This window comes from Vibrio vulnificus NBRC 15645 = ATCC 27562 (assembly GCF_002224265.1).
Taxonomy (GTDB): Bacteria; Pseudomonadota; Gammaproteobacteria; order Enterobacterales; family Vibrionaceae; genus Vibrio; species Vibrio vulnificus.
The window spans coordinates 403,701-519,043 of the sequence record NZ_CP012882.1; the positions used below are offsets into that span (position 1 = coordinate 403,701).

Genomic DNA, 115,343 nt, shown 5'->3' on the forward strand with positions numbered 1-115,343 from the left:
CACGCGAAGACAAAGACGGCAGCAACTGGGCGATCATCGATGCCGTGATCACTGGCTCAAGCGATCACGCCATGCCAAGTGCCACAGACATCGATAACATGGATAAGTTCTTCAACGAACTGGCCGCACTACGTGCTTCTTCTGGTCTGTTTACCCTAGGCAAAGGCAGTGAAATCATCAAACGCGTTGCGTTCCACAACACAGGCGCAGAGCAAACACCAGGGCTTATCGTGATGAGCATCGACAACAGCGGTGATAAGCACGATGCCACCATTGATGCTAAACGCGATGGCATGGTGATTGTGGTGAACGCGTCGCCAAGCATGGTCAGTGACTTTGCCAAGTTTGATGCAGCGGGCTACACGCTCCATGCAGTGCAAACCAATGCGGGCAATGACTCACTGGCGAAGAACCAAGATAAAGTGGCTCAAGTCGTGAATGGCAAACTCACGGTTCCCGCTTGGTCTGTCGCGGTCTTTGAGAAGCTGCGTTAAGTTCTAGTAGTAGAAAACGCAACCAGTAAGAAAAGACAACGCCCGCATCATGCGGGCGTTTGTTTAGGGTTTGTGTTGGGAGGAAAACAGGTCTTGAGTGAAATCGAGCTCGCTGCCAGCAGAGGAATCTGCACCAGCACTTGGTGGCTGAGGCTCTTGGTTAATGGTGTCAGCCAGTAGCCCCTCATCTATCTCTTCAAACACCAATGGCTCATCACTGCGATCCAAATTGGCCTCAAGCGGAGGGAAATAACTCGGGCGCTTATACACTTTATTGAGCGCTTTAATGATGGCGTGCTTACCCACTTTGCCCGCTTCAAGCTTTTTCAACAAAGGTTTTGCCACCGCTTGCAAACCCACCACGATGTCGACCCCAATTTTCGTCGCCACTTGATCACGCATTGCGCGCGCTTTTTCATAACCAAAATGAGACGCCAAGAACAGCCACACGTAAGCCAACGCATTGCCGGTTTTGCCATAATCACGCCAAGCTTCGCCCGCATGGAACATGGCTTCGGCGCTGCCTCTTTCGGCTGCGCGTTCAAGCCAATAGGTACCTTTGGCATGATCCGTCTTGGTTCCGACTCCCGCTAAATAACTGAGGCCAAGGTGAATTTGCCCATCGACACTGCCTTTACTTGCCGCTTTGTGATACCACTGGTAAGCATTATCGTTCGAGCGCTCGGGATTCTCACCCGATTGGCTCCACTCCCCCATAAACAGCATCGCATCCAAGTTGCCTTGAACCGCCGCTTCTTCAATTAAGCGATAGCCTTTGGGTAAGTTTTTTTCAATGCCACGACCATGAACAAGGGCTTTGCCCGCTTCAAATTTCGCATCCAGACTGCCTTCCAGCCCTGCAATGGCCAAACGCCAGAAGTTCGCTTGTTCTTTGAGGATCAAGTCTTCACGCATGCGGTCACTCATGCGCACAATGCCATACATCGAGTTCACATTGTCTAAACGTGCCCCTTTGTTATACCAATAGAGCGCTTCCTTTAAATTAGTTCGCTCCGCTTCTTTGGCTAAAAACAGGATCGTCGGAATATGACCGCCTTCGGCCTTGAAAAGTCGTTCTTGTCTTTCTTGCTCTCGCGCTTTTTCGATTGCTTTGCGGTTGGCAATTTCCCTTGCTTTTCGCTCTTGTTCGAGTCGTTGCTTCCTTAACGATAAGGAGAACATCCAAACAAACACCAGCAGCAAAGACAGCCCCGTAGCGCCAATGGCGACGGCCATCATACTCATAATGTCATTTCTTTATTGAACAGCTCACTCTGAGCCTAATTAAAACACGCTTCTTGCTAAGTTTAACGGCATATTTGTTAAATTCTTGAGCTAAGGTTACTTAAGTATACACATAGCCTCAGAGAATCCGCTCTACGCCCCCGATAAGGATGAGTTCAAGCCGTCGCATATCCGTTAACTTGCCCCAATAATAATGACCCTACAAACATGGGATAAATGTGAAATGAAAAAACAAAAATTCACCGTTTACCAAGTATTTACTCGTTTATTTGGCAACAAAGTTCAGCACAGCCGACCTTGGGGAAGCAAAGAGGAAAATGGCGTGGGTAAGTTCAGTGATTTTACCGACCTCGCACTCAAAGAGATTCGTCAACTTGGCATTAGCCATATTTGGTACACGGGCGTGCCACATCATGCGTTGGTGGCGGATTATCAACACCATGGTATTGGGCACGATCACCCTGCCGTCGTGAAAGGGCGTGCCGGCTCGCCCTATGCCGTCAAAGATTACTACTCGGTGAATCCCGATCTGGCCGACAATCCGGCAGAACGATTGTCAGAGTTTGCCGCGCTAATTGAGCGTACCCATCGCCACGGCATGAAAGTGATCATCGATATCGTACCCAACCACGTTGCGCGCAAGTATCACGGATTAAACAACCCTGAAGGGGTGCGTGACTTTGGTGCTGATGACGACACCTCTGTCGAATATCACCGAGACAACAACTTTTACTATATTCCAGGGCAAGCCTTTCAACTGCCTGACTTTCCAACGCCCTTTACCCCACTCGGCGGCGAGGCGCACCCACAATTGCAGTGGCCTTACGAAGAGTTCCCTGCCAAATGGACCGGCAACGGCTCGCGCTTAGCCAAACCTCAGTTTGATGATTGGTATGAAACGGTCAAAGTCAATTACGGTGTACGACCCGATGGCAGCAAAGACTTTGCCGAATTGCCAGCGGATTTTGCACAGAAAACCGCAGCAGCGCACTTTGCCTTTTGGCAGCAGCAAGACGTACCTGACTCGTGGAAGAAATTTCGCGACATCGCTCTGTATTGGCTCGAATTCGGCGTCGATGGTTTCCGTTACGACATGGCCGAGATGGTCCCTGTCGAGTTTTGGAGCTATCTCAACTCACACATCAAAATGCGCAATCCTGATGCGTTTTTGATGGCCGAAGTGTATCAGCCTCATCTATACCGCGATTACATTCACTTGGGCAAAATGGATTATCTGTACGACAAAGTGGATTTGTACGACGGGCTCAAAGCGGTGATACAAAACCGCGCTTCGACCGCAATCATCGGCGAGATCCAAGCGCAAATGATGGACATCGAACACCATATGCTGCACTTCCTCGATAACCATGACGAGCAGCGCCTCGCCTCGCCTCAGTTTGCTGGGGATGCGGAGTTTGGTCGCCCTGCAATGTTGGTCTCGGCTTTACTCAGTAGCTCACCCACCATGATTTATTTTGGTCAGGAAGTGGGCGAAGCAGGGGCAGAATTGGGCGGCTTTGGCCTGCCTAGCCGCACGTCGATTTTTGACTATGTGGGCGTGCCCGAGCATCAAAAATGGATGAATGAAGGCCAGTTTGATGGCGGCCAACTAAATGAGAAACAACGCGCGCTGCGGGCGTTCTATATACGTTTACTCAACTTCACCTTAACCCACTCAGCAATGAGCGGTGAGTATTGCGATTTGTACTCCACCAACCAACAAGCATTGAGTCACTTCTGCCATCTGTTTGCTCGTTTCGATTCTCAGCAGTTGGTGCTGGCTGCCAGCAACTTTTCAGCACACCACAGCAATACATGCCAAGTGGTGTTGCCTGAGGCGTTGATCGCGCAACTTGGACTTGCGGATGGGCAATATACCTTAGTGGATAAACTCAGTGACCAATCCAGTCATCATGCCAGTGAAACCCTGCAACTGAACGTCAATCACGGTCAAGGTCGAGCTTGGCTCACCCTACCCCCTTTTGCCGCCAGTGCATGGGTACTTGAGCTATAACAGTGGAAAAAACGGCCATTAGAAAAGACCCATAAAAACAGTTCTTGGGCTTGTTCACAGTTTGGCACTCTGGGGACAAGCCTCTTCCTTTCTTTCTGCACCTTGTGACCGCTTTACTCCGCACTGATATAAAAACTTTCTATATCACTGTTTGTGTTAACTATTTCTCTGCGGGTTCTGTCAGGGGTAATATTCCACTTAGAACATATTACGCGAGACAATAACAATGAAACCGATTATCAAAACACTTTCTGTTTGTACGCTTGCCTCCTTAATGACGGCGCCAGTTATGGCGATGCAAGAAGGGGAAATCACCATCTGGATCAACGGCGACAAGAGCTACCAAGGCTTAACCGAAATAGGTCGTCAATTTGAACAAGATACGGGCGTGAAAGTGATCGTCCAGCATCCTGAGTCACTGGAAGCCAAATTCCAACAACATGCCGCTACGGGCGGTGGTCCAGACATCATTTTCTGGGCCCACGATCGTTTTGGTGGTTATGCCGAAGCGGGTTTGCTTTACGAAGTGAAACCGAGCAAAGAGTTCAAAGAAAAACTGGTCGATTTCAGCTGGGATGCCGTTACGGTTAACGGCAAAATTGTCGGCTACCCATTGGCCATTGAAGCCCCTTCTCTTATCTACAACAAAGACTTACTGCCAGAGCCACCTAAAACGTGGGAAGAGCTGCCACAGATCCAAAAGCAGATGCAAAAACAAGGTAAGCAAGCGATCATGTGGGACATCAAAAATGCCTATTTCACTTGGCCAGTCATCTCCTCTGGTGGCGCATTTGCCTTTGAAAAAATCGACGGCGGATACAATGCCAAGAGCACAGGGGTAAACAACCAAGCAGGCATCCATGGCCTTCAATATCTGGTGGATATGGTCAACCAAGGTGTCCTCAACCCTGATATGGATTACTCCGTTGCGGAAGCGGCTTTCACCAAAGGCGAAGCGGCGATGACCATTAACGGCCCTTGGTCTTGGGGGAACTTAGATAAACTCAACGTCAATTACGGTGTTGCCGTTCTGCCTACTCTTAACGGTGGCAAAGGCAATCCGTTTGTCGGCATTCTCAGTGCCGGCATTAACGCCGCTAGCCCAAATACCGATTTGGCGGTCGAGTTTTTGGAAAACTATCTATTCCAAGATGAGGCGCTAAAAATCATGAACAACGACAAACCACTTGGCGCTGTGACATTGAAATCGTTCCAAACCATCTTAGAAAGTGATGAGCGCATTAAATCCACTATGATTAATGCTGAGAATGGCGAAATTATGCCAAACATTCCACAGATGACGGCTTACTGGTTTGCCGAAGGCGCAGCCATTGACAACGCAATGCAAGGTAAGCAGAGCGTGAAAGACGCCCTCGACATGGCCGCGAAGCAAATCACCAAATAAAGATTTCATCGTATCCTTGGCACAGTTCGCTGTGCCTTTTTTCGTTTTAGGAACCTAAACCATGCACACGCTTCCCACCCTGTATCTTAAAGGGACTTTCAATGGTTGGGGATTAGATACCCCGTTTGTGCCCGCTTCACCGCAGCAACTTCAAGCTTGCGTTGTCCTTTCTGCTGATCGCCATCAGTTTAAAATTGCCGATAAAGATGGCACGGCGCAATGGACCTTTTCCGCCCACCCAACCCAAGCGATTGAACTGAATGAAGCGATCACGCAGCCGTTGATCGCCACTCAAGGCATCGGCAATGATCTTGTTTACATTCCGCAAAAAACCGAACGATTCACCTTAACCCTCGACTGCTCACAACCGCAGCCCAGCTTGACGATCACCAAAGGGGCGAACAATGCGGAAGTCGAGGTTGAACGAGCGCAGCTGCATAGCCAGTTGATCCCTACCTGTGGCCCCACACCAAACGCGCCCCATCGTGAACATGCTCTTGCTATCGACACTCTGTTTGACACATTGGCCATTGAAGAAAACCGCCGTTTCCCGTTTGTATTTGGTGATAATGTCGACGGCTACTATGAAGGTCAAACGCACTGCTTTGTTGGCGCGGGTCGCTATCGACATCATCAAGGTTGGTATCTCGGCGGTTTTGCGGCCTTTGTCGACGGCCAGCTCCTCAACAAACCAGAAGCCTGCCGTGCTCGCTTACTGCCTTATGGCATTGAACATCACTACACCTGCCACAGTCGCGATCGTTTGAGCGTTCATTCAGGGCAACGGCAAGTGGCACTAAGCGTGCAAAGCGTTGAGCCCACCACTTTAGCCATCGTGCCTGAGCTCAACATTGCCCTCAACGATTGCCAAATAAAAACCTATGGCCAATGTGTGTTGATTGAGATCAACCCCGAACGAGTGCCCGAAGGCGCGCCAAGATTCCTTGCTCTGAGTGCCAACCAAGCCGTAGAAGCGCAAGAGGTGACGTTTGAGCAATGCCCTGCATTGGATTATGCCGTTCATCTTGATGGTGGGAACTGCAAGCTGCGCATCACCACCAGTCAACCGAGCACGTTATTGACCCTTTACCTCTGCTTTGAACACGATAAAGACGCCGCGATACAGCAGGCGCAAAATGCGGCTTACCAGCATGCTGACTTACAACATCAACATCAGCTCTACCACTTCCTCACGGACAACGATTTCTACTGCGATGACCAAGAATATAACCGCGCTGTGATGTGGGCGAGATTGGCCAGTCGAACGTTCGTCAGCCACGAATTTGGTTTAGGCATTTGGGCGGGCTTGCCATGGTTTAAAGATTGTTGGGGGCGCGATACCTTCATCGCTCTGTCCGGCACGTCATTGATTAACGGCCTGTTTGATGAAGCCAAAGCGATCATCAGTAACTTTGCCTCCATGCAAAAATCCGACCTCGATAATGTCAATCATGGTCGTATCCCTAACCGAGTCACCAGCAAAACCAACATCATCTACAACACCACCGATGGCACGCCTTGGATGATTCGTGAAATCATGGAGTACCTTCACTACAGTGGTGATATGGCCTTTGCACAGCAGATCTACCCCGTGGTGCAGCGCTTTATCCAAGGCGTTGAAAAACACTATCTGGATGAAGATGGATTGATGTCGCATCGCGATCCGGATACTTGGATGGACGCCAAAATTAACGGGCAGATCCCGTGGTCACCTCGCGGCCCGAAAGCCAATGACATTCAAGCGTTGTGGTTTGAGAGCCTACAAATCGCCGAGCAACTGGCGCTTTGGCAAGGTGATGAGGCGTTTGCTCAACACTGCCACCAGCTCGCCACCAAAGCGCAAGAGAGCTTTGTCGCCAAGTTTTGGCAGCCAGAGAGTCGCTGTTTAGCCGATTGTCTGCGTCATGGTGACGAGGCTGATCTCAGCCAGCGCCCCAATCAGTTGATGGCATTAACCATCCCGATGAAACGTAACTTGCTTGCTGCCGAGATTGGCCAGCATTTAGTGAAAAACTGCGTTGAACAATTGTTGTTTCCATGGGGGATCTGCTCTCTGACTCAAAGCCATCAAGATTTTCACCCGTATCACGATAACCGCAGCGAATACCATAAGGACGCCGCCTACCACAACGGCACCATTTGGGGCTGGAATGCTGGCTTTACCGTGAGCGCATTGTGTCAATTTGGCCAACAAGATTTCGCTTACCAGCTCAGCAAGAATCTCGCTAAGCAAATTTTGACCCAAGGTCATCGTGGCGCCATGAGTGAAAACCTCGACGCCTTCCAGCAAGACGAAAACGCGTTAGTGATGACAGGCACCTACGCACAAGCGTGGTCCGTTTCTGAGTTTGCACGTAATGCTCAGCAAGATTATTTGGGCTTTATGCCAAGATTGGCTGAAAAGCGAATGCTCCTGCATCCACAGTTACCCTCACGCTGGCACAAGGTGAAGGCGCGCTTGCCTTTTGGCCAACACAACGCTTTGCTGTTCACGGTTACGCGCCCGGGCAACACAGGGCAAAACAACACGCTTATTTACAGTGTAAAACCAGAACGCGTGGAGCCCGAGGTTCAGCTCACCTTGGTGCTTGAACTGGAAGACACGCAGTTGCACTTAACCTTCCCACTGAATGAAGCGCACTCGTTTATTGTTCGTGACGGCCAACTCAAACCGCTGGCACCGGAGGTAATGCTCACCGTGGTAGACAAACCCCACTACGCTCTGTTGGAAAATCTCTCCTTTGCTCAGCCTGATTGGCAAAGAAAGCACCATGCCTTGCAGCAGCAAGATTACTTACGCCAAAAACGCATGGCTGACAATCTTGCCCTTGCTGAGGATTAACCCATTCCAGACCATCGATCCAGATCATAGCTCCAGATCATAGGTTGCAAAGCAAAAAGGCGCTCCAGATGGAACGCCTTTGTTTTTGATGATGTTTTTATCGAATCAAAAATCGTTATTTTTTACTGTTCACCGCTTTCACAAACGCTTCTTGTGCACCCGGAATGTTCAGCGCTTTGGCTTCATCCAGTAGGCTCAAAGCTTTCGGGATGTCTCCCTTCGCGACCGCTTGTTCAATCGCCGATAAATAGAATTTTTGCGATTCTGGCTGCGCTTTGATGGCTTTTTCGACCACTGGGGCGGGTGCCACGTCAGCGGGTTTCACAGGGTCAATCGCACGGAATGGGCGCAATTTCAGCGTCTCCACTTGCACTTCAACACGGCCGCCCAAGCGATGGGTATAAACCGGATCGGTCACCATCGGCATCACTTCACCAAACTCTTTGGCGCGTACCTTCGCAGGATGGTCAACCGTGACCTGTTTGCCCAACTGATCGGCTGGGGTGTAAATCACAAAGTAAGGGGTTTGTTCTGCATTGGTTGTGAAACGTTCAATGTAACGCGTTCTGGTGAACGCATCCGAAGGCAAAATTTGAAAATCCGCCAGCTTGAAGGTTTCTACGACTTTAAACTGGTTGTCGAGCAGCAGCACTTCTGGCGCAAAAACGCTGTCATCGATCATTAAACTCGAGACCGTAACGGTCACATCACCACTACGATCGCTAAAACGGAACGCAGCAAAATGGCTATTGCCTTGGCTAAACGTACCCACGGGCGACGCCAGATCAACGTCAAACTTGATGTCTTCCTTATCGTTTAATTGCGCGTAAGGAAATTGAGAGAATTCGGTACAGCAAACTTCTGCATTCGTTGGGGGAGCCAACTCGGTTTGCACTTGCGCATCCGAGGCACAACCGGCAAGCAAGGCACCCAGAACGACAGCTAACAAAGAGTGTTTGTTTTTCATTATATTTCTCACTATGTGGTTGTAGGATACAAAGTCAAAAAGGCAGCCTTCTGGCTGCCTTTAATACTAATCGGTTTAGAACCAAATTTCAGTGTGAACACCGAAGACAAATTGGTCTTTACCGTTTTCGATACCAATGATTTTAGCACTAGCTTCATCGTCGGCTTTGATGTAGCTGATGTAAGGTTTGATTTGTGGGCGACCGAAGTAGTCAGAGTTTGCAGTAAACGCAGTTGCTACTTCTAGGTTTAGAATGTTGCTTTCTACGTCATCACCTGTACGGCCCCAGTAACCTTTGTCACCTTCTTCGTGACCGTAAGATGCGGTTGCTTCTAGACGCACGTTTTCGTTCAGTTTGTATGAAGGACGCGCAGCTACGATGTAGCGAGTCAAACCTTTCGCACCAAACAGTTGGTCAAGAGCTGTCATGTAGGTTGCTTCTGTACCCAACTGAACTTTATCAGAGATGTTCCAAACACCGTAAGAGGTCAGGAATAGAGATTCAGCGTTGTCATCACCGCCTGACCAGCTACCAAAGTTCACACCACGGTTTTGCATTACACCTTTGCCGTAAGCGATCGCCGTTTGAGTCCAACCGTCTAGGCCGTAGTAGCTGGTGTTCAACGTCACAGACGCACCGAAGCCATCGTCGTCCTTACCTGGTTTAGATTGGTGGCCAATTTTCAGATCGAAGTCTAGGCTACCGATACCTGCATCTACACCATAGTAGTACAGATCAAGTGACGACAAAGTAGTACGAGGATCTGTTTTATGCTTGTCACCAAAAGTATTGATTGGGTCAGCCATGACGTAAGCGATACCCGCAGTGTTACCACCCAATTTAGTCTGTAGACCTGCACCGATACCAGAAGATTGCTTCCAGAACTCGCCAGATAGGATACCCGCTGCGCGGTTTAGGTAACGTTGACCACCCCAAATTGACGTGTCTTCACCTAGAATGCCACCTAGCTCAACAAACGCTTCTTTTACTGCGAAGCCATCTTCATCACGAACAGCTTCATCACCATCTGAAGAGTATGCATAAGAGTTACCGTTACCGAATTCGGTACGTACTACGTAGTCCGCCCACACACCGTTTTCGTACTCAGAGTGTTTTTTAACAACGAATTCAACTTGGTTGGTGCTCTTACCGTGAGTACCTGCTGTTTTGTAATCTGGGCGACCAAATTCTGTGTCTGTTGTCGTGCCGTCTACAACACGTACGTTAGAAGACATGTAACCGTGAACTTCCCAACCATCAGTTACCACATCAGTACCCGCAGCAAACGCAGTACCCGCTGCTAAAGTAGAAGCCACTGCGGCAGCGATCAAACTTACTTTTTTCATTCTTAACTCCATTAAGGACTATTCTTATATATCTCTCCATGAAGTCACTCACCAGGCAGTAGAGTTTGTGTTTTCAAGAAGAGAGGTAAGACGGGACTAGGTCCCCAGTTGTTTCAACAGTGACTATCCTATGAAAGGCGGAGAAGAATGACGTCCTCCACCCCGAAAAAAAACAGGGGGGATGAGAAGGGATGAGAATTTTTATGGCATGATGTTTTATAGAGCAAGATCACTGATTTAGGGTGGAGTTGGTAACTTTGTTAGTGATTTGCTGGCTACAAAATGAGGGCTGATTCATATTTTTGCCAAATATGAACGTTAGAAAGAAAGTTTATTACATTTATATTAATCGCTGGGGGGCGCTTGACCTCAGTAGGACAAAGTTTTTTACTAGTGGTTCCGAAAGATGGAAACTGAACTAAGAAAAATAACTATGACAACATCGCTCGCTCGCCCCTATCCATTGGGTGTAACGTTACACGATAAAGGCTGCAATTTTGCCGTCCATTCTCCGGATTGCGCGTCTATTCGCCTCGCTCTGTTTGATGACAACAACGAATTTAAAACTTTTGAACTCAGTGAAGAATACGCCGGCATCCGTTATACCTTTGTAGAGAATGTCCAGCATGGACAAAAGTATGGCTTCATTATCGACACTGACAACGGCCCACTGCTTCTCTCCGATCCTTATGCTAAAGCCTTGGATGGCCCTCTCCACTACCAAACACCTTACAGTGCAGAGAAAAGCTTCTCCATGCCAAAATGTGTGGTATATCAAGATGATTTTGATTGGCAGGGTATCGAATCTCCACGCATTCCTCGTGAAGAGATTGTGCTGTTTGAAACACATGTGAAAGGCTTAAGCAAACTGAATCCGGAAGTGGCACCTGCGGCACAAGGTCGTTACCTTGGCTTAGTCAGTGATGCCATGTTGGCGTTTTACAAACAACAAAACATCAACACGCTGCAACTGCTGCCCGTCGCAGCGTGTATGCACGAACCGCACTTGCTCGACATGGGTAAAGTCAACTATTGGGGTTACAACCCATATCTTTTCATGGTGCCAGACCCTCGCTATGCCGACACAGACGCCATTTTGGAATTGAAAACAGCGATTCGAGAACTGCACCGCAACGGCATCCAGGTGATTTTAGATGTGGTCTACAACCACACAGCGGAAGGGGGAGCAGGCCCGACAATCTTTAATCTCAAAGGGCTCGATTCGCGCTGCTACTTCAAGCATGGCAGCCATTTCGCCAATTTCACTGGCTGTGGTAATACCGTCGATCTCACCTATCAGCCAGCGCTAAATTTAGTGATGGATACGTTGCGCTATTGGGTCAGCGAATTCAAAGTTGATGGTTTCCGCTTTGATTTAGCGGCAACCTTGGGCCGCCAAGGGGATGACTACAGCCGAGATGCGGCCTTTTTCAAAGCCGTCGCGCAAGATCCTGTCCTAAAAGAAACCAAGCTGATTGCCGAACCGTGGGACATCGGGCCCAACGGCTATCAAGTGGGCAATTTCCCATTTGGGTGGAACGAGTGTAACGACAAGTTGCGCGACATCACCCGCAGCTTCTGGCGTGGCGATCAAGGCTATCTCAAAGAGTTTGCTACCCGTTTGATGGGGTCACGCGATATCTACAGTGCGGCCAACTGGCCATACAAGCTAACGGTCAACTACATCACCTATCATGATGGCTTTACCATGCAAGATTTGGTGTCGTACAAGCACAAACACAACGAAGATAACGGCGAACAGAATCGCGACGGACATGGTGACAACCGCTCAGAAAACTACGGGGCCGAAGGGCCAACGGAAAATCTGATGATCATCGCCACTCGTGAGAAACAAAAGCGCAACTTTATGGCCAGTTTGCTGTTTGCGTTTGGTATCCCACACATTCTCACCGCCGATGTGCTGTCTCATAGCCAAAAAGGCAATAACAACGCCTACTGCCAAGACAACGAAACCAGTTGGTTGAACTGGGAGTACTCTGAGCGTAAGCATGATTTTCGTCACTGGCTGGCGCAAATGGTGGAAAATCGCCAACGCTATATGGTGCCGTTTATTCGCGCCTTCAGTGGCCCAAGCCGCAATCTCAACCGCATCTACTGGCGTCGGGTTGACGGCGTTCATATGGAGCACGATGATTGGAACCGTTTGAGCGCGGTTTCTCTGCACATTGGCATTGGTGAAAAAGGCGATGAAATGGTCTATTTAATTAACCAAACCAGTGCGCCAGCACGCTTTACGCTGCCTGATGACAATCAGCAGCAGTGGACCTACATCTGCGACACCAATGTACGTAATGTCTCTCCCGAGGTAGCACAAGGAGAAGTGTTACTTTCGCCTGTTTCTATGGCTATCCTGCATTACCAGCCGCCAGAAAGCGCGCCTTCAACAGCGGCTGTTTAGCGGTTTACTTTTTCACCCAAACTTCATCAAAAGGCCAGCAATACGCTGGTCTTTTCATCACTTAGGCTTTCTTCAGGTAATACGCATTGAAGTGCACATAAGAACTCTCTAATATTGCGAGCCACATAACACTATAAATAACGTCATTGGCAAAATGGAATTACCTAAAACGCTTATCCGGCTTTTACGTCCTTATCTCATCGCATTAACCTGCACGATGATTTATCTGGCTTATCATCAGTTCAAACAGTCCGAGGAAGCTGTCTACCAACAATCTCAGTCACATATTATTACCGCCAGCAGTCTTATCCATGCGCAGATCGAAGCGGTTTACAGTAAATTTTATCTGTTAGAAAAATCGCTACTGGCCGCTCACCTTGACCCGAGTAACGCAGACAGTCAGACGATTGCACAGCACATTCTTTCTCACTCCAATAACTACTCAAACATCCTGTTTTGGCGCAAAAATAGCCCCACTTTGCTAGACATGTCGGGAAAACAACAAGCCATCAATCCTTACAAACTCTACTGGCACCCACTCAAGACAGTGCGCGATAAGTTCGAAATTTCCTCTCTCTATCAAAATAACAAGAATCGCTGGGTATTTGCCGTCCGCCATATCAATCCGAATATTGATGGGCAGCTGTGGATTGAGTTTGATCTCCTTTTTACCACTCAATACCTCAAGGGGCTTAAGATCCTCGACAAAGGCTATGTGTTCGTGGTGGAGAAATCGACAGGCAAACTGGTATTCCATCCCGATCCTCATCGAATCGGCACCTTATCCATCAGCTTTAACAGCGGCATTGCTCAACAAATCGCAACCGGACACCCATTTGGGAAATACGAGTATTACTACCGCGACAACTTTAAGTTGGCCGTCTTCAATACGGACAACGATCTAGATTGGGTCTTTATCTCCGGCACCGACCGAGCAGACATACTCTCAAGCAGCGACCAATTTAGCCTCACGGCGGTGGTGATCGCCTCACTACTTGGCCTGGCGATCATCATTAATTATTTAAGCTATCGACTCAGCGATCAGCTAGCGCAATTGGGTCAATGCCGCTCGTTGCTCGACTTCAAACAACAGCTCAAAATCTTACTCAACCGTTTTTACTTCAACTCCGGGGTTCAGTTTTGCCTCTATGATCCCATCAACCAGATGTTTTCCACCTTGGACTATCACGGCAATAAAAAACCTTTGCTACAAAACGATGACTTGGTTGCGCAATTATCGGCAAATGCTCTGAGCTTTCACCACCAGCACGATGCCGATCCACTGGCAGTCAAACTGCAAATCAACGGCAATCACTATCGTATGGCGCTGTATGACGGAGAGCGTTTAAATGGTGTGATCTACCTGCGAAAACGCTTTCCAACACAAAAAGCGGTGATCAGCATAGTGCAAAACTATGCTCAAACAACGTTAGCCAATCTGCTGTTGCATGAGCAGTTACGCCATCAAGACCCGATGACGCAACTGGAAAACAAAGCCAGCTTGGCCAATACCGTCCAGCGAGAGCTCGGTAAAGAAGCCCTCTATTTAGCGATGATCAACATCGACAACTTCCAACGCATTAATGACTCTTTTGGCCATCCTGTTGGGGATATGGTGATCCGAAAAACCGCTCAGATGATTCGCGATGCCTTTCCTAAACCCAATGGGCTGTGTTTAGCTCGTTATGGCAGTGAAGAGTTTGCCGTATTATTTCAATCCAGCGACGCCCATGAAGCGCAAACGCAGCTTAACGAGCTCAAGCACGCCATCAGTAACACGCGATTGCTTGAAGCGGGATTGCCCGTGGGATACTCGATTAGTGTCGGCTTGACGAAACTTGCACCGAGCTACCACGAGACCATCGAAAACGCAGAACGTGCTCTGCAACGTGCGAAAAACTTAGGGAAAAACAGAGTGGTGACTCACTTCTCTGAGAGCTCAGCCAAAACCAGTTGCGCATAAAACTAGCTCAACTTTCCACCCAACCAGCCACTACTCTTAGCAAAACGCGCCGAGAGTAGTGGCTCAAAAACAAATTAATACACTGTTATTTAAAGAATAAAACTCCAATTTACTTTAAAGCTCACTCTTTTTTCATTAGCTCAAAACCCTACCTTTTCTCTTAGATTTTTTACGCATTAAAAGCAAGAAACCATAACTACCAGTTATATCTAGTTGCAGTCTCTTAGCAGCCTCGCTCGCTCGCCAATGGCTTGAAACACATGGCTAGTAAGGCTTTGTGAACCTGTTCTTTGTCACTCTTTCCCCTTTCAGTAATTACACAATGAGCAATAAAATTCATATAAAACATGGCTCTTATCACATTAAAAGTAACGTGATATTCCTTCAAACTTCTATTTCTCACCTAGAATTAAGTGGCGGGAAAGCGACGAAAGAACAACGTAAAGGACAAAAATGACTAAATTAGTAGGGCAACATCTTGAAGAAATGGCAGACATTCGATCAACAAGAAAGAAGAAAATTGTTGGTCTGTGTTCTGTTGCCGCTTCCGTGATGTTTTTCTACTGTGCAATCGAACAATTTGCGCAATCGGACTTGGCTTTAGGCGCATTAAATGGCTTAGCGGCCATGATTTGTTTGGGCAATTTCTTGTACATCAAGTCGGTAGAAAATCCACTCTACGCGGATTTAGTCCTCAGCTGTTTGATGTTATTGGATGCGCTGTTGCTGTTTTTATATGGCGATGCTACTGCTGACAAAATGTTGGTCCTTTTCCCACTGTTAGCTACCGTCATTCTGATCAACAGCTTCAATATTGGCTTGCTGCTGAGTGGTTCTTTCTGTTTTATCGTCGCCTATTCACTGTTTTTTGCCAAAACAGTGGTGCTGACAGGGCTACTCGATACAACCCAGTTTTTTATCGCCCTCATCGCAACCTGTATTGTCTGTCACACATCAACCTACTACTACAGCAAAGTGGTTCACTATATTCAGAGCCTATACCAAGAAGGGATTGAGGATCTTGCCTACCTCGATCAACTGACGGGTTTAGCCAACCGTTGGAGTTTTGAAAACTGGGCAAAAGATAAACTGCGGGAGATAGATGCCACACCGAGCACGTGCATCACTGCATTGGTTTTTCTCGATATCGATAACTTTAAACACATCAACGATGCGTATGGCCACGACGTGGGAGATCGCGTCTTGCAACACTTTGCCAACCGTTTGAAGAACAACGTCCGCAACAAAAATCGCAGAACAGATAAGCACGATTATTCAATCGCACGTTTTGCCGGAGATGAGTTTGTGCTGATGCTTTACGATGTGAAAACCAAGCAAGACCTCGACAACATTCTGCAACGCATTGTCGGCTTATTTACTACGGGTTACTTAGCGCATGAAAGAATCAATGAACTGACACTCAGTGTCGGCGCGGCAATTTATCAGCAAGACGCTTTTGAACTTTCGGAGTTAACACGTTGTGCGGACAAAGCGATGTATTCCGCCAAGCATTCAGGCAAAAACCAGTACGCCTATTACGAAAACTGCACGCCGCCTCTACCACAAAAAAAAATGACGTACAGTGAGCCCTTGCCACCCACGGGCAATGTGTCACTCTTTATCAAAAAAGCGAACTCATCGTCAGAATAAGCGGCAGAATCGCAAGCCTCATCAGCCAGACATATACATCAGCCAGAGACAGACCAACAAAAATGTACACAACCAGATGGCGTAGCGAACGCGGTTCGGCTTATCAGGTCGCGGTTTAACCACTGGCTTCAATGCCGCACGTCTTGCTGTTTCAATGATGGTCGGCTCTTCTTCCAATCGTTCCCTACGGGCCTGAGCCTGATTGGCCACCGAAGTAAAGCGATGGCGCTGTTCAGACGTTAAATCTGGCGCGTCATATCTAGGGGGTCGGTCTCCATGCTTTGGTTGAACAGACAAAGGGCACCTCCTATCTTTCTCTTTCAAGTATAGACAAAAGCGTTTTCAACCATTCGAATCACCTCTCATAATTCAAAACTTTCGAATAGGGTGAACAAATTTTTCACCTGCTCTTGCTGCGAATCGCCACTAAACTGATACAAAACACACCGTATTTTCTACATTCACTGGAGCACGTAATGGCCAAAGTTCGAGCACTCAAACAGATCCGCGAATCGATTGCGACCAAAGATGGCGATGGTGTCAACATCACCCGTTTAGCTGGCTTTGAATGCCCAGATTTTTCACCCTTCCTGATGATTGATGAGCTGAAATCTGAAGACTCTGCAGACTATATTGGTGGCTTTCCGCCGCACCCACATCGCGGCATTGAAACCTTAACCTATATGCTTAATGGGCACTTTCAGCACAAAGATCATATGGGTAATGTGGGTGAACTGAGAAGTGGTGGTGCTCAATGGATGGCCGCAGGTCGAGGAGTCATTCACAGTGAAATGCCCATCATGACGGAAGGGCAACTGCATGGTTTTCAGATTTGGATCAATCAACCCGCAGCGAAAAAGATGACGCCAGCTCGCTATCATGATTTTCAGCCTGAGAGCATTACCGAGTATCGCAGTGAGCAGCATGATTTACTTCGTGTTATTGCGGGTAACCTTGAGGTCAACGGCAGAATATTGTCTGGGCCATTGACCGAGACCGGAGTCCCTCTCACTGTCGCCGATTGGCGCTCCGATACTCCAACAACCTTGATCGCCAAAGTGAGTAAGCACTTTCAATGCATGGTCTTTGTCTATCAAGGGACTCTCTCTATTGATGGCCAGAAACTCACTCAAGGCCACCTTGGCTTGATGGGCGAGGGTGACGTGCTCAAACTGACCGCCAGCCCCAACTGTGGCGTGCTGATTTTTGCAGGAGAGCCCATTCGTGAGCCCATCGTCCACTATGGCCCATTTGTGATGAACAGTGTCGATGAAATTAACCAAGCGATTAATGACTACAATTCTGGCCATTTTGTCGACTAAACGCAGCCAACGCTCCGTTTCACGGCGCACAAACAACAAAGCTCGGCCAATGCCGCAATGTAGATCAGATAAGGATCGGTTGACCGATCCTTCTGATGAGAGACAATCGGAAACCTGTTTATAGATTTCCGATTTTTTATGTCTATCCAAAACTATTTTGCTGACTTTCTTGAAGAGAGTCCTGTTGATGTCGCTCAGCTAACCACCTTCTCCGAGCATATTCCTGATGAGTGGGTTGCTAAAGCGGCAACACTTTCCGATAAAGCGACAATTCGTCGACGTCGTTTACCTAGTGATATGGTTCTTTGGCTTATTGTTGGAATGGCGTTTTTCCGCAATGAGTCTATTGCAGAAGTCGCACGGCGAATGAATGTCTGTGCCGAGGGCTTAGCCGATGAGGAACTGCTAGCTAAAAGTGCTTTAACGCAAGCAAGGCAACGCCTTGGTAAAGCTGCTCCAGAATGGTTGTTTAGACAATGCAGTCACACATGGGGTCTAGAGCGTTACCCCGAGGATACTTGGCAAGGCTTACAAGTCTTCGCTATTGATGGGGCTCTTTTTCGAACCGCTGATACATCAGAACTAAGAGAACATTTTGGGTCAGGTAATACATCCAGCGAGAGGCAGACACCTCATCCAGTACTTAGGGTGGTGACCATGATGAATATTCGCTCACATGTCATTGTAGACGCAGCTATAAGCCCCTATCGTCGTGGTGAAATACCGCTTGCAATGCCCTTTATTGACTCTCTACCTGATAACTCAGTGACTTTACTAGATAAGGGGTTTTATGGCGCAGACTTACTTCTTTCTCTCCAAAATAGTGGCTCCAACAGGCATTGGTTGTTACCAGCGAAGAAAGGGGTGAAATTCAGACTTCTGGACGATGAAGAGAGCGACGACATGTTGGTAGAAATGAAAGTCTCTCCACAGGCTCGCAAGAAAAATCCTAACCTACCTGAAAAATGGCAAGTCAGAGCCGTTACTTATCAAGTACAAGGTAAGCACAAAACAGTGTTTACGTCTTTGCCTAGGGAAGAGTACGATGCGGAATCAGTAGCCGAGCTTTACCATGAGAGATGGGAAATTGAGTTAGGGTACAGAGACATAAAAAGTTCGATGCAGCACAACGCGTTAGTGCTGAGGAGTAAGACGGTCGAGCTTGTCTATCAAGAGTTATGGGGGCTGTTGCTTGGTTATAACTTGGTAAGACGAGAAGCCAGTCAAGCGGCCGTAGCACATGGTCGAATGGCCAATGAAATCAGTTTTAAATACGCTTGTCAGTTCATCGCTAGTCAACTGAAAGTAATGAGCAAAGCGGTATCTCCAGGTAATACACCGAAGCGTCTAAAAAGTCTGCGCGGAGACTTATCCATCCTTTTTATAGACAAACGCCCTAAGCCAAATCGGCCTAGGGCGGTAAAAATATCAAAGACCCGATATCCTGTTAATCGCAAGGCAGCTCCTCTTAAGTGAACTACATTGCGGCCAATGCCGAGCTTTTTCATTCGATGAATCTATTGAGCCAAGTGTGCGCTTACAAATACTCACATAGGTAAGCAGTCGCGACTTCAACTTGCAGATCAAAAGAAGATTTTCCAGCAACTTCAAACGCTTCGCCCGCTTGATACGTGCTCCACTCTTCATCGCCTTCGCGTTTAATCACGAGCGCCCCTTTCACCACCGTCATACGCTCTGGAGCATCAGTACCAAAGGTGTAATTACCAGGGAGCATCACACCCACACTGCTGTCCTCACCTTGCTGATTGAACCCAAGAGACTTTACATTTCCGGCAAAATAGCTGTTTTCTTTAATCATTGTTTATCCTTAAACAGAGTGCTCTCTTTATTCCAGCACCCAAAATTACGACGATAGGCACTCTTTGTAACCTGTTTTTTCCCACTCCTCAAGCATTCATTGTGCGCAGCTTCACCGCCCTTTCTCTTGGCTATGCGCTTGGTTCAAAGTTTGACACTGAAAATTTGCCAAATAGCCCCTTAAAAACCACTATTAACAAGACAAGGAAGCGCAATATGGTTAAGAAATCCACGCAAAACAGCAAAAACAATCGTATCGAACAACAAGCCGAAAAACGCATTAACAACAAGCTGGCGATGTTTCGAGGGTTATTTGTGGTTTTTTTTCTGCTGTTGACGGGTTATTTTTCCTTCCGCATCTACTCAGAATACCAACTCTATGTTGATCCCGTGAATGTCTATGGTGAATGGATTGAGATCGGCGCACCGCCCTATCTGACGGAGCGTTTGACGCTTTCCGAGCAGGGCGTTTTTCGCAACAATCGCTTGGTGGCCACTCAATATCAGTTTGATGGCAAACGCATCATTGTCGAAACTGGCAATGGCCTCACCATTTATCAAGTCGCTGGTAGCGAATCCTCTCCGCAACTACGGCGCTTGCAACCCGCCACTCCCGTGCAACGTTTTGTCAAAAAAGGCTATGAAGACACCATCACGGAGAGTGCCTCAGGAGGCGCACAAAATCGCCGTGCTGCACTCAGCGAGCATTTCAATTCGTCCAACTAATTAGTATAAGTTTCTGAGTTGCATACTTTTTTGTTAAGTTAATTCCACTTATTTTCTCTTCCCCCAAATAGTATGCTATTTGATATTTTTCCATAAAACGCCAAACAATTAATAAAACTCTCAAGCACGGTTCCATTTTTTATGTAACACGCTGTTTCTTTCGCTCAGATTCTCCTCGGTCACTCGAAAAGCGTTTTAATTTTTTTTGCCGAAAAAAAAGACTCTTTAATACTGATATCGATGCTTTGTGCCTACCTTCGCAAAGCAGCTTATGCCTTCGCAATTGGTGGCATATATACAAAGGAATGAGAGAAAAATTATGACGAAACTAAACCTGTGTGCAGCGAGTATTGCGCTGGCTCTTTCCGGAGCAGCGCTTGCCGCACCTACAGCACCAAGTATTGACCTGTACGGTTCAAACAATCTTCAGTTTTCTAAGATTGAACTCGCGATGGAAACCACCGCGGGCTACAACCAAATGGTGAAATACCATGATCAGGCAACCATCTCTGTGAAGTTCAATCAATGGAGTGGCAATACTGGTGATACTTATAATATCTATTTTGACGGCGTAAAAGTGGCCTCTGGTCCTATTTCTGGCAGCCAAACAGCGGCCAATTTCCAATACGGTAAAGGCGGCCTTTATCAAATGGAAATCGAAGCGTGTGATGCAACTGGCTGTGCGAAAAGCGCACCTGCGGAGATCACCATCGCCGATACCGATGGATCGCATCTTAAGCCGCTTACCATGAATGTTGACCCGAACAATAAGTCTTACAACACGGATCCAAGCCTTGTCGTCGGTACTTACTTTGTTGAATGGGGCATTTATGGCCGTAACTACACCGTTGACAACATCCCAGCACAGAACCTTACTCATATTCTTTACGGCTTTATTCCTATCTGTGGTCCAAATGAGTCGGTGAAATCGGTTGGCGGTAACAGCTTTAATGCGCTTCAAACCGCGTGTCAGGGTGTGCCAGATTACGAAGTCGTGATTCATGACCCATGGGCAGCGTATCAAAAGAGCTTCCCACAAGCAGGTCACCAATACAGCACGCCAATCAAAGGCAACTACGCCATGATGATGGCGATGAAACAGCGTTACCCAGATCTCAAAATCATTCCATCTATCGGCGGTTGGACGCTTTCTGACCCATTCTTTGACTTCGTTGATAAGAAAAACCGCGATACGTTTGTGGCGTCAGTCAAACGCTTCCTAACAACGTGGAAATTCTATGACGGTGTGGATATCGACTGGGAATTCCCTGGTGGTGACGGCGCTGCGCCAAACCTAGGCGATCCTGCACGTGATGGCCAAGCCTACGTTGATCTGATGCGCGAACTGCGCACCATGCTAAACGAGTTGGAAGCGGAAACAGGTCGCACTTATGAACTGACCTCGGCTATCGGTGTGGGCCACGACAAGATTGAAGACGTGAACTACGCAGATGCTATTCAGTACATGGATTACATCTTTGCCATGACGTACGACTTCTACGGCGGCTGGAACAACGTCCCTGGTCACCAAACCGCGCTTTACTGTGGTAACTTCATGCGCCCTGGTCAGTGTGATGGTACAGGTGTAGATGAAAATGGCGTGCCTTACAAAGGCCCGGCTTACACCTCTGATCACGGTATTCAACTCCTGCTCGCGCAAGGTGTGCCTGCCAACAAGCTGGTGCTTGGTACTGCCATGTACGGCCGTGGTTGGGAAGGCGTAATGCCAAGCACTCTACGTGATCCAAATGATCCAATGACTGGCACTGCAACGGGTAAACTGAAAGGCAGCACCGCTCAAGGCGTTTGGGAAGATGGCGTGATTGATTACAAAGGCATTAAGTCATTCATGTTGGGTCCAAACAGCACAGGCATCAACGGTTATGAGTATGGCTACGATGAACAGGCAGAAGCACCATACGTGTGGAACCGCACTACGGGTGAGTTGATCACGTTTGACGATCATCGCTCTGTTCTTGCAAAAGGCGCATACGCGAAGAACCTTGGTCTAGCCGGCCTGTTCTCATGGGAAATCGATGCCGATAACGGTGACATCCTCAATGCTATGCATGAAGGTTTGGCGGGCGGTGTGGTGATCCCACCAAACAAAAAACCAACGGCAAATGCGGGTGCCGATGTCGTCGTGGTTGGCCCAGCTGCCGTGACATTGGATGGCAGTGCATCGAAAGATGCAGAAGGCCCGATCGCTAGCTACGCTTGGACTCAAGTAAGTGGCCCAGCAGTCACACTGACGGGCGCAAACACAGCTTCTGCAAGCTTTGATGCACCAGAAGTAACTGCCGCGCAGCAATTCACTTTCCAACTCACGGTAACGGATGCAGATGGTGCAAGCGCGTCTGACACTGTGGTTGTGACGGTGAATGCGAAAGACACGGGTCCTGTGAACACAGCCCCAGTGGCGAAAGTAACAGCACCTGCCACGGCAAATGCAGGAGACGTGGTCGTGGTTGATGCGTCTGCTTCAACAGACGCAGACAACGATACACTGACTTACACTTGGCAGCTTCCAGCTGGTCTTGTGGCACAAACCAATGGCGCACAAGTGACCTTCACAGCGGCAGAATACACGGCAGATACTAGTCTAACGTTCACCGTAACCGTGAGCGATGGTCAAGCATCGTCTGTGGCATCCACAACGGTTGTTGTTGCGAAAAAAGTGGATAACGGCGGCACATGTAGCAATGCATGGGATGCGAGCGCGGTTTACACAGGTGGCCAACAAGTAACTCATGCGGGCAAAACATGGGAAGCGAAGTGGTGGACAACTGGTGAAGATCCATCGAAAGCAGGTCAATGGGGTGTTTGGAAAGAGATCGGCCCTGCGAACTGTAACTAATCATTGCTGTTCCTAGCAATTCTGGCCAGATGCTTTGCATCTGGCCTTTTTTATCTTGTGCGCTTACACCATCAACAAAACAAGACAAGAGATGAAAACCTGCCCTCTACGCAATCAGGCGATCAAAACTGTCGAGCACCTGCTGACACTTCATCACGCGTCCATGCCCTTGTCCTTGCGTGCTGATTAATTCAACATTCTCCATTTCTTGAGCCGCAGAGGCAGAAACCGCATAGCTCGTAAACTTGTCTTGTTCATCATGCACTATCAGGGTTTGCACGCGACGTTGCGCCAATCGACGATACGGATCAACCGATTGAATGGGATAATTAAACTGCTCTTCCACCTCAGACACCACGGCTCTAAACAGTTTCATGCTGTAACCCGAGCGCTCAATGCTCGAAAACAGGTTTTCCACGTAGTTCAATACTGGCGCAATCAGCAACATGGGCTTGTCCTCAAGCTTTTGGTGGCGACATTCTAAAGCCGATGCAGTGCCCATACTGTGACCAATAAGCCCTGCGACCTCATCCAGTGAATCCAACACCGCATCAAGCCCTTCAACAAACGCAGGGATATGGCCAACATCGCCAGAGCTTTCGCCATGTGCTGGATGATCGTAGGCCAACGCGGTGAAACCTCGTGAAGCAATGTGCGCCATCAAAGGAAAAAACTGACTTGCCGTGCCCGACCAACCGTGCGTCAGCACCCATACCGCCCCTTCTCCCAAAGCGTACGTGGTCAAGGTGCCATGGGCCGTGTCTACCTGGCCTTTACGCAAGCCTTGTGGTGGCAGGTTTTTACTCTGGGTACGAGCAGGCGTTAGCAGTAACTTTCGCGCCGTTCTTTTCGCATGGGAAGGGGCCAGAGTATGGTGTAGGCGTGTCGTCCAGTTCACTAAACTGCGTTTAAGGCTAAACTTCTGCGACGTATTAAAGTAAATCTTCTCACTCATCATATCCTCCGTTCGTTTAAAAAGAACGACCGTGCTATTTATATTGTTTAAAAAGAGCAATACCTTGCTCTTTGCTCTCTTAACCGTTTTTCCATCCTGCCAGCAGTCTATCGACCCCTTGCCAAAAATGCTGCAAACTCACTTCCTCCCCACGTATGGCATAAAACACATGCGCACTGAGGTACAAGCCATACAGTTCAAACACCGCTTGTTGGGCATTCAAATCCGCTGAAAAAGCGCCTTGTTCCATCCCTTTTTCAACTTGGATTTGCAGGTAATCCAGCCACTTAGCAATCGAACCTTGCAGCGCTTTTTGCAGTTCACACTCTTTCGGCGCCGCATCATTCCAAGCGTCTAAAAACATGCAACTTCCTTGAAACGAGTGGTTCCACGTCATCCAGTTATCCAGTAGCCCTCGGATTTTCTTTTCCATATCCGCATCACCAGACAAACGGGCAGGCGCGATCACACGCTCAGCGAAGATCAGGTTGGCATACTCCAGCACCGAGAGTTGCAAATTCAGCTTCGCGTTGAAGTGGGCAAACAAACCACTTTTTGACATCCCGCACTGCTTCGCTAACTCGCCAATGGTGAGGCTTTCTAAGCCATTTTCACTGGCCAGTTGAAAGGCATGCTGCAGGATGTGCTCTTTTGTAATTCGACCTTTACTCATAATGACCTAATTTTTAGCACGATCGTTCCATTTTGCAAATTTTATATTAGAGATCAGACCAGAAAACCAAGATACCATTTGCGACACAAATAATAGATTTAATTGTAATGCAATGATTTTAAATATTTTTCTTTTCACATCGCAACTATTGATATTCGCTAGGTTCTCCCTTTGAGAGCAGTGATAGATTGTGGCCAGTTATTTTTATGGGAGAGAACATGAAAACCAAAATCGCTAGCCTCGAGCTTGGGCGGATCATCGCGATGCTTGCCATCATAGGCTTACATTGCCAAATGGCATTGACCTACTGGCAAATCGATGACATTCCTTGGGTCGGCTACGTGCTCAATCAAATGGCACGCTTTGCCGTACCGCTATTTTTCCTGATTTCTGGTTATTTAATTCAGCCAAAGCTGACCAGCGCCCCTTTAGTGACACTGAGAAATTACGCCAAACCCTTGCTTAAGATTTGGTTGGTCTGGAGCGTGCTCAGCCTACTGATGCCTTTCAATTTCCAAGTCGTCGCGGAACACGGTTACCTAGCCGAGCGACAAGGCTACTGGGGCTACCTTGCTCAAACACCGCTGAATTCCTTGTTGGAAGGCGGACTGGTGCATTTGTGGTTTCTTCCAGCCTTAATTATCGCCGTGGCTGTGGTGGCACTGTTTGTCCATTTTCAACGTCAGCACTGGTTACTGCCCATCGCAGCGCTGTTGTATCTTTATGGGGTCTTAGCTGGCAGCTATCAGCCTTTGACGGATTTAGCCTCCCCTTTCTTTACCCGTAATGGGCCTTTTTTCAGCACTTTATTGGTGGCTATTGGTTTTATGATTCGCGAGAAAAACGTGCGTGTCAGCAGTGCGATTGCAGGGGGAATGTTCCTGGTGGGCTTGCTCGTGCACCTCGGCCAAGCTTATGGATTAATGGGGTACGACATTGCCTTTAACGGTCACGACTTCCTCTTTGGTACTGAACTGTGGGCTACGGGCCTATTTCTACTCTTGCTCAATTACCCTCAACTTGGCCAACATCCTCTGACCTTTGCACTATCACCGTATGTGCTCGGTGTGTACGTTTGTCACTTATTGGTGATCATCTTGCTCATGAACATAGCTGGAATATTGGGTTTCGAAGGGTTAAGCCGTGATCTCTTTATTTACCCGATGACGATTGGGCTTAGCATGACGCTAGTATGGGTGTTGAACCACACGCCTTTACAACGCTACCTGCTCAGATAAAGCCAATATAGCTCTGCATTCCCGGCCGATGACCAGATTATCTGTCGGGAATGGTTCTCATTTAATGAGAGCGAAGTCGCAAAGCCAGCGTATTTTATGAAATGCATGGTTAAATATTTGTAATGACTCACAATAATTCATCCCAAATCTGATTAAAGTGTCCCCTTCATTCCACATGTTGTAGCCATTGCAAAGAAGGAGGGGTTATGTGGAGCACTCAGTTAACACCATTTCTTGAAATTAGCGCTTGGTTATCCCATGGGCTGATTATTGTTGTCGCCTTATTGAGCATTGCCAGCGTCTACAGCCTCAAAAGATAAGCAACTAAATCCATTTCGCTTCAGCGAATACGATAGCTGTCACATATAACTCGTTAATTTGTGTCTAAAATTTCTCCAGATAACAATGGAGAATGGTCTATGGGCATCTATCAACGGATTGTTGTGCTAATTACCCTTTTATTTCCCACCCTTGCCTTTGGCGCAACAACCTCGAAACTCAATCTCACCACATCTGCAGTCGGGATACTCTGCCTGTTTATTTTTGTCCTCTCCTACATCTTAGTGATGCTGGAAGAGTACTTAAAAATGCGCAAATCCAAACCCGTACTGCTCGCGGCTGGTTTAATCTGGATTTTGATCGGCTTTAGCTATCAGTCCCATGGGCAAAGCGAGGTCGCCAAAGCCGCGCTAGAACACAACTTGCTGGAGTACGCTGAGCTACTGTTGTTCTTGCTGGTGGCGATGACCTACATCAATGCGATGGAAGAGCGACGACTGTTCGATGCGCTACAAGCGTGGATGGTGAGTAAAGGCTTTGATTTTCGTCGGCTATTTTGGCTCACTGGCTTTCTCTCTTTCTTCATTTCCCCTATCGCCGATAACCTCACCACGGCGCTTTTGATGTGTGCAGTGGTGATGAAAGTCTCTGGCGATAACCCCAAGTTTGTTAACCTTGCATGCATTAACATCGTCATCGCGGCCAATGCGGGGGGCGCATTTAGCCCGTTTGGCGACATCACTACTTTGATGGTTTGGCAAGCTGGCCACGTGAGCTTTTCACAGTTTATGCCACTCTTTCTCCCCTCAGCCATCAACTATCTGTTACCCGCCCTCATCATGTCGTTCTTCATTCCAGAAGAACGTCCGCAAACGGTGCATGTCGATGTTGAACTCAAACGCGGCGCTCGACGTATTGTCGGCCTGTTTATTCTCACCATCGCCACCGCGGTGGCGTTTCACGCCGTACTCCACTTCCCTCCCGTCATTGGCATGATGATGGGCCTTGCTTATCTGCAATTTTTTGGCTATTTCTTGCGTAAAACCTTGGCGCAATCTTTAGCCAAGAAGACCGCCATTGCCATTGCCAATGGGGATGAGGATGCACTAAAACGCATCGGCTCTGTGGTGCCATTCGATGTGTTCCATCGCGTCTCTCGGGCAGAATGGGACACCTTGTTGTTCTTTTATGGCGTTGTTATGTGCGTCGGTGGTTTGAGCTTGCTAGGTTATCTCGAAGTGGTCTCTTTCACCCTCTATACCAAGTGGGACCCTGTTTGGGCCAATATTACCGTCGGCTTCCTATCCGCTATTGTCGATAATATTCCGGTGATGTTCGCGGTGCTTAGCATGGAGCCTTCGATGTCACTTGGCAATTGGCTGCTGGTCACCTTAACGGCTGGCGTGGGTGGCAGTATGTTGTCGATCGGTTCGGCGGCTGGCGTGGCATTAATGGGAGCCGCTCGCGGTCAATACACTTTCTTTGGTCACTTAAAATGGAGCCCGGTGATCTTGCTTGGTTACTGCGCCAGCATCGCGGTCCATCTGGTGTATAACACGCAAACCTTCAACTACTGATCTTATTCAAAGAGGGCTATCAACGCTTGGTAGCCCTCTACTTGTTGCCGATACTTCGATTTTCAACACTTCACTATTTTATCGATCAGCGGGATGATTGACCCCATCCATCAATGGAACCTCACCAATATCATAAGGATTCACGCCTTCTAAACAGCCCAAATTGAAGCCATATTCATCTGGAGATGAACGACGTTGATGGTGAGTATAGATACCGCAGTTGGAGCAAAAATAATGTTTGGCGGTATGAGTATTAAACTGATAGAGCTTCAACAAGGCTTCGCCTTTGATGATGCGGATCCCATCCAATTTCACCGACGCCACAATGGCCCCTTTTCTTCGACATAAGGAGCAGTCGCAGCGCCTCGGCTTCTCAATGCCATTGGGTAAATCGAGCTCAAGCTCGACACCACCACAGTGACAACTCGCTTTGTGTTTTGCTTGAATAACGGTTGGGCCAACTTGTTTGATCATCGCTTGCTTCCTGCGTTTACGGGTTTTCTCGCTCACCATCAAAGCTGTTAACTTTCAGTGTTCCAACCAGCTTGTGTAAATTTTGTTAAACACTTAACAGTTTCACCAATTCTGTTGCAAACTCGACAAAAGGCTCAATAATCGACATCTTTAGCGGGTTTTAGTCTGTTTTTACTCTTTAACAGCATTTTTGAAAGGAAGCCCGACGAAATGGATAAAGATCATAGTCTAAGAGAGAACTTACTGGCGCTGACATTAGGTAGTGCCTTGGTTTCTCTCGGTGTTATCTTTTTTAATCAAGTAGGATTATTGACTGGTGGAACCGCAGGATTGGCAATTTTCCTAACCAAAGTCACTGACTTTAGTTTCGGCCAAGTGTTTTTTGCGTTGAACCTACCGTTTTACCTACTTTCTGTGATGCGCATGGGATGGCGCTTTACCATCAATACTTTTATTGCCGTGACAATTGTCTCGTTCGCCGTAGACCATTTGCATCACGTCATTCAAATTGCGCACATTGACCCGTTTTATGCCGCCCTACTTGGCGGAGGTTTAATTGGTATTGGTATGTTGATCATCTTCCGTCATAAGATGAGCTTAGGCGGCTTCAATATTCTCGCCTTGTTCTTGCAAGAGCGGTTTGGCATTCGAGCAGGCAAAGTTCAAATGGCGCTCGACTGCACCATCGTCGTTTTTTCGCTCTTTATCGTTGAACCTTATTTGATTGCTTTATCAGTGCTCGGCGCCGTAGCAACAAACTTGATTCTAGCGATGAACCACAAACCAGGGCGCTATCAGCCACAGATCGCCACTCAATAACCACACCAGAACACGAGCTAATACAAAAACGAGAAGCCTGATGCTTCTCGTTTTTTGTTACATCCAACGGTATTCACAATATTGAACGAGTTCCGAATCAAGGCAGTGCTTTCTCTCTTCCGCCAAATGGTAGTAAACATAAGCAAGTTTACACTGTAAACCAAAACGCGAGACGAGATGGATTAGCGTGACATCTCACCACCAGACTCCAACGTCAGCAATTGCTGTTTACGCTCTAAACCGCCAGCATATCCGGTTAACTTACCGTTTTTGCCTATTACTCGATGGCAAGGGACGACGATAGAAATCGGATTTTTACCATTCGCCAGCCCCACCGCTCTCACCGCTTTAGGGTTACCAATGGCATTAGCCAAATCTTGATAGCTACAGGTTTGACCATAAGGGATCTGGGTCAGTGCCTGCCACACTTTTTGTTGAAACTCGGTGCCTTGCGCAGCCAAAGGCAGATCAAATTGTTGTCGCAGGCCAGAAAAGTACTGCTCCAACTGTTGACGAGTTTCGCTGATCACCGGATGCGAAGCAGCGTCACAGCCTAATTCCGTTGGTAAAGTAGTGTGTTGTTCAAACCAGATCCCGAGCAAACCTTGATCGTTGGCCTGAACGGTCACAAGACCAAACGGGCTGGAAAATTGAGTGTAGTATTTCATGTTATTGATTCCATAAATGAAAAGTTGCGTAACTTCCCCAAGGTGAAGCGCTTTCTTGGGTCAACGTGGGGAATTGAGTCAACGCTTTTTTCACCACTAAATCCTTCTCGAGCAGTCTGTCAGGCTGCGAAAGCCCTCGCAACTGGGCATAACTGACCGTCCACGGCCCAATTCCTTTTAACGCCAACCATTGATTGGGATCGGCATGTTCATTCTCAAGCATCATGGCAACAAAACGTCTTAAGGTTTCTTTTCGGCTTTGTGGCATTCGTAAGAAATGCAGATCTGCATCAACCACCTGTTGTGGTGAAGGAAAAGTGCGCACTTCAGAATCGGGTTGTAAGGTCGCGACCAATAGATTCAGATGTCCGATAGCGGCTTTGACCGAGACTTGTTGGCCCAAAATCGCTCGTACACCCGCCTCCCAAACACTCCAGACACCCGGAATCCGGATACCAACGCTTTTAACTAACCCAGGCGCTACAGTGTTGAGATGCGCTTCAATCACGCGTGTGTCGCAATCGAGATCAAACATCCGCCTTATTCCAGCCACCATTGGGCGCAATAACGTCAGATCATCCATCGAAAAATAGACCACTAACTGCCGCTTCTCTGCTGGAAATGTTGTGGGAAATTCCGCGCGAAACCCAACCGTTTTTCCGTTGATCACGACCTGGCGTTGGTAACTCGTCTCCGTCACCACCTCTACGCCTTCAATCGCCCTCTGCCGATAAAAATCCAGCATGTGTTTTGCGTTCAAATCACCGCGAAACGCGAGCACGATATGCGACTGTTCGTGACTTGCTCCCTCTTTACTTCGGCGGATTCTCGAAGGGGGCATACCCATCGACTTTTGAAACGCATCATTAAAACGGCGAGTACTGTTAAAGCCTGAAGCAAAGCCAATTTCGGTAATGCTCAATGAGCTACCATGCAGCAACTGTTTGGCAAACAGCAACTGCTGAGACTGAGCGTATTGCTTCGGAGAGATCCCCAAATAGCGGCGAAATAATTGACGAATATAGCGATCACTCACTCCTAAACGTTGCGCCAAAACTGACAATCTCTCCGTTTGTAGCGCCCCTTGTTCAATTAAGGTCAACGCACGTTGAAATGTGGTTTCGACCCCTTTCCACGCCCAAGAATCGGGCGCGCTGTCAGGGCGACAACGCAAACATGGTCGGTAGCCAGCAGACAAGGCTTGCGCTTTATCGTGGTAATACTCCACGTTCTCTTCTTTGGGTAAATTGGCAGGACACACAGGCCGGCAGAAAATCCCAGTGCTTTTAACCGCCACATAAAATAGCCCATCAAAGCGACTATCTCGGGCCATCCTTGCTTGTTGGCACTGCTCTGTCGTGAGCGATGAGTAGTTTAAAATGGCCATAGAAAAATCCTTGTTTGGCGGGAAAATGGCGGAACCGCAGCCCTGCACCACCTCAATCATGTCGCTCTATCAAACGTTAGCGTATCCCCATGCTCCAAACTGGCAATGGCTCGCTGTGTTTGGTCACCAACGCATTGGCAAAGTCAAAACGATGGGAGATATGAGTGAAATTGTAACAATAACCTCGATAATAACTCGCCATTTTCGGAACTCAATCCCAATTTCCAGCCTAAACCCAGCCTATGCATCGGATTGCAATATTGCGTTGTGTATAATTTTTGGCAATTCTCACAATTTAAACTAATTTAAAAAGTAGCCACTCTTAGCAGTGGTCAACAACGTCAGACATAACGAATAAGGAAGAGGCTATGGATCTGCACTCCTGTATTATCGTGCTGCGCAATCAAGAAGTGATTACCAGCAACTCAGTAGAGGACTCTCTCGGCATTATCGAATCTCAAGGAGACAATGGAATTTCCACGATTCAAATCAACGCCCGCGATGGTAACGCTATTCACACCTACCATTGCGCCAACATTGAAGACTCGCTCGAAAACCTCATGAACCTTTAACGCCTTGTTAATCGCTTTATTTAACAGAGTGAGTAGAGCTTAAAAAAGGCACTGAAAAGCAACAAAAAAGCCTCGTTTTTGACGAGGCTTTAGAGTATTTCAGCGCGAAAATATGCGGCTTAACCGTTTTGAGTTAACGACGAATCCATCGCCTGTTGAACTTGGTAGCTGGCCAGTGGGTCAATCATCTTAACCAATTCCTCCACCTGACGAATGGCATCAATCGAGGTGCTGGCTTTGCGGTAACTTAAATAAATAGGACGATTCCATTCCTCGACCCCTTCCACTCGATGCAGCTGACCCGAAGAAAGGTACGGCTGGGCTATCGAAGCCGGTAAGTAAGCACTTCCACCTTTTTCTAAAATGAAATCGAGCGCAATGCGCGCCGTCGACGTTCTGAGATAAGGCGCTAGGTGTTTCTGGTGACGCTCAGCATGCTCAGAAGCAAACTTGGTTCCCCAATCAATGTAGACGTATTTACCTTCAAAGACGCTGTCTTTGCTTGCAGTTTCAGTGGACACCATCACCAACACCAAATCGGCCACTTTCTTGCAAGAAAACTCATCCGCTTTGATTTGGTCAAACGCGAATGCCATGTCTAACGTGCGCTCTTGCAGGCCACGTGTAAGCAGCTCTCGCCCCATCACTTCCGCATTAAAACCGTAGCCTCTGAACGAATCGGTCACCACGCTTAAACAGTTTTGTAGATAGGCGTCCCACACATTCGGCGTTCCACCCAACGTCAGTTGCAAGGCACGGCCATCTTGCATCGAAAGCTCAAGTTTCGCCTGCTGCAATGTGGACACCATCACTTCTGCGTAACCCACTAAACGCTCACCTGCAGATGTCAGTTTGATGTTGTTGCGATCACGAATAAATAGCTCAACATCGAAGTAGCTTTCTAGCTGTTTGATGCGCGCGCTGACCGCGGCTTGGGTAATGTATAAATTCTCAGCTGCACGCCCAAAATGACGAACATTAGCCAATTCTAAAAAAGTACGAAAGACCTTTACGTCCATTAGACATCTCCTGGTTTATCGTCACCAGATTAACAACAAATACCTATTATAACGATAGAAAATTTTTGTTTTTCTTTTGCTGACTTTACGCCTAACTTTCGCCGTAAATCATCATTATTCATCTATCACGGTTACAGAGGCTGTTTGATATGTCTGACACGACTATTCGTCATGGCAAAAAACGATTTTTCGATAATGCAAAATTTCCTCGCGGATTTGCAAAGTCAGGTGATTTTACTCTTGCAGAAGAGGAAATCCTAATGATTTATGGAGACACCTTGGTTGGTCTAGAGACTGGTCAATTGACTCCAGAAAATGACGATGAAAAGCACTTTTTGCTAACGCTAGAAACACCAGAAGCGGCACAAAACAAAGTGGAACGTACTTGGTTGAAATACATGCGCCTTGCACGTGGTCGTAAGCGCTTCCATACTCTTAATGGACGCAATAAACCAGACGCGAGCGATGACTACGTTGAGGAAGACGCAAGCCTAACTGAGGACGATTAATGCATATCTGCTTTTTGATGTATCCATAGGATCGTGTTTGTGCTGAGTACGCCTCATTCATGAGTGCGCATTAAGAGGTCACACGGTTGCCATTACAACAATGAGCGGATTGACCATTAGAGACAGAAACGTATTTGGTTTTTGTCAGGCCCTAAAAAAAGGACAGCGAATTTCAAAAAGCCCGCCTCCCTATGGCGGGTTTTGACGGTATTTTCATGCGGGCGAACCCTCCTTTAGACAATCTTGCCCTGACTTTCCTCGACGCCATCAAAGACGTACACTGATCATCGATGACCTTGAATTGAAGGCCTACGTATCGCCAATAACAAGCTCTACAGCACAGCGATACGGTAAATAATTTGAGTGAGAAAATTGACCGACTAAACAGCGTGGGGCAACAGGCATTCCTCTATCACTCGTTACGCCATAATGGTCGTCCCGATAGGATTGATATCAGAAACCCTCAACATCTAGGTGACATTGAGCCGACACTCGCTTATTTGATTCGTTATCTAAAACACTGACGCACTTGCCGAAACAAGTGCATCAACATAGAGGTCATTAACCTTAACTAGTGGGGCAAGTTTTATTTGGCGAGCATTGCCACTTTTTTCAAGAAGCTATCGCGCAAGTGCTCTTGCTCATAATCTAAGTGGTAGGTGTTGTGAAAACCGACTTTTAACTCAACCCCATTGCCTCGCATGTACACGCTGTAGCCATCGTAATCTGAAAACGCTTCGACCCCTTCGTAAATTTTGCCAAATTCGGTTGGGGTGCCTCGTTCCATAATGGTTTCATACGCGTGCAGAATTTTGGTGGAATCTAACTCGTTTTTCATGATCTGGCTCCTGCAGAAGAACACACTATGAGTATGGGCAAGTGATGATTATTTCGCCAATGCGCAAAGTTGAGCCCCTTCAAATTACCACTTAATTTAGAAGATAAATTTATCAACTGATTAGAACAGATTTAACTCATTCAGCGCCGCTCAATGAAAGAAAAACCCCCAACGCAAACGTGTGTCATCAGCCACAATGGTGACAGTTGGGTGAAATATGTGAAATTTTGACCTAAAACAATGGCAGCCACAGAAAACTTATTTTATAATGCAAAATAATGTTTCGGTACATCCAAAATTTCTAATATCTAGGGGCGAAAAATGAGACTTATCCCGTTAAAAACCGCAGCACAAGTTGGTAAGTGGGCAGCGGCACATATTGCTAAGCGTATCAATGATTTCCAACCAACTGCTGAGCGTCCTTTCGTATTGGGTCTACCTACGGGTGGCACTCCTCTTGCGACATACAAAGCACTGATTGAACTTTACCAAGAAGGCAAAGTGAGCTTTAAGCACGTTGTGACTTTTAATATGGATGAGTACGTTGGTATTTCCGCCGATCACCCAGAATCTTACCGTTCGTTCATGTACAACAACTTCTTCAACCACATTGACATCCAGGAAGAGAACATCAACCTGCTAAACGGCAATGCGGAAGATCACGAAGCAGAATGTCAGCGTTACGAAGACAAAATCAAATCTTACGGCCGCATCAACCTATTCATGGGTGGCGTGGGCAACGATGGTCACATCGCATTTAACGAGCCAGCGTCTTCTCTATCGTCTCGCACTCGCATCAAGACACTAACGGAAGATACGCGTATTGCTAACTCTCGTTTCTTCGATGGCGACATCAACCAAGTACCAAAATACGCCTTGACGATCGGCGTGGGTACGTTGCTTGATTCTCAAGAAATTATGATCCTAGTAACAGGTCACAACAAAGCACTCGCGCTAGAAGCAGCGGTAGAAGGCAGCGTAAACCACCTATGGACTGTTTCTGCTCTTCAACTACATCCTAAGTCAGTGATCGTATGTGATGAGCCGTCAACTCAAGAGCTAAAAGTGAAGACAGTAAAATATTTCACTGAGCTAGAAGCGAAGAACATCGTCGGCTTCTAATCTCGCTCTGAGCGAACGCCAGAAAAACAAAATCCCGCAAATTTTGCGGGATTTTTTCATTGGATACAGAGTGAAACACGTACGCCGCTGATGGCGCTGAACCACTAATACGCTTTGATGCCAAAAGGCCTTAAACGCTGCGGCAACACCTCATCCAGGCTTTCCAGCTCGTCTTGTTCAACTTCAATCAGATGGAAATGATGCGCTTGATACACCGCGCGAATCTTGGCTTTATTCGCCTCTGGTGTTCCACCGTTATCGCTGCCCCAGAACTGCACATAGACTTTGCCTGCAGGCAGATAAAAATCACTGATGATCTCTTCTTCAATCGGTAACTGCCGCCCGTAAGCATGAGCAACACCCGCCAAATACAGCCAATTGTCGATCAACAACTCTCCCTTAGAGCGTACATAGTGGCCATCTAAGGTGCGGTGCTTCGCCTCAAATTTCTGTCGGAAACTGGAGAATGACTTATCCGTCGCATGCACTTCCGCGTCTTGCCCCAAGAACTCCACCACCGATTGCTTGAGGCGTTTGTTGCGTGTAATCGAATCATGCCACAGCAAATAGTATGGCTTCTCCTCACCATCACCTTTTTGTTTACCACCAGCACGAATGCCCGATTCGGTCACTTCCCAACCACGCTCAGTTTTGGCCATCCAGCCCATTTCACTGAGCAACTGGTTCATCTTTTTAGCGTTAAGCCCGAGCAGCTCGCCGATTTGTGTCGCGCTCAATAACTTGCCTTGAGTTGAGGTCAACTCAACATGCAAGTTCACAGGCCAGACAATGAACTGGCCAAATTTCGTATGGTCAACATATTCGCCGCCAAACCGCGCGCCCAATTCGGTGAGAATCCATTTATCGCCCACTCGGCTGATGTAACCAGCACGGCTCAAATCGGTAAACAGTTGAGAGGCTTCAATGTTGCGCATTTTTGCCAATGCCGTCGTTGAGATTTTGTCCGTCATGGCTGCCTCCTTTCATTCGTGGTTATTTACCGTACACAAGAACCATTATTCTAGCCGAAAACGTCGACAAAGGCAGTGACTAACCTTTTGTTTCGCTAGAGATAAATCGCTGTGCGACCTCCACCGCAATCCCATGTATTTGAGTGAAAAGTCAATTACCCAAGAAAAGCAATAAAGCCTTGTAATATCAGCATATTGACTAAATCGATAAAAAACGCGCCGACGATCGGCACCACTAAGAATGCCTGCGGAGAAGGACCAAAGCGATTCACAATCGACCCCATGTTCATCACAGCGGTGGGGGTCGCGCCCAAACCAAAACCACAATGACCGCTGGCGATCACCGCACTGTCGTAGTTGCGCCCCATCACTTTAAACGTCACGAAGTAGCTAAACAGCACCATCACCAATGATTGAATGGACAAAATAAACAGAAATGGCAGCGCCAAATCAAAAATATTCCACAGTTTTAAGCTCATCAATGCCATCGCCAAAAACAGTGAGAGCGAAACGGTGCCGAGCATATCCACCGTTTCTAAATCCAACTTTCTCACTTTGGTGAGCTCAAGGAAGTTGGTTACAAACACACCCAGCAGCAGCGCGTAAACAAAATCGGGGATCATCAACCAAGCAATGTCTAATTGATTGACCCATTGAGACAAATAGCGCGCGCCAATCACACACAGAAACATCAGTGCCAAGCTTTCAATCACCTTCTTCGCAGTGACTTTGTCTTCTTCATTTTCATTGTAAGTAACCAAATCAGCAAAACGTTGGTGGGCCTGCAATTCTCGACCGTATTCAGACTCCAATTGGTGTTTGTCCACCAGACGCTGTGCCACAGGGCTGCCCAAGATCCCGCCCATCACTAAACCAAATGTCGCCGAGGCCATTGCGATTTCTAAAGCATTCTCTAACCCATAGTTTTGGGCGAAGGTGTTCGACCAAGCCGCCCCCGTTCCATGTCCACCAGAGAGCGTAATAGAACCCGCAATTAAGCCCAGTAAGGGATCAAGGCCAAGCATGCTCGCCAGTGAGACGCCAATGCCGTTTTGCACCACAATGTATATCGACGCAATCAGTAAAAACAGCAAGACCTTCACGCCACCTTTAAGCAATTGTTTGTAGTTGGCGGCCAAACCTACCGTAGCAAAAAACATCAACATAAACGTTTTTTGCAACGGTAAGTCAAAGTCAAAGGTGATGCCATTAAAGTGGGCAAGGGTGATCACCAAGGCCACCACTAAGCCGCCGACAATCGGCTCTGGGATATTAAAACGTTTGAGGATCGGAATTTGGCCATTAATAAAGTGACCCAAAAATAGCACGCCAACGGCGATGAGAAAGGACTCCTGCGGACCAACAGATACAACACTGTTCATAAAACCTCTATTGTTGTGGCATGAGTAACGTCACTCACCGCAACTCGAGTGCAGAACGGCTGCTGCAAATTGGCATTTTTCTCTCAAAGCCCTGCTTATTAAGGCACAGCGGCCTCTGGTACCACGATAAACGTGGCAAGAGGGTTGAGAGAGTATTAGGCTATCCCGAGTGGTAGTGAACGAAACTACGTGCGTTTTTCAATGAAGAGCCAGTGTGCCGCGATGAAATCAAATGTCACTGAACCATTCCCTTTAAATTCTCAATTAATAAGAATAAGTAACAGATTAACGACTTATTATCTCACTATGTGAGAAATATAAATTTCTATTGAGTGAATTATGGTGAGCAAGACTCAGCCCTGGCCATTATCATCAAGGCAAGAGAGGTCAAACAGCCTCAAAAACTAAGGGAGCCATTTGGCTCCCTTGTTGGTGAACAATATCAAACATTGACACACGACTTACCCCATAAAAGAGATAAAGCCCTGTAAGACAATTAAGTTGACGATATCGATAAAAAACGCCCCGACTATCGGCACCACCATAAAGGCCTGAGGAGAAGGACCAAAACGATTCACGATTGACCCCATGTTCATCACCGCAGTTGGCGTCGCGCCTAGGCCAAAACCACAATGACCACCCGCAATCACTGCCGCATCATAGTTGCTGCCCATCACTTTAAACGTCACATAGTAAGTAAACAGCGCCAACACCACCGACTGCACCGCTAAAATCACCAAGAATGGAATCGCCAGATCGAAGATGTTCCACAGCTTCAAGCTCATAAGCGCCATCGCCAAAAACAGCGACAACGACACCGTGCCGAGCATATCGACGGTTTCAGCGTCTAACTTGCGGATTTTCGTCACTTCAAGGAAGTTGGTGATGATGACACCGATAAACAGCGCATAGACAAAATCTGGAATCATCAACCATTTGATTTCATAGGTGCTGACCCACTGTTCAACGTACTTGGCTCCGGTCACACAAATGATCAGGAAGAACAGCTTCTCAATCACTTTCTTTGCCGTCACCTTATCCTCTTCGTATTCGTTGTAAGTTACCAGTTCAGGGAATTTTTCGTGGGTTTTTGAACCTCGGCCATACTCGGACTCGACGTTGTGCTTGTCGACCAAACGCTGTGCCACTGGGCTACCAATCAGGCCGCCGATGATCAAACCGAACGTCGCAGAGGCCATCGCGATTTCAAGCGTGTTGGACATACCATAGTTATCTGCGAACGTTTGCGACCATGCCGCGCCAGTTCCATGACCACCAGAAAGCGTAATGGAGCCCGCGATAAGGCCCATTAACGGATCCAAGCCCAGCATACTCGCCAGCGAAACACCAACGCCATTTTGAATCACGATGTACACCGACGCCACCGCCAAAAACAGAAACACTTTGGCCCCGCCTTTGAGTAACTGGGTGTAGTTTGCCGCCAAACCCACCGTCGAGAAAAACATCAGCATAAAGGTATTTTGCAAGGGCAAGTTGAATTCCAAATCGATGCCACGGAAGTGCAAAATCGTAATGATACAGGCGACAATCAAACCACCAACAATGGGTTCGGGAATATTGAATTTTCTTAGAATGGGGAGTTTGGCATTAATAAAATGCCCTAAAAACAGCACGCTAATCGCCACTAAAAAAGATTCCAGTGCACCGACCGTGATTAAATGATTCATACAACCTCTTCATCTCAGACTCTTTATCTTCCTTAATATCAGAGTGTTAGTATTTTGCTTTTGAACGTCAGTTACTGCATCGTCTAATGCGCTGCCAACTAAGGTGAAACACCAATCTAAACGAGGTATAGGCAGCGAGTACAAGCCATCTGGTTAGGCTCAAGGGATGGAAGGCGATCATTGGGTGATGTCTCAAACACCCTTTGCAAGCTTCCAAAATACAAAAGGAGCTACTTCTAGCTCCCTAATCGATGAGTGGCCAATCTGTACGACAAACATTCCGTTACGGTATACAGATGCCTCGACGCCATAACTGGCATTCAAAATCCTCTTCCATTTCACCTCTGTTTGCCGCGCTTTTTTCGTTCCTGACCGTTTCCTTTATCGACAAACTGCCGACAACTTGGAGCGAGCACCTAAACTGGCAAAGGGCGGATTGTTGAGCTTTACTCTACAACAGTGGCCAAAATGGATGCGGACTATAACATAAATCGTCGAAAATGTCCGATCTTGGTCAAAGTTCCCAATAATCAGACTGTATCTCACCACAATTCACTAATTAAACAGAACCATTTAGCATAAACATGAAACACTCATTCAGCCTCAGTTGAAAGGAAAAATCATGAGACATCCACACCCCTCTTGTCAGAAAACACGCTGGCCACTCAGTCTCTTGCTGGCGTCTTGCGTTAGCACTGGAGCGCTTGCAGAATCCATTCAAATCCTCTACCCCAAGCAGATCACTAAACAAGAGCAGACGATTATCGATACACTCGAGTCTTATCAAATCAACACGACCCTGCTCGATCTTTCTCATTCGCTCTTTCCGTTCAAAAAGACCTTAACCGTCAGCTATGGTGGCGATCAAGGTCCACTGTATGATCCCGAAACGCACACCGTGCACATTCCTTTTTCGTTTTACACCGAGTCACTCGATTATTTCCGTAAAAACGAGTATCAAAAAAACGGTGGAAAAAGCGCAGAAAGCGGTGCGATCAACACCATGCTTCACACCCTCCTTCATGAAGCTGGCCACGCCTACATTGCCGATCAAAACATCGCCATTTTGGGGAAAGAAGAAGATGCCGTGGACAATTTTGCCACCTTGTTGCTGATCGATTACGTCGAAAATGGCGATGAGATTGCCATCAGCGCAGCAGACATGTTTGCTTTTGAGTCAGAAGACAAACCGGAGTATTACGATCTGGATGAATACATTGATGAACACAGCTTTGATTTGCAGCGCTATTTTGCCACGCTCTGTTTGGTCTATGGCAGCAATCCTGAGCGGCATTCCAACCTACTTGATGAAATAGAAAAAGAGTACCGCCAAGAGCGCACTGAGTTTTGCCAAGCGAACTATCAAACCCTCAGTGACAACTGGCATCGCTATCTCACTAGCACGCCTGAGTAAACCGAACTCACCATAATCAATCGGATGCACAATTCATAGCCTCAAAAAATGATGAGAAACAAAATAATAACAATCTCATCATTTTTATTTCATAAAACCCTCCAATTTCACATTACCTTGGCGAAGGATTGGCTAAGCTTAAAGCATTATTACAAGAACCATTGACTACGCTATTCGGCTTAACAATGCTGCTGTGACGCAAGGAAAGTTGTTATGAATTTAACCATAAGAAAAAGATTGTATATTTTTTCAATCGTGCCTGTTCTAACCATTGCTCTGGGAATGATGTGGTTTACCTATCTGAAAACCACCGCATTTAATGAGCAACAAGTTGAAATCACTCGCGACAACATGATGCGGATGAAGCAAGAGGAGTTGAAAAACTACATTCAAATGGCGAAATCCGCCGTGCAGCCACTGCTGAACCGCAAAGCGACACTGGAAGAAGCGCTGCCAGTGTTGCGCGAGCTCGAATATGGTGACTCTGGCTATGTGTTTGCCTATGACTCAAAAGGGACACGTATTGTTGTCGGCAAAAGTGATAAGGGCATTGGTGAAAACTTTATCAATCTCCAAGACCAAAAGGGCAACTATCTGATCAAAGATTTGTTGAAGAACGCTCGCACTGGTGATTTCACCACTTACTACTTCCCAAAACCGGGCCAAACCACACCCCTGCCAAAATTAAGTTACTCCATTTTTATCTCGGAGTGGGATCTGATGATCGGCACCGGTTTTTACACCGATGACATTGACGCCATCGTGATGGAGATGGAGAACACCGCTCACGATGCGTTGCAAACCACCCTTTCCGCTATCGCGTTTTTTGCCATCATTATTGCGCTCATCGTCGGTGTGTTTGCCGTCTTCGTTAACCGCAGCATTATGCGACCGCTGGAAATGTTTGATGAATCGATTCGCTCCTTTGCCAGTGGCGACGCCGATTTGACCGCACGCATGGAAGATTTCAGCGTGCCAGAGTTCAAGCAATTGAGCCGCAACTTCAATCAGTTTGTCGGTAGCCTGCAAAACATCATTCGCAGTGTCACGGAAGTTGGCAATGACGTGGTCAGCGAAACGGACAATATGTCTCGCCGCGCAACCGAAGTGGATAACCTCGCCGCAGGTCAACGTGGGGAAACCGAACAAGTGGCCACCGCCATGACAGAAATGACCACCACCGCCACCGAAATTTCCAGCAACGCCAGCCAAGCAGCGCAAGCAGCGCGCTACGCGGAGGAAAATGCCCATGAAGCGCAAACCATCGTAAACTCAGCCGCTTCGTCGGTACGTGAGCTCGCGGGTGAAGTCTCGAAAGCCAATGATGTCATTTCTCGCCTTGAGGGCGATGTGAAAAACATTTCCTCTTCTTTGGAAGTGATTCAAGACATTGCCGAGCAAACCAATTTGCTGGCGTTGAACGCCGCCATTGAGGCCGCTCGCGCTGGCGAACAAGGCCGCGGTTTTGCGGTAGTGGCAGACGAAGTTCGCAAACTCGCCAGCCGCACACAAGACAGCACGGGTGAAATTCATCAGATGATCAACCAGTTGAAAGCCGCATCGGATGCAGCGGTGAAAGCGATGGATGCCAGCCAAGCCCGTGGTGAAAGCACGGTAGAAGAAGCCAATGCCGCCGCCGCTGCTTTGCTAAAAATCATCGACTCAATTGGCACCATCATGGATATGAACTCTTTGATTGCCACCGCAACCGAGGAGCAAAGTATTGTTGGTCAGGAAATTTCAGAAAGAATCGTTGTGATTTCAGATCAAAGTAGTCAATCAGCAGACTTAGCTAACCAAAACCGCATGGGTAGCCAAAGCTTGAATAAGAAAGCGCACCAACTTTCTGATCTCGTCGGACGCTTCACCGTCTAACATCGGTACCGTTGCAAACGCGACAAAACAGCAACGACAAGGGCAGCGACGCTGCCCTTCTCTTTTGTTTGCGCAATTTACACTGTAAACATTTCGTCTCGCTGGTGCTCTACAGATAGCGGTTTCCCCCATCGCTTACTCAGTGATCAACCTTCGATATCTCGCCGTCCCTTGGCAAGGCATTGGCGCTACATGCCTTTGAACAGATGCTGAGATCCGCGGCTGACTGGCAGTTTTTGCTCCCCGACCGTGACCGACATTCGCCCCGTAAAATCCTTCTGCACTTTCTCTATCGCCGCCACATTAACGACCGACGCTCGGTGTATTTGCCAAAACCGTTCGGGGTCAAGTTGAGCCAAAAGCTCCTTTAACGACATGCGAATCAGGAACTCTTTTTTGGCAAGGGTGTGCACGGTGACATACTTCTCTTCCGCTTTAAAATAGAGCACATCATTCACCGAGATGAGATGAATATCGTCCCCTAATGCCGCGCGAATCCACTGTAGATATTGAGGTTGAGCCGGTTTAGACAGCGCCTGAAGTTGGCTCAACAACGCTCCCACATCCGGTGGCGATACCGTGGGCTGTTGGCGCGCTTTGATGCGTTGGCAAGTGTCGATAAGACGCGCTTCGCTCAATGGCTTCATCAAGTAATCGATCGCTTGTTGCTCAAAGGCTTTCACCGCATATTCATCATAAGCGGTCACAAAAACGATGGTTGGACGATACTCACCACGATTGAGCTGTTTTGCCACGGCAATACCATCAAGCTCTGGCATGCGGATATCCAAAAACACAATATCGGGCTGAAGTTGTTCAATCGAAGTCAGGGCTTGCTGCCCATCCCCCACCAACGCCACCACCTCGAGCTCAGGCCAAACATCCGCCAACATGCGATTGAGGTGGTGTCTCAGTAGGGGTTCATCATCGGCAATCAACGCCGTCATTGAAGTCATCACGCTTTCGCTTCCTGATTCTCTTGTTGCGGTGGCATTTGTATCACAGCACACACCCCACCGTGGCGACCTTCCAATAGAGTTAGCGTGCCTAGTTCACCAAACAAGGCCGCCAAACGTTGTTTAATGTTGTTAAGCCCGACCCCCATCCCCGAGCGAGAGTCTTGCCCAAAGCCCACTCCAGTATCCACGACGCGCAGCTCAAGGCCGAGTTCATTTTTCATTACCCGGACCTCAACTTTGCCCCCTTGCACCTTAGGTTCAATCCCATGTGTAATGGCATTTTCCACCAAAGGTTGGATCAACATCGGCGGAATCACACACCCTTTCAACGCCTCTGGGCAGTGAATGTGATACTCCAACCGCTCACCCAAACGAATTTTTTGAATCGCGATATAGGCATCGAGAATCTCCAGCTCACTGGCGAGTAACGTTCTCTCTTCACGCGAGCTCTTCAGCGTTGAACGTAATAAATCGGTTAAACGCGTCAGCATCTGTTGGGCTTTTTCCACATCACAACTCATGAGCGCACTGATGTTCGCCAGAGTATTAAACAGAAAATGCGGCTCAATTTGGCTTTGCAATTGTTTGAGTTGACTCATTAACAGGGCGCGCTCTTGCTCGGCTTTCTCACGTTTCATCACTTCTAACTCGTGAGCAGCCAACATTTGCTGCTCTTTGGAATGAAAGTAGAAATAACACATCCCGCTAAACAACAGTCCCATCAGCCCCACCGGAACCATATCGGTGATGCCAAAGTAATCCCCTACCCAAAAACGCGCATTGAGAATACCAAACAGCAAACATGCCGTTAGGGAGAGAAGGATTTCCGCGTTTCTTGGCATCATCGGGAAGAGCTTTTCGATCAGCCAAGAGAAGAACAACGCCGAATAACCGAAACCAAAGCTAATGATCAAATGGATATAGTAAGCGCCGCCCCAAACCGATAAGGTCAGCACCGACACAAACAAGCAGAAGATCGACGTCACGGCAAACGAGCGTAACCATCCGCTCTCAAGGGCTTGCGCATCGTCGTTCACTAAGTGATTGGATGACAACGCTTCCTGCGCGGCACGATTTTTTGCTACACGAGAAAAAAACATCTAAAACCTCCCTTTTAGATTCAAGACCATCATATGCTTATCCTCAATTTGAGCATACGCTGATTGGCTATCACCCGTTAAAAAGCGTGCGGCAAATTCCAATTCCACACTCTGCTGGCCAGTATCAATCCATTGGTAGCGAATCCACTGAGTTAGGATGACACCGCCATCTTCCGGCGAAAATAAGATATCGAGGGTTGGCGTAACATCCGCTAACCATTGCGGAGCGGAAATACCATGCCACATCATCCACGCGTTGCTGTCCCAACTCCAATGCAGCATCAGGTTGTGTTGAACTAAATTCGCATGCTCAAAACCTTGTGCATAACTGGCGGCCAGAGGTTCGGTATTGGGCTGCTGCGTCAACATACGCGCACGATCCATCGCTTGTTGCCACTGGCGCTTTGACCACGCTCGGCTGTCGTACCAATATTCTGCCAATAAGGAGTGACCACTTTCGCTGGCCCAGTTCACACCGACCAACGCTTGCCATGCCTCTCCCTGCTCCTCAACCGCCACAGGGGCAAACAGAGAATCAGGAAGTTGATAGCCGACGCTTTGATGCTGCCACAATGCTGAGCTATGCAGCGATAGCGCCTCGTTGAAGACCGTCCTTACACTGCCGCCGATTAGCCCTTGGCGTACATCGTCGTAATAGGCGATCCACTGCCATTCATGATCGTCATCCAGCCAGTAACGCCGAATTCCAGCGCCTCGCTGTTGCGCAGCTTCATCCAGCGCGCTTTGCTCCATTTGACTCCAACTGGAATCCGTGAACAGTAGCGTCCACTCTCCCGCTAAGTCATAGTGAGAAAACGAGGCAACGCCAGTGCCTTCTTCGGCCACCAAGGTCACTGGATTTTGTCGATAAGGTCGAAACAGATCCAGCGGGCGATAACCATAACCAACGCCCCAATCCAAACGTAATTTGCCAATGCTCACATCCAGCAGCCAATCCCCGACTTGCCACTCACCTAACCAAGCCAACTCACGCACCACCCACTGGCTATCGCGGCTCTCCCACCAAACCGAACGCTCGCCATTATTGAGGTAAAGCCCATCGCTGTAGAGGGCGAACGAAGAGGTCCATTGCCCCTGCTGAGTGTGATACGCCAGTTGTAAATCCAACATCGCGTTGAGTTCACTGCGATGCGCATATTGTGTGGTAGTGAATACAGATTGGCGAGATTGCGCCGCTTCGTAACTGAGCGCCCAATCCCACTCACTGCTCAGCTCCCCAGCCATTGCCCACCAAGGTAAAGTGCTAAGCAGTAGGCTATGTGCCCACTTCGCAGGCGACAGATAAGCAGGTCGACGGTGCACACAAACCTCCATTGATTTGCTCCTTAGTTAGCTAGAACTGCACCGAATCGGCCTTAGAGAGGTAGCTGGGATTGTAAAACTTATCCTCAAGCTGCCATGGCTGAACATCTTGATACTCAATGACGGTTTTCTTTGCTGGCTGAATATGATCGAGCAACGTCATTTCCGTCACGCTCAGCTCCCCGTTGCGCTCGCCACGGGTAAACCAAGCTTGCTTTGCCAACTTGCCAGAGCGTAGATAGAGATCCGCCTTGAGTGGAAAGTGCTCAGGTACGGTCAACCACAAATCGATGGTTTGATAACTGGCCCCTGAGGTTTTGGCCGTCAGCTGTAAGTGCTGTGTGGGCGTTGCCTGCCCTGACAGCGAGGACACGCTTTCCTCCGCTCTCCATATCGCTTGGTAGTCCTCACTCCAAGTGAGGGTTGAAATGTCCCCTACCGACGCTTCCCCCAGCAGTTTCTGCATTGGCGTGATGCGAATCGGTCGACGGCTTTTTGGCATTTGCAACCAGTAGTTATCTTGCAGCATCAACATCTTTTGCCCCGCCTCTACGGCCGATTTAAAAATCACCAGAGATTCGCGATTTGGCCGTGTGTAAACGTGGTACTCACGGGTTTTGTCCAACTGATCGTTCTCATACAGGCTCACCAATGAGACCACACGCGCAGACGTTTCTTTGAGTCGGTAATCGTCCGCTTGCTTGATCATGCTCACCACTTGTTCATCGCTCGGTTGAGCCGACGCCCAGTTTGAGGCGCAAAGCAGCGCCATCCATAAGCCAGCTTTTATTGCGTTATACATAGGTTAGCGCCTCCGTAATCGGTTTGTTTACCCCTTTGCGGGCTGAAAGATAGGCAGCCAGAAGGCAGATACACACCACGCCAACCGCCGCGATGGCCACCAGTTCAAATGAGAAATAAACCATCAGTGGGTAACCATCGGTTCTGCCTGGAGGCGGTGGCATTTGTACATCCACCACCATTAAAAGCAGTGAGATAGCACCACTGGCCAGCGCACCAACAAGGCTACCCAGCAAAGCCAATAGCCCCGCTTCACGTAAGAAGCCAATGATGATGTCGCGCGGATAACTGCCCAGTGCCGATAAGGTACCAATTTCGCGGGTTCGCTCGGTGACCGACATGGTCATGGTATTAAACAGTGCCACAAACACCACCAACCCCATCACCGCCCCCATGATGCCGAAAATACGGTCATAAAGATCTTTCACTTTCTGATAGAAGAAGGCCCGCTCTTGCCAAGGCGTCAATTCCAGCTCTTGAGAAAACTGACTCAGCAAAGCCGACAAGCGCTGCTGCACGGCGGCGGTTTTTTCGGTCTCAAACAGGAACACCGAAATCACACTCACTTTGTCTGTTGCCAGCAGCGATTGCGCACTGTCAATGTGGATGAAAAGCTGACGCTTATCCAATTCAGGCACCCCTGTCGCGTAGACCCCACGCACCTTGAAGTCGTATGCATTGAGGGCTCCGTCCGTGGTGGTGGCCAACAGGGTAATCCAATCCCCCACCGTCACGTTGAGATTTCGCGCCAGATCCATCGCCAACATCACTTCCGGTTCCGCCGGATCGTAGCGCTGCCCCCTAGGGTTGGATAACGTCTTACCTTCTCGAACATCGAGAAATGGCCCTTTCATATCAAATTCGCGATCATTCACACCAATGCCGACAAAGATCGCCGACTTGCTGCCGTTGGAAATGAGACCATTGAACTCAATTCTCGGCTGCACACCACGCACCTCATTGAGGCCCATAACGCTGGCAATCAGGTCATCAGGCTGGCTTAAGCCATTGCTCAGAGGCATCTCTTCTTCTTTAGTAAAAAAGCCCGGCGTACTGATGGTAATGTGGCCAGTGTCTCTCGCCGTTGACTCTTTGAGGCTGTCGTAGGTGTACAACCCAAACCCACCCGCACTGGTCAACGCGAACACCGCAATGGCAATGATCAGAACCGACAACAAGCTGCGGCGGCCATTACGCTTTAGGTTCAGCCACGCCAAGCGCAGCGAGTCAGGAAACAGACGTGCAACTAACTGGCCCATGAGATCACCTCCTGCTCGTGGTGCTGACGCAAGCGGCCATCCAATAGCTCAATAGTGCGATCGCAGCGTGATGCCATTCGCCCATCATGGGTGGCCACAACAAACGTGGTGGCTCGTTCATGGCCGAGTTGTTTCATGATGTCGATAACCAAATTGGCCGTAACGCTATCTAGGCTGGCCGTCGGCTCATCGGCGATCACTAAGGTAGGCCGATGCACCAACGCCCGAGCAATGGCCACCCGTTGCTGCTGACCGCCAGAAAGCTGATCCGGCAAGGCGTGTAAACTCTCCCCTAAGCCAACACGTTCGAGCATTTCAGCCGCTAACTGACGCTGCTTGGTCTTATCTACACCATTGAGGTATAGCGGGTACGCCACGTTCTCTAGCGCCGTCATCACTGGCACAAGATTGAACTTTTGGAAGATAAAACCGAGCTTTTCGCGTCGAAGTGTTGCCGCTTGATTGGCCGAGCGAGGGTAATCATCACCATGCAGCGTCACTTGCCCGGAATACTGCATATCCAATAACCCTAAGATGTTGAGCAGCGTGCTTTTTCCTGAGCCTGAAGGGCCACAAAGCGCCACCATTTCACCTTGTTCGATCGCCCCACTAACCGATTGCAGCGCAGGGACTTCCAATAGCCCTAACTGGTAATGGCGTTGCAGATTAGAAAACTGAATCATAGAGCCTCCGTTAACCTTGCGCGTCGATTTGTGCCGATGCGGAGCGGGTATCAAGGTTGTCTCGATCTTGGTTTACCATCATGTCTAACCAAGTTTTGGCTTGCGGCACATCTTGTGCGCGCAAGGCCGCTTGAATGGCATAGCGATAGACCCACGAGGTAGCAGCGAAGGGCTGCGCTTGAAAATCCGGTTCTGCTAACAACTCTAAATAGAGCTCATAGCCACGCTCGAAATGATTGAACATATCGGGCAGAGAGGTAAACGTGGCGGCTGCCATCGCACGGGCAAGATAGCCCTCAGGCAGCCCTTGAATGCGCTGCTGCTCATTCTGTGAGGGCGGTAAGGTGTCGAGCATGCCTAGCCCTTTACTGATGGTCGCAAGCCCCTGCTCAGTCAACTTCATTTTGTTCCATGGCAAGAAGGCATCTCGTCCTTGCAAGGTTTGCGTGCTACCGAGGTAGACCAGAGAAAGTGGCTTGGCACCTTCTCGCTCGATCAAGGCGTTCAACTGACCATACACGTGATCCACCAGCGCTGTTTCCCCTTCCACCGCTAGGTTGTATTGATTGATCAAGGCTTGGTCTGGATTGGCCATGACCATAGGCGCGAATAAAAGGCTGGTCATCATTAGGCAGGTGGTGATGGTTTTCTTTTTCACTAACATCGTCGCGATATCCTTGTGCTTTGATTGACGATGACAGAATAAAAGCATAGAGCCCGTTTCACAGGGGTTTGCGACCAACGGAAAAATAGCGAGATAAAGGGTCGCTATTTGAGATAAACGGATTGAGCGCGCGATGAAGTGCGCGTTAAGGTGAAAGAAGGGCAGATGCGCTAGAGGCGCGCTAAGAACTCGGCTCGTTGTTCTTCCTCTAACAGTGCTTCAATCAGCAAGGTTAACGCTTTGGGTTGATAGGCCGCCAATTTGGCTACAAAGCTTCTCCATCGCTTGGCCTTGCGCCTTGCTACTGAATCTCACCGTATTACCACAGGTCAGAAAAATGGCCGCATGGCTGGCAAGTAAAGTGGCGAGCCCACAAATTAGCGCATAAAAAAACCGAGCTACTTGAGCTCGGTTTTTACATCTTACATTTCAGCGTTGTGGTAAACCTGCTGAACATCATCACAGTCATCCAGCATGTCTAGGAACTTCTGGAATTTTTCTGCGTCTTCTTCCGGCACAGGGCTGTAGTTCTGTGGAACGAAAGTGATCTCTTCAACATCGATAACCAAATCTGGGAACTCGGTGTTTAGCGCCGTTTTCACTTTGAAAAACTCAGTGTTTGGCGCGTAGATAGTGATCACACCATCTTCAAGCTCGATGTCAGTCACATCGCAATCCGCCATCATCAGCGCTTCTAGGAATGACTCTTCGTCGTCACCTTTGAACTGGAATACCGCTTGGTGATCGAACATGTGTGCAACCACACCAGGAGTACCGATTTTTGCACCTGTCTTCACAAAGCACTGACGAACGTCTTGGAAAGTACGGTTGCCATTGTCTGTTAGACAGTCAACGATCACGCTAATGCCACCTGGGCCAAAACCTTCGTAGCGAGCTGGTTGGTAATCTTCACCGCCACCGCCACTTGCTTTGTCGAGTGCTTTATCAATAACGTGTGATGGAACCTGATCTTTTTTCGCTTTCGTGATCAGGTGACGCAGTGACAAGTTCATGTCTGGGTCAATACCACCGTTTTTCGCACACACGTAAATTTCTTTACCGTATTTGGAATAAACTTTAATTTTTGCGCCTGCAGTTTTCGCCATAGAGGCTTTGCGCACTTCAAAACTTCTTCCCATCGGGATGTCTCTCTACATTTACATTTTTAACGCGAAGGATTTTAGCAAAAAGCGAAACCAATTCAATTTTCGCTCCGCTGAGGAATGGGGCACCGGTCACTTAAATTAAGGAAACTGGGCACAAATCGAGTTATGCCACCCCCATCACTCGTTTGTATTTCTCGATCGATTGCTCAAAAAACGCTTTTTCGCTCGGATCGGACAACTTCTCGGCCTGCGTCATGATTGCATCAGGGCCGCATTTCGCTTCTTTCAATTGCCAAACTAAAAAGGAAGCTTGCTTATCCAGCTCAATTCGATTTTTTTCATCTGGCGGTAACAGTGAAAGGTTGAACGACATGCATATCCTCGAACAGTGAACATTAAAACATGACCACCTCGCCTCATTGCACAGCAATGGTCTCGTGCTCTATCAAGCACTCACGAGGTTATTTGAGTATAGCGGCGCAATATAGCATAAAAAGCCGAGTGGGCAGAATAGAAATTTAGCTAAAGGAATCACGGCTGATGATGACGATGTGAGACAGTGGATGAACCATCAAAAGGCAGATAACGTTTGACCATGTCACTCATTCGTTGCTGGGTCACTGGCTTGGCAAGAAAATCGGTCATACCGACGTCAAAACAACGCTGTTTATCCTCCACCACCACATTGGCGGTTAAGGCAATGATCGGCACATCACGAGTCCAGCCATCGCTGGCACGCAAAATCTCCGTGGTTTCAAAGCCATCCAATACCGGCATTTGGCAATCCATGAAAATGATGCCGTATTGCTGCTGCTGACAAAGCACAAGGGCTTGCTCGCCATCTTCTGCGATGTCCACCGCCAAGCCGATTTTCTCTAGCATCAACTTAGCGACTTTTTGATTGATGAAAGTATCTTCCACCAGCAAGGCTCTTGGCAGCGCTGCGATTTGGCTGGATTGATGAGCTGAGGAAGGTTCTGAGTCCACCTCGGTCACCCCCAACTCTTGCAAATGGCGCACATTGTCTTTGCGATCTTTGGCAAACACGCCTTCCCCATCAACACAAGGAACACTGAATTCAAAACAACTGCCTAGCCCGACTTCGCTTTTGAGCTCTAATTCTCCCCCCATTAAACTCACTAGGCGACGACAAATGGCTAGCCCCAAGCCAGTACCGCCATATTTTCTGGTGGTGCTGCCATCGGCTTGTTGAAAGCGTTCAAACACCAACTCTTGCTTCTCTTTCGCAATGCCAATGCCAGAGTCAAACACCTGAAAGCGAATACGGGGTATGTGCTGCGCGTCCAACTCTTTCGCGACCACCAGCTTGACATAGCCGCGCTCGGTGAACTTCACCGCATTACCCAATAGGTTATTTAGTACTTGTTTGAGGTGTTTGCTGTCGCCACTCATGGTATGTGGCACATCCTCGGCCAGCTCAACAACAAATTGCAGATTTTTCGCATGCGCCTTGAGGGTATAAATGGCGCACATTTGCTCGACGAGATCACTTAGGCAAAATGGTTCTAGGGAGATAGCGATTTTCCCTGCTTCAATTTTTGAGAAATCAAGAATGTCGTTGATGATGTCGAGTAAAGATTCTGAAGAGTGATTGATCATCTCCACATACTGTTTCTGCTCACTGGAAAGATCCATCTCTTTCAAAAGTGAAGCCACGCCAATGATGCCGTTCATCGGGGTGCGGATTTCATGGCTCATGGTGGCCAAAAATTCGCTTTTTTTCACATTGGCCACTTCCGCTTGTTCTTTGGCGCTTTTTAACTCCGCATAATTGCTACGCAATCGCTCAACACTGCTGTTGTATTTCTCCGCCAGTAGCGAGATTTCATCGTCAAACGCTCTCGCTGGCAAACGAAGCCGACTCGGTGTCTCACCATCTTTAAAATCGCTCACCGCTCGAGACAACAGGCTAATGGGTTTCACGATAAGCGACAAAGCAATGTAAATCACCCCGACCATCAACAGGAAGGTTTTGATCGATTCCCCGACAAGCAGCAACGCAAACTTACGCCAAAGCCCTTGGTAGACTTCATCGAGATTGGAGCGCACCGTCAAATTCGCCAACAAATAATGATTGTCTGCCAACTGATATTCCATGGGCCAACGTCGCTCAAGCACGCGTTTCGAGTGGCCAACATCACCCGTGTTGACAATGACTTCGTTCTCGTTAGCAATGTCGATCGCGTCAAGAAAAGGCAAGGTCATCATGCCTTGTACTTGCGATTCTAGGTGCTGGCGATCTTCCACCCACAGGCTCTCCGTTAGGCTTTGCAAATAACTTTGCTCGACCCAATTGAGCTCGGCTTGTCGTTTTTTTAGCTCTTGCTTGTAATCCCAGTACACATTGAAGCCCGTACTGGCCAAGGTGAAGGCTAAGCTCAACAAAATGACCGCAATCATCAGTTGCTTGTCGATGCCTATCTGACGCTTGCCGTTCATACTTTTTCCCATATGAAACTAGCACCTTAAATGACTTGTTCTAGTATAAATATAGTCACGACTTTTCATTAGTAAAACGGAGGGCGTATGAAACAGCTCAATAGATGGATTTGCACAGCCATGCTGATCTTTTCTTCTTTTGCCTTAGCGCAAGAGGTCAACTACTACGTGATTGCGAATCAGGCAAGGCCATTTCAAATTGAGCAAAACGGGCACGATCAGCAAGGCATCGTCACCGATATCGTCCGTGCAATCTTCTCCAACAGTGAACATACGCTTCGTTTTCATACCTATCCGTTCAATCGTATGATCTCCATTTTAGAAAGCGGTGGAGAGCCAAATTGGATCACTTATGGTAGTCCTGGCTGGGGGAAAGTGCAGTCGGAAAATCTCTCTGAGGAAGCTATTTACACTGTAAAACACACGCTGGTTAGTAGCCGAAAGAAACCAATCGCTTTCAATGACATTTCCGATCTGAAAAACAAAGGGGTGGTGCTGCTGATGGGGTTTGATTACCCCCAACTCTCTCCATACATTCAAGATGGGGGGTTGAAAGAAATTCGGGTAAAAGATTACCAAGCGGCGTTTCGCGTGGTTAGCCGCACGCCAGGTGACACCGCTTTTGTCGAAATGGCGTCAAGGGTGAACTACAACATTCAGCAGTTGAAGTTAGATCCCGAACAATTTGCTTTGCAACCTTTCGAGAAAATCATCCCTGACTATCAAATTTACCTCGCTTTCTCACCAAACATGGATGCAACGCTACAACGCTTTATCAACCAACGACTGAAAGAAATTAAACAAAGTGGCGAGTTACAACGCATCGTCAACAAATACATTTAAGGGCCTCACGGCCCTTTTGCTTTGCTTATTCGTTTTTATGCACACTAAGGTTTAACAAAGTCGCGATCAAACATGTGGCCCAGCTTATCGGCTTTGGTTTTTAAATACTGATGATTGTGCGGATTATTGCCTTCTTGCAGCGGCACGCGCTCCGTCACCTCAATATTGGCCAGTTGCAGAGCCTTCACTTTGCGTGGGTTGTTGGTCATCAGCCTCACACGCTCAATACCGAGAAAACTCAGAATGCCGCGACAAAACGCGTAATCGCGCATGTCGGCGCCAAAGCCAAGTTGCTCGTTAGCTTCCACCGTGTCGGCCCCGTCATCTTGTAAGTGATAAGCGCGAATTTTATTGATAAGGCCTATCCCCCGCCCTTCCTGCCGCAAATAGAGCAACACACCCGCCCCTTCTGCCACGATGTTTTGCAGGGCTTTGGCGAGCTGAAAGCCGCAATCACAGCGGGCACTAAACAGCGCATCGCCTGTTAGACACTCGGAGTGCAGACGAATCAAAGGCGCTGGCTGTTGTTCAATATCCCCATACACGAGCGCCAAATGCTCTTTCCCGGTGGCTTTCTCTATGAAACCATACATTTGAAATGTCCCCCATTGGGTAGGCAACTTAGCACTGTCAATAAACTGCACCAGATTGTATGGCGCGTGCTCTTGCAACTCCTCTCGAACCATCATCAAGATCCGTCCAAGCTCATTGCGTCCATGACCATCACCCCCATCCCCCCAAAAGGCATCTTTGTGCGAATGTTCTTTCAGTTCAGTGTCTCCCGTTGCGAGCAGTTGATGCGCTAGCGGTGTGTTTTGCAAAAACTTCTCTCGCACAATGAATCTCATCACTTCCACTCGAATGTCATACCAGTCATGCCTTTGCCACTGCTGGTATTCGCGTGAAAGCCGAAAAGCTTGTGCAGCATCTTCTGCCCTCAGCACTTTTTCTTGCAGCCGGACATCGTCGAATTTTTGCGCTTGGTAGTAATGCTCACTGCTCGGCCAGCACGTCCCAGAAACGGTGATTGAGCATGGATAGAAGTTGGCGAGAAAGCCATGATTTTCATCTGGCTCATAGAAATAAATCGGTTGCTCCATGATGTTGCTCCTGACGTCACAATACAAAGAATAAGAAACAAAATGCACATCTTATTGATATAGTGTTTAGTAACGAGTGGGAGGATTGTCAAACAGCAGCGAGGGTAGACAGCGCTTTGATGGCAGGGTTAAAAACACAAAGGGTAGCATGATGCTACCCTCAAAGTTTATAAAATCATATCGTTAGCAAGACTTAGTGAAGCAATCCTAGTTCCTTGGCTTCTTCAATACTCAGACCACTTTCGCGGATCTCTCTTAGCGCTTCAATTCGGCGTCTCGCCTCTGCTGATTTCACTTGCTTTTCTGGCCTTAGGACGACTTCTTCTTCAGAAACTTCCCATTTGTGAGCCATATCTGCAATCTCGTCATGGTTGATTGAATTAATGGACATATCTCCTCCGAACGCACCATGTTTTCGACACCCGATCTATAGCAAACCCGATTTCGTGAATTAAGCAAAACAGTGAGGAAATGTGACCATTTCCACTCTTCTACCAACTAAATTATAAATCCGTCATTAACTTTTTGCTTAATCGAAATCGACAAAGTACATTCAAGAAATTACCCCTGCAAAAATAAGCTGATCAAGCTCTCATTTTCTTGGCTGAGCGCATGGCTTTTCCTCATCAATCACCACAATCTTTCGAGCCACTTCAACAAATTCTTTCCTTGTTCTTTTGCAAACGCATAACACCTGATAAATGATAATAATTATCATTATATTATTATAAGGTGTCTCTATGAGTGTGTTTCACGCTGACAAAGCGTTCCATCCTGATCCCGTGTTGCAGGTTAGGAATTTGTGTGTCGATTACATCACCGACAACGGCGATTTCAATGCGGTTAAGTCCGTGAGCTTCGATATTGGTCGAGGGGAGATTTTTGGCCTCGCAGGCGAATCGGGGTGTGGAAAAAGTACCATTGCCTTTGCAATCAATCGCCTTCACAAACCACCCGCGTTTATCTCTGGGGGAGAAATTCTGTTTGAAGGTCGCAATTTACTGGCGTTGTCCGACCAAGCTCTGAGCGTGTTGCGTTGGAGCGAAATTGCCATGGTGTTTCAAAGTGCGATGAATTCGCTCAATCCCGTGCTGACCATTGAGGAGCAATTTGCCGATGTCCTTCGCCACCACAGCGGTTTTTCCAACACTCAGGCCAAAGATCGAGCAGAAAAGCTGCTCGATCTGGTCAATATTCCCCGTCACCGCTTAAGTGAATACCCACACCAGTTTAGTGGCGGGATGCGCCAGCGTTTGGTGATCGCGATTGCACTGTCTCTCAATCCGAAGTTGATCATCATGGATGAGCCCACCACGGCGCTCGATGTGGTGGTGCAACGCGAGATCCTTCAACAAATCTATCAGTTGCGCGAAGAGTTTGGTTTTTCAGTGCTCTTTATCACTCATGATCTTGCCCTGATGAGTCAACTGTGTGATCGCATTGCCATCATGCGTCATGGCGAGATCGTTGAAGTGGATCTTTCCTATCAGATCCGCAACCACCCGAAGCACCCATACACTCAGAAACTTTGGTCCTCTTTTCCCAATATTCATGATGTGCATAGCACCGTCGAGCAAGGAGCGTAATCATGACAACCCCCGTCATTGAACTTAAAAATGTCGTTAAAGAATTTACTGTCGGCGGAGGCTTCGCACGCCAAGAGTCGTTTCGCGCACTGCATGGTGTCAGTTTTAACCTATATGCAGGCAAAACCTTGGCCTTGGTTGGAGAATCAGGATGTGGGAAAAGCACCTGTGCCCGTTTGATCACCAAGGTCTACCCGCCCACTGAAGGAGAGATCCTATTTCAGGGCAAAGACATCTCAGAACTTAAATCTCGCAAAGAGATACTGGATTACCGCGGCAAGGTACAAATGGTCTTTCAAGACCCGTTTGGCTCACTCAATCCAACGCACACCATTGAGCATCATTTGGCTCGCCCTCTGAAAATTCATGGCCAAGTATCCTCTGACGCAGAAGTACCGGCTAAGTTGACCGAGTTATTGGCGCTGGTGGAGCTCAGCGAAGAGACGTTAACCAAGTTTCCCCACCAGTTGAGCGGCGGCCAACGGCAACGTGTCAATTTAGCCCGAGCGCTAGCGGTGGGTTCGCAAATCATTTTAGCGGATGAACCGACATCCATGTTGGACGTGTCCATTCGCTTAGGCGTATTGAACCTTATGCAGCGTATGAAAAAAGAGCTTGGTATTGGCTTTCTATACATCACGCACGATCTCGCTACCGCGCACTACATCGCAGAAGAGACCGCGGTCATGTACAAAGGGCAGATTGTCGAATGGGGTGACACCCGCGCCATTTTGAGCAATCCGCAGCACCCTTACACCAAGTTGCTGATCTCCGCAGTGCCGGATCCAGACTTACCATTTGGCGATCTGGTGAAAAGTGAACCAGACTATTCATTAGATGCCGACGTGATTCGTCAGCAAAGCAGCATAGTGGTGGATGAATGTGAGCAAGTTGGGCCAAATCATTTTGTAAAACAATGGACTAAGGCGGCGTAATGGATCTTTCTATCTGGCTAAACAACATTTCGACTTGGTACCAAGATCGAAAGCATGATCAAGGTGATGCGCTGAAAACGATCATCTTCTCTGCACCGGACTCGGTGTTTGGGCCCGAGCTTAGCGACGATCAAAGCAAGGCGATAGCGTGTTGGCTAGATGGATGCCTAAGATTGTTTCAGCAGCACCGCTATCTCAATCCTGAGTGCGCGTTCGAGTTTCTCAACTACACGTCAAGTCAACTCGAGCGCGTAGCGTGCGATCATAATACCGATCTGGCCATTCGAGATTGGTGTATGAAGCGCTTGCAGCACATGACGGTACTGAGCTTAGAGTTTTGTAATCAGCAAGAAGATCAACAAAACTGGCTCACTAGGGCACATTGTCTGATTGAAGGGCATGTAAAACTGATGGAAGCGTTAGCGTGGAATGAACCTCGAAAGCATGATCAAGTGATTTGGCACTAGAAGCCCGCAGAGACGGAAAGATGATCAAGGTATAGCACGAGATCGAGACGCGCGTTAAGCAGGCAAAAAAAAAAGCGAGTTCAAAAGAACTCGCGAAATCTATTCAGAATGAATGTAACAATATGAGCCAATCTATTAATCATCAGAAAGGACAAAAGGTTGTCTATTCGTGGTTGATATTAGCGGTGCTGGCATAGGGCAATGTCAGCAAATTGTTAACGTTCGGTCTGTTTTCCATCAATATACAATTTGTTGCAATTAGCAATAATTCGTTACGTGAATCAATCCGTTCAGCAAACACCAATCAGGCCTGAGTCTTCTCAAGCCTGAAAGCATGATCAAGGTGTTTATGGTTAGACTGCGACTTCGTCGAGCGCGCGGAAAACCGTCTCGTCCAAATGACCCTCAAAGACTTGGCGACACACTTTACGACGTACCGCTAGGCCAGCGATCAAACGTTCAATGGACAAATGTTTGTTTTCGGTTTGACCGTTGTAAAGCTCAACCACTTTACTCAAAGTTTCGTAGGGCAGGATGCTTTCATCGACCCGAATGAAATCCAGCTTCTCTAGAAGCTCCTGACACTCTTCTTTAATCGAAGCATACGGATGCCCTGTCATTGCCGATAACGCCGTTATACTGCGTTCTAGCGCCTCTGGGGAGGTGTATTTGGTTAGGGTAATAGTGATTTCATCAGCATTGATCTCAACTAAGTGCTTACGTAACTTCACTCGGCGGCCCAAATTGCCTTTTGGAGAACGTTCTTTGCGCTGAATCGGTTCAAACTCACCATCAATAATACCTGAAAGCTCATCGAGCTTCTGTTTGCTCACCATTTCATTACGCAGAGGGTTTGGCAAGGTTGGCGCCATGTTGCGCTTACCCGCATTAGTGGTGCGCGCGCGCGAGTAACGCAGTACCTCTTCGACATCACATTTGATATCGACTTGGTAATCGATCACTTTGTCTTGTTCTTGGATCGTTTCCACCGTTAGGTGGTAACCCCACAAATTGACCACGAAAAGATCCTCAGTCCCCTTCCCTTCTGACAGTCGACGCAATTCGCGGATCAGATCCATTGAAAAACGACGCCATTCAATGTTTCGTGCCAATTTTTGGTTAAGTTCACTAAGCAGCATGCTGTCGGTATGACGTCGTGCCATACGCGTCCGGAAATAGGAATAGAGTTGAAACACCAAGGTATGCTGTTTCAAGATCTCAGGCGGGAACAGGAAGAAATAGTCGCGAGTAAGCAGTTCTTCGTAAAACGATGGTTCCCACACCAAGATGTAGAGGTTAGGTTTGATACGGATCTCGCCATCACTGCCCTCAGTCGGTGCCTCTTCCGAAGCGGTAATGGTGCGTGCGAGGAAGCGGAAACGATCACTCTTGAAGCCTTCAGGCATGTTTTCGCTCAGCCAACGCCCGGTCAGTTCGTGCAACTGAAAGTCCGTGAACTCAATACGATCTATGCTATCGCGTATCGAATCGCGAGCGGGACCACTGTCTTTTTTGCCACGTAGAGACAGAATATCGGTGATGTACAACGGCGTTTTGTTTGGAATGTGCGCCGCATCCATTTGATATTCTTCTTTGTGGTGATCATGGTACTGAACCGTCAAGGTAAACAGCGCAAACAACGTCATGAGATCGTCCACTGTCATGATGTTTTTCGATGATCGTGTCTCGATCACCGCGCGTGTACCGGAAATCGACACCATCGATTTTTGGTAATTTTTGCGTGTTCTTGGTGGTGCTAAAGCTTGATCAATAATGCCGGCCCAATTGGTCGGAGAAACCACGAATTGATCCGCTTCATCCTTCATGCCAGGCGGTGTATTCAAACCATGTTCATTCAGTAGCCGCTTATTCACTTGGGTTTGAGCCAGTGCCTTAGAACGCTTCTCTTTTTCGGTCTGTTTGACTTTCTCTGTGACAAGGCTGGTGGCACCCAAAACGGAAATCAATTTATTTGGATTGACGAAGTGATGCAGCATGGTTTTTCCAGCGAGCCCTTCTTCAAAACGCACCGGAGTTTGAGTGAACAAACCAATACTGACCGCTGCTCTCAGTCGTTGCTGAATCGCTGCTCGGGTTAAGTGTCCATCGGTTGCTTCAACCAATTCTGTGGTGGAAACCAAACCATCTTTGCTGCTAAAGCCTCTTAATGAAATGAGGTTTAACAATTCAAGAATACTTTTCGTTACCCCTTTGAAGTGCTGATATTGCTCCACCCAATCTGCTGAAGATTCATTGACTTCAAATAGGTGACCATCTTTGTGGCTTCTTGGAGCCTTGATCAGTATTTTTTCTTCCGTTGTCATTCTAGATCCAGATCACATTGACCGTAAAAGCGCTATAGTTCCAAGAGGATAAAGAAAAATAGATCATAAATAAAGAAAAAAGCTTGTTTTTAAATAACTGATCTTTTTGATTAATCTGATCTTAATTGATTATATGATCTATTGATCTAGCGGCGAGTTTGCGAGTAACTCACTGTAAAACAAAAAGTTTATTTTGGTTCTGTAGGAAGCATGATCATAATAATCCAGAAAGCATGATCATATAGACTGCGAAAACATGATCAAATCGAAACGTAAAGATGATCATCATGGATACGCAAGCGTGATCAACGTAAGAAGGAAAGCATGATCATGATGAGTAAACAACTTATCCACAGCGGTGAGAATAACTTTGCTGTTTTCACGTTGTCATTCGCAATAATGAACAGACGGAAGCATGATCATCATAAAGCTTGTTTGTCAGGATGCGAATGTTTTTTCCGCAATCCTCGCTGAGTTTGGCTAAACAATCAGCAAATCTATCTTCTTGTCTTTCATCGCTATTTCATCACTAAAATACGAAAGCATGATCACGGTATAACGAGGTCAATATTCTAATGTGAAAGCCAATCTCATCAGATAGTGAACTGAGCCAAACGAGCTTGATCTCCCGTTCTATCTGCATTTGGCCGTAACTTAGTGATTTTTTTTCATGCTTCCGCCTCCATCGCTACTTGATCATCTTTCCGTATTATAAGGATCATTGACGGCATCATCGGAGGGCCTATTTTACAGTATGAATTGCCATGATCATCGTTTCGATAGGCGCTCATTATCCGGAAGAATGATCAAAGCATCACTTGATCATTCTTCCAAAGACACAAAATGAACATTTTCCATGTTTTTACGCCATCGTCGAAAGCATGATCAAGCAATGTCGACATCTATTGGGTAGATGGACATTGGCCTCTTTTGCGCTCAAACGAGTTGATTCGTTCTTTTTATAGAATAGGACTGAGGCTTTTTTGAACGTATTTTGTACAAAAATATCGACGCTCGGAATGACTCACTAACTCACCATGTTGCTTGATTGAACAAATAGACCTCGTATTTACCTAGTGGCATAACGTTTTGATACGCACTGTTAAAATTCATCTTACATTGACCGTAGTTTAGTGACCAATGTCAATCGTTCCGAGTTATTTTGACTTTACATTGTAAATATGTGACGTCGTAACATTTTAAATCTTTGCTCTTTTGTTGCTTACGGCTTGCTAGATTTTAAATAAGAATTTTCTCAATTAGTCAGTCTTTGCTGTTTTTTACATCATTATGACGTGAAGAATTCATTTTTATGTGATTATTCTTCAAAATGACCGTTCACCTTTTTGTTGTCATAAGTTGAAAGTGCTGTACAATCGGGTGAAAGATATTTCTTAAAGGAATAGACAATGAAAAGAGAAAAAACGATCGAAAATCTCATGCAGTTGGCTGAATCAACCCAACAGGTGCAAGCCGACCGTATTGAGATAGTGCTAGAAGAGCGCAGTGATGATTATTTTCCGCCGATGTCAAAAGCATTGATGGAAACGCGTTCTGGATTAACCCGACGTAAGCTGGACGATGCCATCGGTAAAATGGAAGCGGAAGGTCACCAGTTTACCAAGAATAACGCGAATCACTATTCGATCACTCTTGAAGAAGCGCACATGCTGATGGACGCAGCGGGAGTACCCAAGTTCCACCAGCGTAAAAATGGTGGCAATGGCAAGCCTTGGATCATCAACGTACAGAACCAAAAGGGTGGTACGGGCAAATCTATGACGGCGGTGCATTTAGCCGCTTGCTTGGCACTGAATTTAGACAAGCGCTACCGTATCTGTTTGATTGACTTGGATCCTCAAGGGTCGCTACGTCTGTTCCTTAATCCACAAATTAGCATTGCTGAGCACGACAATATTTACTCGGCGGTGGATATCATGTTGGACAATGTGCCGGAAAACGTCGACGTGGATCGCTCGTTTCTTCATAAGAATGTGTTGCTACCAACGCAATATCCAAACTTGAAGACCATTTCTGCATTCCCTGAAGATGCGATGTTCAATGCTGAAGCGTGGCAATATTTGTCGCAAAATCAATCGCTAGACATCGTACGTCTGCTGAAAGAAAAGCTGATTGACAAGATTGCCGATGACTTCGACATCATCATGATTGATACCGGTCCTCACGTCGATCCACTGGTGTGGAATGCGATGTACGCCTCCAATGCGCTGCTGATTCCATGTGCGGCGAAGCGTTTGGACTGGGCGTCAACGGTTAACTTCTTCCAACATCTCCCTACTGTGTACGAAATGTTCCCAGAGGATTGGAAAGGGTTAGAGTTTGTGCGTCTGATGCCAACCATGTTTGAAGACGACAACAAGAAGCAAGTCTCTGTGCTGACAGAAATGAACTATCTGCTTGGTGATCAGGTGATGATGGCCACCATTCCACGTAGCCGTGCTTTCGAAACTTGTGCCGACACATACAGCACGGTATTTGACCTCACGACAAGTGATTTTGAAGGGGGCAAGAAGACCTTAGCAACGGCGCAAGACGCAGTACAAAAGAGCGCATTGGAACTAGAGCGTGTGCTGCATTCTTACTGGTCTTCATTGAATCAAGGGTAATTAAGTTATGGCGATTAAAACTTCCGATCTCAATGCAAAACTGTTTGGCAAAGCGAACAAACGCCGTGTGGCAACACCGCAAGAAGCGCAAACAGCAGCAAAAGAACAAGCACAAGTGATTGAACTGGCGGTCGCGGGTGAAGAAACGGTGACCTTCGAGCTGATCCGTATTGCTGCCGATCAAGTGGCAACACAAACCTCCGTCTTTGCAGAAAATGCGCGTGAACAATCTTTCTTAACTGAGCACGCACTGTCAGATGTTTTGGCCACGCTACGTGATCGCGGTCAGCAATATCCCGCCGTGGGTCGTCGTACGGCGGATGGCAAAATCGAAGTGCTGGACGGTAGTCGCCGTCGTATGTCTTGTATTTTGGCGGGCCAAGATTTCTTAGTCTATGTGGCGGATAACATCAGCACGGAACATGCGAAGTTCCTCTCTGATGTGGCGAATGCCCACAAGCCTTTGTCTTTGTATGAGAAGGGCAAAGAGATGTTGGCAAAACTGGAAAAAGGTGACGCGGAAGACCAAAAAGCGCTGGCGAAAATGTTCCAGTGCAGCGAAGCGCTCGTCAGTGGCGCATTAAAAGCGGCTTCATTGCCACTTGAGTTACTGCAAGCGTATCCAAATGTTAGCGACCTTGGCCGTCCAACCATCGTTAAGCTGCACAAGCAATATAATTCGTTGGCAGAACCGCAGCAAAAAGCGCTGCTCAATAAATGCCGCACAAACGAAGGCTTTGTTTGGCAACGCAGCCAAGCGCAAGGCGTGGCTCGTTTAACCAAAGAAGTGACGGAAAACATCGAAGCGTGGATTGCGGAACTGAGCCCAGTAAAAGCGAAGGCTAAAGCTGAGAAAGTTGAACTCGTGAAAGATCGCGCAAGCTACAGCCGCAAAGGCAGCAACTTGTCATTAAACTTGAAAAAAGTGGATGACAAAACCATGCAAGAGATTCTGCAGTTCCTTGAGAGCAAGCTAGCTTAACGCCTTTACAGCGTTAGAAAGTAAGTTGAAAAAGCCGCGAATGCGGCTTTTTTTGATCTTGTGCTACCATAACGCGACTTTGGTTTTTGGTAGTGAAGATGAACGCGCAAATTGAATCTTTGATCCATATTCAGCAACACGCTGAGCAAACAGGCTGGCGAGTTGGGGTGGTGCTTAAAGGGCCTGATGACTGGCAAACCGCGTTGTTGCAAGGTTTGCTGTCGGAGCAATCACCTTGCTCAATTTTCGTCATGGGGGAGGGCATCGCCAGTGCCGATGACGTAACCCAATGTGTGTCGGTGAAGCAGGGTCAACGTCTGTTGGGGCAAGAGTGCCAGTTGTTGGTGGTCGATTGCCGCAAACAGTTTGACGCAAACAGCTTTAGTGCTGCCTGCGGAGCACTATGTGGTGGTGGCATGCTGCTGTTGCTGGTCTCTGAGCAGGCGGCCAATACGCCGTGGGAGCTGTGGCTCACTGGCCAGTTTGAACAGTTGATTCAAATGGGCTGCGATGGCATCACTCATCAGCCCGTTTTGCCGCCATTACCCACAAGCGCAACAGCGCGTTTTGCGCAGCAGCAACAAGCCGTTGAGCATGTTCATCATGTCGTAACGGGTCATCGTAAGCGCCCATTGTTGTTAACCGCTGACCGAGGCCGAGGCAAAAGCAGTGCACTTGGCATTGCCAGTGGGCAACTGATGAAAACACGAAAAATGCGTATTTTGCTCACCGCGCCAACTTCCGCTGCAGTCGAACCTGTTTTCCACCATGCACAGAGCCAATTAGATGGCGTGGTGTGGCAACAGAGCAAAAGCAAGCTAGAGAGTGAGAATGCGGTTCTGGAATTTGTCGCCCCCGATGATTTGCTACAGCGCCTACCGAAATGCGATCTCTTGTTGATTGATGAAGCGGCGGCCATTCCATTGCCGATGCTAAAACGAATGATGGAACACTATCACCGCGTGGTGTTGTCATCGACCATTCATGGCTACGAAGGATGTGGCCGAGGGTTTACGGCCAAGTTTTTACCTTGGTTGCAGAGTCAGCGACCAGGCATGAAACATCTTCATCTCAATACGCCCATTCGTTGGTTGCCAGACGACCCTCTTGAGTCGTGGCTCAACGACACCTTTTTACTCAATGCCGAACTGCCGATGCCAGAGAATGTGGTGCTGAAAAACCTTGCTCTACGTTTGGTGGATAAAAGCGAACTGTTGGCGCAGCCAGCACGCTTGCGAGCCTGTTTTGCGTTGTTGGTTAACGCCCATTATCAAACTTCACCTAACGACTTGATGCAGTTACTGTCCGATCCCAACAGTCAACTTTGGCTGGCAGAATGCAATAGTGAAGTGTTGGGCTGCTTGCTCACCGTTGAAGAGGGGGGGCTAGAAAGCGCTTTGATTACGCAAGTGCAGTTGGGGCAGCGTCGTCCTTCAGGTCATTTAATCGCGATCTCACTGGCTAACCATTTGGGATTAAAAGCCGTCGCAGAACAACGCTCGCTTCGAGTCATGCGTATTGCCGTTCATCCTCAATATCAATCGCTCGGGATAGGGCAGGCTATGTTGTCGCAACTTGAACAGCAATCAGGTCAGCAAGTTGATTTTCTTTCTACCAGTTTTGGCGCAACAGAGTCTCTAGTGCGGTTCTGGCTACATAGCCAATATCGCCCTGTGCGTGTCGGTTTTAGTCGAGATGCGGCTAGCGGTTGTCACGCGGTAATGATGGTTAAACCGCTGACATCCCGTGCTGAACATTGGGTCGAAAAAGCCGAACGCATGTTTGAGCAGACTTTGCCGGAATGGCTGAGTTCGGCATTGAATGATCTCGAACCCGAGGTGGTTCGCGCACTGCTGCCAGCGTTAGGAGCGAATGCATTGCCCCCTGAGGCTCTTTCGTTGATTCGGCACTATGCGTTGGGCGGTAACAGTTTTGAAAGCGTACTACCTTGGTTAAAGCGCTGGGTTTTGATGCTTGAAGCCAGCCAAGTGGAGCAACTGTTGATTCGCAAAGTACTGCAAAATCACACTTGGTCTGAGTGCGCGCAAATGGCGGGATTGCCAGGGCGTAAACAAGTCGAGCTGCTTTTACGCCAGCACATTGCAGCCTTGTGTCACGAGCATTAACTGTCTCGCTCAACAAATTTACACTGTAAACTGGCTTTCCATCGTTCTCTGGTCAACACGTTGAAAAGCCACTTCCTGGTTACTTCTAAGTCGTGAGCCACAGCGACTCAAGTGTATTTACACTGTAAATCCGCGCGCGAAACGCCAGCGATTTCATCTATCATCATTTCTGTCTATCTAGCATTTTGTTTTTTCGAAAGAAAAGTGAATATCTTGCCCCTTTGCTTAAAGCAAATTGAAAAAAGAATCCTTACTGAATTTGCGTATTAATAAATCCTTTCTAGACTGAAAATATGCACCTGTGTTTATAAGAAAGACAATAAGGATAAATCCATGGAATGTTGGCTGGCTGAGTGTTTGGATATTTCTTCGGTACAAGAATGCCGCTCTCAATATTTGCAATGGCTTGAATCAGACCAACCTCTTCAGTTGATAGGAAGCGAAGTGAGAAAAGTGGATGCCTCCGGTATCCAAGCGCTGGTTTCCTTTATCCGTAGCGTCAAACAAACAGGTTCAACACTCGAGCTCACAGCGTTCTCCGATGTTCTTGCCGAAGGCATCGAACTGCTGGGTTATGAGCTCAATTAATTGGTGTCAGTTTGAAATCTAGGGGGCTGAGATGGTTAAGATTCTCGCAGTGGACGATTCTGTCTCTATTCGTCAAATGGTCAGTCACACATTAAAAGATGCTGGATACGATGTTGAAACCGCCAATGATGGCAGTGACGCATTACAAAAATCCAAAACCACCAAGTTCGATGTGGTGATTTCCGACGTTAACATGCCTAACATGGGCGGCTTTGAATTAGTGCGCGCCATGCGGGCGATACCGCAATACAAGTTTATTCCCATTCTGATGTTGACCACCGAAACCAGCCCAGAAAAAAAGATGGAAGGAAAATCCGCAGGGGCGACTGGTTGGTTAGTGAAGCCTTTTAATCCCGATACTTTGCTCAAAACACTAAAACGCGTGCTTTAACCACGCACGGCAATGTCGGACTAAGGAGCGTCAGATGGCTTTGGATATGGAACAACTGCGTAGAATGTTCTACGAAGAGTGCCGAGAAAATTTGGAGGTTTTGGAAGATATCCTCCTCAATCTCGACCCCACTCAGGTTGAAAAAGATCTCATTGATACGATTTTTCGCGCAGCGCATTCTATTAAAGGCGGTGCGGCAACCTTTAACCTGCTGGATATCAGTGAATTTACTCATACGGTCGAGGCTTACCTCGACAAAGTGCGTATCGGCGAGTTAGTGATGAGCCGAGACTGCGTCGATGTATTACTGAGAAGCTGCGACGGCATTCGTTTATTGCTGGAAGGCCATGAAGCGGGTGAACCCGTGGAAACGGGCCGCTTACAACACGTCAGTGATGAACTCGCTCAGTTGTTAGATTGTGACGATGGTGAAAGCGTCGCGTCTTCATTCAACGAACCCAGTGATTCGGTATCCACTACCGAACCGACAGAGCCTGAGCTTAGCGAAGAAGGAAGCGCACCGGCCGATGATGCCGGCTTGTGGCAAGTGCTCTTTCGTCCTCATTCGACGATTTTTTACAGCGGTAATGATCCCCTACGTATTTTGCGAGAGTTGAAAGAGCTCGATGATCAGGCGCAGCTACGCTGTGATGCAAGTCAGTTACCCGACATCCAAGCGCTCGATCCTGAACTTTGCTACACCCACTGGACGATTACGTTGTCAAGTTCGGTCGATAAAGCGCTGATCGAAGAAATTTTCGAATGGGTAGAAGACGAATGCGATCTGGACATCACCTTACTCGCGCCGCCTGTACAAAACGCAGAGGCGGCGGGAACCGCGGAAAATCCGGCAGTAATCGCCCCTGTGGAAGTGGTCAGTGAGAGCGCTCAAGCGACACCGGCGGCCAAACCTGCCACGCGCAGCAACAAAAATGACTCGGCAGTGACCTCCATTCGAGTCGACATCGACAAAGTCGATAACTTAATTAACTTGGTGGGTGAGTTGGTGATCACCCAATCGATGCTGGCTGAGATCGGCAATGACTTCTCCATCGACAAACTCGAGAAACTCAAAGCGGGTCTGGATCAGCTGCTGCAAAACAGCAAAGACTTGCAAGAACATGTTTTGAACATTCGCATGTTACCGATGAGTTTTGCCTTTAGCCGTTTCCCACGCTTGGTGCGTGATTTGTGTGGCCGCTTAGGCAAAGAAGTGGATCTGCAAATCCATGGGGAACACACCGAACTCGACAAAACCGTGCTGGAGCGCATTGTGGATCCTCTCGTGCATCTGGTGAGAAATGGCATCGACCACGGGATTGAAATGCCGGATGTGCGCCAACAACAAGGGAAGGCATCATTTGGCACCCTCACGTTAAATGCGTTCCATCAGGGCGGCTCAATCATCATTGAAGTGAAGGACGATGGCGCAGGCATTCATTGCGACCGCATTTGGCAAAAAGCCATTGAGAAAAAAGTCCTGCCTGCAGATTCTCGTCGCGAGGAGATGTCAGACAAACAGATCGTCAATCTGATATTTGCCCCTGGCTTTTCCACTGCCGATCAGGTTTCTGACATCTCTGGCCGCGGCGTCGGCATGGACGTGGTGAAGCGCAATATTGAAGAACTCGGCGGCCACATTGAGGTCGACTCCCAACAAGGGCAAGGCAGCACCTTTACCATTAGCTTGCCGCTCACGCTGGCGATATTGGATGGTCAGCTCGTCAAGGTCGCCGGAGAGGTGTATGTGATCCCGCTGCTCACCATCATCGAATCCATTCAAATTGACCCTCGCCACATCAAACACGCCGCCGGTGGGGTAGAGCTTTACCGTCTGCGAGAAGAAAACATCCCCATTTTGCGTTTGCAGCAAGAGTTTGCCATGGGTCACAGCCGTGAGTTTCGCAGCAAAATTCTCTGCGTAGTTGAAGCCGCTGGCACGCGTGTCGGTTTATTGATTGACGAGCTGCTCGACCAACAGCAAGTGGTGATCAAGAGCTTAGAGTCCAACTACCAAAAAGTGTCCGGCATTTCCGGGGCGACCATTTTGGGGGACGGTTCAGTGTCACTGATTTTGGATGTGCAGGGGCTCATCACCAACTTCCTCAAACGCCGTACTGAAAGCGGCAATTCCGGCATCGCCGCGTAGGGGGCCAACATGGAATCAGAGCAAACCGTAGTGATTGAGTCACAAACGATGGATGAACAAAGCTCGGCAGACAAAGTCGAGTACCTCAGTTTTACGCTGGCCAATGAGCTCTATGGCATTGCCATTGGTGATGTAGAGGAGATTCGAGTTTGGGAGCGACCCACACCGATCCCCCGTTCTCCAGCGTTCGTCAAAGGGGTGATTAACCTGCGCGGGATGATCGTTCCTGTGATGGATTTGCGTCAGCGTTTTTGCGTGGGGGAGTGTCACTACTTACCCACCACGGTTGTGATTGTGCTGCGCCATCAAGCGACAGATCACGAGCGGTTAATGGGGATTGTGGTGGATGCGGTCTCGGATGTCGTCAGTCTCAAATCTCATGATTTTTATACCTCGATCGGTGATACCCCCGTCTCCGCATTCATGCTTGGATTGGTCAATGTCGGTGATGAGGTGATGACTTTACTCGATACCGCTGAGCTGATGGATATCGAATCATTTCAGGAGGCGTGCTAATGGAGCTGCAAGAGTATCTGAGTTTTGTGGTTGATGACGATGAATACGGCGTGCCCATTCTTGATGTTCGAGAAGTGCGAGGCTGGAGCGACGTGCGAAAAGTGCCCAATGCACCTGCCTATTTAGTCGGCGTATTGGAAATTCGAGGGGAGTATGTGCCGGTTGCGGATCTGCGTGTGCGCTTTCATCTTCCTCCGTCGCACATCAGTAATACCACCGTGGTGGTGGTGCTCAATGATGTGCAACACAACCCGTTGGGGATCATTGTTGACGCGGTTGCGGAGGTGTATGCCCTAGAGGAAGGGGAAATCAAACCACCACCGCAAACCATGAAAATGGAACAACGTTATATCAAAGGGCTCGCTGCAACCAGCAATGGCCATTTGATCATTATTAATCTGGAAGCTCTATTTGATGTCGCTGAGCTGACCAGAACGACAGTAGAAGAAGCGCTAATGTGAGGTCAGGTATGGCATTTTGGAATCGTAACAAGGAAACGCACAACAGCTTTCGTCCGCAAACATCTCACCCTAGAGATACGTTGTTAAACGAAGTTGAAGAGCAAGAAGAGTTGAGTAAAGAGCAGTTACTCTCGGCGCTGAACACAGCGAAAACCGCATTGATGATGGTGGATCGAGATTTCAAAATCACCTACATCAACGAACAATCGATGACCTTATTTAAGCAGCATGAAGGGTTATTTCGTAAGTTCTGGCCAAGTTTTAGCGCCAACAAAGAGTTTTTGATGGGCGCATGCATCGACATGTTTCACCGCAACCCTGCGCATCAAAGGCAACTGCTTTCCACCCCAGCGAACTTACCTTACAGCACAGTGATTGCCATTGACGACGTACGCTTAGAGCTGAATGTGGGCGCGATGTTGGACTCGGCGGGAAACTACGTTGGCAACACCTTAGAATGGCAAGACGTCACCGAAGAGCGCCGCAAAGAAGACAGCATCGCCCGCTTGCAGGCGGCGATAGATCAAGCACAAACGGCGATGGTCATGATCGATCGCGATTTCCTCATCACTTATCTCAATGAAGAAACCCTCACCTTGTTCCGCCGCCATGAAGCGGCCTTTCGGGGCGTTTGGTCTGGTTTTACCGCCAGCAAAGAGTGGTTAATGGGGCGCTGCATTGACGAGTTCCACCGGAATCCTGCTCATCAACGTAAACTATTGAGCGACCCCAATAACCTCCCTTATCGCACCGACATTGCGGTGGGCGACATTCGCATTGAGCTTAACGTTGCGGCGGTGAAAAACGCCAAAGGCGAATACATAGGAAACAGTTTGGAGTGGCGCGATGTAACGGAGCAGCGCATCAACGAAGAACAAGTCGGGCGACTTGCTTCCGCCGTTGCGGGGATGACCACCAACCTAATGATGGCCGATAAAAACGGCATCATTCGCTACCTCAATCCTGCGTTGGAAAACTTACTGCGCAGTCGAGAGTCGGAACTGCAAAAATCCTTACCAGGGTTTGATTCTCGCAATTTGATCGGCAAAAGCATTGATGTGTTCCATAAAAATCCCGCTCACCAACAGGCGATCATCTCAAATCCTGATCGCTTGCCATTTAGCTCCGATATCAAGGTCGGCTCGCTCGAGTTCAACCTCACTTGTATTGCGATGCGAGATGGCAGCGGCAACTACATGGGGCCTGCGTTGCAATGGATTGATATCACGGAGCAACGAGATGGTCAGCGTCAGGTGGAAAGCTTGATTCAAAAAGCGATTGCGGGGCAGCTCAAAGAGCGTATTGATACCTCGGTTTACAGCGGCTTTATGAAAGAGTTGGGAGACGGCATTAATAGCTTGCTCGATACCTTGGTCGAACCGCTTGATCAGTGTATTCAAGTGATGAGTAAAGTGGCTAACGGCGATTTGAAAACGAAGATGAGCGATACCCACCAAGGCGAGTTTGGTCGTTTGGCCGAAGCGGTCAACACCTCGATTCTCAATATTCGTAACATGGTCGACAAAATTACCGTCTCTTCGGCGCGTGTTGCCACCGCCTCAACGGAAATTGCCGATGGCAATAATGACCTTAGCCAACGTGTAGAAGCGCAGGCGTCAAACTTAGAAGAAACCGCGGCCAGTATGGAGCAGATGACCGCAACGGTGCGACAAAACGCCGACAACGCCAAAGGCGCCAATGAGCTCTCTGAAGATGCCGCGAAAAAAGCACGCAAAGGCGGCGATGTGGTGGGCCAAGCGGTGGCGGCCATGGCTGAAATCAACACGGCCAGTAAGAAGATTTCCGACATCATTGGTGTGATTGATGAAATCGCCTTCCAAACCAATCTATTGGCGCTCAATGCCGCCGTGGAAGCGGCGCGTGCGGGCGAACAAGGGCGCGGTTTTGCCGTGGTTGCGGGTGAAGTGCGTAATCTGGCTCAGCGCAGTGCTGCGGCAGCAAAAGAGATCAAAGGGCTGATCAAAGACAGCGTCGAGAAAGTGGACGAAGGGTCGCGCTTGGTGGATGAATCGGGGGCGACGCTCAACGACATCGTCGCTGCGGTGGAAAAAGTCACGGGCCTCATCAGTCAAATTGCCCAGTCGAGCATCGAACAGTCGACAGGTATTGATGAAATTAACCGTGCGGTCGCGACCATGGATGAGATGACGCAGCAAAACGCTTCACTGGTGGAAGAGACCTCCGCGGCAAGCCAATCGCTCAAAGCGGAAGGTAAAGAGCTGCTCAATCTCATGAGCTTCTTTAGCACCGACAGCAGCGTTACCACGTTAGAGACATCACCAAGTGCCGCGCCATCGGCAGCGAAAGTGACCGCGATGCCCACACGCGGCAACATCAGTGAAATGAAAAAGCCAAAAGTAGCCAATTCCGGTTTTAGAGCGGAGGAAAGCGACGAATGGGAAGAGTTCTAAGCAGTGAAGTTACGCTTGAACCTGCGCAAGAGTTTGAGCTGACCGATAAAGATTTCAAATACGTGCAGTGGTTTATTCACAAACACGTTGGGATCTTTTTGTCTGACCACAAGCGGGCCATGGTCTATGGCCGCTTGAGTCGCAAGCTGCGGGAAAAAGGGTTAAAGCGTTTTGCCGACTATCGTGAGTGCATTGAGAATAATCCAGACGATCGCATGGCGTTTATCAATGCGCTCACCACCAACAAAACGCATTTTTTCCGCGAGATCCACCACATAGAGTTTCTCGAAAGCCAGTTGTTTCCTTATTGGCGCGATCAACGCAAAAAGAAAGTCAGAATCTGGTCTGCTGGGTGCTCGACTGGTGAGGAACCTGAACCTTACAGCTACCTGGCCAGCATTCAGCAAAGTGGCTTATGGCAGGCTGGGGTTGATTGCCAACTGCTAGCAACGGATTTGGATACCAACGTCTTGCAACGTGCGCAGCAAGGTATTTATGAAGAGAGTGCTCTGGAGTGCATTCCAACGTGTTACCTCAGAGGTAATTTTTTGCGCGGTAAAGGGGCACAAGCCGGCAATATCAAAGTGAAAGAATGTCTCAAGCAACACGTCGCTTTTCGTCAGCTTAATTTGCTTGATGCTTGGCCAATGCAGCAGAAGTTTGATCTGATTTCTTGCCGTAACGTGATGATTTATTTCGATAAACCGACACAGCAACGTTTGATCGAACGTTTCTATCATCAACTTCAAGATGACGGTGTGCTGTTTCTTGGCCATTCGGAAAGCGTCGGCAGCGATTGTCAGTTGTTTAAACATCTCGGAAAAACAATTTATATCAAAGCGTAACAGCGCTAAGGCAGCATGATGCTCGACTCAATTAATCACCATTTTCAAGCCCATGAAGATGCGTATTACAGCCGCTTTTTTAACGAGCAGCGCGGGCTGCACATGATCAAAGTGTTGCCCGGCGGCGTGTATGTCAGTGGTCAGGAAGAACTGATTTGTACCGGATTAGGCTCATGCGTTTCAGCCTGCATTTGGGACCCGGTTAAACGCGTTGGTGGCATGAATCACTTTCTGTTGCCGTTTCACAACCATTTTGAAGAGAAGCACTGGCATGCCGATGAGCTACTCTCTGGCGCGTCACGTTATGGCAGTTATGCGATGGAGATGCTGCTTAACCAATTGCTCTCGCTGGGGGCTCGCCGCGAGCGCTTACGAATGAAGCTGTTTGGCGGAGCACAGATGATGGGCTTTCATTCGATGATCGGTGAGAAAAATGTCGAGTTTGTGCTGCATTACGCCGAGCAAGAAGGGTTGGAGGTGGTGGCGTACGATCTCGGTGGCTTAGAGCCAAGAAAGATCATGTTTGACCCCCTCACAGGCAAAGCATGGCTGAAACGCATTCCCTTTGCGGAGATCAATCATCTTCGCCGTGAAGAAGAGCGTTATGCCCATACCCTGGAGAAGCAAACCGATAAAGGATCAGAGGTGGAGTTATTTTGATGAGTAAGAAGATTAAAGTCTTGGTGGTGGATGATTCACCCGTCTTCAGAGCCTTGCTCTCGGAGATCATTAATTCGGATCCTCAATTGGAAGTGATCGGCGCGGCTGAAGATCCTTATCAAGCGCGTGAGATGATCAAAGCCTTAAAGCCAGATGTGCTGACCCTCGACATCGAAATGCCCAAGATGAATGGCGTTCAGTTTCTCAAAAATCTTATGCGCCTGCATCCTTTGCCCGTAGTGATGATTTCAACGCTCACTCAGCATGGCGCAGACGCGACACTCATGGCTTTAGAGCTTGGCGCAGTGGATTATTTTCCCAAACCATCGGTGGCCAATACCGCCGATATGCTGGGTTATCGCAGCTTAGTGAACGAAAAAATCCGCATGGCCGCTCAGGCGCAAGTGGGGGCGAATCAAAGCATGTCGCCAGCGGTGGCCAGCAGCAGTGCGGTTTCCACTAGCCAATATCAGCTCATTGCCATCGGCGCTTCCACCGGAGGTACCGAGGCGGTGAAACATCTGCTCTCAGCCTTGCCTGCAAGCATGCCACCGATTGTGATTACCCAGCACATCAGTGCGATGTTTTCTGGCCCATTTGCCAGCCGATTGGACGCCAGTTGTGCGTTGAGTGTCAGTGAACTGACTCAGGGGGAAGTCGCCTTAAAAGCCAATCATGCCTACGTTGCCCCGGGCGACAAACACTTAATGGTGTTTCGCCGCGGAGGGCAATTGTACGCCCATTTGGATGACAGCCCGGCGGTGAATCGACACAAGCCGTCGGTGGATGTGATGTTTGGCTCAGTCGCGGAAAGTTTAAAAGGCAAAGCGATAGGCGTGATCCTCACTGGAATGGGGAAAGATGGCGCGCAAGGCATGCTGCAAATGAAGCAGCAAGGAGCCATCACCGTGGCGCAAGATGAGCAGAGTTGCGTGGTGTATGGCATGCCGCGAGCTGCGGTGGAATGTGGCGCCGCCATGCACATCAAACCCCTCAATAAACTTCCTCAGTTTTTGTGCGATCTACTAAGCTAAAAGAAAACATAAGCAAAAAGTTACATAATGGATTTTGTCAGGTAGGCGAATATGGAAAAATCGGCACAAATAAATTATCGAACTCGTTACCTCATCGCGGTGTTTTGTCAAATCGTGGCGCTAACCTTTGGCGCAATGATCGCCAACTCCATGGGCAATATTGCACTGATGATTATTGCGGCCGCCATTCCTTGGTTTGTTTTACCCTCGATTTTTTCTCTGGGCCGCGATGAAAATAGCGAAAGTGCCCGTGTTGAGAGAGAGAAAAAAGCCGATCCTGCGTGGGGGCCTGTGGGTCATTTTCTGCAAACGGCGATACCGCGCGTAGAGCAACCTCTGGCGAAACAGAAAAGCGTTATTGAAGCCTCGGTAGAAACCCTCAACGACAGCTTTTTTGGTTTACAGCGCACCTGTGAAGAGCAAAGCCAAGTTTCTGAACGCTTGGTGGACGATCTCCTTGCCAATCAAAACAGCGAGAACAGCATCGCCAATGTCATGCCAAGAACGGAAAAAATCATCAATCGCTACATCGATATCCTGATCAACGTGTCAGAGAAAAGCATCTCGGCAGTCCACAGTATTCATGATATGTCGGACAAACTGGACGCGGTATTTAAACTGCTCAATCAAGTTCGCGGGCTTTCTGAACAAACCAATTTATTGGCCTTGAACGCGGCAATCGAAGCGGCGAGAGCGGGTGAGCAAGGGCGTGGTTTTGCCGTTGTTGCCCAAGAAGTGCGTGATTTATCGGTCAAAGCGGAATCGCTCAATAACCAAATCGAACGGGAAATTAACATCGCCTTGAGTACGGTTAAGCAAGCCAATCACACCGTGGGTGAAATGGCATCGATCGATATGACGGTGGCCATCGAATCCAAAGAAGAAGTGGATGAAATGCTGCGCGGCGTACAAAAAGTGAATGAGATGGTGGAAGCGCAAGTACAGCAAATCCATGAATTGGGTGCTCAGTTAGCGCAGAAAGTCTCCTCGGGCATCCGAGCGTTACAGTTTGCCGATATTGTGGTTCAGCAAGGGGACTTTGCCTCTCACACTATGCAGAACGTTGAAGCGCTTCAGCAATTGATCAAACAACATGCCGCTAGCCAAATCAGCAGCGATGATCTGATCCAACAGGTTGAGTCATTGGAACGACAAGAACAAGGGCGTGGCGAAGGGGCGGCGAATCAAGTCAGTATTGATGAAGGCGAGGTAGAGCTCTTTTGAGGGCTTACCGTCAACAACGGCTCAGCTAGGGGAAGGCAAGATGTCAGTGATGAAAGAAGTCGATAAAACAAGCAATACGGTGACCTTAGCAATAGAAGGGGCCTTTGGATTTAACTTGGTGCAAGAGTTTAGAAACGCTTACACCGAGCACCTCAATAGCCAGTTTATTATCGATTTACGCAAAGTAGACTACATTGATAGTGCGGGGCTTGGCATGTTGCTCAACATGCAAAAACATCTCAACAGTGCCGATGGGCGAATTAAGATCATCAACACCTTACCGCAAGTGCGCAAAATTTTGTTGATCAGTCGTTTCGATAAAAAATTCCACATCGAGTAACAGGCGGAGCGGGTATGAAGATTTACATCGTCGATGATCATCCGAGCAATATCGAAGTGTGTAAGATGATGCTGAGCGATCTCGATGCCCGGATCAGCACTTTCAACAGTGGCTTGAATGTGATTTCAGCGCTGCAAGAGGTCAACGAGCTGCCTGATGTGATCGTGCTCGACGTGATGATGCCGGAACTGGATGGGTTTCAGACCGCGCAAATCATCCGTGAAGCTTTTCCCAATCGGCATATCGCCATCATCTTCCTCACCGCGCTCGACGATCAAGAATCCTTCGGTAAGTGCCTAACCTTTGGCGATGACTTCATTCCCAAACCCGTGCAGCGCAATGTGTTACTGGCCAAAGTTCAGGCGCATGTGCGCATCGCCAAAATGTATAACGAAGTGGCGAAACAGCGCTCAGAACTGAGCCATTTTCATGAACAAGTCCGCTACGATTACACCATCGCAGAAAGCATTTTTGCCAACCTCAAACAAGAGATGGATGGCTGCCTCGATGTCGTCTCGGGCGTCGACTATTTCTCCTCGCCCTCAACCGTGTTTAATGGCGATTTGATCATCTTGGCGCGCAGACCGCACGGCGGCATATACGCCATGATTGCCGACGCAACCGGGCACGGTTTGCCTGCGGCGATTTCGGCCATTCCTGCGACGCGAGCGTTTAACTCCATGGCGGCAAAAGGGATGGCGCTGGGCGAGATTGTCAGTGAAATCAACAGTGCGCTGGTGCGTTTTCTCCCGATGGGGATGATGCTCGCGGCCAGCTTGTTTGAAATCAGTGGTAACGGACGTCACATTCGCTGGTGGGGTGGTGGCTTGCCAGATGCCTTTTTGCTTAATCACGACGGTTCAGTGGCAGAGCGCCTAACCTCCACGCATATGCCATTAGGCGTGTTAGAAGAACGAGAGTTTGATGCCAGCGTGATCAGCTTTGAGTTACTGGAAGGGCAATCGATCATCACTTACACCGATGGCGTCACCGAATCGCCAAACGAAGAGGGCGAGCAGTTTGGTGAAACGCGCTTGTTGCGTGTGATCGAGCAGCATCCTTACGACATCATCAAAGCGTTGCAAAAGGCGGTGGCGGCGTTTTCGTGTCGTCAGCGTCACGATGATTTATCAATACTGACGCTGAAATGCCCCATTATTTCGGCGTCGCCAGAAAGTGAGCAGACACGTTGCGATCCACAACTCTTGTCTCAATTGCCACTAAAGAGCTGCTTAACGCTGAACAAACCGCAAATCGCTTCTCATCATCTGCTGCCCGATTTACGCGCCATCCTTAAAGGCGTAGTGAGTGGCGGGCCTCATCTGGACCTCATCTGTTCGGTGCTTTCTGAGCTATTGGCGAATGCCATCGATCACGGTTTACTTGAGCTCGATTCGAAGCTCAAAGAAGATGCCGACGGATTCTTTGTTTACTACCAAGCGCGAGAAGAAAAACTCGAACAACTCAGTCAAGACGCTTACCTCTCCATCCAATTTGACTACCAGCCGGAACGCACTTTGCTAGCTATAATAATAGAGCATAACGGAGTAGGGTTTGATTACAGTAACCCAGTGCAACAAGTGCAAGAAAGTCAACTGCATGGGCGTGGACGAATTCTGCTCAATGAGCTTTGTGAATCAGTCGTTTACAGTAATGGCGGGAAGTGCGTGACCGCAACCTACCAATTGTAGACCGAGATCACGGTGATGCGTTGACGGCAAGGCATCCGATTTACAGTGTAAAAAGAGATGTCGGAAATGCGTCAGCTCGTCACAAAATTGGCGTGAATAAGGGTGTTTTTTGCTTTAGTGATGTGAGCCCGATTATTCTCTTTTGCCGATTTTCACCGGATCGTTAATTAGTTAGACTGGTTCAAGAATTTTTATTTTAGTTGTAGTAAGCGACCGTCTATATGTGGAAACTCTGCCTTTCATGGAACGAAAAGAAGACTGAAATTACCGCCAAATTGCCTGAGGCCGATTTGGGGAGTGAGCTCGTCAGAAAAGAATTGGATGCCGTCATCGCTGAGATGGAAGGCGCAGAGCTTTATCTTGATGACGCAGAAGTCGTTCGTTTTCTCAACTGCGCGCGTGAGCGCAAGGCCGAAGCGTATGATGGCATCGTCATCGCCAAGCGACTCAATGCTCAACTGGACATTGAGATGACTGACAACGACATGCTTGCCAGCATGAAAGTCACCGGCGCCTATGGTGGCCGTGGATTGCGCGGCAGTGAAATTGTTCATGCCTTGGCTCAAGCTCGCGTTACCAAAGGCATCAACAAGTTGGCGCTGAAAAAAGTGCTGGTGGTGAGTAATCAACTCAAAGCCGGCGAAGAGTTTGTCCAACCGGTGGCGCAGGGCAAACAGCCAATCAAAGGTAAAGATGCTCAGTTTGTGCCTCTGGTGGAAGACATTACCAAACGTGTATTGAAGCCGGAAAAAGGCAAATCTGCCAATGCCAAAATCGATATGCGTAACCTCGGGGCCACCATCACCGTTGATAAAGGTGATGAAGTGATGCGCCGTGAACCTGCAACCAAAGGCACTCCAGGCTTTACCGTTCAAGGCAAAATCATTCCTCCTCAAGCTGGCAAAGATGCTCTGCTCAAACCTGGCAAAGGCACGGAAATCGCTTCCTACGATCCAAATCTTCTCATTGCCAGCCAATCGGGAATGCCGCTCATCAAAGAAAAAACCATTGAAGTGGACAGTGCACTCTGTTTGAACAACGTTGGCGTGGGCACGGGGCATGTGAAGTTCAAAGGTAATGTGGTGATATCTGGTGATATCGAAGCAGGCATGATGGTGCGTGCGACAGGCTCTATTACCGTGGGCGGGTTTATCGAATCGGCCGATGTTCAAGCCCAAGGCGACATTGAAGTGGGCAAAGGCATCATTGGCCATACGGTTAGCGATGGTGAGCCACGCAGTTGCTCGGTCAAAACCAAAGGCAAAATTGTTGCTAACTACGCCCAATACAGCGAGCTACAAGCGGGCGGTAACATTGAACTTGCGGTGCACTCTTTTAACAACGAGATTCGCTGTGGACACGATTTGCTGGTGATCGACGCCAATGATCGTAACGGCACCTTAAGCGGTGGCGTGGCCAAGGTGGGCGGCAAAGTGCGTTGTGTTCAACTGGGAGTGGAGGGGGATACCGCCACCAAAGTGGAAGCCTTCGCCCGTTTCAGTGCTTACAAAGACAAAATTGCCTCCCTGAAAGAGCAATACAAGCTTGCCCAAGAAGAGACGATGGATGTCATCCGTCGTGAACTCGAATTTAAGAAAACGCCGAAATCGCAGCGCGAAGAAGGCATGGAAGAAGCCATCGCGCAAATGAAAGCGGAAAATAACGCCCAGTTGGAAGCCGTTAAAGGCCAGCTAGAAACCCTCGATGCCGAGTTCAACGCCTTACTGGAACTCAACACCGTAGAAGCAACGGAAAAAGTCTTCACCCGCGTGACCGTCCAATTTGGCGATGAACAAGTGATCACCAAGCGCACCCACGGCGGCAGCATCTTTAGCTTCAACCAATACGAAATCAAAGTTTCCTCAACCTTAGAAGAAGAAGACGTCGCAGTGTAGCGATGTGCAAGCGAGTTAGAGATAGATGCTCTAACTCGTTTTTGGACAAAAACAATTTAGGCATACAACCCTAAATTGTTTCTATCGGATTAGAAAAAGTATCTTAAAGCCTTAAATTACAAAGCGACTACAGATCAAAATAAGGATTTCATAAAAGTTAGCACTGAGGTGTTAATTGGTTCAAATTCAGCAACCAAAGCAAGATAAAAACGTATTCATTTAATAAATGTAGGGGGTAGCTATATTGAGTTTGCCCCCTTCCAAATTGTGCTCAATCTTTCGCTTGCATTGGAATGAGTGACAAATGACAAACTAACAGTATGCTCTTGGTTCCAAATACCTTATTATATGTACATAATAAACGAATCACATATAGGTGTAAGTGTTATAAATGAACACCCTACAGAAAATTAAGCTTTACATTCTGTCTCTGGCACTACTGTTTGTGATCATAGCTATCATTACAGCTAAACTCCCAAAAGAATCATTTGAATGGTGTAAACCAGAAGAAGCCTGCAACACAAAAGCAATTTTAAGCAACTTGTTTAATTATTTTTTTCTACTACTAAAAGCAAACGCTATTCCACTAGTTATGCTTTTTTTGCTCGCTATTAGCTGGTACTTCAAGTACGAATTCGACCACTTACTTCAAGGCGGCGGACAGAAAATAATCCGAATTCAATCTATAGAAAACGAAGACTATGAACACCTTACGTTCTTAGCCACCTATATTATTCCTTTCTTTGGCTTTAAATTTAACGACCCAAATCAATTCACCGCAATTATTGTATTGCTCGTAATCATAGGTGCCATATTTGTAAGAACCAATAAATATTACGCTAACCCTACCTTAGCGGTACTTGGTTATAGGCTATATAAAGCAACTTTAAATGACAAAAATGGTGTTTATGAATCGATTGTTGTCATCAGTAAAGATCAATTAAAAGAAAACGAAATTGTACACTGGGAAAAAATATCGGATAACGTATTTTATATTAAAAGAAAATAAAAGGTCTAAATATGAGCAAGTTTAAAACGTGGCTAGAGGATTTCATCAACGGGTGTGATGGAATAGCCGTATATTTTGTAGATGATGCAAACCAGATACATGACTCTGATATTGACTCAAAAGTTCTCGCTAAGTTTCGAACGGCTTTCTGTCAGGACTTAAGAAAAAAGTACACTGATAGTGATGACTTTGAAGTAGAGAAACTTTCTACCTTTGAGGAGCGACCGCATACTCTTTATGCTTATGATTTTTCTCAAAGAGAGATGCCTTTAGAGTTCAAACTTACTAAAAATGTGTTGGACATCAAACCGACTGATACTATTCCGAAATATCAGGTCAAAGCGAATAAGCTCAGTGGTATTCGTGGGGCAATAGTACTACTAACAAAAGGAATTAGTGAATCCATCGCTTTTTATCAGCACATATTCCCTGTTTCATTATTAGGTCCAGATAAAGGCGTATTAAACCTCACTACACATGCCACTAGGCTTATTGAGTTAGAAAGTGATGTACTGAAACTCAATACAAAATTTGTTTTCATGCAATGTACACATGGATATTTCGTTGAGAATGTTGGCGTATTAGAAACCAACCTCCACTTCAAAAAAGCAATAAATACTCGTGCTAAAAAGTATGCTGGCGAAATACTCTCTATGGGGTTGGTAGAAGATACAACCGTAATTTTAGATCGTATAGAAAAAGAACCGACTTATGCTAAGAAACTCATCTCGGCATATAAAAACTCGATGGTAATATCCCAAAAAATTCCGATCTCGGACATGATAACTTTTGCTCAAAAGAAAGAATATTACAGCAAATATTTAAAACCATCTAAAAACGGAAAAAGTCTTGTTGTTGATGGTGTAACCAAAAGTAAGCGATTTCTTGAGCTGCTAAATGATAACTTCCTAAAATCTGAACTAACCAACACAGAATATTTAGCCCGTTCTAAAAAAGCATTTAAGTAGCTTCACCCCAATATTTGTAAGAGTGGTCAGAAAGACCACTCTTTCATCCTCCATTTGATTTATAACCACAAAATAATTATTTTGAAGACTCATTGGCAAAATCCAATGACGGGATTGGTCCCCCGATTTAGTAAACTTTGGCGCACGATCGCCAGCTCTTCGCTGGTTTTTTTGTACGTGTAATTCGACACATCTAAATTATGGTGGGCTGGGCGAGGCAGCTTCGGCTGGCCGTTTCCAAGGTTGTGGTAGGACCAACCTCGTTTAGTTCACCACCAGAGATTGGTCCTGTAAACCTCCCCTAAACTAGCGGCATACCATTTTAGAGTTCTTCGGCTTACACTGAGCAAATAAGGATAACTCGCGATGAAAAAATCACGTTATACCGAAACACAGATCGTTAAGAAGTAGAAGGTGGCCGTCTCATCAAAGAAGTCTGTAGGGAATATGGGATATCCGATGAGACGTATTACAACTGGAAAGTAAAATACGATGGTGTGGAAGCATCCGATATTAAACGACTCAAAGAACTGGAAGATGAAAATCGTCGTCTGAAAGCGATGTTTGCTGAGTTAAGTTTAGAGCACAGAATTCTCAAAGATATTGTGGAAAAAAGCTGTAAAGTAAAGCCAGCGATTAGACGTGAAACTAACAGGGTCAGGTCTTGCCTTTTGACAATCATTACTTTTTGTATGTCAAAATTAACTGAAAATCTATGTTCGTACTTTGGTTTACAACACGTTTTGGGGCAATTTCGTGTTACCAACGGCGTCAGTCGTGACTCTGCACGCATGACCAAAAGTATGGAAAAACTCTATATACGTGGCCAGTTTTAGTTAATCACTACAGTTTGATAGGTATCTACTGAAGAAAGACAAAGAGCAGACGTGATTGTGAAGCTCTAATATCGGTCATTTAGAATGATAAAAGCGAGTAGCCAAATAAAATGTTCTCGCTTTTTTAATCAATTACCACGTTCGATTCGAGATAAAAATTACCCAGTAAACTCTTCAGAATCGGGACGATTGGTAAACTGCACACCATTTAAGAAGTCGCACAGCAGTTGGTCTTCACACTGTTTGTAGTTTTTGTTGTCTGGCTTGCGGAAATACGCACCAATTTCGTATTTACTTAAACTAATACCAACCACTTCTAATACGTTCAACACATCTTCTGCTTTCATGTCTAGCGCAATGCGCAGCTTCATGAGAATCATGTTGTTGGTCAACGTGACTTCTGGCTTAGGTTGCTCGCCGTCTTTTTTTCCTCGCTTGAGGTTAATAAAGCCATTTAAGAATACCGCTAACTCTTGATCCTTCATCTTAACGCAAGATTTTTCGCTTTCATCTTTTAACCAGTTTTCCACTTTATCGTGAGCCACAGTGACTTCGGCCTGCCCGAAAGCTTTCATTATCTGTGCGTTTTTAAGGTTTAACGCGTGTTGGATACGACGTAAAATTTCGTTGTTAGTCACTAGGGATTCCTAAAATGAGTTCTAAGGGTGAATAAAAATCCATCAATGACATGCGATCTGTGGGTGTTTTATTCAATAGCGTAATTGACGGTGACTCTAACAGAGAACACGTTTCTTCGGTAGGTTAAAAATGGAGATAAGACGGCCTATTCGAACGAGTTAGCTAAGTTGGTAAGCCCCCACTTTCATAGACACTATGCTGATTAGAAGAAGTAGGTCTATTTGTGAGGTAGAGGGTTACTGGCAAGGAATGGGGGCACTTCTGAGTGACGAAGTGTCAACTGTGAAAGTTCTGGGCAATAATGAGTTCGAGTGTATGCCAAATTATCAACTATCTGAAGATTTGAAGTTATAAAGGGGCTTGCTCTAAACGATGGCGGCAGTCACCTTTGCGTTCAAAACCTCAAACGCCACCTTGCGGTGGCGTGGCCAAAGAGGGAGGCAAAGTGCGTTGTGTTCACCAAAACAGCACAACCTCTGTACAAGTTGTCGAAACTTCGTTGAGTAAAACGACGGATATGGTGGTAAATGAGTGGGCAGACATTGCTATCATGAGCCTACCTTATTACCCCGTAGAAGCTTTTGGAATGACGACCATGCTCCCTGTTCTCTCAGAGAGGTATCTATTAGCGCAGAAAGAGCGTGTTTTCTTAGGCAGTGCTGCACATAGATTGTCGGTATGTTTGTATAGATAATATATTAAGCACTCTCTAATTAAGAAAGTTCAAATTTAATGTCTCCTTGTTACTTATTGATATTTTAGTTATTCAGTAATGCTGTTTTTACTATAAGGAAATAAAATGGTAGGTAATTTTATATTATTAGAAGTGTTGATAGAAAAGAACAGAACTAAATATTATAGTATGAAATGTTGAATTGGTTTTTACATGTTTAAATGTTGATTTTTTGTTGTGATTAAATAAAAGACAAGAGTTGGTGTTTAACGAATTTTATCAAAAGAACAACATATTAAATTGGTAGTCTTTAATTGTTTTTTGTTTTTTACTCAAGTTAGAAATCTATTTTTATTGTGCATAATGTGATCTGGGTAACTTCACGGAGTCTACCAAGTGTGACAGCTGTTTAATACTGATTTTTTTGTATGAGATTTATTTGACGTTTGTAATATTCGCCCTATTTTATAATTCTTCTAACGTCAGAATGAGGAGAAATAATAATGAGACATGGCTTGTTAGTTCTTGCCACCATGGGGATGTTGTATGGGTGTGGTTCAGGTGACAGTAGTTCGGCAGACGGGCGTTCTAGTAATGGAAGTTGCGCTGCTGACACAAAAGTAGTTCAAGTGACAGACAATTCTGGTAACCGAAACAGTTACCACTTCTTCCAGAATACATGTAATGACTTGGTCTACACTGGTACTCTGGATTTAGCAGAAATCTGGGGCTATAAAACAAACCTTCCGTATACCGGTTTTTGGGAACACAATATTCAAAGGTATCGATTGGTACGCACTAGCGATAACTTTGAACTGTTTGCAAGCTTACCTCGCACACCAGACAATGATGAAAAATCACAAGGTGCGATAGTGTGTACAACGGATATTTCAGTTGATGGAAAGTATACGAATACTAATATTACGATTTATGGTGCTACAATTAACGAATTTTGCTATCAGAAGGGTGTTGAGAGCCCTATTATCGCAAATTATAATGTCGATTATGAAACATTGACACAATCTAAAATAACTGAACTAACCACTATTGTTCTGAAAGGAAATCCAACAGGAAGTCACTTTACTCAAGCGATGAATAGCGAGAAATTAATGTTGTGTAAAGTGTCTAGCGATGAGGATATGGGAAAAACACAGTGTGCCAAATAATGTGTTTGATTGAGCTGTCTACGATTTTTATAGACGAGTAATATTTGTTATTCGCTGATAAGTAATCCTCCTAATTTTGAATGTGTGAAAGCATGCTAAAGCAAAAAACAAGAGTATGAATTTCGACACAGCCTACTATTCCTTTAAAAGGCAAACGCCACCTTGCGGTGGCGTTTGTATTTCATTTGTCTTTCCAACTCATGATCAGTGGAAGTAAACCACCATCTCGACGTCATCGCCTTGTTGTGGTGCGTTGAGTGAAAAATGCAGATAACCCGCTTGCTCAACAGGAATCGCGAGGTATTGGTTGCTGCCAGCGTAGCGAGATGCAAACTGGTGCTGCTCTGGGGTTGGCCAATGTTCACGGCTGGCGTATAGGTTCACGTTGCCTTGGCTGTCCGAAGGGGTGAGATCGCTTAGCCAAATGCGCACTTCGCTCACACCCTCTGGTACATACACCGCGGCGTAGCGCTGCTGGTGGACGGTCAAATGCTGTGCCTGACCCGATTGCAGCATGACAGGTGCAAGGTCATCTTGCTCTTGGATTGGTGGCGTGGGTGCCGCGGTGTTTACTGTTGCGGTTAGGTTCACGGCTTGGTAGCTACCACGGCCAGTGATGCTCAGATAGTAGCGGCCCGGTTTCACATAGCCAGAAGCGTCGGCAGCAAACTGAATTTCTTCATTACTGCCATCGACAAATTCGCTCACTTCAAAATCGTAATAGTGGGCCACTTGGTTGTAACTCATGTAGAGATCCGCATCGCCATCGCCCTCAATGGCCACGCTAAAGTGGGTGGTATTGGCGGGCACATCCACGTAGAACAGCTTCTCACTGTAGGCTTCGCCGCTGAGGGTAATGCTCTGATTGGCCTGCAACTGCGCCACATCATCGCTCGGCTCTGTTGGCGTATCTGGGTCGGTGTCTGGGTTTTCTGGCGTCACTTCTAAGCCATCTAACCAGCGAGCAAATTCGCCGTCGTATTGCTGGCCAAGAGTTTGTACTTGCTGCGCCCACTGTTCGAACTGGCCAGAACGCGACAAAGCCAATAGCCCCTCAACCTCTTGAGGGTGGTTTTCCAACATGAAGCGCACCGCCAAATAACCCCAGCGATAAATGCGATTGGTATCGTGCGAGTAGCTGGTGGCAAACACTTGCGAGAGGCTCATTTTCCCTTGGGCAATCAGTTCAATGGCCGCTTGGTAGCCATGTTTGTAATGCATGTACTCAGCAAAACCCTCTAGCCACCAAACCACATAACCGTGAGCGAGGTTGTCGCTAAACGAGCCATATTGGTTAAAGCGCGCATCCAAGTAGTGGGTGTACTCGTGCTCTAGGTTCAGAATCGAGAGTTCTTCGCCATTGGCGTAGCGATAGGCGACAAAACGAGCGGTGTTATTCTCATCGGCCGGGTTGCCTTCAAGATACTGGCCGCCGTTGTCGGTGGTGTTGCCAAACAGAAACGCGGAGTAATCGACATAGCTGTCATTGTTGGCGAACACCGCCACTTCCACACGTTGGTTGTGATCGTCCGCTACTGGCTGCATGCCAGTATTGGCCACTTGGTGGAAATCGGCTTCTTTCGCGGCCAATACATCACACGCTTTGGCGGCTTGTGCTGGAGTGAGATCCTGTGAACGGATGATCGCAGGGCCTTGGCATTCGTGGCGGTTAGGCAATACACGAGCGGCGAGATCGCGCTTCGCTTGCGGCAAATCCAAACCATTTAACGCTTCTGGGGCGAAGTAGCTGAGCATTTCCACTGCTGCGAGCCACAACTTATCGTGTTCGCTACCCAATGGATAACGAGCCATCACGCGTTGCATTACTTGTACGGCTTTTTGTTTAGTGGCTTTGTCTGGGCTGGCGATCAAGCGGCCCGTTTCGCGCAGTGCGTTAAACACCAAAAAATCGGCATCAGTATCGAGCGCCCATGCGTTGTCATTCGCGAATTTTTCCAGCGTATCGATGTGTTGAGTGTTGCTGGCAAGGTAGCGATAAAACGCGTCGTTGGCGATATGGCCCGCCATTGAGCGGAACAGGTTGTTGAGGCCATCAACCCACTGAGTATTTTTCGCTGTCTCAGGGTTAAACTGTTGCAGCGCCAGCATCATCGCATCCATGGTCAGCGGCAGTTGCTTAATGTTGTCCACCATCAGCGTGAGGCTCTTCATCGCGCCCACTTGCTCACGCCCTTGATCAAGAGCATGAGGGTTGGCTAAAAACGCGTTGATGGTATGGGCGAACTGCTGGCCCAAGAGATCGGAAAAGGCCGCCACGTTTCCTGCGTTGTAACGAACGTAGTAGGCTGCGCGAACGTATTCGCCCAAGTTTTCAATGGCGCGCGCTTGCTCGGCTTCGCCTTGGTACGTTTGTACCGCTTGGTGTAGTGCCACCTGAATGCGGCTTAAGCTCGCTTCGCTGTAGATGTTGTTCAACGTGTCAGCTGAGGCAGAAAACCAACCACTGTAACAGGTGTAATCTGCGCTGGAGATGGCAGCGGCAAGATCGGGCGACTGCTGCAATTGGGCAACATCGCATTGGGTTTGCGCAAAAGAAGCACCAGAGACCGTTGCGAGTAAACAAGCCAGAGCCAAACGGCGACGAGGGAAAGGAAGAAGAGACATAACCACACTCATTGATTAGTAAAATAATTTGAGCGGTGTGTTATATGCCCTGTGCGTTACGAAATGAAACTTGTCTCATAAATTTTATGAGCTCAGTTCAGAAAATAGATTTATTACTCTAATTTATAGATCTGACGGCATGAATTTTACTCGTTGAAAACGTTAATAAAAAATTAAATAAATGGAACGAAGTAACGTATAAACAGAGTCAACTTTGACTCAAAAACACGCTTTTGCAGCGGGAAAAAGTTTGCGGTAACGTGTTTGGCCAGTGAATAAGGAGTCAACGTTTGAGACAGTTTTTTATTTTACGACATGGGCAAACCCTGTTTAATGCCGAGCAAAAATTACAAGGGCACTGCAATTCACCATTAACGGAAAAAGGTCAGCGCCAAGCATTGAGTGTGGGCCGAGTATTGCAAGGCTATCTTGAGTCAGGCTCATATCACGTCTATTCCAGTTCGTTGGGCCGAGCGTTGCAAACGGCAGAGATCGTTTGTCAGCAGTTAGGCTATGCAGCCGAAGAGATCATCGCCGACGACCGATTAAAAGAGTTCTCGTTAGGGGATTGGGAGCAAAAAACCTTGCCCGAGTTGCAAGCGACACGGCCGAATCTTCTTGATGAGGCAGATTGGTATTTGCAAGCGCCCAACGGTGAACGTTATGAACAAGTACAACAACGTTTATCACAATGGTTGGAAACGCTGCCAGAAACGGGGCGCTTTGTGGTCGTGAGTCATGGTTTAACGGGTATTGTGCTTCGCGGTATGCTGCTTGATTTGGACTATGAACAAGTATGGCAGCAAGATCTTCCGCAAGATGCGTTTTTTAAGATCGTGAATGGCCAAGTGGAGCGTGTAGACTGCCCAATGTCTGAAGGGCGAGCGCAAGCAGTCTCCGCGTAGTTTCAAGCACCAGAGATGGAATTCTCTGGTGTATGTTCAACATCGTCGGCGAATGGCGATGAGAGAACGAGGAAGAAATAGGCCGACATTCCCATATAAACTTCCCCATATTTGAGACGCGTAGTCAGAAATTGTCTTGTCGACGTAAGAATTTGTAAGTTGGTATAGCCAGACAAAATCCTTTTGTTACTATCGATAAACTTATAATTAACAATCGTCAGTATGCAATATTTTCAGGTTATGGAGTCGATTTTGAGTAAAATTCATCCCAATGAGGAGGGGTTTTACTCACTGCATCTCGACGGGCTTAGGTTTGAGAGTGCGTTCCAACCCATCTATGACAAGACGATGGCCATTTATGGTGTCGAATGTTTGGTGAGGATTTTTGATGCACAAGGACATTCCATCAATCCAGGACTCTTTTTCAGCGAACTGAGTGATCAACTCGAGCGCTTCTCGTTTGCTATTTTGGCTGCCTCGACCTTACATGTGCGAAACTTTGTCAAATCGAACTATCGCAACAAACACCTCTTTATCAACACTTCTCCGCTGCTGTTTGAAGAGCTGGCTAACAATCAAAGTGCCATTGATCACCTTGTGGGGGCGCTGAATTACTATGGTTTAGAACCCAATCAATTGATTTATGAGATCATGGAAACCGCGGGTGGCAGCGAGCGACTGGCCGTTAGTGGTGTGCAAAACTTATTGAATAACCAAATCAGAACCGCAATCGATGACTTTGGCTGCCACTATTCCACCAAAGAGCGGGTTCGTCTCCTTCATCCCGCGTTTGTCAAAGTAGATAAAAGCATTATTCAAGCGGGGGCGAGCCAAATGCAAAGTGCCATCGCCTGCGCGCATTCGGTTAACGCGCTAACCATCGCAGAAGGCATCGAAGATCAGCAAACCTTAAACCAATGCATTGAAGTTGGGTTTGATTATTTCCAAGGATACTACTTGGCGCGACCGACCAAACCCATGTGAGTGCTTACTTAGAGCAAAAGTCCGCTAGGCCAATTAGCCTAGCGGGTAAAGGCGCTTACAACTCGTAACGTAAGCCGAAGTGGTAGTAGCTTTCATCGGCATGCGCTCCCCCAAAGGAAGTTTCTTGGCCGCTGCTGTAGCCGCGCTCGCCGTTGCGATCTACATAGCTGGTGTAAATGGAGGAACGAGCGGTCAGCTTGTATTGCACTTCTAAGGTGGTATCGTTCAGTTCTAGCTCGTCGCCGCCGCTGTTTTGCAATGAGCGATAACCCGCGCGCAGCGCCCATTTGTCGCTAAGGTTATACACCGCGGTCAGCTCGGTCACTTTATCGGTACTGGTTTGTGCGTAGAAGCCTTGCAGTTCATCTTCAGAATAGAGCGCCCCGAGCATCACATCACCCAAGTAATAACGCGTGCCGACACCCCAAAAAGTGTAATCGGTGTCGTTGCCTTCACGTGCGTCACCTTTGTTTTTCTGTATGGCCACCACTGGCGCTAGGCGGCCAAAGTCACCCATGTCGATGGTGTAACGAAGCGCGGCGTTGTAGCCGTAATCGAGCTCGGAAGTGTTGTTGCCCAGAATGTAAGCGGCAGAAAGGTCAAGATTGCCGAACTGATTTTGGTATTGCAGTGTACCGTCTTGACGGAAAACCTGAGTGGCGGTTTTGTCCACTTTGTTGGCTTGGCGCGCCATCGAGACATCGGAAGAAGCAAACACATCGCCAATGTCAGTAAACATGATCAAGCCAGACGAAACACGGCCACCCGTGATACGGCCATACTCTTTGGCATCAATCCCCGCCCACACATAACGCGCAGTCAGAGCCGGTTTGTCGTTCACTTGGTTAGCGTATTCTGCCGCGCCAACTTGATATTGCGCCATGCCAATCACCGACACATGCTCGTTAATGGTTTGCGAACCACTCAGGCCAATACGGCCATCAAATTCGCCCTTGCCATCGCCATGTGTATTGTTTTTGTTGGTGATGTTGAAGCCCAAACGAGAATAGAGATCGACCGTTGAGCCATCCTCTGCTTGATAAATTTCTGCCGCCAAAACGGTGTTGGAGATAAATGCCGCAGGAAGTAGCACAGAGAGAAGCGTTTTTTTCATTTTCATAACCTCAATGAGTGGGAAGTTTTCCGTTTTTCAGACACAGCAGCGCCCCTTCCGATGGTTCGAAATCCTAAAAGCGGTGTCTGTAGGGTTGGGTTAAGGAGTGCGCCCTTGAGTGCTCAAAGGCGCGGCCAGTTCATTCCTATAGGGGGAAGAATGAATCAGCTTAAATCGATGTCTTTGCTGCCAAAGAAGTAGGTGGCGAGGAAGCCGACCACGTAGGAGATGAGCAGGCCAACCACGAAGACCGCCATGCCAGCGAAGATGCCGCTGTGCGATGTCATCAGTGGGATCGCCACGATACCAGAAGGGCCAAACACGGTATTCAAACCGACAGGTAAGCCAAGGTAGGAAACCAAACCGATGAAGAAGCCGCCCGCCGCGCCACCAATACAGGCCGTCACAAACGGTTTGACGCGTGGCAGGGTGACGCCGTAAATCAATGGCTCACCGATGCCGAGAATGCCCGGGATGATCGCCCCTTTCACTTGTGTGCGCAGCACCGCGTCTTTCTTCGCTTTGAAATACAGTGCCAGTGAAGCCCCCACTTGGCCGCCGCCCGCCATCGCCAAAATGGGGAACAGTGAGTTAAAACCTTGCGCTTCCATCAGCGCAAAATAAACAGGCACAAAGCCTTGGTGGATACCAAACACCACTGAAATCAAAAACAGACCAGCAAGAATCGCCGCGCCCAGCGGGTTGTCGTTGAGGTTCAAGAACAGCCAAGACATGCCTTTGAACAGCTCGCCACCGATAGGCATGATCACCACAAACGTGACCACACCCATTATCAGCAGCGTGACCACTGAGGTAAGAATCATGTCGAGATCATCGGGCATGTATTCACGCACTTTGCGTTCCACTTGCGCACCAATGATCGCCGCCAGCAGAACGCCGATGATGTTGCCTCGCGGGTCAATGGTGTAGCCAAAGAACTCACTCATGCCCGAGTAGATGCCAGAGGTGGCATCTGGGTTGTAGCCCAGCACAAAGAGTGACGCGAGAATGGCGCCGTTCACGCCAGAGCCACCAAAGGCTTGCTGCGCGTTATAGCCGATCAAGATGCTAAGGAAGGCAAACAACCCCTTGCCAAACACTTTCATGTAGGCGATCAGATCGAGCATAAATTGGCTTGGGGTTTGCTCCAGCACGAACATTTGCTCAAGCAGCGTAGCAAAACCAAGCAGCAAACCCGCGGCAATGAAACCGGGGATCAGCGGGGTGAAAATGGTGGCAAACTTGCTCAAAAAGCGTTGCACCGCGCTGGTCTGTTTGCTCTTCATTTGCTTTTTCTGCTCAGCGGCAACGCTGGAGAGATCGTTCGTGTCGCTGGCAATAGCCTGTTCTTGCACATCGCCATTAATGACGCTTTCAATCAGCTTGTTCATCAGCTCGGCTGCTTGCTGCGCTTTGCCGGGGCCAAGGATGATCTGAAATTGCTCATCGCTTTCCACCACGCCCATGACGCCGGGGATCTGCTTAATCACAGCCTGATCTGCCACGCCATTGTTGGCCAGCGTTAAGCGAAGTCGGGTCATGCAGTTGCCACATTTGCTGACATTACTGCTGCCGCCCACCGCAGCCAGCAGCTGCGAGATCATTGTTTGGGTTATCTTTGCCATAACGGTCTCCTTGAAACCTTAATGGTTACTTGTCGTTCAGCGCAGCGCGGATAAAACCGTTGTGCTGTTGTAATTTGTTTTTGGCTTGCTCGGCATCTAGGCCAGAAAGAATCATTAAAATCGCGGTCTTGCAGTGGCGATCGCATGCTTTGAGCGCTTCTTCTGCTTCTTCTGCGCACACGCCAGTGGCCTCTACAACGATGTTGGTTTGGCGTTGGATCAGCTTGGCGTTGGTTGCTTCCACATCCACCATCAAATTGCCAAACACTTTGCCACTGCGGATCATCGCGCCGGAGGTCAGCATATTGAGCACCAGTTTTTGCGCCGTGCCTGCTTTCATGCGAGAAGAGCCTGTGACCACTTCTGGGCCCACCACCGGCAAAATGGCGATTTGCGCCGCATCGGCCATTGGGCAAACCGGATTACAGGCGATCGATACCGTTGTTGCGCCAATTAAGGTGGCGTATTCCAAACCGCCCAACACATAGGGTGTGCGTCCGCTTGCGGCAATGCCGACCACCACATCGTTGGCTGTCAGGTTGAGTGATTTGAGATCGTTTTGCGCCAGCTCTCGGTTGTCTTCGGCATTTTCCACCGCTTTTAGAATGGCAGTGTGGCCACCGGCAATCAGGCCAACCACGAGCTCTGCCGGAGTGCCGTAAGTTGGTGGGCACTCACTGGCATCAAGAATGCCTAAGCGGCCCGAGGTACCTGCGCCCATGTAAATCAAACGGCCACCGTGGGCAAACGCATGTGTGATGGCATCCACCGCTTGGGCGATGTGCGGCAAAACCGCTTCCACCGCCAGTGCGACTTTCTGATCTTCTTGATTGATGACTCTGAGCATCTCGACGGTGGACAGGGTATCAATCTCTGCACTGGCTGGGTTGCGGCTTTCTGTAACCAAACGGCTTAAATCAATTTTCATGGTGGACATTTCTCGACAATAGGTTTTGAACTGAGGGCGATTCTATGGAATAAAATATTCTATTTTGGTGATAAAAATCACACTTGAGGTTATTCTTTAGGCAGATAAACTCTGGAATAATGGGACTAAGTCAAAGGTAATAATGACCGTTAATTGAAGAAAAGTCGCTTTTAATTAGTGGTTTGCTGTTTTCGGTTTTTATTTCTCGTTTGGAATAATTTATTTAAACTTTTTTGAGGTTTTACTGTGTCTGTTATCAATAAAATCGTCGCAAGACGAACTCAGTTGTCGCAAAGTGGCCGAGTGATTGGCGATTGGATTGTTGAAAATGCAGAAAAAGCGGCGCAATTAACCAGCCAAGAGTTGGCAGAGCAGGCACAAGTGAGCCAATCGAGCATCGTCAAATTTACTCAGCGACTCGGCTTTAAAGGTTACAGTGCGTTTAAGCTCGCTCTAACGGAAGAAATTGGTCGCAAACAAGCGATGCAGGCTACGCCGTTGCACAGCGATATTCTGGCCGATGATCCGCTGGCGGTGATTGCACAAAAGCTGATTAAAGCCAAAACCGACGCGATGTTTCAAACCACCAATGCGCTTTCGTATGAAGCGTGCCATCAAGCGGTGCAGTGGTTGAGTGAGGCAAGGCGCGTGCAGATCGTCGGCATTGGAGGCTCTGCGCTAACGGCAAAAGACCTCAGTTATAAGCTGCTTAAATTGGGCATCACCACCTTGGCCGAGCAAGACAGCCATGTGCAGATCGCGGTGGCGCGCACTTTGAGCGAACAAGATGTGCAAATTGCCATCTCGTTCTCAGGAGAGCGCAAAGAGATCTTGGTGGCGGCCGAAGCGGCCAAAGAGCAGGGAGCGAAAGTGATTGCGCTCAGCTCACCGAAAAAAAGCCGATTACGCCAAATTGCGGATATGACCTTCGACACCATTGCCGATGAAACCGAACATCGCAGCTCGGCGATTGCTTCACGCAGCGCACAAAACGTCATCACCGATTTGCTGTTTATCATTCTGGTGCAGCTGCGTGATGAGAGCGCCAGGCAGATGATCAGTGACATCTCCTCTGATATTCGACAGATTTTGTAGCTCAGCGCGATTCATTGCGCTCACCCCGAGCAAGTGGTGAATTGCTTAACAATCTTGTGAACCATCGTGCCTTGCGAAATCAGCAAGTTAGCTGCGATGGTGTGCGCCTCGCTTGCTAGACCCGACAATAACTCCTATCATGTCGCGGTTTTTCTCTTCTTTGGATGCTTTTATGCTCAAATCGTCTCTTTCGCCTTCCTCTTCCAATCTGGTTCTTAGTATTCTTGATTTGGTTTTGAACGAAGGTTCGCCTCTGGATAGAGCCTATTCTCGCCACTTCTCTGAGTTGAATTTGATCAGCGCAGAGCAAGCACGTATTACGATGGTGACTGGCGATGTGCTGCGCCGCCTCAACCTATACTGCTTTTTGGCCGATATCGATGCGTCGAACATCAGCCGCGAGAGCATGCGTTTGATTCACATTTGGCATAAATTCCACGGCTTAGCGCTGCCAAAAACCAATTACGCAGAAGCGATTGAAGACGATCTTTTCCAAGCAAAAATGGAAGAAGCCAAAGCACAACCCGCCCTTTGGGATGGTTGTCCAGAGTGGCTTGATGTGTTGGGTGAGCGAGAGCTTGGTGAACTTTGGGCGGCAGAGCGTAGCGCGCTGGCGAAACCGGCTAAGCGTTACTTACGCGTTAACTTACTCAAGTGTGACCGTGATGATCTCGCCAAACGTTTGAACAAAGAAGGCGTGAGCACCGTGCCGGTGGACGGTGTGGAAAGTGCGCTGGAAGTGACGTCAAACTCAGCCCTATTTAAGACGCAATCTTTTGCTGACGGTTGGTTTGAGCAGCAAGATGCGGGCTCACAAAAAGTCGCGGCGGCGTTGGAGGTAAAACCGGGCATGCGCGTGATCGATGCGTGTGCGGGCGCAGGGGGCAAAACTTTACACTTGGCCGCGATGATGGCAGGTAAAGGCCGTTTGCTGGCGATGGATGTAGAAGAGTGGAAGCTCAACAACCTCAAAGAGCGTGCGCGTCGTGCTGGTGCACATAACGTTGAAACCCGCTTGATCACCAGCAGCAAGACCATCAAGCGTTTGAAGCTGTCGGCGGATCGCGTGTTGCTCGATGTGCCGTGTTCAGGCCTTGGCGTTCTCAAACGCAACCCAGATGCCAAATGGCGTGACACCGAAGAGCGTTTGCCAGTATTGATGGAGCTGCAAGCCCACATTTTGGCTAGCTACAGCCGTATGGTGAAAGTGGGTGGCATGTTGGTTTACGCGACGTGCTCCATCATGCCGTGTGAAAACCGTGGTCAGGTGGATGCGTTCTTAGCGGCGAACCCACATTTCCGTTTGATCGATGATGAAAACATTACCCCAGCCAACTCAGGCTTTGATGGTTTCTACTTAGCGCGTTTAGAGCGCATCGCAGAATAACCTAGCGATTTTCCCATCTTAAAAAAGCCAGAATCGACATTCTGGCTTTTTGCTTATTGGCGTTTCAGATTAACGAAACTCCAGTGGCGAAGAGCGGTAGCTCCACATGCCAAAGGTGCGTAGTGCATCGCGGTAAATCCCCAGTAACTCACCACTGCTGGCTTGTTTGAGCTCATTCAATGGTTTGTCTGGGTAGGCCACGGTATCAAAAGTGATGTTACGCGGGCCGGTTTGCCAAGTGGCGATTTCAAACAGAGTTTGGCCACGGCGCACATGGCTGGCAGAGCTAATGATGGTGGCGTGTTTTACACCGTGACGCGCTAAGGCGTAGGCGCTGAACAAGGCATTATCCACGGTGCTGGTGGCGTAGTTTTCTTCAATAATGCGATTCGCGCTAATGCCGCGTTCAATCAACCAATCGGCCATCAACTTGCCTTCGGTTTTGTGATTTTGTGGTACACCACCAGTTAAGATGATCAGCGCTTCTGGGTTGGCTTTGGCCATGGCGAGCGTGGTTTCTAATCGCTCGATGAGAATATCGTGCATCGAACCATCGGGATTGAGGGCATAGCCCAAAGTGACAATGGCGTCGTTACTGCCTAACTGACGTGTGGCTTTCTCTTTAAGGGGCGTTTGAAGAATGCGATCTACCGTGGAAAGAAGGCGTTGCAGATCCGCTGCTCGACCTGGGTTAAGCGTGTTCAGTGCCGTGACATGCTGCTGATACGCTTGCTCGTTGCCCTTGAATTTTTGCCATACCGCAAGGTAGGTGTGCAAATCGACATCATCGGGGGCAACGCTCAGCGCCTGTTGAAACAGTTCAATCGCTTTATCGACATTCTTGTTGTAGATCTGCGCGTTGGCGGCAGAAATCAGCAAATCGGTACGATACGGTTCTAGCTGGTACGCTTCGAGCAAACGATCGGTCACGATTTCCATGTTGCTCGGCATTTTTGCAGTGAAACCCGCATGAGACACACGTGCTGGAGACTTAAATGCCACCACAGCATCGTGCAGCAGTTGATCAACCACTTGTCGCTGAGTGACCAGCTGTGCGTATTCTACCGAAGGTTTCACCGTAGTTTGTGCGGCCCATGTACTCATCGGTACGGCAATCACACTGCACAGCGCAATGGCAAGCAGATTCTTCTTCATTTTTATTCCTTAGGCTTGCGCCAAATGTTGGGGGACAGAAGCCCTCACACTACGAAATTGCGGTGACATTACCGTGAAGTAACACGCAAAAAATTCGTCAATTTTCATTCGTTTGCATTTTTGGAATCAAAGTGTCAGTTGTAAGAAGGCCGCTGAACGGCCAGATGGTTTTACAGTGTAAATGGCTCGGACAGCAGCGAAGATCGAGGTTGCAATGACTCACCATTCATTCTTGTTATGGCGATATTTTTGCGGGCCATTGGCAGCAATGTGTGGCTCGGTGGCGGCGGGCAATCCGTGTCGTGTGATTCGGGCGTTGGACACCACGATTTAATAAACAACTTTTGTTGGTTTATAAAAAAATTTTTATCAAATTTCCCCCTTGAACTCTCTCTAACTGACCCTATTTTTTCTGCGAGAGCGCTGGATAGCCTCTCGCCAGAATTTGATTTATCAACCTGTCTTTTATCTTTTTGAGAATTAAGTAGGAGGCAATCTCAATGAACATTCGTCCTTTAAATGACAAGCTGATTGTTGAACGACAAGAAGTGGAAAACAAATCTGAAGGGGGAATCGTTTTAACCTCACAATCGGTTAAAAAATCCAATCGCGGCAAAGTGATCGCCGCTGGTCTAGGTAAACGTCTTGAAAATGGAGAACGCGCATCGATGGAAGTGAAAGTCGGTGATGTGGTGATTTTCAATGACGGCTATGGCGTGAAAACAGAAAAAATGGATGGGAAAGAGTATTTGATCCTGTCTGAATCTGATGTGTTAGCCATCGTTGAGTAATGCATTTTAGTTGTGGTGAAAAGAGGAGAATATCATGGCTGCAAAAGATGTTTTATTTGCAAATGACGCACGTCAAAAGATGCTGAAAGGGGTCAACCTACTGGCAGATGCAGTGAAAGTGACACTGGGCCCAAAAGGTCGCAATGTTGTGCTGGATAAGTCATATGGTGCACCAACCATCACTAAAGACGGCGTTTCTGTTGCCAAAGCCATTGAATTAAAAGACAAGTTCGAAAACATGGGCGCGCAAATGGTGAAACAAGTGGCGTCCAAAGCCAATGACGAAGCTGGGGATGGCACCACCACGGCGACGGTATTGGCTCAAGCCCTGATCAACGAAGGGTTAAAAGCCGTTGCGGCAGGCATGAACCCAATGGATCTCAAACGCGGGATCGACAAAGCGGTGGATTCGGCGGTTGAGAAATTACGTGCGATGGCCCAGCCATGCAGCGACAAAGAATCGATCACACAAGTGGGTTCTATCTCTGCCAACAGCGATCGTGCGATCGGTGAAATCATTGCTGAAGCGATGGAAAAAGTGGGTCGCAACGGTGTGATTACCGTGGAAGAGGGCCAAGGTCTTAGCAACGAACTCTCTGTCGTCGAGGGGATGCAATTTGACCGTGGCTATTTATCGCCCTACTTCATCACCAACCAAGATTCTGGTGCGGTCGAGCTCGATAACCCTTATATCTTGCTGGTGGATAAGAAAGTCAGCAGCATTCGCGAACTGCTTCCTGTGTTGGAGTCGGTCGCGAAAGCCTCCCGTTCACTGCTGATCATTGCCGAAGATATTGACGGCGAAGCGTTGGCAACGCTGGTGGTAAACAACCTACGCGGCATTGTACGTGCTGCGGCGGTGAAAGCCCCCGGCTTTGGTGATAACCGCAAAGCGATGTTGGAAGACATTGCCGTGCTCACCGCTGGTACGGTGATTTCTGAAGAGATCGGCCTAGAGCTTGAAAAAGCGACGATTGAACAGTTGGGCAGTGCGAAGAAAGTCACCATTACCAAGGACACCACAACGATTGTTGGCGGTGCGGCGCAAGAAAGTGCTATCCACGATCGTGTCGCGACCATTGAAAAGCAGATCGAAAATACCACTTCCAGCTACGACAAAGAGAAACTTCAGCAGCGCATTGCTAAGCTTTCTGGTGGCGTGGCCGTGATTAAGATCGGCGCGGCAACCGAAGTGGAAATGAAAGAGAAGAAAGACCGTGTGGATGATGCTCTGCATGCAACTCGCGCAGCGGTTGAAGAAGGGATTGTCGCAGGAGGTGGCGTGGCATTAACTAAGATTGCCAGCGAGCTTGCGGATCTGAAAGGTGATAATGACGACCAAAATGTGGGTATTCGTGTGGCGCTGCGTGCCATGGAGGAACCACTGCGTCAGATTGCCATCAACTCAGGTGACGAAGGTTCGGTGGTGGCCAACGCCGTTAAAGCGGGTGACGCTCACTATGGCTACAACGCCGCGACTGGCGAGTATGGCAACATGATCGAAATGGGTATTTTGGACCCAGCGAAAGTCACGCGTTCTGCGTTGCAATACGCCGCGTCTGTCGCCGGTTTGATGATCACTACCGAAGCGATGATCACCGATCACGTCGCGGACACATCGTCTGAAATCTAGTGAGACTTTGGCGGGCAAACGCCCGCCAAATAGGGTGAGGTTGATGTTATGACACGTTTGCCAGCATTGTCGTTTTCAGTGCGTGAGACGGGAAAAGCTTGCTCAAATACCGATTGGCCAAGTGTGATCTGTTTTCCCAGCGTCACTAAAGGTTATCCGGAGTTTTCTATCAAGAAGGGGCTAGCAAAACCAGCCAGAGTGGTGGTGTTCACCATTGATGTTTCTCAACTGATGCGAGCTGGTGAACGCGTTATCCATTAACGCCTCTCTTGGTTCTCTGTGTTTCCCCTCTCTTTTTTGGCCGCAAACGACGCGGCCTTTTTTATGGTTCATCGCGGCTTTCCGGGGAAAGCCGCTTTAATCTTTAAGAAGAAGTAATCTGTATCTCGATAGCCATATCCCATCCGCTTGATTAACTTTATCTTGTTATTTATCCCTTCAAGCGTACAGGTGTTCAGGGGGTAGCTTGCTGAAGCAGTAATCCCATCAAGGTATGGACGGAGCTTTCGAGCGAACTCTTTTAGCGGCTTAATCCCACTCTCATTCACTTGCTCCCACCATACCTGCCATAGGTTTTTAGCCTGAAGTTCCGATCCGCAGCGCCACAGTTCCTTTAATTGCGCACCCAGTAAGTAGGTTGTCATCAGATCCTGATTCATATTCAATATTTCAGTGAGATAGCTTTCCTGTTGCGTATTTAAATTATCCCTATTTTTCAATAACACCCAGCGAGAACGCTTGACCCATTGCCTTGCTTTTTTATCTTGTTTTAGCTTATTGGCTTGGTCGACTCTGACTCTATCCATCACTTCGCGACCGAATTTAGCAACAACGTGGAACAAGTCGTAAATGATACGGGCATTTGGGCAATGCTCTTGGACTTCAAGGTCAAAAGCCGTATTCATATCCATTGCTACCGCTTCGATGTTTTTGCCATGCTCACCTAACTGCTCGAAGAACGGTCGAATATCCTTACGGCTTCGGCCCAGTCCAATCCAGATAACCTGATGGCTTTTAGCGTCAGCAATGACGGTGGCATAACGATGTCCCTTAAAAATCGCGAACTCGTCCATGACGAGTTGCCTTAATTCACCCCATTTAACTTGCGGTACTACTTGTTGAAGTCGACGCTTATCTATCTCTTTGATTGTGTGCCAATGAACACCTGTCAATTGGGCAATATGCTTAATGGGCAACAGCGGCAACAACTGTTCTATATAGTTTCGTAGACGATTGGTGATACGAGCATAAGGCTCTAACCAAGATAATCGTTCCGTTTTAATACCGCAGTGACTACACTTAATGCGTCGAGTTTGGACGGACAGTTCAACGGGCATTCCAAGCAGTGTCGCTTCTTTCACGTTGCGCCACTGATACTCATGTACGGCTTGAGCTTTAAGTCCACACGGGCACTTAGCGATAGAGTTCGGTTCGAGAGTGAGCTTCATCAATGATGCAGTCTGATGAGACTTTACAATATGAAAGCCTTCCCAGAATGAAGATAGGAAAGTATGATTCGACATGAGAACGGTAGTTTGTGTAGGTTTTTTTTGGCGATAAAACTCTATCACTTACTACCGTTTTTGTTTTGGCTTCCCGCTTATCCGCGATGAACCTTTTTTATTAAGTAGTGGGTCAGATCTTTTTGTTTGAAGGCGAGCGAGAGCGCGTTTATGACTTGTCGATTTCTTGCCAAAATTGATCCACCGCAGCGCGATGGTTGGTGGTTGAGCGATAGCAGAGAATATCGATTGGGATCTGCCATTCTTTTTGTTCCTCAAACGCGATGACAAGACGATCTTGCGCCAGCTCCTCCTCGATCACGTGCATTGGCACCCAAGCAACCCCCGCGCCACCAATCGCCATTTTCACCAGTGATTCACTCAAGGTGGTTTCAAAGACTGGCTTGAGGGTCAGTGGCAGCGTCTTTAACACGGGTTCAACCACTTTTGACAGAAAGGTGTGCTCACTGTAGCTCAGGTAGGGAATAGCTTGGTCTGCTTTGAGCGACTCAAGTAAGTGCGGTGCAACCACGGGCACCACTTTTTCACTGTGTATGACGCACTTCTCAAGCTTCTCTTCAAGCGACAGCGATGGCCTCATCGCGGAAATGTTGTAAGTAAACAGCAAATCGGTGGAGTGATCTTCCAGCATCTGAAAATGGGCGTCGATACCCAGAACCGAAGGGGTGACCGACAAGTTGAGATGACTCAACGCTTCGGCGCTTTGCAAAAACAGTTTAGGTAGCAAGTTCACCGCCAAGGTGTGCAGGCACACAATGCGAACGGTATGGTCTGTTTTCAGCGAGGCTTGGGCAAAATCTTCTTTGGTCACCTTTACCTGATTCAGCAAGTTTTCTGCATAAGGGACGAATTTTTGTCCGTGTTCAGTCAAGGTGATGGGGTAAGAGGTGCGGTCAAATAACGGCACACCAATCCAGACTTCCAAGGCTTGTATGCGGCGGCTAAAGGCCGATTGCGTAACAAAGCGTGCTTTGGCAGCAGCAGAGAAATTTCCCAGTTCCATTAAACTAAGAAAGTCTTCTAACCATTTGAATTCTAGTGGGTTATTCATGACGTTTTCACTCTATGATTTGCGCGCATAGTATCATTCTTAATCAGCAATGGAAATGACAATACCTGCATTGAATGTGTGGTTATGCTGTCGTCATGGTGCTTTGCATAAGCCTGAGTCGAGAGCGATATGGGGATAGGCAGAGCAAGGAAATACCAAAAACAAAGAACGAGGAACGCATGTTTACCCTACTAAAAAATGCCGATCTCTATGCTCCAAATCATGTCGGAAACGTCGATATATTGGTTGGGCAAGGGAAAATTCTTGCCATCGAGCCGCAACTGAATCTTCGCGGGCTTGAAGCGGTTACACAGATCGATTGTCACAACAAAATGGTCACGCCCGGTTTGATTGACCAGCACCTCCATTTGACGGGGGGAGGCGGTGAAGCGGGCTTTGCCAGTCGAACTCCACAGGTTACGTTATCGCACCTGATTCAAGCGGGAAGCACCACGGTCGTTGGGGTGTTGGGGACGGATGGCATTTCACGTTCGCCGCGTGATTTGTACGCCAAGGCCGCAGCGTTGACCGAAGAGGGCATCACGGCCTTCATGCATACCGGATCGTATGAAGTCCCGACCCAAACCATTACTTCTTCCATTCGCGATGACATTACCTTTCTGCCTTCGGTGCTCGGGGTAAAAATCGCTATTGCCGATCATCGTTGTTCTTTTCCGTCTCTGCATGAGTTAGCCCGCATAGCCTCTGACATTCGCATCGCCGCTTTGCTGGCTAAAAAACGCGGTTTACTGCACATGCACATGGGGGCGTTAAAAGACGCGTTTGCACCGATATTCGAATTGATCCAAATGGGTATCCCTATCTACCACTTTTCGCCCACGCATGTTGCCCGTACGGCTCCGTTGTTTGAGCAAGCGATTGAGTTCGCCAAAATGGGCGGCTATATCGATGTTACCTCCGGAGGCACCTTATACACCTCACCGCAAGAGGCGATTTTGCACGCCTTGGAGCAAGGGGTTGCCCCTTCGCACATCACCATCAGTTCCGATGGCAATGGCAGCTTGCCAAAATTTGATGCGCAAGGAAACATCATTGGCCTAACGGCGGCGAGCGTGGATGGCAACCTTAAACTGCTTCCGATGCTGATTGATTGTGGTGTTTCACCTGAGGTGGCGTTCTCGATGCTCAGTGCCAACGTGGCGGATTCTCTTGGCATTCGCAAAGGGCGAATCCAAGTGGGGATGGATGCGGATCTCTGTATTTTCAATCAAGATTTCTCCTTAAATAGCGTGCTCGCTAAAGGGCAAACCATGCTGCTCAATCATGAGCTGTTGGTGACAGGCAACTTCGAGTAAGGAACTAAGATGAGCTTAATTATTGCGTTATTAGGGCTGGTTTTTGCTGGCCGTTTGATCTTGAAGAACTACAACCCGCAAGCGGTCTTATTCTTTACTGGGATTGTGTTGATGGCGATCTCCATCTTCACCAACAACGCCAGCTTTGTTGCGAAATCGACCGGTTGGGTAGGCTTTGATATTTTTGAATACATCAGCCAAGTGTTTAGCAAGCAAAGTGGTGGCTTGGGTTTGAACATCATGCTGATTGGTGGTTTTGCGCTGTTTATGTCGGCCATCGGCGCCAGTCAGGTGATGGTGAAAGTGGCAGCCAAGCCGTTGATGAAGCTCAATTCACCCTATTTGATGTTGGCGTTGGCCTTCATTCTTGGTCAAGCTTTGTCGTTGTTTATCTCCAGCGCGACAGGGTTAGCTCTGCTGCTTATGGCGACGTTATACCCAGTGTTGATTCGATTGGGCTGTAGCAAAGCAGGCGTGGCGGCGGTGCTGGCCAGTACCTGTGCGATTGAGTTTGGCCCAGCGTCTGGGAACTCGATTCTTGCTGCGCAAACTGCGGGCATGGACATCACAGCGTTTTTTGTAGGCGAGCAGCTTCCGATTGTTACTGTGCTAATTATTGCTGTGGCGCTGATTCACGCCTTAACGCAGCGCTACTTTGACAAATTGGATGCGAAGTCGAATGCCGAGCAAGACTCGCTGGCTAACGTGGACGATGCACAAAGCGATGCCCCCATGTTCTATTTGCTGCTGCCGATGCTGCCGCTGTTCTTCATGCTGACTTTCAGCAAATTGGGCATTGAGAGCATTAAGGTGAGCTTGTCCAATGCGATTTTACTGAGCATTTTCATTGGATTGGTGTGTGAGTTTGTTCGAGTCAAACAAGCCAAACCGGTGTTTGACAAGCTACAAGGCATCTTTAATGACATGGGCAAGGTATTCGCGGCGGTAGTGACCTTGATTGTCGCGGGTCAGACGTTTTCGATGGGTTTGAAATCGATTGGTGCCATTGATGCCATGCTTGAGATGGCCAGCGGGGCGGGCCTCTCTGCCGCCATTATCATCCTGTTTATGGCGATCTTAACCTTCACCATTTCTGCCTTAATGGGCTCGGGGAATGCAGCCTTTTTCTCCTTTGCTCCTATGGTGCCGCAAATCGCGCAGAAAATTGGTGCGAACGCGGCAGACATGATTTTGCCTATCCAGCTTTCTGCGGGAATGGGGCGTACGATCTCTCCCATTGCAGGGGTGATCATTGCGGTTGCTGGTATTTCTGGGCTCTCGCCTTTTGATATCGTGCGTAGAACCTTTATTCCGATGTTTATTGGCTGGCTATTGATGTTGGCGATGACATTTGCACGTGGCGGCCAACTGATGCAACTGTTGCCGTTCTTGGTGCTGATGCTAGCGGCCGTCGGCGTTGGTGCATGGCTGCTGCGTAAGCGCAAAGCCGCTCAACCAGAACAGGCATCAGCGTAGTCAAAAAATGCCCCTCTTACTAGGAGGGGCCGTTCACATTACAAACGCGTTACCCATTGTGCAACGCGTTTGCCAAGGTATTGAGCAGTGGCTAAATCGCTCGGGTGCGCTTGACCTTCCATACCTTGTGCCACGACACCACTTTGTTGCCCAAGTCGGTTTAACCCTTGCGGACCAAAGCCGCCTGCCACATCTAAGTTGACCCATAGCATACCGTGTTGACCGGCGAGAGTGGTTAGGTATTGCAGAGTGCTGGATTGATCACCGTTGTAACCCCCACCGCTGGTAAAGCCTGCTGCCAGTTTATTGGCCCAGCGTTGATCGGCCCAGAATTCGCTACTGGCATCGGCAAAGGCTTTAAATTGGGCAGAAACGCCACCCATGTAGGTTGGTGAGCCAAAGATAATCGCATCGCAGCTAAGGAGCACTTCAAACAGTTCTGGGTGTTCAAAACGACCTTCAATAATGGAAGCACCCTCAATGCGGTGTTCGATGACCTGTACATCTTGCGCTTGAATGCCATCGATGATGGCTTGGGCGAGTTGGTGGGTAATGTCGGTTTTGCTGAAATAAACAACGGCGATTTTCTTCAAAATATGCTCCTTAGTGGTAGGTATTCATGGCTTGCTATGTTCAAGTGGCGCAAGGTTAATTCCTCTAGTTAACTTGAGGTCAAGAGGTGGGGGCGAATTTTTGCAGATAAAAAAACGCCCTGAACAGGTTCGGTTCAGGGCGTTGGTGGTGAGAGGGAGTGATGGTTAGCTGACTGCGCGAACTTTGCCTTGTTTGAGATCGCTCAGCACTTGGGCTTTTGGACCGTCGGCAATCACGCTGCCTTTTTCCATCACAATCACGCGGTCGACCACGTCCAGCATCGAGGTTTTATGGGTGATCAAAATCAGCGTTTCACTCGGTTTAAGCTGAGAAAGCTGATATTTGATCTGCATTTCAGAGCGGTTATCCATGGCGCTGGTGGGTTCATCCATCAGCAACACAGGCGGTCTGCCAAGGAAGGCACGAGCGATGGACACCGCTTGACGCTGGCCACCTGAGAGCATGGCGCCGCCTTCACCAACTTGGCGCTCAAGACCGGCAGGATCGGCTTGGGTGAATGTGGTGACCCCAGCGCGATTTGCGGCATCGAGCACATCACGGTCATCCACAAGGGGGCGGCCTAAGGTGATGTTTTCGCGAATGGTGCCAAAGAACAGATTGCTGTCTTGCGGTACGCAGCCGATGTTACGGCGAATATCGACATGGTGGAGCTGTTGAATGTCGGTATCGTCAATGCGTACGTGCCCGGCGGTGGGTTGATAAAGACCCATGATCAGGCGCTCTAACGTGGTTTTGCCTGAGCCAATTCGGCCAATGATCGCCACTTTTTCACCTGGGTTGATGGTGATGCTCAAATCACGAATGGAGGCGACGGGGGCATCTGGGTAGTGGAAGGTGACGCGATCCAGTTCTACTTTACCTTGCACCATAGGGCGGTGAATGTAGCGTTTACCTTCTTCCTGCTCGTCTGGCATTTCCATGACTTGATTAATGATGGTCATGGAGGATTTGGCTTGATTATAGCGAGTCGAAAGCAGTGAAAGCTGAACCAGTGGACCAATTGCTTTGCCACTGAGCATCGTGGCCGCAATCAAGCCACCCATGGTGAGATCGCCGTTCGAAATCAAATAGACACCTAAAATAATCATCGCCACGTTAGCACTTTGCTGAACAAAACCAGCGGCGTTTTGGATGCTGTCGGTGAGACGGCGAGTCTTGATGTTCCAGTTCGCCATGTGCGCGACGGCTTCTTCCCAGCGGTATTGGAACTGGCCTTGTGCGCTAAACAGTTTCACGGTTTCTAAACCCGCTAAGCTCTCAATCAGGTTGGCGTATTTCTGCGATGCCAAGCGTGAGCCTTCTTCAATGGAGCGGCGCAGTGGGCCTTGGATCAGTGCAGAGTGAATCATCAAAATCACCACACCTGCGATCGGCACATACACTAAATCGCCGGCCATCAGCCAGATAAGCAGTAGGAAGAGTAGGGCAAACGGCAAATCAATCAGCGCGCTGACGGTGGCCGACGTAAAGAACTCGCGAATGGATTCAAACTCTTGCAAGTGACGTGCAAAAGCGCCAACCGATGGCGGTTTGGATTCCATTCGAATGCCCATCACTTTGCTAAACAGCTTGGAGGAGATCAGAATATCGGATTTTTTCCCCGCCACATCGATGAAGTAATTGCGCAGCATTTTTAGAATGAAGTCGAATAGGAAGACGACAAAAATCCCGCTCGCCAACACCCATAGGGTTTCAAACGCGAGGTTTGGCACCACTTTGTCATAGACGATACGGGTAAACATTGGTGCGGCGATGGCAAATAAGTTGATCAGGATAGAGGCGATCAGCACATCACGATAGATGTGTTTAGACTGCCATAACGTTGACCAAAACCAGTGCCCTTCACGTGTTTTGAGAATCTCTGGTGAGCGTTCATCGTAACGAAACTGCTTTTTCACCAAGAAATAACGCCCAGTATATTGCTGTTGCAGTTCTTCAAGAGGGATGAGAACGGGCACCATGCCGCTTTCGAGCGTCGTGATTTCCGCTTCACCAGCCTCTTTGTTGACGCTGATGAGTACGCAAGAATCACCGCCTTTCAGCAGCAAAATCGCCGGCAGTACAAGGCTGGAGATTTCGCTCAGCTCAGCACGGTTTTCTTTTGCAACTAAGCCTGCTCGCTCAGCGGAGCGAGGCAGGAGAAACGGCGTCAGTTTACCATCTGATAACGGTAAGCCGTTGATCAGGGCATCCGGTGAATTCGCTAAGCCGTAATAGCGGCTGACGTAAATCAGCGAATTTAATAATGGATCTTTCATGAGATAACCTTACTACTCTTTATCTACGATGAAGCCCTGGAATACTTCAACAAAATGTTCTGACAAGAAATCAAGCTGCGTTTGCGTTTCCACACGAGAGGCAATAGTGGTGATGCCAAGGTTGTGCGCCGCGCGAGAAATAGACGTCAGTGTGAATTTCTGCTTTTCGTCATCCAGATTATGGGTAAACAGGTAATCCAGTTTTACGTAATTTGGACGGTATTCGTTGATGTAATCAAGCGATTGGAAGTTACGCCCATAATTGTCGACACCAAATTCCGCGCCCGATGTGCGAATGGCATGACACAGCAGCGCCGCGTGGTGTGGCTGATGAATAAAGCACTCTTCTGGGATCTCAAAGTGAAGCAAAGAGGCCACATCACGGTTTTTCTCAAGCGTGTTGGTGATCCAACGAATAAAGCTTGGCTGTGACAAACTGCTTTGAGCGATGTTGATTGCCAATGGCTCGGCCACCAAGCCCGTTTGCAGTTTTTCAATCATCGAGGTGATGACGTATTGGTCAAAGATATGGGTCGCTTCAAGCTGTTCGAGTGCGTAAAGGTATTGGTTGGCGCGGTAAACTTGGCCATCTTTTTCGATGCTTGAGAACACTTCTCGGTGGAAGGTTTGGCCATTGATGGTGTTCGCCGCTTGGAAACGGAAGTGAACCCATTGATTGTGGATCGCCTCTTCAACCAGCGCTTTCCACTGTTGTTTACCCATCATGCCGCCTTGGCTGTCACTGCCGACAAAACCGTATTTCTTCTCTGGTGTGGCTTTGGCTTTCGATAGGGCGTTATCCACCATAGAGAGCATCTCTGAGCGGGTTTTGCTCTCTTTGATGTAGGCAATACCCAGCGCCACTTTGGCATCTGCAGTGCCGGTTGGATCGGTGTTGAGCATGTTTACGCAGTTCACAATGCTGTCGGCGACAATTTTTAGTTCGCTTTCATCCATGTGCGGGAAAATCAAACCAAATTCATCGCTGGAAATACGTGCAAGCGTCGCCCCTGGGATTGAGATGGTGCTGTCGAGCTGTTTGGCAAGCTCTGCTACCATTCGGTCAGCCGATTGATAATCTTTGTTGTCGTACACTTCACCGATGTATTCCGCGTTAAGCACCGCTACGCCACCCGGCGCATTTTCCGCTAGCCATTGATCCAATTGGCTAATGTAGTAAGAGCGGTTGCCCAGTTTCGAGATCGGGTCGATATAGGCTTGTTCACGCAGGCGTTGCGCTTCTTTCGCTTGCTCTTTAAAAGAGACTTCGATTTGAGCAGACATGCGGTTGATGCCATCAACCACGGCAATCAGATCTTTGGTATGAGGACGAGTCAAAGGGTCGCCAAACTTGTTGTTGGCGATGTCGTTCATCTTATTAATGATGGCAGTAAGAGGTTTCAATGAACGTTTTAAAATATACGAGATAGAGAGCAGGCCGATAAAGAAAACCCCAGCAAATGCGGTGAGCAGACGCATTAACGCTTTCCAAAGCTGTTCGTAAGCAGCACCAGGGTGGCTGACAATTTCCACCTCAGCAAGCTGCAGCCAGCCACTGGTCACGATGCGCTGATCGTGAATACGTTGGAACAGGTTTAGCTGACTAAACCAAGTGGGCACGGAGCTCGGTTGTATCGGATAGGTACGAATGATCTCTTCCCCTGAATCGAGGAAAATCAATCGAACTACTGAGTACGAACTGCCATCAAACAAAGCGTTGATCACGGATTCCACCGCCACCTTATCTTTGTCTTTTAGGTAAGGGGCTAGCGCCAATCCTACCGTGTTGATGGTGTTATTCATCTCAGAGCGTTGTTGCTGCTCTAGGCTATTCCGAGTGGTATTGAATTCGATTACAAAGACTGATGCCATCAGCAGTACAAAGACTGTAATCATACCAACCACGAGTTGTTTATATAGTGTCATGCTCATTACTCGTCATAATTGATAATAGGTTTATTCAATTTGAGTGTTTTTTCTCTGGAACGGAGATCGTTCCATAGGCTTAGTCGTGATGAATCACCCGCCAATTGACCATTGGCGTTGGCAGATTTCATCAACCAAAGATTTTTACCGTTAAAGCTGTAAATCGGCAGTAAGTCTGGGCGCTTTGACGCTTTCATGATTTTGGGATTAATGTTGTCCAAGATCAGCGGCTCTGAGCTGGGCGTTTTATAGTATGCCAAAACCATATGGAACTGATTGAGTTCTATTGCTTTAACGTATACCAAACGGAGTTTACTATCTGAGACTCCCAGTTCGATCAAAGAAAAATACTTAGCAATTGTGAAATCTTCGCAATCGCCCGCATTACTGCCCAAAAATTCTAGAGGGGTCGCCCAATAGTCTTTTTGTCCCCATAGGTCGATGTCGTCGACAAAATAGAGTTGGTTAAAAAAGTCGTTAATGCCTTCTAGCTTTTCGTTTTCTTCTAATAACTTAAAGAAATCAATATTTTCGCGCCAAGTGTTGACGCGTTGTCCCGCGCGCTCGCCATAGGTCGCAGTGACCGCAGCAATCCATTTTTGCTCTGTGGTATTGAGCGCTTGAGAGTAAAAACCAGCCATACTGAGCCCCGCCAGTAAAACCCAGCGTCCGGTATGGAAGGTGGCACGCGTGAATCGAGTCCAATGTTCGCGCGCCATGTGTGGCTTACTCTTTAAGGGCATTATTTTGTGCGCTTAGTATCGGCTTAAGCAGGTACTCCAGTACCGTTCGCTTGCCAGTAATAATATCCACAGAAGCGGTCATGCCCGGAATGATGGGCAGCTCAGCATCTTGGCCAAAGTTGGTTTTTTCGGTTCGAACTCTCACGATATAAAAACTGTTGCCTTCTTCATCTTGGGTGGTGTCGGCGCTGATGTGCTCCAGTTCACCATCCAAACCACCGTATTTGGTAAAATCGTACGCACTGAATTTGACCACGGCAGGAAGATTTGGACGAAGAAATGCGATGTCTTGCGGTGCGATTTTCGCCTCCACCAACAAGGAATCTTCTGTGGGTACGATCTCGACGATGTCCATACCCGGCTGGATAACCCCACCGACGGTGTTAATGTTAAGAGTTTTGATCTTGCCGGTAACAGGCGAAATAACGACGGTGCGTTTGACTCGGTCACGCAGACCCACGGCGGATTCCACTAAGGCCGACAACTGATCTTGGGTTTTGTTGAGTTTCTCTTGCTGTTCTGAGCGGAATTTCAGTGCGGCATCAATGCGGCTAAGCATGGCTTCACGAATGGTGGATTGAAGCACAGGAATTTTCAGCTCAGTCGAGGTGAGCTCACGGCGCGTGTCATTCACTTGGCGCTGCAATTTGAGCAGTTCAATTTTCGGTACAACGCCTTCGTCTGCCAACGGTTGGGTGATCTCCAACTCTTTCTTGGCAAACACGTGCCCTTGACGCAGGTTTTTCACTCGCGCTTGAATCTCAACCAGATCTTGCTGCTTCTGTTTGACTTGCTGAGTCAGTACCGAGATTTGGTTACGTAGGTTGTTGAGATCTTGGCGGTATTCCGCACGTTGACGGGCGATCAGTTCTGGCTGCTGTTGTTCCAGCTCGGCAGGAAAGGCCAACTGACCGTATTTGATCACCACGCTCTTTTCCCATTCTGCGTTGGTAAATTCTTCATCAATTTCCACGCTGTCGATTGAGCTGGTCAGTTGCAAAACCGCGGCGGTTAAGTTGGCAACTTGCTGCTCGCGTTCACGGTAGTCGGAGCGAAAACGGGTATCGTCAATCAAAAGTAACTGCTGGCCTTTTTGAACCAACTGCCCCTCTTTGACCAAAATTTCTTTCACCAATCCGCCTTCGAGGTTTTGCACGATTTGGATTTGAGAAGAGGGAATCACTTTTCCTTGGCCGACGGTGACTTTATCGATTTCGGCCCAAGCAGCCCAACCGATGGCGACTGCGAAAAATAGGACAATCACCCACAACATCAGGCGGGCATTGGTCGGTGTGTTTAGAAGCAAAGCGGCGGTTTTGTCATCTACAAAATCGAGCTCTTCACGACTGAGCTTATTGTAGTTTTCACTGCTCATGCACTGTCCTTGTTTGATGATGAATAGAATTTATCTTTATGATTTTAAACTCAGTCTATTCAATTGTTAAATCGATGTAACCTTTCATTGCGATGGAAGATGTTACTGATCTTTAAACTGAGATTTATCTAACTGATGCTTTTTGAGTTTATCATACAGGGTTTTACGTGAGACCTGTAATTCTTGTTGCACCTCTTTTAAGCGTCCGCCATGTCGTTTTAGCGCGTCAAACAGTAAGGTGTATTCAAAGTAATCCAAACGTTGTGCCATGGTTTGCGCTTGGGCTTGTTGCAGCTCATCAACATCTGCTGAGAGAAATTGTGGTGATTTGAGTGCGCGTAACTCGGCGAACTGACGTAACTGACGAATGTTTTCCGGCCACGTTTGTTGCTGTACGGTCTCCAGCTCTTCGGCGGTGATGCGCGGTGGCTGAACTTGGTAGCGGCTACACGCGTTACGCACAAAGTGTTTATACAGGGCGGGAATGTCGTTTTTACGCTGGTCGAGCGTGGGCAGGGCAATGCTCTGTATTTTACCGGTGATAGTGCTGGGTAGAGAGAGCGCGGCACAGACGAGCTTGGTGGTGCCAAGCGGGGTTTCCGTGAGTATTTGCCACTGTTTGGCTTTCAGTACTTCAGCATCGTGAATGAATAGCGTGTCATTGGGGTGCTGAGCGAGCAGTTGTCTCAGTTTCTGCGGCATCTCCTCACTGCTGAGGTCACTAAAATAGAAGCCAGAAATTGGCACCAACTCGCCTTCATTACGGTTGTGAATATCATAAAAGAACTGCGCGCACAGCCGTTTACCGGTTCCTTTGTCGCCATAGAGAATCAGTGGTAGGTCGGTTTGCGCACTGATGAGCGCACGCCGTATCTGCACCATGGCTTGCGAATGACCAATCAGTTTTGAGCCCGCGTGCGTTTGCATGTCGAGCTCTTTTTTCAGCCAAATGTTTTCTTGTAATAACGCCAGCTTGTCTTCGGCGTTACGAATCGCTTTGAGTAGGCTGTCGGTGGAAAATGGCTTCTCAAGAAAATCGTACGCCCCGCCTTTCATCGCTTCTACCGCGGTTTTCACATCACCATAGCCGGTGAGCACGATCACTTGAAAGTGAGGGTTGCGACTGCGCAGCTCTTTCAACAACGCTAAGCCGTTCATGACGGGCATATGGATATCGGTGACCACCACGCCCGCTTGCTGGGTATCAATGTGCTTAAGTGCTTCGACGGCATTGGGAAAACTAGTGACCTCAACACCCTCAATCATCAGCGCTTGGCTAACGGAATCGCGGATATGGGGTTCGTCATCGATAAAGTAAATTTGGCTGTTCATACGAATTCTTGTGTTGACGCATCACTGGACAAAAGGCGTGGCAGTGAAAGGGTAAAACGCATCCCGTGAGGGGAGTGAAGCTCGGCCTCCAAGCTGCCTTGATAGCTTTCAATAATGCGTTTGGAAATGGTTAAACCAAGCCCAAGACCTTCTGGCTTGGTGGTAAAAAATGGGTCGAAAAGGTGTGCCAGCTTGGTTGCCTCAATCCCTGGACCGTTGTCGCTGACAATCAACTGGCAAGCGTCTTGCTCAATGGCGCATTCAATCATGATTTGACCATCGGCTTGCCCTTCCAAGGCTTGTATCGCGTTGTGGATGAGGTTGATCAGCACTTGCTCAAGCTCGATATGGTGAATATTGGCGGCGAGCGAAGCTGGAATGGTCGCGACTTTTAACGTTACGCCCGATTTGATCAGTTTATTGCTCAGGATGCGCGTTGCGTTGTGCACGGAGTCGTGCAAATTCGCGTAATAGTGACGCTCATCCGGGGTCGATTTACGGGTGAATATTTTCAGGCGCGCAATCACTTCGCTGATGGTTTCGTTGAGTTGCAGCATTTGTTGCAAGTTGTGTTCAACCAACTGATGTTTCTCCATCGACATCAGTTTCAAGCTGTTTTCGGTGTAGGTGCGCAGCGCCGCCAGCGGTTGATTGATTTCATGATTAATACTGGCAGAAAGTTCGCCAAGCAGTGCCAACTTCGCCGCTTGAGTCAGTTCTTGCTGGGTTTGTTTGAGCTCTTGCTGCGTCTTTTCATATTGAATAATGGTTTGTTGCAGACGTTGGTTGCTCTCGCTGAGAACCTCGGTGCGCTGTTTGACTTTGGATTCTAACTGTTTGTTAAGCAGTGCCAATTGGCGTTTGTTGTTGAGTGTTTGCTGCCAAGCAAAGGCGATCAAACTGAGTAAACTAAATATCAGCACAAAAATCACATCGGCTTGCAGCACGGTTATCAAACGTTGTTGATGTGCCGCGAGGGTGACAACGCGAAAACCATTGTCGTTGGTGGCCGATAGATACAGTTGATGCTGTGGCATCATGCGCTGTTGTGCTTGAGGATTGGCGGGATCGCCCAACTGAACGCTTGGATGCGCCTTAGGCGCTTGACTGCCATATTGCTGGTTTTGCACCATTGCCTCTATGCGTTCGGGGGCGATCGGTGCCAAGGCGGTGTATCGCCAAGTGGCTTGGTTGCTGAGAAACACCACGTTGTTTTGATCGAGGACCATAATGTCTGCTCGTTCTGGCGCAAGGCTGTTTTCCAGCTCTTCCAGGCTCACTTTCACCGTGATGACGCCGGCAATCCTGTTCTCCAGCCAAATCGGCGCGGAGTAAAAATAGCCGCGCTTGTTGGAGCGGATACCTAACGCGACGTAGCGAGCGATGTGACCTTGCATCGCTTCAATGAAGTAGGGGCGGAAGGAAAAATCTTCCCCGACAAAGGTATCGTCTTGTTGATAGTTACTTGAACCGATGACCACACCTTGTTGATTATGCAGATAGATGGTATCGGCCAATGTTTGCTTCGACCATTCTGCCAGCAGTTGATTTAACCCGTTTGACTCAGGTTGGGTGAGGTAGGTGAGTAAACGAGGATCGTGACTGAGCAGGTTGGGAATTTGCTCAAACTTTGCCAGCTCAGAGCTGAGTTGTTGATTGGCGCGATCGGCATAGTTTTTCAGAATCGACGCCCATTTGTTCTGCTGATAATGCGAAGCGGCAAAATGCGTCACGGTTAAACCGATGCCACCGAGCAGCAACATAAAGAGGAAAAAGCGATAACCAGACCAACGAGAAACCAGCGACACACAATGCCTTATCAATAAAATAGAGGGATTGGATTACTTTACCAGTGCAACAAAAAAGATAAACCGAGTGACCACCACAACGCGAATTTGATCTGAGTTTTCTGGTGCTGAGCATTGGAGCGAATCGCGCTTGTAACAACAGGCGGGCTTCAAGGCTTGAGTTTGAACACATTCGGGCGCACAATCGGCAAAAAATATGTGAAGGAGTGAAGATGGAACTTGCCGATATTCGCCGTGAATACACCAAAGGCGGCTTGCGTCGTAAAGATTTAAAAAACGACCCAATT

Annotated in this window: 95 protein-coding genes and 3 pseudogenes (2 of these 98 cut by a window edge); 55 read left to right on the forward strand and 43 right to left on the reverse strand. The window is 48.0% G+C overall.

Annotation, left to right across the window (positions count from 1 at the left end):
* A protein-coding gene (pulA, locus tag AOT11_RS17460; RefSeq protein ID WP_017421708.1) for a pullulanase-type alpha-1,6-glucosidase crosses the window boundary here: on the forward strand, positions 1-494 show its 3' portion. Its footprint begins 3,118 nt before the window's first position; the window shows 494 of its 3,612 coding nt (coding positions 3,119-3,612); its start codon lies off the left edge, out of view; the stop codon is at positions 492-494.
* A gap of 63 nt (positions 495-557) precedes the next feature.
* On the opposite strand, the gene AOT11_RS17465 is transcribed toward pulA, so the two are convergent.
* Entirely contained in the window at positions 558-1,739 is a 1,182-nt protein-coding gene (locus tag AOT11_RS17465) for a tetratricopeptide repeat protein (RefSeq protein WP_017421707.1), read from the reverse strand.
* Positions 1,740-1,962: 223 nt separating this feature from the next.
* Here AOT11_RS17465 and AOT11_RS17470 point away from each other — a divergent pair, with 223 nt between their 5' ends.
* The 3 genes from AOT11_RS17470 to AOT11_RS17480 all read left to right on the forward strand — a co-directional run bounded on the left by AOT11_RS17470 (position 1,963) and on the right by AOT11_RS17480 (position 8,000).
* Positions 1,963-3,753 (forward strand): alpha-amylase family glycosyl hydrolase, encoded by a 1,791-nt coding sequence (locus tag AOT11_RS17470; RefSeq protein WP_026050602.1) that lies wholly within the window; start codon positions 1,963-1,965, stop codon positions 3,751-3,753.
* Positions 3,754-3,979: 226 nt separating this feature from the next.
* Positions 3,980-5,158, forward strand: a complete 1,179-nt coding sequence (gene malE / locus AOT11_RS17475) for a maltose/maltodextrin ABC transporter substrate-binding protein MalE (RefSeq protein ID WP_017421705.1) — start codon at positions 3,980-3,982, stop codon at positions 5,156-5,158.
* Positions 5,159-5,219: 61 nt separating this feature from the next.
* Positions 5,220-8,000: an amylo-alpha-1,6-glucosidase gene (locus AOT11_RS17480; RefSeq protein ID WP_017421704.1), complete on the forward strand. Its 2,781-nt coding sequence runs from the start codon at positions 5,220-5,222 to the stop codon at positions 7,998-8,000.
* 115 nt (positions 8,001-8,115) lie between these two features.
* On the opposite strand, the gene AOT11_RS17485 is transcribed toward AOT11_RS17480, so the two are convergent.
* Positions 8,116-8,967, reverse strand: a complete 852-nt coding sequence (locus tag AOT11_RS17485) for a MalM family protein (protein ID WP_026050603.1) — start codon at positions 8,965-8,967, stop codon at positions 8,116-8,118.
* A 75-nt stretch (positions 8,968-9,042) separates the two neighbouring features.
* Complete coding sequence (locus AOT11_RS17490; RefSeq protein ID WP_026050604.1) at positions 9,043-10,314, reverse strand: carbohydrate porin; 1,272 nt, start codon at positions 10,312-10,314, stop codon at positions 9,043-9,045.
* 433 nt (positions 10,315-10,747) lie between these two features.
* On the opposite strand from AOT11_RS17490, the gene glgX reads away from it, so the two are divergent.
* The 3 genes from glgX to AOT11_RS17505 all read left to right on the forward strand — a co-directional run bounded on the left by glgX (position 10,748) and on the right by AOT11_RS17505 (position 16,346).
* Complete coding sequence (glgX, locus tag AOT11_RS17495; RefSeq protein WP_026050605.1) at positions 10,748-12,733, forward strand: glycogen debranching protein GlgX; 1,986 nt, start codon at positions 10,748-10,750, stop codon at positions 12,731-12,733.
* 154 nt (positions 12,734-12,887) lie between these two features.
* Positions 12,888-14,696: a sensor domain-containing diguanylate cyclase gene (locus AOT11_RS17500; protein WP_017421700.1), complete on the forward strand. Its 1,809-nt coding sequence runs from the start codon at positions 12,888-12,890 to the stop codon at positions 14,694-14,696.
* A 453-nt stretch (positions 14,697-15,149) separates the two neighbouring features.
* Positions 15,150-16,346: a GGDEF domain-containing protein gene (locus AOT11_RS17505; RefSeq protein WP_017421699.1), complete on the forward strand. Its 1,197-nt coding sequence runs from the start codon at positions 15,150-15,152 to the stop codon at positions 16,344-16,346.
* A gap of 21 nt (positions 16,347-16,367) precedes the next feature.
* Here AOT11_RS17505 and AOT11_RS17510 read toward each other — a convergent pair whose 3' ends face one another.
* A complete protein-coding gene (locus AOT11_RS17510) occupies positions 16,368-16,643 on the reverse strand; it encodes a hypothetical protein (RefSeq protein WP_011151480.1) in 276 nt (91 codons plus the stop codon).
* Positions 16,644-16,822: 179 nt separating this feature from the next.
* On the opposite strand from AOT11_RS17510, the gene AOT11_RS17515 reads away from it, so the two are divergent.
* A complete protein-coding gene (locus tag AOT11_RS17515; protein ID WP_026050606.1) occupies positions 16,823-17,668 on the forward strand; it encodes a pirin family protein in 846 nt (281 codons plus the stop codon).
* Positions 17,669-17,806: 138 nt separating this feature from the next.
* Positions 17,807-19,144, forward strand: coding sequence for an IS4-like element ISVvu3 family transposase (locus tag AOT11_RS17520; RefSeq protein WP_089529834.1), 1,338 nt, complete (start codon positions 17,807-17,809; stop codon positions 19,142-19,144).
* A 61-nt stretch (positions 19,145-19,205) separates the two neighbouring features.
* Here AOT11_RS17520 and ppnP read toward each other — a convergent pair whose 3' ends face one another.
* Positions 19,206-19,487, reverse strand: coding sequence for a pyrimidine/purine nucleoside phosphorylase (ppnP, locus tag AOT11_RS17525; protein WP_011082111.1), 282 nt, complete (start codon positions 19,485-19,487; stop codon positions 19,206-19,208).
* 215 nt (positions 19,488-19,702) lie between these two features.
* Here ppnP and AOT11_RS17530 point away from each other — a divergent pair, with 215 nt between their 5' ends.
* Positions 19,703-20,212: a DUF2850 domain-containing protein gene (locus AOT11_RS17530; protein WP_017419873.1), complete on the forward strand. Its 510-nt coding sequence runs from the start codon at positions 19,703-19,705 to the stop codon at positions 20,210-20,212.
* 319 nt (positions 20,213-20,531) lie between these two features.
* Positions 20,532-23,069 carry a glycosyl hydrolase family 18 protein gene (locus AOT11_RS17535; protein ID WP_017419874.1) on the forward strand — a complete coding sequence of 846 codons (2,538 nt, stop codon included), beginning with the start codon at positions 20,532-20,534 and terminating at the stop codon, positions 23,067-23,069.
* A 106-nt stretch (positions 23,070-23,175) separates the two neighbouring features.
* On the opposite strand, the gene AOT11_RS17540 is transcribed toward AOT11_RS17535, so the two are convergent.
* Together AOT11_RS17540 and AOT11_RS17545 are read right to left on the reverse strand one after the other, a co-directional pair.
* Complete coding sequence (locus AOT11_RS17540; RefSeq protein ID WP_026050247.1) at positions 23,176-24,024, reverse strand: alpha/beta fold hydrolase; 849 nt, start codon at positions 24,022-24,024, stop codon at positions 23,176-23,178.
* Between the two features lie 79 nt (positions 24,025-24,103).
* Positions 24,104-24,697, reverse strand: coding sequence for a TetR/AcrR family transcriptional regulator (locus AOT11_RS17545; protein WP_017419876.1), 594 nt, complete (start codon positions 24,695-24,697; stop codon positions 24,104-24,106).
* Positions 24,698-24,915: 218 nt separating this feature from the next.
* On the opposite strand from AOT11_RS17545, the gene AOT11_RS17550 reads away from it, so the two are divergent.
* Complete coding sequence (locus AOT11_RS17550; RefSeq protein WP_026050246.1) at positions 24,916-25,935, forward strand: acyltransferase; 1,020 nt, start codon at positions 24,916-24,918, stop codon at positions 25,933-25,935.
* A gap of 419 nt (positions 25,936-26,354) precedes the next feature.
* Complete coding sequence (gene nhaD / locus AOT11_RS17555; RefSeq protein WP_011082105.1) at positions 26,355-27,791, forward strand: sodium:proton antiporter NhaD; 1,437 nt, start codon at positions 26,355-26,357, stop codon at positions 27,789-27,791.
* 78 nt (positions 27,792-27,869) lie between these two features.
* On the opposite strand, the gene AOT11_RS17560 is transcribed toward nhaD, so the two are convergent.
* Positions 27,870-28,265, reverse strand: coding sequence for a GFA family protein (locus AOT11_RS17560; RefSeq protein ID WP_011151471.1), 396 nt, complete (start codon positions 28,263-28,265; stop codon positions 27,870-27,872).
* A 210-nt stretch (positions 28,266-28,475) separates the two neighbouring features.
* Here AOT11_RS17560 and AOT11_RS17565 point away from each other — a divergent pair, with 210 nt between their 5' ends.
* On the forward strand, positions 28,476-29,084 hold the full coding sequence (locus AOT11_RS17565) for a YitT family protein (RefSeq protein WP_017419880.1): 609 nt from the start codon (positions 28,476-28,478) through the stop codon (positions 29,082-29,084).
* A 182-nt stretch (positions 29,085-29,266) separates the two neighbouring features.
* Here AOT11_RS17565 and AOT11_RS17570 read toward each other — a convergent pair whose 3' ends face one another.
* Together AOT11_RS17570 and AOT11_RS17575 are read right to left on the reverse strand one after the other, a co-directional pair.
* Positions 29,267-29,752, reverse strand: a complete 486-nt coding sequence (locus AOT11_RS17570) for a methylated-DNA--[protein]-cysteine S-methyltransferase (protein WP_017419881.1) — start codon at positions 29,750-29,752, stop codon at positions 29,267-29,269.
* Between the two features lies 1 nt (position 29,753).
* A complete protein-coding gene (locus tag AOT11_RS17575; RefSeq protein WP_026050245.1) occupies positions 29,754-31,139 on the reverse strand; it encodes a DNA-3-methyladenine glycosylase 2 family protein in 1,386 nt (461 codons plus the stop codon).
* 368 nt (positions 31,140-31,507) lie between these two features.
* On the opposite strand from AOT11_RS17575, the gene AOT11_RS17580 reads away from it, so the two are divergent.
* Positions 31,508-31,711 carry a hypothetical protein gene (locus AOT11_RS17580; protein ID WP_011082099.1) on the forward strand — a complete coding sequence of 68 codons (204 nt, stop codon included), beginning with the start codon at positions 31,508-31,510 and terminating at the stop codon, positions 31,709-31,711.
* 119 nt (positions 31,712-31,830) lie between these two features.
* Here AOT11_RS17580 and AOT11_RS17585 read toward each other — a convergent pair whose 3' ends face one another.
* On the reverse strand, positions 31,831-32,730 hold the full coding sequence (locus tag AOT11_RS17585) for a LysR family transcriptional regulator (RefSeq protein ID WP_017419883.1): 900 nt from the start codon (positions 32,728-32,730) through the stop codon (positions 31,831-31,833).
* 149 nt (positions 32,731-32,879) lie between these two features.
* On the opposite strand from AOT11_RS17585, the gene AOT11_RS17590 reads away from it, so the two are divergent.
* On the forward strand, positions 32,880-33,239 hold the full coding sequence (locus AOT11_RS17590) for a MaoP family protein (protein ID WP_017419884.1): 360 nt from the start codon (positions 32,880-32,882) through the stop codon (positions 33,237-33,239).
* A gap of 586 nt (positions 33,240-33,825) precedes the next feature.
* Here the strand turns inward: AOT11_RS17590 and AOT11_RS17600 are convergent.
* Complete coding sequence (locus AOT11_RS17600; RefSeq protein WP_026050244.1) at positions 33,826-34,077, reverse strand: DUF3081 domain-containing protein; 252 nt, start codon at positions 34,075-34,077, stop codon at positions 33,826-33,828.
* A 321-nt stretch (positions 34,078-34,398) separates the two neighbouring features.
* Here AOT11_RS17600 and nagB point away from each other — a divergent pair, with 321 nt between their 5' ends.
* Positions 34,399-35,199, forward strand: a complete 801-nt coding sequence (nagB, locus tag AOT11_RS17605) for a glucosamine-6-phosphate deaminase (protein ID WP_011082093.1) — start codon at positions 34,399-34,401, stop codon at positions 35,197-35,199.
* Between the two features lie 104 nt (positions 35,200-35,303).
* On the opposite strand, the gene AOT11_RS17610 is transcribed toward nagB, so the two are convergent.
* The 3 genes from AOT11_RS17610 to gltS (AOT11_RS17620) form a co-directional block, all read right to left on the reverse strand.
* Positions 35,304-36,170 (reverse strand): hypothetical protein, encoded by an 867-nt coding sequence (locus AOT11_RS17610; protein ID WP_017419886.1) that lies wholly within the window; start codon positions 36,168-36,170, stop codon positions 35,304-35,306.
* 155 nt (positions 36,171-36,325) lie between these two features.
* Positions 36,326-37,552, reverse strand: a complete 1,227-nt coding sequence (gene gltS, locus AOT11_RS17615) for a sodium/glutamate symporter (protein WP_017419887.1) — start codon at positions 37,550-37,552, stop codon at positions 36,326-36,328.
* 461 nt (positions 37,553-38,013) lie between these two features.
* Entirely contained in the window at positions 38,014-39,240 is a 1,227-nt protein-coding gene (gene gltS / locus AOT11_RS17620) for a sodium/glutamate symporter (protein WP_011082090.1), read from the reverse strand.
* Positions 39,241-39,862: 622 nt separating this feature from the next.
* On the opposite strand from gltS (AOT11_RS17620), the gene AOT11_RS17630 reads away from it, so the two are divergent.
* Together AOT11_RS17630 and AOT11_RS17635 are read left to right on the forward strand one after the other, a co-directional pair.
* Entirely contained in the window at positions 39,863-40,654 is a 792-nt protein-coding gene (locus tag AOT11_RS17630; RefSeq protein ID WP_049797951.1) for a DUF4344 domain-containing metallopeptidase, read from the forward strand.
* Positions 40,655-40,867: 213 nt separating this feature from the next.
* Positions 40,868-42,529: a methyl-accepting chemotaxis protein gene (locus AOT11_RS17635; protein ID WP_017419889.1), complete on the forward strand. Its 1,662-nt coding sequence runs from the start codon at positions 40,868-40,870 to the stop codon at positions 42,527-42,529.
* A gap of 188 nt (positions 42,530-42,717) precedes the next feature.
* Here AOT11_RS17635 and AOT11_RS17640 read toward each other — a convergent pair whose 3' ends face one another.
* Genes AOT11_RS17640 through AOT11_RS17670 form a run of 7 tightly spaced genes read right to left on the reverse strand, consistent with a single transcriptional unit; the run spans position 42,718 to position 49,366 of the window.
* Complete coding sequence (locus tag AOT11_RS17640) at positions 42,718-43,488, reverse strand: LytR/AlgR family response regulator transcription factor (protein WP_011082085.1); 771 nt, start codon at positions 43,486-43,488, stop codon at positions 42,718-42,720.
* Positions 43,485-44,588 carry a sensor histidine kinase gene (locus AOT11_RS17645; RefSeq protein ID WP_017419890.1) on the reverse strand — a complete coding sequence of 368 codons (1,104 nt, stop codon included), beginning with the start codon at positions 44,586-44,588 and terminating at the stop codon, positions 43,485-43,487. Before AOT11_RS17645 ends, AOT11_RS17640 begins: the two co-directional genes overlap by 4 nt.
* Positions 44,589-45,923: a hypothetical protein gene (locus tag AOT11_RS17650; protein WP_017419891.1), complete on the reverse strand. Its 1,335-nt coding sequence runs from the start codon at positions 45,921-45,923 to the stop codon at positions 44,589-44,591.
* Between the two features lie 19 nt (positions 45,924-45,942).
* On the reverse strand, positions 45,943-46,713 hold the full coding sequence (locus AOT11_RS17655; RefSeq protein WP_017419892.1) for an outer membrane lipoprotein-sorting protein: 771 nt from the start codon (positions 46,711-46,713) through the stop codon (positions 45,943-45,945).
* Positions 46,706-47,971 (reverse strand): ABC transporter permease, encoded by a 1,266-nt coding sequence (locus tag AOT11_RS17660; protein WP_017419893.1) that lies wholly within the window; start codon positions 47,969-47,971, stop codon positions 46,706-46,708. The genes AOT11_RS17655 and AOT11_RS17660 overlap by 8 nt, the downstream gene beginning before the upstream one ends.
* On the reverse strand, positions 47,959-48,654 hold the full coding sequence (locus AOT11_RS17665) for an ABC transporter ATP-binding protein (protein WP_017419894.1): 696 nt from the start codon (positions 48,652-48,654) through the stop codon (positions 47,959-47,961). Before AOT11_RS17665 ends, AOT11_RS17660 begins: the two co-directional genes overlap by 13 nt.
* A 10-nt stretch (positions 48,655-48,664) precedes the next feature.
* Positions 48,665-49,366 (reverse strand): hypothetical protein, encoded by a 702-nt coding sequence (locus AOT11_RS17670; protein ID WP_399462293.1) that lies wholly within the window; start codon positions 49,364-49,366, stop codon positions 48,665-48,667.
* A 205-nt stretch (positions 49,367-49,571) separates the two neighbouring features.
* On the opposite strand from AOT11_RS17670, the pseudogene AOT11_RS17675 reads away from it, so the two are divergent.
* Positions 49,572-49,706: pseudogene (locus tag AOT11_RS17675) on the forward strand (DUF2798 domain-containing protein); the annotation flags it as partial.
* A gap of 34 nt (positions 49,707-49,740) precedes the next feature.
* Here AOT11_RS17675 and AOT11_RS17680 read toward each other — a convergent pair.
* The 3 genes from AOT11_RS17680 to AOT11_RS17690 form a co-directional block, all read right to left on the reverse strand.
* A complete protein-coding gene (locus AOT11_RS17680) occupies positions 49,741-50,457 on the reverse strand; it encodes a YebC/PmpR family DNA-binding transcriptional regulator (RefSeq protein WP_015727328.1) in 717 nt (238 codons plus the stop codon).
* Positions 50,458-50,587: 130 nt separating this feature from the next.
* Positions 50,588-50,797 (reverse strand): DUF3283 family protein, encoded by a 210-nt coding sequence (locus AOT11_RS17685; RefSeq protein WP_011082075.1) that lies wholly within the window; start codon positions 50,795-50,797, stop codon positions 50,588-50,590.
* Between the two features lie 158 nt (positions 50,798-50,955).
* A complete protein-coding gene (locus AOT11_RS17690; RefSeq protein ID WP_017419897.1) occupies positions 50,956-52,896 on the reverse strand; it encodes an ATP-binding protein in 1,941 nt (646 codons plus the stop codon).
* 75 nt (positions 52,897-52,971) lie between these two features.
* Between AOT11_RS17690 and AOT11_RS17695 the strand changes: the two genes are divergently transcribed.
* Positions 52,972-53,727 (forward strand): substrate-binding periplasmic protein, encoded by a 756-nt coding sequence (locus AOT11_RS17695; RefSeq protein ID WP_017419898.1) that lies wholly within the window; start codon positions 52,972-52,974, stop codon positions 53,725-53,727.
* A gap of 44 nt (positions 53,728-53,771) precedes the next feature.
* On the opposite strand, the gene ribA is transcribed toward AOT11_RS17695, so the two are convergent.
* Positions 53,772-54,827 (reverse strand): GTP cyclohydrolase II, encoded by a 1,056-nt coding sequence (ribA, locus tag AOT11_RS17700; RefSeq protein ID WP_017419899.1) that lies wholly within the window; start codon positions 54,825-54,827, stop codon positions 53,772-53,774.
* A gap of 193 nt (positions 54,828-55,020) precedes the next feature.
* Positions 55,021-55,218, reverse strand: coding sequence for a PA3496 family putative envelope integrity protein (locus tag AOT11_RS17705; RefSeq protein WP_017419900.1), 198 nt, complete (start codon positions 55,216-55,218; stop codon positions 55,021-55,023).
* A gap of 349 nt (positions 55,219-55,567) precedes the next feature.
* Here AOT11_RS17705 and AOT11_RS17710 point away from each other — a divergent pair, with 349 nt between their 5' ends.
* From AOT11_RS17710 to AOT11_RS17720, 3 genes are read left to right on the forward strand one after another with little or no spacing between them, the layout of a single operon-like run.
* Positions 55,568-56,413, forward strand: coding sequence for an ABC transporter ATP-binding protein (locus AOT11_RS17710; protein WP_017419901.1), 846 nt, complete (start codon positions 55,568-55,570; stop codon positions 56,411-56,413).
* A gap of 2 nt (positions 56,414-56,415) precedes the next feature.
* Positions 56,416-57,348 (forward strand): ATP-binding cassette domain-containing protein, encoded by a 933-nt coding sequence (locus tag AOT11_RS17715; protein WP_017419902.1) that lies wholly within the window; start codon positions 56,416-56,418, stop codon positions 57,346-57,348.
* A complete protein-coding gene (locus tag AOT11_RS17720; RefSeq protein WP_017419903.1) occupies positions 57,348-57,815 on the forward strand; it encodes a hypothetical protein in 468 nt (155 codons plus the stop codon). Before AOT11_RS17715 ends, AOT11_RS17720 begins: the two co-directional genes overlap by 1 nt.
* 353 nt (positions 57,816-58,168) lie before the next feature.
* Here AOT11_RS17720 and AOT11_RS17725 read toward each other — a convergent pair whose 3' ends face one another.
* The gene (locus AOT11_RS17725) at positions 58,169-60,139 is read right to left on the reverse strand and encodes a replication initiator protein RctB domain-containing protein (RefSeq protein ID WP_011082067.1); all 1,971 of its coding nucleotides are present in this window, start codon (positions 60,137-60,139) and stop codon (positions 58,169-58,171) included.
* Positions 60,140-61,548: 1,409 nt separating this feature from the next.
* On the opposite strand from AOT11_RS17725, the gene AOT11_RS17730 reads away from it, so the two are divergent.
* The 19 genes and pseudogenes from AOT11_RS17730 to AOT11_RS17820 form a co-directional block, all read left to right on the forward strand.
* Complete coding sequence (locus AOT11_RS17730; RefSeq protein WP_011082066.1) at positions 61,549-62,766, forward strand: AAA family ATPase; 1,218 nt, start codon at positions 61,549-61,551, stop codon at positions 62,764-62,766.
* 7 nt (positions 62,767-62,773) lie between these two features.
* Positions 62,774-63,748 (forward strand): ParB/RepB/Spo0J family partition protein, encoded by a 975-nt coding sequence (locus tag AOT11_RS17735; RefSeq protein ID WP_017419904.1) that lies wholly within the window; start codon positions 62,774-62,776, stop codon positions 63,746-63,748.
* Positions 63,749-63,846: 98 nt separating this feature from the next.
* Positions 63,847-65,874: a tRNA(Met) cytidine acetyltransferase TmcA gene (locus tag AOT11_RS17740; protein ID WP_017419905.1), complete on the forward strand. Its 2,028-nt coding sequence runs from the start codon at positions 63,847-63,849 to the stop codon at positions 65,872-65,874.
* 333 nt (positions 65,875-66,207) lie between these two features.
* On the forward strand, positions 66,208-66,462 hold the full coding sequence (locus AOT11_RS17745) for an STAS domain-containing protein (RefSeq protein ID WP_011082063.1): 255 nt from the start codon (positions 66,208-66,210) through the stop codon (positions 66,460-66,462).
* Between the two features lie 31 nt (positions 66,463-66,493).
* Entirely contained in the window at positions 66,494-66,853 is a 360-nt protein-coding gene (locus AOT11_RS17750) for a response regulator (RefSeq protein ID WP_011082062.1), read from the forward strand.
* Positions 66,854-66,887: 34 nt separating this feature from the next.
* Positions 66,888-69,002 (forward strand): chemotaxis protein CheA, encoded by a 2,115-nt coding sequence (locus AOT11_RS17755; RefSeq protein ID WP_017419906.1) that lies wholly within the window; start codon positions 66,888-66,890, stop codon positions 69,000-69,002.
* A gap of 9 nt (positions 69,003-69,011) precedes the next feature.
* Positions 69,012-69,518 carry a chemotaxis protein CheW gene (locus tag AOT11_RS17760; RefSeq protein WP_017419907.1) on the forward strand — a complete coding sequence of 169 codons (507 nt, stop codon included), beginning with the start codon at positions 69,012-69,014 and terminating at the stop codon, positions 69,516-69,518.
* On the forward strand, positions 69,518-69,979 hold the full coding sequence (locus AOT11_RS17765) for a chemotaxis protein CheW (protein ID WP_026050241.1): 462 nt from the start codon (positions 69,518-69,520) through the stop codon (positions 69,977-69,979). The genes AOT11_RS17760 and AOT11_RS17765 overlap by 1 nt, the downstream gene beginning before the upstream one ends.
* 8 nt (positions 69,980-69,987) lie before the next feature.
* Complete coding sequence (aer2, locus tag AOT11_RS17770) at positions 69,988-72,411, forward strand: aerotaxis transducer Aer2 (RefSeq protein ID WP_026050240.1); 2,424 nt, start codon at positions 69,988-69,990, stop codon at positions 72,409-72,411.
* On the forward strand, positions 72,396-73,256 hold the full coding sequence (locus tag AOT11_RS17775; RefSeq protein WP_017419910.1) for a CheR family methyltransferase: 861 nt from the start codon (positions 72,396-72,398) through the stop codon (positions 73,254-73,256). Before aer2 ends, AOT11_RS17775 begins: the two co-directional genes overlap by 16 nt.
* A gap of 15 nt (positions 73,257-73,271) precedes the next feature.
* Positions 73,272-73,916: a chemoreceptor glutamine deamidase CheD gene (cheD, locus tag AOT11_RS17780; RefSeq protein WP_017419911.1), complete on the forward strand. Its 645-nt coding sequence runs from the start codon at positions 73,272-73,274 to the stop codon at positions 73,914-73,916.
* The gene (locus AOT11_RS17785; protein WP_038963062.1) at positions 73,916-74,950 is read left to right on the forward strand and encodes a protein-glutamate methylesterase/protein-glutamine glutaminase; all 1,035 of its coding nucleotides are present in this window, start codon (positions 73,916-73,918) and stop codon (positions 74,948-74,950) included. The genes cheD and AOT11_RS17785 overlap by 1 nt, the downstream gene beginning before the upstream one ends.
* A gap of 51 nt (positions 74,951-75,001) precedes the next feature.
* Complete coding sequence (locus AOT11_RS24005) at positions 75,002-76,174, forward strand: methyl-accepting chemotaxis protein (protein ID WP_017419913.1); 1,173 nt, start codon at positions 75,002-75,004, stop codon at positions 76,172-76,174.
* 40 nt (positions 76,175-76,214) lie between these two features.
* Entirely contained in the window at positions 76,215-76,514 is a 300-nt protein-coding gene (locus AOT11_RS17795) for an STAS domain-containing protein (RefSeq protein ID WP_011082053.1), read from the forward strand.
* A 14-nt stretch (positions 76,515-76,528) separates the two neighbouring features.
* On the forward strand, positions 76,529-78,205 hold the full coding sequence (locus AOT11_RS17800; RefSeq protein WP_017419914.1) for an ATP-binding SpoIIE family protein phosphatase: 1,677 nt from the start codon (positions 76,529-76,531) through the stop codon (positions 78,203-78,205).
* 221 nt (positions 78,206-78,426) lie between these two features.
* Positions 78,427-80,100 (forward strand): DUF342 domain-containing protein, encoded by a 1,674-nt coding sequence (locus AOT11_RS17805; protein WP_017419915.1) that lies wholly within the window; start codon positions 78,427-78,429, stop codon positions 80,098-80,100.
* A 391-nt stretch (positions 80,101-80,491) separates the two neighbouring features.
* Positions 80,492-81,109 carry an anti-phage protein KwaA gene (gene kwaA / locus AOT11_RS17810; RefSeq protein WP_017419916.1) on the forward strand — a complete coding sequence of 206 codons (618 nt, stop codon included), beginning with the start codon at positions 80,492-80,494 and terminating at the stop codon, positions 81,107-81,109.
* An 11-nt stretch (positions 81,110-81,120) separates the two neighbouring features.
* Positions 81,121-82,077, forward strand: coding sequence for an anti-phage protein KwaB (gene kwaB, locus AOT11_RS17815; protein ID WP_017419917.1), 957 nt, complete (start codon positions 81,121-81,123; stop codon positions 82,075-82,077).
* Between the two features lie 366 nt (positions 82,078-82,443).
* Positions 82,444-82,724, forward strand: a pseudogene (locus AOT11_RS17820) (transposase); the annotation flags it as partial.
* Positions 82,725-83,071: 347 nt separating this feature from the next.
* On the opposite strand, the gene AOT11_RS17825 reads toward AOT11_RS17820, so the two are convergent.
* The gene (locus AOT11_RS17825; protein WP_017419919.1) at positions 83,072-83,551 is read right to left on the reverse strand and encodes a YehS family protein; all 480 of its coding nucleotides are present in this window, start codon (positions 83,549-83,551) and stop codon (positions 83,072-83,074) included.
* A 461-nt stretch (positions 83,552-84,012) separates the two neighbouring features.
* Between AOT11_RS17825 and AOT11_RS17830 the strand changes: the two are divergent.
* Both AOT11_RS17830 and AOT11_RS17835 read left to right on the forward strand, forming a co-directional pair.
* Positions 84,013-84,216: pseudogene (locus AOT11_RS17830) on the forward strand (LysR family transcriptional regulator); the annotation flags it as partial.
* Positions 84,217-84,728: 512 nt separating this feature from the next.
* Positions 84,729-85,391: a hypothetical protein gene (locus AOT11_RS17835; protein ID WP_017419920.1), complete on the forward strand. Its 663-nt coding sequence runs from the start codon at positions 84,729-84,731 to the stop codon at positions 85,389-85,391.
* Between the two features lie 204 nt (positions 85,392-85,595).
* On the opposite strand, the gene AOT11_RS17840 is transcribed toward AOT11_RS17835, so the two are convergent.
* Positions 85,596-88,028, reverse strand: coding sequence for a M9 family metallopeptidase (locus AOT11_RS17840; RefSeq protein WP_017419921.1), 2,433 nt, complete (start codon positions 88,026-88,028; stop codon positions 85,596-85,598).
* Between the two features lie 278 nt (positions 88,029-88,306).
* Here AOT11_RS17840 and AOT11_RS17845 point away from each other — a divergent pair, with 278 nt between their 5' ends.
* Positions 88,307-88,921, forward strand: a complete 615-nt coding sequence (locus AOT11_RS17845; protein WP_017419922.1) for a histidine phosphatase family protein — start codon at positions 88,307-88,309, stop codon at positions 88,919-88,921.
* Positions 88,922-89,173: 252 nt separating this feature from the next.
* Positions 89,174-89,905, forward strand: coding sequence for an EAL domain-containing protein (locus AOT11_RS17850; protein ID WP_223848371.1), 732 nt, complete (start codon positions 89,174-89,176; stop codon positions 89,903-89,905).
* Positions 89,906-89,960: 55 nt separating this feature from the next.
* On the opposite strand, the gene AOT11_RS17855 is transcribed toward AOT11_RS17850, so the two are convergent.
* The 3 genes from AOT11_RS17855 to murQ all read right to left on the reverse strand — a co-directional run bounded on the left by AOT11_RS17855 (position 89,961) and on the right by murQ (position 93,572).
* Positions 89,961-91,019 carry a porin gene (locus AOT11_RS17855; protein WP_026050238.1) on the reverse strand — a complete coding sequence of 353 codons (1,059 nt, stop codon included), beginning with the start codon at positions 91,017-91,019 and terminating at the stop codon, positions 89,961-89,963.
* Between the two features lie 164 nt (positions 91,020-91,183).
* The gene (murP, locus tag AOT11_RS17860; protein ID WP_017419924.1) at positions 91,184-92,644 is read right to left on the reverse strand and encodes a PTS N-acetylmuramic acid transporter subunit IIBC; all 1,461 of its coding nucleotides are present in this window, start codon (positions 92,642-92,644) and stop codon (positions 91,184-91,186) included.
* Positions 92,645-92,669: 25 nt separating this feature from the next.
* On the reverse strand, positions 92,670-93,572 hold the full coding sequence (murQ, locus tag AOT11_RS17865; protein ID WP_026050237.1) for an N-acetylmuramic acid 6-phosphate etherase: 903 nt from the start codon (positions 93,570-93,572) through the stop codon (positions 92,670-92,672).
* Between the two features lie 246 nt (positions 93,573-93,818).
* On the opposite strand from murQ, the gene AOT11_RS17870 reads away from it, so the two are divergent.
* Entirely contained in the window at positions 93,819-94,667 is an 849-nt protein-coding gene (locus AOT11_RS17870; RefSeq protein ID WP_011082036.1) for an SIS domain-containing protein, read from the forward strand.
* Between the two features lie 172 nt (positions 94,668-94,839).
* A complete protein-coding gene (locus tag AOT11_RS17875) occupies positions 94,840-96,054 on the forward strand; it encodes an RsmB/NOP family class I SAM-dependent RNA methyltransferase (protein ID WP_017419926.1) in 1,215 nt (404 codons plus the stop codon).
* Between the two features lie 69 nt (positions 96,055-96,123).
* Here the strand turns inward: AOT11_RS17875 and AOT11_RS17880 are convergent, their stop codons facing one another.
* A complete protein-coding gene (locus AOT11_RS17880; RefSeq protein WP_399462548.1) occupies positions 96,124-97,158 on the reverse strand; it encodes an ElyC/SanA/YdcF family protein in 1,035 nt (344 codons plus the stop codon).
* Positions 97,159-97,709: 551 nt separating this feature from the next.
* Between AOT11_RS17880 and AOT11_RS17885 the strand changes: the two genes are divergently transcribed.
* From AOT11_RS17885 to AOT11_RS17895, 3 genes are read left to right on the forward strand one after another with little or no spacing between them, the layout of a single operon-like run.
* Positions 97,710-98,000: a co-chaperone GroES gene (locus tag AOT11_RS17885; protein ID WP_011082031.1), complete on the forward strand. Its 291-nt coding sequence runs from the start codon at positions 97,710-97,712 to the stop codon at positions 97,998-98,000.
* A gap of 34 nt (positions 98,001-98,034) precedes the next feature.
* Positions 98,035-99,633 (forward strand): chaperonin GroEL, encoded by a 1,599-nt coding sequence (gene groL / locus AOT11_RS17890; protein WP_017419929.1) that lies wholly within the window; start codon positions 98,035-98,037, stop codon positions 99,631-99,633.
* Between the two features lie 48 nt (positions 99,634-99,681).
* On the forward strand, positions 99,682-99,894 hold the full coding sequence (locus AOT11_RS17895) for a hypothetical protein (RefSeq protein ID WP_017419930.1): 213 nt from the start codon (positions 99,682-99,684) through the stop codon (positions 99,892-99,894).
* A 68-nt stretch (positions 99,895-99,962) separates the two neighbouring features.
* Here AOT11_RS17895 and AOT11_RS17900 read toward each other — a convergent pair whose 3' ends face one another.
* Together AOT11_RS17900 and AOT11_RS17905 are read right to left on the reverse strand one after the other, a co-directional pair.
* Positions 99,963-101,156, reverse strand: a complete 1,194-nt coding sequence (locus tag AOT11_RS17900) for an ISL3 family transposase (protein ID WP_026050384.1) — start codon at positions 101,154-101,156, stop codon at positions 99,963-99,965.
* 148 nt (positions 101,157-101,304) lie between these two features.
* Positions 101,305-102,207 carry a LysR family transcriptional regulator gene (locus AOT11_RS17905; RefSeq protein WP_017421344.1) on the reverse strand — a complete coding sequence of 301 codons (903 nt, stop codon included), beginning with the start codon at positions 102,205-102,207 and terminating at the stop codon, positions 101,305-101,307.
* A 179-nt stretch (positions 102,208-102,386) separates the two neighbouring features.
* Between AOT11_RS17905 and iadA the strand changes: the two genes are divergently transcribed.
* Together iadA and dcuC are read left to right on the forward strand one after the other, a co-directional pair.
* Positions 102,387-103,523: a beta-aspartyl-peptidase gene (gene iadA, locus AOT11_RS17910; protein WP_017421345.1), complete on the forward strand. Its 1,137-nt coding sequence runs from the start codon at positions 102,387-102,389 to the stop codon at positions 103,521-103,523.
* Between the two features lie 9 nt (positions 103,524-103,532).
* Complete coding sequence (gene dcuC, locus AOT11_RS17915; protein ID WP_017421346.1) at positions 103,533-104,999, forward strand: C4-dicarboxylate transporter DcuC; 1,467 nt, start codon at positions 103,533-103,535, stop codon at positions 104,997-104,999.
* 38 nt (positions 105,000-105,037) lie between these two features.
* On the opposite strand, the gene AOT11_RS17920 is transcribed toward dcuC, so the two are convergent.
* From AOT11_RS17920 to AOT11_RS17950, 7 genes are all read right to left on the reverse strand, one after another.
* Entirely contained in the window at positions 105,038-105,592 is a 555-nt protein-coding gene (locus AOT11_RS17920; RefSeq protein ID WP_017421347.1) for a flavodoxin family protein, read from the reverse strand.
* A 165-nt stretch (positions 105,593-105,757) separates the two neighbouring features.
* Positions 105,758-107,872 (reverse strand): type I secretion system permease/ATPase, encoded by a 2,115-nt coding sequence (locus AOT11_RS17925; protein ID WP_011152840.1) that lies wholly within the window; start codon positions 107,870-107,872, stop codon positions 105,758-105,760.
* Positions 107,873-107,884: 12 nt separating this feature from the next.
* Positions 107,885-109,798 carry a bifunctional diguanylate cyclase/phosphodiesterase gene (locus AOT11_RS17930; protein WP_026050496.1) on the reverse strand — a complete coding sequence of 638 codons (1,914 nt, stop codon included), beginning with the start codon at positions 109,796-109,798 and terminating at the stop codon, positions 107,885-107,887.
* A gap of 5 nt (positions 109,799-109,803) precedes the next feature.
* Positions 109,804-110,517, reverse strand: a complete 714-nt coding sequence (locus AOT11_RS17935) for a transglutaminase-like cysteine peptidase (protein ID WP_399462311.1) — start codon at positions 110,515-110,517, stop codon at positions 109,804-109,806.
* Between the two features lie 7 nt (positions 110,518-110,524).
* Complete coding sequence (locus AOT11_RS17940; protein ID WP_017421350.1) at positions 110,525-111,916, reverse strand: HlyD family type I secretion periplasmic adaptor subunit; 1,392 nt, start codon at positions 111,914-111,916, stop codon at positions 110,525-110,527.
* A 102-nt stretch (positions 111,917-112,018) separates the two neighbouring features.
* Positions 112,019-113,248 carry a sigma-54-dependent transcriptional regulator gene (locus AOT11_RS17945; RefSeq protein WP_017421351.1) on the reverse strand — a complete coding sequence of 410 codons (1,230 nt, stop codon included), beginning with the start codon at positions 113,246-113,248 and terminating at the stop codon, positions 112,019-112,021.
* Positions 113,245-115,056, reverse strand: a complete 1,812-nt coding sequence (locus tag AOT11_RS17950) for a sensor histidine kinase (protein WP_017421352.1) — start codon at positions 115,054-115,056, stop codon at positions 113,245-113,247. Before AOT11_RS17950 ends, AOT11_RS17945 begins: the two co-directional genes overlap by 4 nt.
* A 212-nt stretch (positions 115,057-115,268) precedes the next feature.
* Here AOT11_RS17950 and pdxH point away from each other — a divergent pair, with 212 nt between their 5' ends.
* On the forward strand, positions 115,269-115,343 hold the beginning of the coding sequence (gene pdxH / locus AOT11_RS17955) for a pyridoxamine 5'-phosphate oxidase (RefSeq protein WP_017421353.1). It continues 561 nt past the right edge of the window; 75 of the gene's 636 nt are visible here — the first part of the coding sequence; the start codon lies at positions 115,269-115,271; the stop codon falls past the right edge of the window.

Coding starts and splice junctions, on each gene's coding strand:
- AOT11_RS17465 (WP_017421707.1), bottom strand. CDS start 1,739: ATGAGTATGATGGCCGTCGCCATTGGCGCTACGGGGCTGTCTTTGCTG.
- AOT11_RS17470 (WP_026050602.1), top strand. CDS start 1,963: ATGAAAAAACAAAAATTCACCGTTTACCAAGTATTTACTCGTTTATTT.
- malE (WP_017421705.1), top strand. CDS start 3,980: ATGAAACCGATTATCAAAACACTTTCTGTTTGTACGCTTGCCTCCTTA.
- AOT11_RS17480 (WP_017421704.1), top strand. CDS start 5,220: ATGCACACGCTTCCCACCCTGTATCTTAAAGGGACTTTCAATGGTTGG.
- AOT11_RS17485 (WP_026050603.1), bottom strand. CDS start 8,967: ATGAAAAACAAACACTCTTTGTTAGCTGTCGTTCTGGGTGCCTTGCTT.
- AOT11_RS17490 (WP_026050604.1), bottom strand. CDS start 10,314: ATGAAAAAAGTAAGTTTGATCGCTGCCGCAGTGGCTTCTACTTTAGCA.
- glgX (WP_026050605.1), top strand. CDS start 10,748: ATGACAACATCGCTCGCTCGCCCCTATCCATTGGGTGTAACGTTACAC.
- AOT11_RS17500 (WP_017421700.1), top strand. CDS start 12,888: ATGGAATTACCTAAAACGCTTATCCGGCTTTTACGTCCTTATCTCATC.
- AOT11_RS17505 (WP_017421699.1), top strand. CDS start 15,150: ATGACTAAATTAGTAGGGCAACATCTTGAAGAAATGGCAGACATTCGA.
- AOT11_RS17515 (WP_026050606.1), top strand. CDS start 16,823: ATGGCCAAAGTTCGAGCACTCAAACAGATCCGCGAATCGATTGCGACC.
- AOT11_RS17520 (WP_089529834.1), top strand. CDS start 17,807: ATGTCTATCCAAAACTATTTTGCTGACTTTCTTGAAGAGAGTCCTGTT.
- ppnP (WP_011082111.1), bottom strand. CDS start 19,487: ATGATTAAAGAAAACAGCTATTTTGCCGGAAATGTAAAGTCTCTTGGG.
- AOT11_RS17530 (WP_017419873.1), top strand. CDS start 19,703: ATGGTTAAGAAATCCACGCAAAACAGCAAAAACAATCGTATCGAACAA.
- AOT11_RS17535 (WP_017419874.1), top strand. CDS start 20,532: ATGACGAAACTAAACCTGTGTGCAGCGAGTATTGCGCTGGCTCTTTCC.
- AOT11_RS17540 (WP_026050247.1), bottom strand. CDS start 24,024: ATGAGTGAGAAGATTTACTTTAATACGTCGCAGAAGTTTAGCCTTAAA.
- AOT11_RS17545 (WP_017419876.1), bottom strand. CDS start 24,697: ATGAGTAAAGGTCGAATTACAAAAGAGCACATCCTGCAGCATGCCTTT.
- AOT11_RS17550 (WP_026050246.1), top strand. CDS start 24,916: ATGAAAACCAAAATCGCTAGCCTCGAGCTTGGGCGGATCATCGCGATG.
- nhaD (WP_011082105.1), top strand. CDS start 26,355: ATGGGCATCTATCAACGGATTGTTGTGCTAATTACCCTTTTATTTCCC.
- AOT11_RS17560 (WP_011151471.1), bottom strand. CDS start 28,265: ATGATCAAACAAGTTGGCCCAACCGTTATTCAAGCAAAACACAAAGCG.
- AOT11_RS17565 (WP_017419880.1), top strand. CDS start 28,476: ATGGATAAAGATCATAGTCTAAGAGAGAACTTACTGGCGCTGACATTA.
- AOT11_RS17570 (WP_017419881.1), bottom strand. CDS start 29,752: ATGAAATACTACACTCAATTTTCCAGCCCGTTTGGTCTTGTGACCGTT.
- AOT11_RS17575 (WP_026050245.1), bottom strand. CDS start 31,139: ATGGCCATTTTAAACTACTCATCGCTCACGACAGAGCAGTGCCAACAA.
- AOT11_RS17580 (WP_011082099.1), top strand. CDS start 31,508: ATGGATCTGCACTCCTGTATTATCGTGCTGCGCAATCAAGAAGTGATT.
- AOT11_RS17585 (WP_017419883.1), bottom strand. CDS start 32,730: ATGGACGTAAAGGTCTTTCGTACTTTTTTAGAATTGGCTAATGTTCGT.
- AOT11_RS17590 (WP_017419884.1), top strand. CDS start 32,880: ATGTCTGACACGACTATTCGTCATGGCAAAAAACGATTTTTCGATAAT.
- AOT11_RS17600 (WP_026050244.1), bottom strand. CDS start 34,077: ATGAAAAACGAGTTAGATTCCACCAAAATTCTGCACGCGTATGAAACC.
- nagB (WP_011082093.1), top strand. CDS start 34,399: ATGAGACTTATCCCGTTAAAAACCGCAGCACAAGTTGGTAAGTGGGCA.
- AOT11_RS17610 (WP_017419886.1), bottom strand. CDS start 36,170: ATGACGGACAAAATCTCAACGACGGCATTGGCAAAAATGCGCAACATT.
- gltS (WP_017419887.1), bottom strand. CDS start 37,552: ATGAACAGTGTTGTATCTGTTGGTCCGCAGGAGTCCTTTCTCATCGCC.
- gltS (WP_011082090.1), bottom strand. CDS start 39,240: ATGAATCATTTAATCACGGTCGGTGCACTGGAATCTTTTTTAGTGGCG.
- AOT11_RS17630 (WP_049797951.1), top strand. CDS start 39,863: ATGAGACATCCACACCCCTCTTGTCAGAAAACACGCTGGCCACTCAGT.
- AOT11_RS17635 (WP_017419889.1), top strand. CDS start 40,868: ATGAATTTAACCATAAGAAAAAGATTGTATATTTTTTCAATCGTGCCT.
- AOT11_RS17645 (WP_017419890.1), bottom strand. CDS start 44,588: ATGTTTTTTTCTCGTGTAGCAAAAAATCGTGCCGCGCAGGAAGCGTTG.
- AOT11_RS17650 (WP_017419891.1), bottom strand. CDS start 45,923: ATGGAGGTTTGTGTGCACCGTCGACCTGCTTATCTGTCGCCTGCGAAG.
- AOT11_RS17655 (WP_017419892.1), bottom strand. CDS start 46,713: ATGTATAACGCAATAAAAGCTGGCTTATGGATGGCGCTGCTTTGCGCC.
- AOT11_RS17660 (WP_017419893.1), bottom strand. CDS start 47,971: ATGGGCCAGTTAGTTGCACGTCTGTTTCCTGACTCGCTGCGCTTGGCG.
- AOT11_RS17665 (WP_017419894.1), bottom strand. CDS start 48,654: ATGATTCAGTTTTCTAATCTGCAACGCCATTACCAGTTAGGGCTATTG.
- AOT11_RS17670 (WP_399462293.1), bottom strand. CDS start 49,366: ATGCTTTTATTCTGTCATCGTCAATCAAAGCACAAGGATATCGCGACG.
- AOT11_RS17680 (WP_015727328.1), bottom strand. CDS start 50,457: ATGGGAAGAAGTTTTGAAGTGCGCAAAGCCTCTATGGCGAAAACTGCA.
- AOT11_RS17685 (WP_011082075.1), bottom strand. CDS start 50,797: ATGTCGTTCAACCTTTCACTGTTACCGCCAGATGAAAAAAATCGAATT.
- AOT11_RS17690 (WP_017419897.1), bottom strand. CDS start 52,896: ATGGGAAAAAGTATGAACGGCAAGCGTCAGATAGGCATCGACAAGCAA.
- AOT11_RS17695 (WP_017419898.1), top strand. CDS start 52,972: ATGAAACAGCTCAATAGATGGATTTGCACAGCCATGCTGATCTTTTCT.
- ribA (WP_017419899.1), bottom strand. CDS start 54,827: ATGGAGCAACCGATTTATTTCTATGAGCCAGATGAAAATCATGGCTTT.
- AOT11_RS17705 (WP_017419900.1), bottom strand. CDS start 55,218: ATGTCCATTAATTCAATCAACCATGACGAGATTGCAGATATGGCTCAC.
- AOT11_RS17710 (WP_017419901.1), top strand. CDS start 55,568: ATGAGTGTGTTTCACGCTGACAAAGCGTTCCATCCTGATCCCGTGTTG.
- AOT11_RS17715 (WP_017419902.1), top strand. CDS start 56,416: ATGACAACCCCCGTCATTGAACTTAAAAATGTCGTTAAAGAATTTACT.
- AOT11_RS17720 (WP_017419903.1), top strand. CDS start 57,348: ATGGATCTTTCTATCTGGCTAAACAACATTTCGACTTGGTACCAAGAT.
- AOT11_RS17725 (WP_011082067.1), bottom strand. CDS start 60,139: ATGACAACGGAAGAAAAAATACTGATCAAGGCTCCAAGAAGCCACAAA.
- AOT11_RS17730 (WP_011082066.1), top strand. CDS start 61,549: ATGAAAAGAGAAAAAACGATCGAAAATCTCATGCAGTTGGCTGAATCA.
- AOT11_RS17735 (WP_017419904.1), top strand. CDS start 62,774: ATGGCGATTAAAACTTCCGATCTCAATGCAAAACTGTTTGGCAAAGCG.
- AOT11_RS17740 (WP_017419905.1), top strand. CDS start 63,847: ATGAACGCGCAAATTGAATCTTTGATCCATATTCAGCAACACGCTGAG.
- AOT11_RS17745 (WP_011082063.1), top strand. CDS start 66,208: ATGGAATGTTGGCTGGCTGAGTGTTTGGATATTTCTTCGGTACAAGAA.
- AOT11_RS17750 (WP_011082062.1), top strand. CDS start 66,494: ATGGTTAAGATTCTCGCAGTGGACGATTCTGTCTCTATTCGTCAAATG.
- AOT11_RS17755 (WP_017419906.1), top strand. CDS start 66,888: ATGGCTTTGGATATGGAACAACTGCGTAGAATGTTCTACGAAGAGTGC.
- AOT11_RS17760 (WP_017419907.1), top strand. CDS start 69,012: ATGGAATCAGAGCAAACCGTAGTGATTGAGTCACAAACGATGGATGAA.
- AOT11_RS17765 (WP_026050241.1), top strand. CDS start 69,518: ATGGAGCTGCAAGAGTATCTGAGTTTTGTGGTTGATGACGATGAATAC.
- aer2 (WP_026050240.1), top strand. CDS start 69,988: ATGGCATTTTGGAATCGTAACAAGGAAACGCACAACAGCTTTCGTCCG.
- AOT11_RS17775 (WP_017419910.1), top strand. CDS start 72,396: ATGGGAAGAGTTCTAAGCAGTGAAGTTACGCTTGAACCTGCGCAAGAG.
- cheD (WP_017419911.1), top strand. CDS start 73,272: ATGATGCTCGACTCAATTAATCACCATTTTCAAGCCCATGAAGATGCG.
- AOT11_RS17785 (WP_038963062.1), top strand. CDS start 73,916: ATGAGTAAGAAGATTAAAGTCTTGGTGGTGGATGATTCACCCGTCTTC.
- AOT11_RS24005 (WP_017419913.1), top strand. CDS start 75,002: ATGGAAAAATCGGCACAAATAAATTATCGAACTCGTTACCTCATCGCG.
- AOT11_RS17795 (WP_011082053.1), top strand. CDS start 76,215: ATGTCAGTGATGAAAGAAGTCGATAAAACAAGCAATACGGTGACCTTA.
- AOT11_RS17800 (WP_017419914.1), top strand. CDS start 76,529: ATGAAGATTTACATCGTCGATGATCATCCGAGCAATATCGAAGTGTGT.
- AOT11_RS17805 (WP_017419915.1), top strand. CDS start 78,427: ATGTGGAAACTCTGCCTTTCATGGAACGAAAAGAAGACTGAAATTACC.
- kwaA (WP_017419916.1), top strand. CDS start 80,492: ATGAACACCCTACAGAAAATTAAGCTTTACATTCTGTCTCTGGCACTA.
- kwaB (WP_017419917.1), top strand. CDS start 81,121: ATGAGCAAGTTTAAAACGTGGCTAGAGGATTTCATCAACGGGTGTGAT.
- AOT11_RS17835 (WP_017419920.1), top strand. CDS start 84,729: ATGAGACATGGCTTGTTAGTTCTTGCCACCATGGGGATGTTGTATGGG.
- AOT11_RS17840 (WP_017419921.1), bottom strand. CDS start 88,028: ATGAGTGTGGTTATGTCTCTTCTTCCTTTCCCTCGTCGCCGTTTGGCT.
- AOT11_RS17855 (WP_026050238.1), bottom strand. CDS start 91,019: ATGAAAAAAACGCTTCTCTCTGTGCTACTTCCTGCGGCATTTATCTCC.
- murP (WP_017419924.1), bottom strand. CDS start 92,644: ATGGCAAAGATAACCCAAACAATGATCTCGCAGCTGCTGGCTGCGGTG.
- murQ (WP_026050237.1), bottom strand. CDS start 93,572: ATGAAAATTGATTTAAGCCGTTTGGTTACAGAAAGCCGCAACCCAGCC.
- AOT11_RS17875 (WP_017419926.1), top strand. CDS start 94,840: ATGCTCAAATCGTCTCTTTCGCCTTCCTCTTCCAATCTGGTTCTTAGT.
- AOT11_RS17880 (WP_399462548.1), bottom strand. CDS start 97,158: ATGAGTACATGGGCCGCACAAACTACGGTGAAACCTTCGGTAGAATAC.
- AOT11_RS17885 (WP_011082031.1), top strand. CDS start 97,710: ATGAACATTCGTCCTTTAAATGACAAGCTGATTGTTGAACGACAAGAA.
- groL (WP_017419929.1), top strand. CDS start 98,035: ATGGCTGCAAAAGATGTTTTATTTGCAAATGACGCACGTCAAAAGATG.
- AOT11_RS17895 (WP_017419930.1), top strand. CDS start 99,682: ATGACACGTTTGCCAGCATTGTCGTTTTCAGTGCGTGAGACGGGAAAA.
- AOT11_RS17900 (WP_026050384.1), bottom strand. CDS start 101,156: ATGTCGAATCATACTTTCCTATCTTCATTCTGGGAAGGCTTTCATATT.
- AOT11_RS17905 (WP_017421344.1), bottom strand. CDS start 102,207: ATGAATAACCCACTAGAATTCAAATGGTTAGAAGACTTTCTTAGTTTA.
- iadA (WP_017421345.1), top strand. CDS start 102,387: ATGTTTACCCTACTAAAAAATGCCGATCTCTATGCTCCAAATCATGTC.
- dcuC (WP_017421346.1), top strand. CDS start 103,533: ATGAGCTTAATTATTGCGTTATTAGGGCTGGTTTTTGCTGGCCGTTTG.
- AOT11_RS17925 (WP_011152840.1), bottom strand. CDS start 107,872: ATGAAAGATCCATTATTAAATTCGCTGATTTACGTCAGCCGCTATTAC.
- AOT11_RS17930 (WP_026050496.1), bottom strand. CDS start 109,798: ATGACACTATATAAACAACTCGTGGTTGGTATGATTACAGTCTTTGTA.
- AOT11_RS17935 (WP_399462311.1), bottom strand. CDS start 110,517: ATGGCGCGCGAACATTGGACTCGATTCACGCGTGCCACCTTCCATACC.
- AOT11_RS17940 (WP_017421350.1), bottom strand. CDS start 111,916: ATGAGCAGTGAAAACTACAATAAGCTCAGTCGTGAAGAGCTCGATTTT.
- AOT11_RS17945 (WP_017421351.1), bottom strand. CDS start 113,248: ATGAACAGCCAAATTTACTTTATCGATGACGAACCCCATATCCGCGAT.